Raw genomic sequence first — 103,690 nt, 5'->3', positions numbered from 1 at the left:
CTCGTGGTGAGAGATGAGCGCTAAACAGACCCAGCTTCGGCTGGGTTTTTTATTGCCTGTTATTTGGTAAAAGTGCGCGTCGGTGAACAGGAGTAAAAGCGAGATTCCCTATCACGTTCGTTCCTCACTGTAGGGAATGACGGCTATAGAGAGGTTATCCATTGTTTACCTGAATCGAAGTCGTTGGTCGTCATCTCAGAATCGAGTAGAGCGAGATATCAGAGATCTAGCTTTTCGCTGAGGGGGCTTTATAACTATTGTCGAGGGTGCAGGGAATGACGGGTTAACTGTAAGTCGGCAAGTCCACATGCCGTCATTCCAGAACCGAGTAGAACGAGGTGTCAGGAATCTGCGTTTGATGGAGATTTGATTCGAATTAGATGTCAGGCTCTTGTTGTGGTCGAAAGATAATAAACTAGATAGCGCTAACTGCCTTCCACATAGGTGAATAATCTGGAATAAGTAATGTGGTCAATATTCGTCATCTCAGAATCGAGCTGAGCGAGATATCAGAGATCTGTTGTCTGCGAAGTCATACCGCGTGATCTAACATGCAGGTTCAGCGCCTAGGGTGGTGTTTAACTGGGTTTAATAACAAAGTAGGGCGGTTAGTTGGTAATTAAGGATTGGTATTGCTGTGGCTTATTGAGGGGCTGTCTACAATGAGGTGAAGAGCTGCAGTCAGAACCGTTGTTTAAGGAACTCGATCAATATAACAGGCACAAAAAACGCCACCCTTAGGCAGCGTTTTTATTAAAGCAGTTAAGTAATCGAAATTACTTAGTTACTTTAAGAACTGGAGTTTCGCCAACAGTTACAGAACCAGAAAGCTTGTTCAGCTCCTTGATTTCGTCCATGTTAGAGATAACAACTGGAGTAAGCGTAGATTTCGCTTTCTCTTCTAGAAGCGCTAGGTCGAAAGTGATGATAGTGTCACCAGCTTTAACAGATTGACCTTCTTCAGCTACACGAGTGAAGCCTTCGCCTTTAAGTTCAACAGTATCGATACCGAAGTGAACGAAAAGCTCAACACCGTCGTCAGACTCGATAGAGAATGCGTGGTTAGTTTCGAAAATCTTACCGATAGTACCGTTAACTGGAGCAACCATCTTGTCGCCAGCTGGTTTGATCGCGATGCCGTCACCAACGATTTTTTCAGCGAAAACAACATCTGGCACATCTTCAATATTTACGATTTCGCCAGATAGAGGTGCGATGATTTCGATTGCACCAGCATCAGCGCTGTCGTCAGATACTAGCTTTTTCAGTTTGTCAAACAGACCCATTGTGTCATGCTCCTAACGTTTAGTTTTATTCTGTAGAATATACTATACCAATCTAACAAATTAGACGACTATTTTTAGCCGCCTAACTTTATTAAGCTCTTGGTGATTACTGAGTTTTCTCAGCGATGAACTTTTCTACGCAAGCTTCAATTTCTGCAGCTGTAGGTAGAGATAGTGCTTCGTCAGCCATAGCTTTAACTTCTGCGAAGTTAGAGTTACGAATTACTTTCTTAACTTTAGGGATAGAGATACCGCTCATAGAGAACTCGTCTAGACCCATACCAAGAAGAAGTAGAGTTGCACGCTCATCGCCTGCTAGCTCGCCACACATACCTGTCCATTTGCCTTCTTTGTGAGAAGCATCGATTACTTGCTTGATTACAAGAAGAACCGCTGGAGATAGTGGGTTGTAAAGGTGAGAAATCATCTCGTTACCACGGTCAACTGCAAGAGTGTATTGCGTTAGATCGTTAGTACCGATAGAGAAGAAAGCGACTTCTTTAGCAAGGTGGTGTGCGATTGCTGCTGCTGCTGGAGTCTCAACCATTACGCCAATTTCGATGTCTTCATCGAATGCGTGACCTTCAGCGCGAAGTTCAACTTTGTACTCTTCGATTGCTTTTTTCAGTTCACGGATCTCTTCAATAGAAATGATCATTGGGAACATGATACGTAGCTTACCGTGTGCAGATGCACGAAGAATGCCGCGTAGTTGGTCACGTAAGATTTCACGACGATCCAAGCTGATACGTACTGCACGCCAGCCTAGGAACGGGTTCATTTCTTCTGGAAGATCCATGTATGGAAGATCTTTATCGCCACCGATATCCATTGTACGGATAATCACTGACTCACCGTGCATTGCTTCCGCTACTTCTTTGTAAGCAACGTATTGTTCTTCTTCAGTAGGAAGTGCAGTTCGGTCCATGAATAGGAATTCAGTACGGTACAGACCAACACCTTCGCCACCGTTGCGCAGGATACCGTCACAGTCTTTAACTGTACCGATGTTGCCGCAAACTTCTACTTGATGGTTATCAAGCGTGATAGCTGGTAGGTCTTTAAGTTTTGCTAGTTCAGCCGCTTCTGCTTCAAAATCAGATTTGATTTTCTTAGCTTCTGCTAATTCAGCGTCAGAAGGGTTGATGATGATCTTGTTGTTCATCGCGTCTAGCACAAGCATGTCGCCGTTCTTAACTTGCTTAGTGATATCGTTAGTACCAACGATAGCTGGAAGCTCAAGTGAACGTGCCATGATTGAAGTATGAGATGTACGACCGCCGATGTCACAAGCGAAACCAAGAACGTAGTCTAGGTTGATTTGTGCAGTTTCAGATGGCGTTAGGTCGTAAGCAACTAGGATAACTTGTTCATTGATATCTGCTAGAGACACAATGTTAATGCCTAGTGCATTTTTAACGAAGCGAGTACCGATATCACGGATATCAGTCGCACGTTCTTTTAGGTACTCATCATCAAGTGACTCAAGTGCAACAGCTTGCTCTTCGATCACTGTGTAGATCGCGTTGTCTGCGTGCATTTTGTCTTTCTTGATGAGTGCTAAAATCTCTTCTTCTAGCTCTTCATCTTCAAGCAGCATGATATGGCCTTCAAAGATTGCTTCTTTTTCTTCGCCAAAAGTTTCAAGTGCTTTTTGCTTTACAACTTCAAGTTGTTGCGAAGATTTGTTACGAGCGTCAAAAAAACGCTGAACTTCTGCTTCAACTTGATCGTCTGAGATAGATTGAGTGTTTAGGACAATTTCATCTTCTTGAAGTAGTAGTGCTTTACCGAAAGCAATACCAGGAGATGCTAGGATGCCTGAAATCATAGCCTTACCTTAGTTGTTCAACTGTAAACGGGAGAATGTGTGACTTTAAGTCGTCGACTAAATGTCGCGCTTATTGCTATCTATTTCGAACAAAGCCACTTTGCTGTGCAAAATGGCTTTGAAAGAAGGAGACCGTATTAGTGTAGTTGATCCATAAGAGCAACTAGGTGGTCTACTGCTTGCTGAGCTTGAGGGCCTTCAGCTGAAATAGTAACGTTAGTACCTTTTACTAGGCCTAAAGTTTGTAGCTTGAACAGGCTTTTCGCGCTAGCGCTTTTGCCGTTAGAAGTCACTGTGATGTCAGCGTCGAAAGATTTTGCTTCTTTAACGAACTGTGCAGCTGGACGTGTGTGAAGGCCGTTTTCTGCTGTGATTTCTACTTGCTTCTCGTACATTTTATATACCCCAATTAATTTATTTTTTGTAAGTTTGTAACCAATTCAGCTTAACTGCTTTAACGTAAATCCGCTAGAGGCTAGTACGCTATGTTCGTGTTAGAACTTAGACTGGTTATAAATTTTTATCCAGCCATGGTCGTCTTTTGTTGAGTACTCATGACTTTCAGAATTTGTTTATTGCTTCTTTTATTTTGAAGCGAAAAATAAAACAGAGCTGATATTACCAAAGGTGGGGCAGGGATCAACAAAAAAGCCCCTAAACGGGGCTTTTTTGGACGAAAAATTGATTTGACCACATATTACTGTTGGTTCTCTTTTTCCGTAAAGATGCCTGCAAACAAGGCTGTACTTAGGTAACGCTCACCAGAACTTGGTAGGACGGTAACAATAGTTTTCCCTGCAAATTCAGGTAGTTCGGCGATTCTGTTAGCCGCTACAACAGCCGCGCCAGATGAGATCCCAGCAAGGATACCTTCTTCTTTCATTAGGCGTTGAGCCATCTCAATCGCTTCTTCAGAAGTTACCGATTCAACTCGGTCAATAATCTCTAAATCTAGGTTTCCAGGGATGAAACCTGCGCCAATACCTTGGATTTTGTGTGGAGCGGGTTTGATTTCTTCGCCCGCAAGCGCTTGTGCGATAACTGGAGACTCTGCTGGTTCAACCGCTACTGAAGTGATGGCTTTGCCTTTCTCACCTTTAATGTAACGACTTGTACCAGTGATAGTACCGCCTGTACCGACACCTGCTACAAACACGTCAATCTCACCATCTGTTGCTTCCCAAATTTCTGGGCCAGTTGTTTGCTCGTGAATTTGTGGGTTCGCTGGGTTGTTGAATTGTTGCAGTAGTAGGTACTTGTCTGGGTCTGAAGCAACAATCTCTTCTGCTTTCGCAATTGCGCCGTTCATACCTTTTGGTGCTTCAGTAAGCACTAGATTTGCGCCAAGCGCTTTAAGCAGCTTACGACGCTCTAGGCTCATTGACTCAGGCATAGTTAGCGTTAGCTTGTAACCGCGTGCAGCAGCGACGAATGCAAGAGCAACACCTGTGTTACCACTGGTAGGTTCAACAAGCTCGATACCTGGTTTAAGAGTACCTGCTTTTTCTGCTTCCCAGATCATGTTTGAACCGATACGACACTTAACACTGAAGCTTGGGTTACGAGCTTCGATCTTAGCTAGGACGTTACCTTTGCTTACTTTGTTAAGGCGGACTAGCGGCGTGTTACCAATCGTTAGGGTGTTGTCTTCGTAGATCTTGCTCATGCGATATTCCTTCATTTAATGACAGAACTAAACGTAGTATATCAATCACTTTACCGTCTAGTGTCTTTCGATGTTTGTTCAGCTTGAATTTAGATTAAACAACTTGAAAAAAAGGTAAAAGGATTAAAAAGTTATATCATATAGATATGTAGGGGAGTTCACGCCTATCTTTACTGGTCATTGAATTATCAAAAGATAGGCGCGGAAAGGTAAGTGGGGTCGTTTATCGACGAGAGTGTAATGCTTGTTCTTTGAATTCAACAACCCACATGGCTGTGGCACCACAAACCGCAACAGGCACTACGATCAGGTTTAAAATTGGAATTGTCGTAAATACAGAAACAAGCGCGCCGAAGCTGTAGGTCTTACCTTGTTTTTGTTTCAAAATGTTTCTCATATCATCGAATTTGATTTTATGGTTATCAAATGGGTAATCAGCGTACTGGATAGCGAGCATCCATGCGGTGAAGATGAACCATAAAAACGGTGCAACGGTTTGTCCGAGTGCTGGAATTAACAAAAGTAGGAATAAACCGATCGCTTTTGGCAGAACGTAGACAAGTTTGCGCCATTCTCTCGCTAATATACGTGGCGTATCTTTGAGGACATCAAGTAAACCATCGTCGTTGACTTTTTTGCCACTAAGCAACTCTTCTACCTTTTCTGCGAGTAATCCATTGAACGGCGCAGCAATGAAGTTAGCGAGCGTGCTAAAGAAATACGAAAATGTGGCCAAGACGGTTATGACCAGTAGCGGCCATAAAATGTATGACAACCACGACAAGAAGCTTGGCAATGCACCCATCCATCCTTCAATCCAAGTGTTGAGGTTGGAAAAGATATAAAACAAAGCACCACCAACGAGTAACACGTTAGCGATGAGTGGAAGTAAAACAAACTTACGAATACTCGGTGATAAAGCGATTTTTATTCCGAAAATAAAATAGCCAAAGCCTGAGCGTGGAATAGATTCAATAGTCATATTTAAATTAGGTCACATGTGAATTTGGTTAAATAGCAAACATCCCTAGTGTACTCGACCGAAATTAAGAAAAAAAGCGTGGCGAAAATCACACCATGTAAGGAACTAATTGTATTAAGTTGTTCTAAAACAGTGGCTACTTTTGATAGAGTAGTGAGATTGGCCAAATTAACCCAACTTAGTGACAGCTTCTATATAGCTAGTTGACTAAGAAAGCTGAGAGCGAAAAATGCAGGAATTGCGATTTGTACTCATTATTGTTGGCGCGTTAGCTATCGCCGCATTATTGTTCCATGGTCTATGGACGAGTAAAAAAGAAGGGAAAGCAAAGTTTGGAGATAAGCCGCTTGGTAAGCTTGATAACGATAGCTTAGATGAGTCTGAAACAATCCCAAACCGTTCATTCGCCCCAGAAGATGATTTTGAGATAATCAGAAAAGAGCGTAAAGAGCCGGACTTTGCGGTTTCACCGTCTGCTACGGATCCGCTGATTGACTCTGACCCACTAACAGCACCACAAACGAAAGAAGTTATCGAAGACGACATCGAATTGAATGATCTTCCTTCTTTCAGTGTTAAAGAAGAGCCAGTTCAGATTGAGAGTGAGCCTGAAGAGATCGAAGAAGTTGTCGAGCCTGAGGTTCCAAATTTCGAATTGACTGACGAGCAAAAAGAAAACCATGCTGGCTTTAAAGAGCAGTATGGTTCGTTTGAAGAAACTACAGATCCCGTTACTGAGCCGCTAGCTCCTAACAAAGCACTGACGCCAAGTGAACCGCTTGTTGCTCAAGTAGACGTTGAGAAAGAAGTCGTTGCTTCACAAAGCACCGCGCCTACAGAAGAAGCTAAGCCAGATGAAGAGCTCGGCCTAGAAGTTATAGTTCTTAATGTTCACTGTGCTGGAGAGATCCCGTTTGTGGGTACTGAACTTTTCCGTAGCATGGAGAACAACGGCTTAACTTATGGTGAGATGTCTATCTACCACTGCTTTGCACAATCTAGCGATGAGCCAAAAGTTATTTTCAGTATTGCGAACATGATGCAGCCGGGAACGCTAGAACATGATGATCCTGCTGATTTTACAACGAAAGGTATTTCGTTCTTCATGACGTTGCCTTGTTACGGTCAAGCTGATCAGAACTTCAATGTAATGCTAAGTGCAGCACAGAAAATTGCTGATGATATGGGCGGAAACGTTTTGGACGAGTCACGTAACTTAATGACACCCAATCGCTTGTCTGACTACCGTAAACAAATCAGAGACTTTATGACGGCAGCCAACGCCTAGCCGTCTTGTTTAGCCTTATAAATAATCTATATTTATAGAAAAGGGCTCCTAAGGGAGCCCTTTTTGATATTTCAATCACGACAGAGAATGATATGAAAGAATCGATTCAAGTTACCTTAGAGCAGTTAAGAGAAACTCTGCACTATCATGCCGTTCGTTATTACGTAGAAGATAGCCCCGAGGTTCCTGATGTTGAGTACGATCGATTGATGCAACAGTTGCTAAAGATCGAAGAAGAGAACCCAGAGCTTGTGACGGTGGATTCGCCTAGCCAACGCGTTGGTGGGCAGCCTTTAGATGGGTTTACGCAAGTGGCTCATGAAATCCCAATGCTTTCGCTCGACAATGCATTCTCTGATGACGATTTAGATGCGTTCAATAAGCGCATGTCTGATCGAGCACCAACTGCGAACCTAAAGACCTTCTGTTGTGAGCCTAAGCTTGATGGTTTAGCTGTGAGCCTGCTTTATGTAAATGGCACCTTAGTTCAGGCAGCGACGCGCGGTGATGGTGCGACTGGCGAAAATATTACCGAAAACGTACGTACGATCAGCTCAATTCCGCTTAAGCTACAAGGTGAAGGCTGGCCAGAGCGTATTGAAGTCCGTGGCGAAGTGTTTATGCCAAAAGCGGGCTTCGACAAACTGAATGAACTGGCGTTAAAGAAAGGCGAGAAGGTCTTTGTGAACCCACGTAATGCCGCCGCAGGTAGCCTACGTCAGCTTGATTCACGCATTACAGCTAAACGTCCCTTGGCTTTCTATGCTTACAGTGTCGGTGTTGTGGAGGGTGCTGAGCTTTCAAATAGCCACTATCAACGCTTCTTGCAGTTGAAAGGTTGGGGCTTGCCTATGTGTCCTGAAACCAAGCAGCTAAGTTCTCTTGAAGACGTGAAAGCCTATTACCAAGATATTATGACTCGTCGTGATGCTCTGGCTTACGAGATTGATGGCGTTGTTATCAAAGTCGACGATATCGCGGCTCAAGAAGTGCTTGGCTTTGTTGCACGAGCACCTCGCTGGGCAATTGCATACAAGTTCCCAGCTCAAGAAGAGATCACTCTGCTTAACGATGTTGAGTTTCAGGTAGGCCGCACAGGCGCTATTACGCCCGTTGCTAAGCTTGAACCTATCTTTGTTGGTGGTGTGACGGTAAGTAATGCCACGCTGCACAACGCTGATGAGATTGCTCGTTTAGGTGTGAAAGTCGGAGACAGCGTAATCATTCGTCGAGCCGGTGACGTTATTCCACAAATCGTTGCTGTCGTGCAAGATCGTCGTCCTGATTCCGCTAGAGACATTGTATTCCCTGATGCTTGCCCTGTCTGTAACTCTGCAGTTGAACGTGTCGAAGGCGAAGCGGTCGCGCGTTGTACTGGTGGTTTAGTGTGTCAGGCACAGCGTAAAGAAGCGCTTAAGCACTTCGTGTCTAGAAAGGCGCTGGATGTTGATGGCCTTGGCGTAAAAGTGATAGAGCAGCTTGTAGACCGTGAAATGGTAGAAACTCCAGCCGATCTCTTTAAGTTAAGTGCGGGCGTGATTACGGTTCTTGATCGTATGGGGCCTAAATCGGCACAGAATGTAGTGAGTGCGCTTAACAAAGCTAAAGACACGACATTAGCGCGTTTCCTTTATTCTTTAGGGATTCGCGAAGTGGGTGAAGCGACGGCTATGAACTTAGCTCAGCATTTTAAGACGTTGGAGTTAGTTCAAGCAGCAACTCATGAACAGTTGGTTGAAGTGTCAGATATTGGTGACATCGTTGCAAGTCACCTCACGAGCTTCTTCTCGCAGGAAAAAAACAGAGCCGTAGTCGAACAGTTGTTAGAGCTTGGTGTTAACTGGCCTGCAATCGAAGAAGCTGCAGATGATCAAGAACTGCCATTAGAAGGTAAGGTGGTTGTGTTGACGGGCTCACTGTCCCAATTAGGACGCAGTGAAGCGAAAGCCGCTTTGCAGGCTTTAGGTGCAAAAGTAACCGGTAGCGTGTCTAAGAAAACGGATATCTTATTTGCTGGTGAAGCCGCTGGTTCTAAACTGACTAAAGCACAAGATTTAGGTATCGAAATAAGAACAGAAGAAGATCTAATTGCACTTATTTCGTAAGTAAACCAAGGTAAAAAAAGCTCAAAGGCACTCCTTACAAGGGAGTGCCTTTTTTGTATCTGTTGTAAAAATTAGGTCTTTTTAATTGTTGAGAAATTTGTGCCTATACGAACTCTAAAATTAAGACAGTGACGTTGCTCAACATTAATGAAATACCGCTCTAGTTGTATAATAAATGCGAGTCACTTCTATCTTTATAAAGACTTAATCTTGTTAACTGTTTGATTTTTTATGATTTTATTATTTTTAGCTGCGAGCTTTGCAATTTATCGATCTGGATCACTAAGTACCTACTAAATTTGCACCAACTCATATTTTTTTAGATGAAAATTAAGTTCTCATTGATCTTTTTGAGGGCGAAGTTAGTCTTAATGCCATGGATGCACACGATGTGCATAACCAGAAAGGAAATAGAGAATTCAGAGTTTAGGGTTCTCAAACAAGAAAAGGTATTTCTCTCTACGGCGGCCAACTTTAGGCGGGGAATATTCAAACAGCTATATCCATTTTTAGGAGTTTTATTCCATGGAAAACAAAATTTTCAAACGTACTCTACTAGGTGCATCCGTTGCACTTTTATCGACAGGCGTAATGGCGAAAGAAGTTGGTATCAACTCTGACTTCAACGTTGACGTATACGGTGTTGCAGCTATCTCTGTAGTTAACTACAACACAACTGACAATCGTGATGATAGTTCAGGTTACGCTGTAGAGAATGAATCTCGTATCGGCTTCCGTGCTCATAAAGATATGTTTGATGACGTATTGATCACAATGCAGATCGAATCTGGCTACGTAGATAGCACAGACTGGTCTCATGGTGGCGTTTCAGGTGGTGTTTTAGGTTTCCGTGATACATTCGTTGGTGCTTCTGGCTCTTGGGGTAACCTACGTGTGGGTCGTGTTCTTACACCACTATACGAAATCGTCGATTGGCCATACTCTAACCCTGGTCTAGGTTCTGTATTCGATTGGGGCGGCATCAACGGTCACTACGATCGTCAATCTAACCAAGTACGTTACGATTCAGCTAAGTTTGGTGGTTTCTCTTTTGCGGCTTCTGTTGGTCGTGATGATAACGACAACGGTGGTGGTGCTGCGACTCGTGATGCAAACTTTGTTGGCGCAAGTGCTAAGTATAGCTTCGAAAAAATCACGTTCATGGCTGGTGTTGAATCTGGTACTCGTGTAGTCGCTGCCTCTGGTGGTGAGCAAGTTATTGCCCAGGAAGATATTAAAGATAGCGCGGGTAATGTAATTCATACTGCTGGCGATATTTACAAAACAGATACTGTAGCTGGTTATGATGACGACACATTCGCATACATCGTTGGCTTTGAAGCAAGTTTACCAGCTGGTTTTGGTATCGCGGCAGCGTTTAAAGGTGAAGAGCTAGACAACGGTATTCGTAAGCAGACACAAGATTCTTACTCTGTGATTGGTCAGTACTGGAATGGTCCAATTGGCTTCAAACTAGGTTACGCAGCCAACTTAGAGTCTGAGTTGAATGGTCAAAAAGAAGCTGGTTCAGATAGCAGCACTATTTCTGGTCAGTTAATGGCCGTTCACAACGGTTTTGTACCTTACCTACGTGTTGCGGGCCGTACTTTCTACAAAGATGGTGTTGAAGATACAGACATCGTAACTCGTATTGGTCTTGAATACGGTTTCTAAGCTAGAATTATCAGCTTAAACAGTTAGATAAAAATCAAAACGCTGGTAAATTTTTTTGCCAGCGTTTTTTCCATAGTGAACATAAGGAATTAGTCATAATGAATAAAGTTAGTGTAGTTGTATTATCATTATTTTTGGGAGCTTGTAGTTCACTCGATTCACAAAGTAATTTTGTAGACTCAGTTGCAGATGTACAGCCAAAAGGTGGCTACATTCAAGTGACTGGCCAATCTTACGTAGCGGAAAGTAAAGCGAATGTCGGGGCAGACATCCTGAAATCGTCACTCTACTTTACATACAACAAAGAAGTAACGCAGAATTCGGCTCCAGAATCTTCCATTACCATGGATGTAAGCTATTTCCAGAGCTATAAAGAATACGAAACCGTTAGCTTTTTTGGTAAGACGATAGACCTTGAAGAGAGACAACTTCCAAGAGAAAGCTGCAGCGAACACTGCACAAAGACTCAATATATTAAGTTTCCATTAAGCGACGCTGATATACAGCAAGCAAGAGAAAAGAACTTAGAGTTTACGCTTGATGGACAAAACTCAACAATGAGTACAAACTTTATTGTGCCGAAAGCGTATATCGACACAATCTACAATGGCGCAAATAATCATACTGCGATCGCGGTTGCCCCAGTTGCGGTACCTGTAGCCGCGGTTGTTGCTGAAGAACCAAAAGCTTCTCAAGCTCAAGAGATGGTTAACTACTGGTATGGACAAGCAACAAAAGAAGAGCAGTCTGCAGTGACAGATTGGGCATTCAAAAATCGTAAGAACGCTTCTCCAGCATCAATTGAAGGCTCAAAAGAAATCGAAATGGTTTCATACTGGTTCAATAAACTAGACAGCGAAGAAAAATCTCAAACTATGATTTGGCTGTTAGAGCAAGAGTAATCCCCTAACGTAAGCCTCTAGCTATGTTTTTCAACCGCAGTATTGTATAACAGCAGTACTGCGGTTTTTCGTTTTAGGTCGCGCTCTTTGTTTTAGGTAACGTTTGAATTATAGGTAATAGAGTGAATATTGGTGAAGTAGCTAAACGTGTTGGTACAACAGCGAAATCCATTCGTTTTTACGAAAGTAAAGGCATGATGAGCCCTCCGCATCGTTCCGATAATGGTTATAGGCAATACGGCGAGATTCACATCGAACAGTTAGAGTTTGTACTGAGAGCTAAAATGGTTGGGTTTACGCTTGATGAGTGCAAAGCGCTTGTTGAGCTGGCGATGAATCCCAATAGAGAAAGTTACGAAGTAAAAAAGAAAGCAACGCAGAAGTTAGATGAAATAGAGTTGAAGCTTGCTGAACTCAATAAGATGAAGGCTCAGTTGCAATCTTGGGTACATGATTGCCCTGGAGATACCTCAAACGAATGTCCAATTTTGAATAATTTGTCAGGCCGAAAATAACTTATCTTTCTTTAAAACTTGTTTGGTAACCAAACAGTGTGTCAGGCAGCAAATAATATTACTAACCTGACGTTAGTTACCTATCAAAGCACCTTACCGCCATAGTGTTTGCAGATCAGCAATGGCACATGAGTGACTGCGTTTCCATCTGAACACTTCACAATAGGCCCCATGTTTCCGTTACCTGGAGACTGACTGCTCGCCAGAGCACTGCCGAATGACAGGCTGAATATCGCTGTTAAAATTATTAGGAAATGTCTCATACTGACTCCGTTGTGTTTATCTCTTGTTGAGATAAATAAAAGTATGGACAAGGAAAGGAAAATTTCAAAAATTGGACGGACTTAACATTTTTAATAATTATAATTAAGCGAGAGCGTGGCTCACTATTCATATATATATTGGTTAAGAAATCTGACTTTCTTATATCTTTTTAGCTCAATCAAAATTTTTAGCTTTACGAAATAAGAACTTATTTTTTTATCTATTCAATCTATCGTAATGATAATTCGAATGTTCTTTGTTCTTTAAACTGATTAAAGCCTACATTTATCGATAATGTAGGCTTTATATGTCAATTGGCTATAAAGGTTGGATTATTAGAATTATTCCGTCTAAAGCCACAATCTTAATTTCTGTGCCTGATGGGATATCTTGGCTAGCTCTTGCTGACCAAGAAGAGTCTCCTACCTTAATTCGGCAGTTACCTCTTTTAATATCTTCAGTTAATAGTACGGTTTGTCCCAGCAACTGCTTTTCTCTCTGATTCAGTTCCCGACGCGCATCAGAGCTCTTATCATTGGACAACTGCTTTCTCCACCATAACCAAGTGGTGATGAGCGAGAAGCTAGCGAATGATAGCCATTGCATTTGCCAACCCAGTGGTAATGCACCCAAAAGAGCCCCGACGAGCATCGCTGATATACCAATCCAAAGAAAGTAACCAGCCGTTCCGATAAGCTCAAGAGCCAATAGTGCTAGACCAAACGCCAACCAATGCCAGTGGTTCACTTGTTCTAGTAATTCGACCATAAGTTAGTCCTTACTGCCTTTGTCATTGCTTTGTGCAAACATCTCGGCGATGCCTGCGACTGAGCCCATTAGCCCTGTCGCCTCTAACGGTAACATAATGATCTTACCGTTTTCTGCTTGTCCAATCGATTTCAGAGCATCAGTATAGCCTTGTGCGATGAAGTAGTTGACGGCTTGCATGTCGCCTTGAGCAATCGCGTTCGATACCATCTCTGTCGCTTTAGCTTCTGCTTCTGCTGCACGTTCACGGGCTTCGGCTTGCAGTATAGCGGCTTGCTTTTGGCCTTCCGCTTTTAAGATTTCTGATTGCTTATGACCTTCGGCTTTTAGGATCTCAGCTTGTCTTACGCCCTCTGCCTCTAAAATATCAGCACGCTTGTTACGTTCGGCTTTCATTTGAGCGTTCATTGCTGCGGTTAGATCCGCTGGTGGCTGCACGTCTTTGATCTCGATACGTGTAACTTTGACACCCCAAGGGTTTGTTGCTTCATCGACAATGTTTAGCAGCTTAGTATTGATCATGTCACGTTGGCTGAGCATTTCATCCAATTCCATAGAACCTAATACGGTACGGATGTTAGTCAGGGTTAAATTACGGATCGCGTGTTCAAGGTCGTTGACCTCGTAGGTTGCTTTGGGCGCATCAATAACCTGAACAAAACAGACAGCATCAATCATGACATTGGCGTTGTCTTTTGAAATGACTTCCTGAGCTGGAATATCCAGCACACGTTCCATCATGCTGATTTTCTGACCAACCTTGTCAATGAATGGAATGATTAGGTTCAAGCCGGGTTGGAGGGTGTGTGTGTAGCGACCGAAACGTTCGACAGTCCAGTTATTACCCTGTGGAACGGTTTTGACACCAGCGAAAATAAAGAGCAGTGCGACGGCAGTAAAGACGCCAATAGTAATCAATGTATCAATAGGCATACGAAATCCTTTGCAAGTGTGAGTTTTTGATAGTTCTTTACTCATACTGGCTCATATTTAAAATTCGAGCAAATTTATAAACGAGAAATGGGCCATAAAACCTTGATTTTATGACCCATTTTACTTTGTGTTATGCGATAAGATTGCTGAGGTTTCTATCATTTGTCAGGGTGATTTTTCCTCTGTACTTATCAACTTGTTAGCGTTCGAATTAGTAAAGCAGAGAGTACAATTGGCGGCGGTATTTGCTTGCAACTGCATTACCTTGTCCAAGTGCGCTTAAGATATCCATGAACTCTTTTTTCATATCACCATCGAGGGTATTGAGGTCTTTTGCCAAGAATGACCATAGAAGATCCATTGCTTCTTCGCTGCGGTTCACTTGGTGGTACTGAAGTGCTAGGTCAGAGGCCGTTTTAGCATCACTTGGGTTTTGCTGTAGCGTTGTTTCTAGCGCTTGAATTTCAGGGCTGTCTGCCGCTTGTTTGTGCAGTTCGAGTTTGGCGACTAAGCCTTTGTAGTAGTTGTCTTGATATTCTAGAGGGATAGTCGACAGTTGAGTTTCAGCTAGATCAAACTGTTGCGTTTCTAGTAAACATTCTGCGATTGCCAGTTTTACCTCGCCTTTGCCCGTCAGTTCTATTGGCAATTGTTGCATTGCTGCGAGCGCTTGTGCGTGCTCGCCTGCTTGCATTTGCTCGAGAGCCTGACGCAGTGCGAGCTCGTCTTGACTAGGAAGATGTTTTCCTAACATTTCAACAATCGTTTCGATGCTTTGTGGACCACCCAAACCATCGACAGGCTGACCGTTAACAAACAGTGCAATAGTAGGGAGTGCTTGTACGCCAAATTGGCTAGCAATTGCCTGCTCTTGTTCACAATTCAACAGAGCTAAAGTAAAAGCGCCGTTGTATTGCTGAGTTAATGTTTGCAGTTCAGGGATCACCTGAGCACTTTCTTGGCTCATTGGTGCCCAAAAGTGGATGAGTACAGGCGTCTGCATTGAGGTTTCTAATACTTGACGAAAGTTCTGCTCATTAAGTTCAACAATATGCGGAGATTGCATTTACGTTCCTTGAGGTGTGTTTTGTGGGTACGTTGCAAATATGGGGGGAGATGCTGGTAACTTCAAGATCTAACTTGGTTATCTCAAATAAAAAGAGCCAAAATAGAAAACGCTATGCTTCAATGTTGATAGGTGGTTATCTCAACAGGGAGGGCATAGCGTTATCATTGAGGTGGTCAGTGAGGCATAGCGTGAGATACTCAAAACAGAATAAACAACGTAATCGCCAGACTCACACCGACCCAATTAAGGCGGTTTAAAGTCATGAAATATCCAGATTAGGTTCATCAATTGGGAATAATTGATGAGATAGGATAATCATGACATCTAATTGTTACGGAAAAATTACATCGTTACATTAAAGTTTGCGACTCTACATTCAAAGTTAGAAATTTATGCTGCTTTTCTCAAAATAGGGTCTAGCAAGCGACTCGGTAGAATTCTTTTCAGTACCGCGAACACCTTAGTAGGTGTCGTCACTCGATATCTTAGCTTTGGTTTCTCTGCGGTGAGTGCGTGATAAACTGGCTCAACACAGCTTTCAGGCGGAAGAACAAAAGCGTTGTTCGATGACTCTTTTTCGAGTCGGTCTTTTTGTTGTTGATAAGCGTCTTGATGAGCGCTGCCAGCAATGGTGATCCATTTATTGAAGGCTTTCAGGGCATTATTTCTAAATTGGGTTTCTATTGGACCTGGCTGCAATAACGAGATATGAATACCACTACCATGCAGTTCTAAACGTAAGGTATCTGTCCAGCCTTCTAGCGCGAACTTTGAAGCATTGTAAGCGCCACGATATTTCATGGCCGCAAAGCCTAATACGGAACTGTTTTGTACGATTCGACCTTCGCCGCGTTCGCGCATGTGCGGAAGTATCTGACAAACCAGATGATGCCAGCCAAAGAAGTTGGTTTCAAATTGCTCTCTGAGACCTTGGGTCGGTAAGTCTTCTAGCGCGCCAGCTTGACCATAAGCGCCGTTATTGAATAAACCATATAATCCGTTAGGCGCTAGCTCAATAGCAAGTTGTGCAGCTTGTTCAATGCTTTCTTGGTTAGAAAGGTCGAGCTGTATGCAGGTCAGTCCCTCATCTTGCAGACGCTGTACATCTTGCGGATGACGACACGATGCAATGACGTGGAAACCACGCTTTTGTAGTGCATGCGCACATGTATAGCCAATACCCGTTGAGCAACCAGTGATCAGAATCGACTTGTTCACGCTTAATCCTTCATTAGAGTCTTTATCGCTCTAGGGTAAAGAATTAGTCTTGATGTTGTAACAAGTTTTTTAACGCTGGTTCTATTCTTGAGTAACTAAAGATAAATCCCATTTCAGTGAGTTTCTTTGGTTTGGAACGAATGCTGTCAAAGAGCAGACAAGAAGATTCCCCCATCAGAAGCGACATTGCCCATTTTGGAGTGAATAGGAAATGAGGTCGGCGTAGTTGCTTGGCGAGTGTGCTGCTGAACAGTTTGTTGGTGACAGGGTGCGGGGCACACATATTAAACTCCCCTTGAGCGTGAGGAATCGACAATAAGTGGTTGATGGCTCTCACCATATCAAGCATGTGAATCCAAGGCATGTACTGTTCGCCTGAACCAAGTGGCCCGCCTACTCCGAGTTTGTACGGCATTAGCATCTTCTTTAAAGCACCACCATTTTCACCTAACACAATCCCCGTTCTTAGTAGTATCACACGCGTCTCATCGGATTGGGCTCTCTTGGCTATCTCTTCCCAGTGCGCACAGACTTTATGAGGAAAACTTTCGTCTTCTACTTGTAGTGATTCATCAAATGGGTGTTGCTGTTGATCGCCATAGTAACCTACAGCCGAACCGCTAATGAAAGCCTCCGGTGGGTTGCTACTGGCATGAATTAACTCGACCAGTTTTTCGGTAATCTGCCAGCGGCTATTGCAGATTCTCTCTTTTTGCTCCGCACTCCAACGCTTGTCAGCGATCGGTTCGCCAGCAAGATTGACCACGACATCGAAGTCATTGAGATCGCTGAGTTCATCAAGAGATTGAATGTAATGAAGGTTATTCTGGTTCAGGTGATTTAGGTTTTGCTTCGCTTTTTCGGGGCTCCGTGTCAACAATGTCACGTCGTCAGTATTCCAACTTTTGACCAATTCAGAACCAATAAATCCCGTACCACCAGTTAACAATATCTTCATACCAATCTCCCTATTAAACATAATTATAGACATGGCTTGTTTTTGAACGCCAATCAATACGAAAAAATCACTATAACGATCATAAGGTTTCAATCGTGTGATGCCTAAATTACGCCGTATCAATTTACGAAAGAATGAAATTAAATTCATCAAGTTAGGATGTATACCGCTATCACACTTATGGACTTTACTAGGATATGTTACCAACTGCGTAATATTTGTCACATAAGGAATGATAAGGATTTGCCATGATTATTAGTAATTAATAACCAGACACAATTTCAATGACTAGGAGTTGCGATGACGGCAGTGCTTGCTTTGTTTCGAGCCATGTTAGGTAGCCTAAGGGATCTCTTGCCGATCGTGGCGGTGATTGCTTTCTTCCAGCTTGCTGTTTTGCAAGAGCCACTCCCTCATCTGTTGTCTATTCTAACTGGCTTAGTGCTGGTGGTTTTTGGACTGACTTTTTTTATCTTTGGCCTTGAAATGGGTCTGTTCCCAATTGGCGAGTCGATGGCTCAAGCTTTTGCTCGCAAGGGGAGCGTGTTTTGGTTATTAACCTTCGCTTTCTGTTTAGGCTTTGGCACCACGATTGCCGAACCCGCGTTAACCGCAGTGGCCGCCGAAGCCGCAGAAGTGGCCGCTGAAGGTGGTGTTATTCCCAACTCTTTAGACGAAATGGAACAGTACGCCGATGGTCTGCGTTTCACGGTGGCACTGTCGGTCGGTATCGCAATTTTACTTGGCGTGCTGCGGATCTTAAAAGGTTGGCCAATCCAGTACATGATCATCGGAGGTTATATTGGAGTGGTGGTGCTCACTGCTTTCGCCCCTGAAAACATCATTGGGATTGCGTATGACTCCGGCGGAGTGACAACATCGACGATCACCGTTCCGTTAGTGACAGCGTTGGGAGTGGGTTTAGCCTCTGCGATTAAAGGGCGAAACCCGATGATTGATGGCTTTGGATTGATTGCCTTTGCTTCATTGCTGCCGATGATGTTTGTCATGGTCTACGGGATGGTGGTGACATGATCAGTGCTCAGCAATTTATCGACACCTTTCTTGGCACTGTCCTGGATGTGATTCCGATTGCGGTGATCATCTTCGGTTTTCAATTAGCGGTGCTGCGCAAGCCATTGAATAACTTAGGCAAAGTGCTGATAGGTTTCTTTTACGTCATTCTTGGGTTGTCCCTCTTTTTGATGGGGTTAGAGCTCGCGTTGTTTCCTCTAGGGGAGACAATGGCCATGCAATTGACCGAGCCCAGTTTTTTAACTGAGTTCAAGATCAGTTCAGGTCTTACTTTGGCTTGGTTTGATTATTACTGGGTTTACCTTTTCGCGTTTTGTATTGGGTTCAGTACCACGATAGCCGAGCCCTCTTTGATTGCAGTGGCGATCAAGGCGAACCAAGTATCTGGTGGCAGTATCAGCGTGAATGGTCTGAGAATCGCCGTGGCATTAGGCGTAGCCATCGGTATCTCACTTGGCAGCTACCGTATCGTTGCGGGCGATCCTATCCATTACTACATTATTTGTGGTTATGTCATCGTGGTGATTCAAACCTTTTACGCCCCCAGACTCATTATTCCATTGGCTTACGATTCTGGCGGGGTGACGACATCTACCGTGACTGTGCCTTTAGTGACGGCTCTCGGGCTTGGGCTTGCTTCAACCGTACCGGGGAGAAACCCAGTGATAGACGGTTTCGGCTTAATAGCGTTTGCCAGTTTGTTTCCGATCATCTCAGTGATGAGCTACGCCCAAATAACACAATGGTTAAACCGTTTACACACCTCTAAGGAGAGCAAAGATGCGCTTTAAACTTATCTTAGCGTTTGTAGAAGAGAGCAAGACAGACACCGTGCTCGATGCCGCGCGTGATGCGGGCGCAACAGGGGCAACGGTGATTAACAATGCCAGAGGGCAAGGCTTAAACCAAAAGCGCACCTTCTTTGGTTTAACGTTAGAGGTACAAAAAGATGTGTTGCTGTTTGTGGTTGAAGAGCATTTGGCGAGGCATATTTTAGAAACCATTGGTGAAGTCGGGGAGTTTGACCAAGAGTCAGGACAAGGAATCGCTGTCCAGATCGATGTTGAAGATGCTGTAGGCGTTGCGCACCAAGTTGAGACGTTAACCAAGGTTGTGGAGGATGAACTATGAGTACCAGTGAAAAAATCCGTGTGGGCGATGTAATGGCCAATACTTACGTGATTATTGATGGGCTAACCACGGTATTAGAAGCGATTGAGATGGCGAAAAAACATCAGGTGAAAGCGATCATCGTCGATAAACGCCACGAGGATGATGAGTACGGCATCGTGTTGATGAATGACATCGCCAAAAAAGTACTGGCTAAGAACCGTTCACCAAAGCGAACCAACGTTTATGAAATTATGACTAAGCCGGCCTTGAGTGTGTCTGCTGATATGAACGTGAAGTATTGTGCTCGCCTGTTCGAACGCTTTGGTATCAGTCGTGCTCCGGTGGTCAGTGACAACAAGATAGTCGGTATGGTTAGTTACAATAATATTGTGATCAACGGTATGGCGAGAGATGACGTGTAGCATTTTGATACGTACAATAGCCTCATAAGTTTTATGGAGAAGTACGTGTGAAATTATTTTTTGCTTCAGACCTACACGGTTCGCTGCCAGCAACAGAAAAAGTCTTAGAGCTATACCGAGCGTCAGGTGCGCAATATTTAGTGCTATTGGGTGATATTCTGAATCATGGTCCAAGAAACCCAATTCCTGAAGGGTACAACCCGCCAGCGGTTGCTGAAAAACTGAATGAGTTATCTCAAGAGATCATCGCGGTTCGTGGTAACTGCGACAGTGAAGTGGATCAGATGCTGCTGTCTTTCCCTATGATGATGGACTATTCGTGGGTGCTACTAGAATCGGGTCAGCGTATATTTTTAACTCATGGTCACCTATATAACACCAACAAGCGACCAGCATTGAAAGCAGGTGATATTATAGCGCATGGTCATACTCATATTCCTGTCGCCGAATATCAGGATGGCATCTTCATATTTAATCCAAGCTCGGCGACATTCCCACGAAATGATCATGCTGCAAGCTATGGGTTATACGAGAACGGTACGTTTAAAGTGGTTAGCCTTGAAGGTGATCTGCTAGTGAGCGGGCAGTTGTAAATAAACTGAACCGGTCACGGCTTCGAAAAGGGCTTATTTTGAGTCTACGTGGCCAAGATCTCTGTCTGGAGCAATGATGTTTCGCACTCTTTGCTTCAGCACTTTCGCCTCAGGAAAGCCACCGTCTGCCTTTCTTTCCCAAATCTGCACGCCATTACAAAAGATCTCAAATCGACCTCCGGTATCGGGATGTAAACTCACTTGTTCTATCTCTTCACTGAACGTATGCAGTAACTCTTGGCATAACCAACTAGAACGAAGCATCCAATTGCATTGGCGACAATAGTGTATTGCGATGGTTGCTTTGGTGATTGATGTACTTACCGCGTTTAATTCTGTACTCATACATATCCCTGAAAATTCTAAAACAGTAGTTTGGTGCCAACGGCGAACGTCAATATTTCAAATGCCATTTTGACGAGCTAGTTACTTGAAACGTGGGTTAGGAGAGAGCTCAACAATAGGGTAAGTGATTAACCCAATCCATGGATCTTATGTTAGAAATTAGATACAAAAAAGGGGCGTAATGCCCCTTTATTTATTACTCGAGAGAGTTAGTTTGAAAACAACACGGTAGAGCCGTGGTTTAAGCTAGTCAGTAACAATGCTTTCGGGTTCACAATATCAATGCGTCGGCTTTGCTCTGCATCCATTTTGATTACCTGAGTGATCAGTTCAAGCTGCTCTTCCGAAAAATCTTGGCGCTGGGCAGATGTCACGTCTTTAAACTCAGTAGGTGAAACCAATAGGTAGTTATCATTGATATCCCATTGGCCTGTTTCAGAAATGTTGATCACATTTGCTGGTGCTGTTTGGGTGCCATATAGCCTAACAACAGACATTCTTAGGTAGGTACCATTTGGTAGATACTTAGCGTTCGATGATAATTCTACTTTACGAAGCGGACCGATCGAGTCAGCTTGCTTCTTATCGGTAATCAGAGTCACCATTTTTGATTGCCACTCATGAGCGGTCAGCAGACGTTCGACTTGAGCATCACTACCCCAATACAACCAACCACTAAGAAAAGCAGAAAGAACCAGTAAAATAATAGAGACTTTTAATTTCATGTTACTGATCACCTTTACAAATGTCGTTTAAATCCGACTGGTTCGCATAAATTCTTAGGGTAATGTTCTCGCTCGAATATTCTTGTGGGTGAATATAGTTAAGAGCTAGGTTATTGGTTTGTCCGCCTGTTGCGATGACTTCTGTTGGCTTCAACATTCCTGTGTGGTTGTTGTTGTAATGCACAACACATTTCTCTATAGCTGGTAACCAACTGCTTAAATCTGGGTGGTTGATCGGTGTCTGAACCTTAACGCCATCAACTTCAGCCAGAGTCAGGAACTCTGATTCGGCTGGGTTAGTAAACGTGATTACTAGAATTGGCATAATAATAGCGATAAGTAGAGCACTAAAGCTTGTCCACTTATTACTATTTTTGTTCGCGGCAACGTTTGTGGTCGCTTTTGGTTCTACTTCAGCCTTAGTTTCTGGAATCTTAGCCACAGGTTCTGACTCGGTCACCTCAGTGACCACTTCTTCGGCTGTCGTCGTAAACGCTAAGGTCGGCTCCATCTCATTTTCTACGACTTCAGCCATGACTGGCTGTTCGCTTGATGAAAGCGGCGCTGAACGTTCAACAGAAGCGATAAACTGGTAGCCACGCTTTGGCACGGTCTTTACGAATTCTGGAGACTTAGTTGAGTCTTTCAGCATCTTTCTGAGTGTCGATACCGCTTGCGTTAAGCTGGAGTCGTCTACCTCAAAGCCTTGGTCTCGCCAAACATATTCGTGTAATTCGTTACGAGTGATAACTTCATTGGGTCTTTCTGACAGCATCAGGAGAATGCGGCTTTCATTGCTGCCAAGGCGTACGACTTCACCGTCGCTGGCTTGATCAACAAGTGAATTGCTGTTTGGGTCGAATACGAACCGCTGTGCGAGAATAAACTTTGTGCCGATATTGCTCATTGAATTCTTCTATTTTGGATGATTTTGAGTGCGAAATAGACAAATCTCAGGTGAAGTTCCGTTAATTCTTCACCAAATCATGGCTTCTTTTATGTTCTTTTATATTTATCACCCTCAAGGATAATAAAAACAGATCAAAAAAACAGTGTTTTTATGATTTTTGACCTTGAATTTACATTTGTCATCCTCATGTTAATGAACATAAGAGTGGTATCCTGTGTAACGCCTCTTCCGGTATTCAACATAAAGTATAGATGTTTTGGAGTAAAAATGAGCGAAACAGCAACGCAAAATAAAGAGACTCGTGGCTTTCAATCTGAAGTAAAACAGCTACTTCATCTAATGATCCACTCACTGTATTCAAACAAAGAAATTTTCCTACGTGAGTTGATCTCTAACGCATCTGACGCGGCTGACAAACTTCGTTTTCAAGCGCTTTCTAATGGCGACCTTTACCAAGGCGATGCGGATTTAGGCGTGAAGTTGTCATTCAACGCAGAATCCAACACTCTGACCATTTCTGATAACGGTATCGGCATGAGCCGCGACAACGTTATCGAACATTTGGGTACGATTGCTAAATCAGGTACGGCTGACTTTTTCTCAAAGTTGTCTGATGACCAAAGCAAAGATTCTCAGCTTATTGGCCAATTTGGTGTTGGTTTCTATTCTGCATTTATCGTTGCAGATGCTGTAACGGTTCGAACTCGCGCTGCTGGACTGGCAAGCGATGAAGCTGTGCAATGGCACTCAGCGGGTGAGGGCGACTATACCATTGAAGACATCACTAAAGAATCTCGTGGTACTGACATCGTTCTTCATATGCGTGAAGACGGTAAAGAATTCTTGAATGAGTGGCGTTTGCGTGAAGTGATTGGTAAATACTCTGATCATATCGGTATCCCGGTTTCTATCTTAACTGCGGTTAAAGATGACGAAGGTAAAGACACCGAAGAGAAGCATTGGGAACAGATCAACAAAGCACAAGCGCTTTGGACTCGTAATAAATCTGATATCGAGAAAGAAGAGTACCAAGAGTTTTACAAGCACGTTTCTCACGACTTTGCGGATCCATTAACGTGGAGCCACAACAAAGTTGAAGGTAAGAACGACTACACCAGCCTGCTTTACATCCCTGCGAAAGCACCTTGGGACATGATGAACCGTGACCACAAGAGCGGCTTAAAGCTTTATGTACAGCGCGTATTCATCATGGATGATGCAGAGCAGTTCATGCCATCTTACATGCGTTTCGTTCGTGGCTTAATTGACTCAAATGATCTGCCGCTCAACGTGTCTCGTGAAATCCTTCAAGACAACAAAGTGACTCAGTCTCTTCGTGGTGCATGTACTAAGCGTGTGCTTACTATGCTTGAGCGCATGGCTAAGAATGACAACGACAAGTACTTGGAGTTTTGGAAAGAGTTCGGCCTAGTATTGAAAGAAGGCCCAGCAGAAGACATGGCGAACAAAGAAAAAATCGCTGGTCTACTTCGTTTCTCATCAACGGAAGTGGATTCTGTTGAGCAAACCATCAGCCTAGCTTCTTATGTAGAACGTATGAAGGAAGGTCAAGAGAAGATTTATTACCTAACGGCAGACAGCTATGCCGCGGCTAAGAACAGCCCTCACTTAGAGCAGTTCAAAGCGAAAGGCATCGAAGTTGTTCTGATGTACGATCGTATCGATGAGTATGTGATGAATTACCTAACTGACTTCGACGGTAAGCAGTTCCAGTCGATCACAAAAGCGGGCTTAGATCTAAGCAAGTTTGAAGGTGAAGAAGAGAAAGAGAAGCAAAAAGAGACGGAAGAAGAGTTCAAGTCTGTTGTTGACCGCACTCAAGCTTACCTTGGTGATCGTGTTAAAGAGGTTCGTACGACATTCAAGTTAGCAACTACACCTGCTGTTGTTGTTACCGATGATTTCGAGATGGGCACTCAAATGGCTAAACTTCTAGAAGCTGCGGGACAAGCTGCTCCTGAGGTGAAGTACATCTTTGAGATTAACCCTGAGCATGCGCTCGTTAAGCAGATGGCAGATGAAGCGGACGAACAGGCGTTTGGTCGCTGGGTTGAGCTACTACTTGGCCAGGCTATGCTGGCTGAAAAGGGCTCAATGGAAGATCCGTCACAATTCTTAGGTGCAATCAACGAACTACTGACAAAACGTTAGTCTTTCGACTTTGGGCTAAGCTCATAATTATGAATAAAAGCTCGCGAATGCGGGCTTTTTTTATGAACGTCGCTTAACTTCATCGAAATGTCGCTAAAGTTGCTAACAAGACGAACGCAAACGCTGTCGATACATTCTTTAGTCTTAATTTCAGCCAAATTGAATATTAATGTGATAGAATGCTCGACCTAATCAGCTGGGACTATGAACCTATCATCTCCAGTTGTATGATTTTTAAACGTTATACCGAAACTTACCGTTTTGCTTCTGTTTACAGTTGTGCTTAGCCTCAGTTGTTACCTAACCTCTCTTGTTCGACTTAAATTGAACCAGAAAGGCGGGATAGTGAGCTTCGGTATAAATCATAATTTTTATAAGAGGATTAAACATGCGCATCATTCTTCTAGGTGCTCCTGGCGCGGGTAAAGGTACTCAAGCTAACTTCATCATGAACAAATTTGGTATCCCTCAAATTTCAACTGGTGACATGCTACGTGCTGCTATCAAAGCGGGTACTGAGCTTGGTAAGCAAGCTAAATCAGTAATCGACGCGGGTCAGCTAGTTTCTGATGAAATTATCCTTGGTCTTATCAAAGAGCGTATCGCTCAAGATGACTGTGAGAAAGGTTTCCTACTAGACGGTTTCCCACGCACAATCCCTCAAGCTGATGGCCTAAAAGAAATGGGTATCGCAGTAGACTACGTTGTTGAATTCGACGTAGCTGACGATGTGATTGTTGAGCGTATGGCTGGTCGTCGTGCTCACCTTCCTTCTGGCCGTACATACCACAATGTGTACAACCCGCCTAAAGAAGAAGGTAAAGATGACATCACTGGCGAAGAGCTAGTGGTTCGTGATGACGACAAAGAAGAAACAGTTCGTGCACGTCTAGGTGTATACCACGATCAAACAGCTCCGCTTATCTCTTACTACGGTAAAGAAGCTGAAGCAGGTAACACTAAGTACCTTAAGTTCGACGGTACTAAGCAAGTTGCTGAAGTTAGTGCAGAACTTGAGAAAGCACTAGCATAATTGGCTAACAGCCAGTTTTAGAATTTGATATATTGGAAGCGACCTTTAAGGTCGCTTTTTTTGTTTCAATTTTTAGTCATATACCAATCTAGATAAAATCGATGGTGCATAATTTCCGCGTTACGGCTTAGATTCGCGCGGCTAACGATCAAGGTGATGTTGCGATAACTCAGGTTAAGAACGACTATTCTTAAATTTAGTTGCGTAACAATGATCTTAAACTTATGCAGATTAGTATATTACGTTCCAGAAAATCACACATTGGTCTCAGGTAGCTATGGAAAATAATAAAAAGCAGGGCGTTTTACTGGTTAACCTAGGAACACCAGATACCGCGACTCCAGCTGGCGTTCGCCGATTTTTAAGTGAATTCTTACACGACAAACGAGTGGTAAACCTAACTCGCTGGCTTTGGTGTCCTATTTTACATGGGGTGATTCTACCGATTCGAGCACCTAAAGTGGCTAAGCTTTATCAGTCTGTTTGGATGGACGAAGGCTCACCACTGCTTGTTTATTCGCAGAGACAAGCTGAAAAGCTACAAACAAAATTACAAATGCCTGTCGCTTTGGGGATGACCTATGGTAATCCAAGCCTTAAAACCGGCGTTGAGCAATTAATGGAGCAGGGCGTTGAAGACATCATCGTATTGCCTTTATACCCTCAATACTCAGGCACAACGACAGCAGCCGTTTCTGATGGTTTAACTAAAGCCTTCAAACAAATGCCTGTCATCCCGAGCTATCGCTTTATTCGAGATTATTACTCTCACCCTAGCTATGCGAAAGCACTGGCTGAAAGTGTTCGTAGCCATTGGGAAGAAAATGGCAGAGGCGATCACTTGGTGTGTTCATTCCACGGCATCCCTAAAAGGTTAGCCGATGAAGGCGATATCTACCCTCAACATTGTGAAGCGACGACCAAATTACTTGCTGCGGAGTTAGGGTTATCCACGGAAGACATCACCATGACATACCAATCTCGATTTGGCCGCGAGGAGTGGTTGAAGCCATACACTGACGAGACACTTGAATCACTGCCAAGCAAAGGTATCAAGAAGATCGATATTATGGCGCCTGCATTCTCTGTGGATTGTTTAGAAACGTTAGAAGAGATTTCAGACCAGTGTAAAGAGACGTTCATTGATGCTGGTGGTTCTGACTTTAGCTACATTATGTGTCTCAACGACAGAGACTCACACATCGACATGATGGCTGAATTAGTGGCGCTTCATCGCTAGCTGATATGTCGATTGAATAGATAACAAAAGGGCTGCTCATTGAGCAGCCCTTTTTGGTCTTGATGTTTCTTCTTGAAATCGGTCTAGCTATTAAGCAACCGAAGTTTCTGCTTTTGGCTCTGATTCAAGCGTCATGTTGGTTTCTACACCATGCATCCATGATACAAGCTTGCCAGCACAAAGAAGCAGTAAGACGCCACTTATTGTCGCTGTAATTGCGATACCACCGAAGATAGACATTGCGCCAAGCTCACCAACGTGAGAACCCACAAGGCCAGCTACGTAGTTTGCGACAGCATTGAAGCCAAACCATGCACCCATCATTAACGATGCGAGACGAAGCGGAGCTAACTTAGTGACCAACGACAGGCCAATAGGAGATAGACAAAGCTCGCCAAGGGTATGGAAGAAGAAAGCACCGACTAGCCACAGCATTGATGTTTTTACTGTTAGGTCGCCGCCTTGCTCCATTACTGCGCCCATCATGCACACAAAGCCTAGAGCTAGGAAGAACAAAGCCATCGCAAATTTCACTGGAGAGTTTGGTTCACGCTTACCAAGCTTGACCCAAAACGCCGCAATGATAGGTGCGAGGGTGATGATGAAGAATGGGTTTAGAGATTGAAACCATGCAGCTGGAACTTCAAAACCACCAATCATACGGTCAGTATATTGCTGAGTGTAGATATTCATCAGGCCGCCAGCTTGTTCAAAGCCAGCCCAGAAAACAATGACGAACAGACCCATAATCAGAATCACTTTTAGTCTGTCGAACTCTTCTTTGGTCAGTGGTGTTTTCTCTTTTGATTTGTTCAGCGCTTTCGCTCGTGCAGCTGCAGGTACTGAGCCAATGTTGCCTAACCATGATTGAGCCATCGTCAACTGCATAACTAAGCTGATAACCATACCGATACCAGCGGCTAGGAAGCCAGCTTTCCAGCCGAACGAGTTAACTGCAGCACCTGAAATTAAGCCACCCAGTAGCGCGCCTAAGTTGATGCCCATGTAGAAAATGGTGAAAGCGCCGTCACGTCGGTTATCGCCTTCTTGGTATAGGTCGCCAACCATGGTCGAGATGTTTGGTTTAAACATACCGTTACCACTGATAAGCAGTGCTAAACCTAGATAAAGAGCGTTTACTTGGTCTAAGCCAATAGCGCCGTTAGGAAGAGCAAGCGTAAATTGGCCTAATGCCATTAATACACCACCCACTAGGATCGATTTACGTTGTCCTAAGTAGTTATCGGCAAGCCAGCCGCCGATTAATGGTGTGATATAGACTAAACCGGTGTAGATACCATAAAGGTCGAGGGCATCTTTAGTTGACCAACCAAGGCCACCATTGATAGTGGTATCGGTAAGAAATAAAACAAGAATTGCACGCATTGCATAGTAGGAGAAACGTTCCCATAGCTCGGTGCTAAAGAGTAGAAATAGGCCTCTAGGGTGGCCAAATATGTTGTGATTGCTTGGCATAAGTTTTACTAATTTTAGGTATTAAAAGATTTTATAGTTCCTTATGTATACAGAGTGGAATAACCATCTGCAATAGCCGTCTTTTATGGTCACGATAACTAATTTTTTATAAGTTTATGAAAATAATGGGTTTTATTGATAATGTTGCCCAGATAGCGCGTGCTGCAAACTAATTTTCCAGTTTTGAGTTGAGCGCATAATGTTCTTTTTAAAAGAATTATCGAATGCTAATGGTTGAATTTATTGGTTTGTTGGATGTTTCTTGAAAATAAATGGAATGACGTTCTTTATCTGTGTAGCATACATAGCCTTACAATAATGCGACTTTTTATCTGTAAATGTTCCCTGTACAATACTTAACCACTTTTTGTCCCTATGGCTTTTTGTTGATAAGTTGGTCTGTTACGCATTATTCATTGCTTATCAGGATTCATTTTATTAACGGTGATTAACCGTTTTAGGCTTGTGGTAATATGTCCCAAAATAGAAAATGGCTAGTAAAATGAAACGTTGGTATTTACTTTATTGTAAGCGCGGTGATCAGAAGCGTGCTCAACAACACTTAGAGAATCAAGGGGTAGAGTGCTTTTATCCTCAAATAGATGTTAAGAAAGTCGTTAGAGGGAAAGAGAAGCAGGTCAAAGAACCGCTATTCCCATCTTACATCTTTGTACGTTTCGACTACGAACAGGGTCCAAGTTTTACTACTGTTCGTTCAACGCGTGGTGTCGTCGATTTTATTAAGTTTGGCGCAAGGCCACATGAAGTCCAAGGCGACTTAGTGTATGAACTGAAAGAGTTTGAGAAGTGTTGCGAAGATGAACCTGAAGAGTGCTGTGTTGAGTTTGAATCAGGGCAAGTGGTCAAAATCAATAGTGGTCAGTTTGCTGGGGTAGAGGCTATTTTCCATCAAAAGGATGGAGAAGCACGCTCTATTATGCTCGTGAAGATGATCAGTCAAGTTGTGCCGATCAGCATAGAGAACGAAGCACTACAAGCTCATGCATAAGTGCAGCAATAAAAAACAGGCTTAAAAAAAGGCGCATAGTGCGCCTTTTTTGTTTTTGACTTGTACCTAGACTCTAGTAAGAGTCGTTGTGAACAGCTTGTACCGCACGACCAGATGGGTCAACACAGTTTTTGAATGACTCATCCCATTCAATGGCTTTTGCTGATGAACATGCAACAGAAGGACCACCAGGAACACACTCTGCCGCTGACTCTAGAGGGAATAACTCCTCAAAAATTTCACGGTAAGCGTAGCCTTCTTTCGTCGTTGGTGTGTTGTAAGGGAAGCGGAATTGAGCCGTTTCCATCTGTTTGTCCGTTACTTTGTCTTCAGCGGTTGCTTTCAGCGTATCAATCCAATCATAGCCTACGCCGTCAGAGAATTGCTCTTTTTGACGCCATGCGATTGAATCTGGTAGGTAGTCTTCAAAACACTCACGTAGGATGTGTTTCTCCATCTTACCGTTGCCACACATCTTGTCTTCAGGGTTCAGACGCATAGCGACGTCGATAAACTCTTTGTCCAAGAATGGTACTCGGCCTTCTACACCCCATGCCGCCAACGATTTGTTCGCACGAGCACAATCAAACATGCTTAAAGCAAGAAGTTTACGCACCGTTTCTTCGTGGAACTCTTTCGCGTTTGGTGCCTTGTGGAAGTACAGGTAACCACCAAAGATTTCATCAGCACCTTCACCAGAAAGTACCATCTTGATACCCATTGCTTTGATCTTACGAGCTAGCAAGTACATCGGCGTTGAAGCACGGATGGTCGTTACATCATAAGTTTCAATGTGGTAGATAACATCACGGATTGCATCTAAGCCTTCTTGAATGGTGTAAGTCATCTCGTGGTGCACGGTACCAATCTTATCTGCAACTTCACGTGCAGCGATCAGATCAGGCGCGTTTTCTAGACCAACAGCAAATGAGTGCAGTTGCGGCCACCAAGCTTCAGATTGCTCATCATCTTCAATACGCATTGCCGCAAAACGTTTAGCGACAGCAGATGTGATTGATGAATCAAGACCACCCGATAGAAGTACCCCGTAAGGCACGTCAGTCATTAGTTGACGCTTAACTGCAGCTTCTAGTGCTTCAGTCAGCTCTTCTTTGCTTGTGCTGTTACCTTGAACGGCAGCGTATTCGTTCCAATCGCGGATGTAGTAGCGTTGAGGCTCCGCATCTTTTGAAGAGTAGAAGCTACCAGGAGGGAACTCACTGATCGTCTTACATACAGGAACTAATGCTTTCATTTCTGAAGCAACGTAATAGTTACCGTGCTCATCGTAGCCTTGGTAAAGCGGGATGATACCGATGTGGTCACGACCCACTAGGTATTCATCTTTTTCTTCGTCATATAAAACGAATGCGAAAATACCGTTAAGCTCTTCTAAAAGGTCTGCGCCCATTTCTTGGTATAACGCTAGGATAACTTCACAGTCAGAATCCGTCTGGAACTGGTACTTATCTTCATAGCGTGCGCGAAGTTCTTTGTGGTTATAAATTTCGCCGTTCACTGCAAGAATGTGCTTTTTATCTTGGCTGTATAGTGGTTGTGCACCACTGTTAAGACCAACGATAGCCAAACGCTCGTGAGCAAGAATTGCTTTTTCACCAGCATAGATACCAGACCAATCAGGGCCACGGTGACGAAGCTTTTTAGACATTTCTAAAGCAATAGGGCGAAGTGCTGCGGCATCACTTTTAATGTCGAGAATGCCAAATACTGAACACATAGAACTTCCTTTTAAATAATTTCTAAATCAACTGTATTCAATTTGCCATTCTGGCTAAAAAAAGCAACCGAATGTGAGCAAAAAAATAATATAAAGGGGTTTATGTTAGAAGTTATCTAATTTTAAAGTTGTTTTGGTGATTAATGTCTAATTGCGGTTGGTTTTTTAAACAAAAACCTCTCAAAAGTGCAAAAGAACAGCAATTTTGAGAGGTTAACTAGACAATGTTTAGGACTAGATCTTATTGATGTTTGGGTTTAGTTGTTCACATACGTGTCGAGCAAAACCACTACCTGCTTCGCTATAAATGTTAAAAGCAGCATCGACACCGTTTTCTTTTAATGTTTCTAGTTGATCTGGGTATTCAGCAATCGCGGCAATTTGGCCTTTAAAGTTACGTGACTTCAATTGCTCTAAAGCGGTTTGATTACCTTGGTGATGAGGCATAGCCAAGATCACTAACTTCACGTTTGCTGTATCTAAGATACGCTCCCAGAAATCTGGGTCAGTTGCATCGCCGGAAATAACGTTTCTTCCATGGCTTCTGTGGTTATGTGCCGCGTCTTCACGAACTTCGACACCTAAACTCACTTTACCGTAGCGTGAACGTAGCTCGTCGTATGCACCAGTGCCAATGCGGCCCATACCAAGAATAAGCACCTGAGCACGACCTGGATCAATTCGTTTGTCACGTTGGTGGAGCTTCTCAGCAGCGTGTTCTTTTAGCCACTTCCCCGATTGTTGATAAAGTTTGTGGCCCGCTTTGTTTAGAGGCGCTGCGATTAGGAACGAGAGTGATACTGCAATCGCCACGGCAACTAAGATATCACCAGACATCCAACCCATCTTAAAGGCAAGGCCACCAACAATGAGGCCAAATTCACTGTAGTTAAACAGTGACAGAGAGGCGAGTAGAGATGTTCGAACACGGAACTTGAAACGGTTAAGTACCAAGAAATACAGAATGCCTTTAACTGGCAGTAACAATAAGAACAAGACAGCGAGCATAAAGCCCTGAATGGTAGGCTGCTCAGATAAGCCAATATTCAAGAAGAAGCAGACTAGGAAAAGTTCTTTTAGATTAAACAGCGATTTCGAAAGCTCTGAAGCTTTTGGATGACCAGCTAACAACATACCTAAGATAAGGGCGCCTAGATCTGGTTTTACGCCTACAAATTGGAACAAGCCTGCACCGACCACTAATGCGAAGAAGATACCGAACAGCACCAGCATTTCGCCGTGACCAACCCAATCGAGGACTTTGTAGAATAATGGACGACAGAACGGCAAAGCGAACAGTGCGATGGCATACCATTCTGGAATCTTGCCTGTCGATGCCGTTAAGAAGACCACGGCAAAGATATCCTGCATAACCAGAATGCCAATTGCTAACGTTCCGTAGGTTGCATTCATTTCCCCTTTCTCTTGCAGAGACTTAACCGCGAATACAGTACTAGAGAATGAAAGGGCAAAACCGAGAAGGACGATCTGTTCCATTGACATGGCTGCCAGCGAGGAAATACCTAGGAACTTAAAACCAAACAGGGCGACCGCAAAAAACAGAGTGGATAAAAGGTTGTGGATTGTCGCGCCAGCCCAGATCTCTTTAGAGAGCAGGGTTTTAATATCGAGTTTTAAGCCAATAGTAAAGAGGAGTAGGGTGACACCTAGATCAGCCAAAGTAATGATGGTGTCATTGGTTTCAAAGCCCAGAGCAAAGAGCCCAAAGCCTGCGACCAAAAAGCCGACCAATGGGGGAAGGTGACACTTTAAAGCAATAAATCCTGCAATAAACGCAGTGGATATTAATATAAGTTCCATAACTTGTTGTTGTAGTTCCCTAGCTTAAAAAAACGGGCCGTGTTTATACAAACACGGCCCGCGGAAAATCAGAATGGTTTTCTTTAGTCTTCGAGTAGCTTTTGAAGTAGCACACCGTTGAGCATGGCACGCTTAATCATTGCAAAAGCTCCCATCGTGGGATGCTTATCGATCTGTGATGCTACAATAGGCAGGCCGCTATGGAAAGTCGTTAACGACTGATTCTCTACATTGCGCTTAATTGCAGGGAAAACAATCTCTTGTGCCTTCGTAATATCACCAGCAATGATGACTTTCTGAGGGTTAAACAGGTTAATCGTCATGGCGATAGCTTTACCTAACTGATTGCCCACTCGAACTAAACTCTGCTTAGCAAGTTCATCACCATTGATCGCATGGTCACAAACATCTTGGATAGTGATGTGTTCAAGCTCTGTTAGCGAAGACTCGTAACCTTGTTTAATGAGCTTTTGAACTCGTTCAACAATGGCAGGGTTGGCCGCTACGGTTTCAAGGCAACCAAAGTTACCACATTGGCATTGCTCACCGAGTGGATCAATTTGGATATGACCAATCTCACCCACGTTACGGTTGTGTCCTAAGAAAACCTGACCATTAACGATAATACCGGCACCGGTACCACGGTGAACACTGACTAGAATCGAGTCTTGGCTATCTTTACTTGCGCCAAAGTAATGCTCAGCAAGCGCCATTCCTCGAACATCGTTACCCACAAAACAAGCAACATGGAACGTGTCACGAATGATGTCGCTCAAAGCCAAGTTGTCGATATCTGTGTTTGGCATGTACTCAACAACACCGGTTGTTGGGTTTACTAAGCCTGGAAGAGTCACGCCAATTGCGATCAACTGGTCGATCTTTGGTTGGTGTTCAGCAATGAAAGCCTTCAAATTATTAACCAAGCCTTGGGTAAGGTCTGACTGATCTGAATAATTAAGGTCTTGCTGTAAGAAAGCCAATTCACGACCTCCGAGGTCATGAAGGCTTATTTGAATATAGTCTCGGCCTAATCTCACAGCAACAGAATGAAAAGGTTCTACTTCTGTGGTTAGGGAGATAGCGCGTCTACCGCCAGTAGACGCTTGCTGCGCAACCTCTTTAATTAGGCCGCGCTCTAAAAGTTGGCGGGTAATTTTTGTAACACTTGCCGGTGCGAGTTGGCTTACATCAGCCACCTGTATACGACTGATAGGCCCTTGTTGGTCTATAAGTCTGTATACCGCCGCACTGTTTAGTTGTTTAACTAAATCTACGTTACCTATTTGTCCGCCATTCATACTTAATTGTGCTCGTATTGTCCGTTAACAACAGTCGCTTTAACGTTAAAATCTCGGTCAAATACAGCAAGGTTTGCAACCATGCCTTTTTTGATTCGACCTAGCTTGCTTTCTACACCGATAGCCGTAGCTGGGTATAGAGTAGCCATGCGAAGAGCTTCGTCTAAAGCGATACCAGCGTGCTCAACTGTATTCTGAACTGCTTCAATCATAGTCAGAGCTGAGCCGCCTAGTGTGCCGTTTTCATCAACACACTTACCATCACGGTAATATACTTTCTTACCGACAAAAATAAAGTATTCCATGTCAGCACCTGCAGGAGCTGTGGCATCCGTCACTAATACAAGCTTTTCTCCCTTGATTTTGTGCGCAATTCGAATGTTTGCGTAATCAACGTGGAAGCCGTCAGCGATAATGCCCGCATAAACTTCAGGAGTATCGTAAATCGCACCAACAACGCCTGGTTCACGGCCAACCATAGGAGTCATCGCGTTGAACAGGTGAGTTGCAAATGTAATACCTGACTCAAAGCCTTGACGCGCTTCTGCGTACGTTGCGTTGGTGTGACCAATAGATACAACTACGCCAGCTTTACGCAGACGCTCGATGTGCTCTGGGTCGTTAAGCTCAGGAGCCAGTGTTACTTTCGCAACAAGGTCACTGTTCTCACAAATCAGCTCAATCATTTCGCTATCAGATTTGCGGATGTGATCGACGCTATGGATGCCTTTTTTCGCAACGTTTAGGTATGGACCTTCAAGGTGTAGGCCTAAAGATTGGTTCTGGTATTGATTGTGGTACTCGCGAGCTGCAGTGATAACCGCACGCATATCTTCATCTGATGAAGTGATTAACGTTGGTAAGAAGCTAGTACAGCCAGATTTAAGGTTTGCTTTGTGCATGATCTGCATGGTGTCTGCTGTGATCTCATCGTTAAGCATTACACCACCACAACCATTCAGTTGTAGATCAATGAAACCTGGGCTTAGGTTTGCTCCGTCTAGATCGCGAACCTCGATTCCTTCTGGCAATTCAGAGATAGGACAGACTTTTTTGATCAGTTCGTTTTCGATTACAACAGCATGATCGGTCAGAACATCACTACCAGTGTAAATTTTACAGTTACTTAGCGCGTACATAGTCAGCTAATCCTTATTTCGTGAGATCTTTTAAATTTGTTCGTTACCTAAATGTGGACTTAGTTTGCGAGCATCATTTACGTAACGATTTATCTTTTATGGGCAAACGGCTTCAAAATGTGAGGCTATTTAAGTTATTGAAAAATATATGAACAATTGATCGTTATTATACATTTAGGTTCATTGTTAATGATTATTCATACGGCAATGTAAGCCGAGATATACCATATTTTTACCTAATGATTAGGTTTAGATTTTATCTATAAATGTTCATTTTTTTGAATGATAAAATAAGTTTTATGATCTCGCTAGCAAAAACCTCTGGATTTGGTAAAAACTGGTGATTAGGATCACAAATGGTAAGGTTTTAATTTGCGGAGCAAAATTAATTGAATACACTGAATAGGACTAAATTGAGCGACTAAAATAAGTTTCTCAAACGAATTCTAAAAAATCCTATAGGGGGAAACAACTGGTGAATATTCTAGGATATGCACAGAAGCTGGGTAAGGCGTTAATGCTACCTATCGCAACGCTTCCGATTGCGGCGCTTCTATTACGTTTAGGTCAAGGCGATCTACTTGATATTCCATTCATGGCAGAAGCTGGTGGTGCTATCTTCGGTAACCTACCACTGCTATTTGGTCTAGGTATCGCGATTGGTCTTTCTAAAGATGGTAACGGCGCAGCGGGTCTTGCTGGTGCAGTTGCTTACTTCGTACTAACAGCGACAGCAACGACAATCAACGCTGACGTTAACATGTCATTCTTCGGCGGTATCTTCGCAGGTATCATCGCAGGTCACTCTTACAACGCTTTCCATGCAACACGCCTTCCTGAGTGGCTGGCTTTCTTTGCGGGTAAACGTTTAGTACCTATCATGGCCGGTCTATTTGCACTTGTTGCAGGTGCTGTGTCTGGTGTGGTTTGGCCTGGTATTCAATCTGGTCTAGATGCATTAGCTCACGCGGTATCAACGTCTGGTGCTGTTGGCCAATTCGTTTACGGTACTCTTAACCGTGCACTTATCCCTGTAGGTCTACACCACGTATTGAACTCATACTTCTGGTTCGGTATGGGTACATGTCAAGAAATCGTTGTTGCTGGTCAAGGCGCATTCGCTAACATCACTCAACTTTGTGTTGACCCTGCACTTGCTAAAACTCTAGTTGTTGGCCAAGAACACACATTCACATTCGCTAACTCTGTAACTCCAGAAATCACTACTGTAGTTAAAGAAGTGACTGACACTGTTAAATCTGGCGACCTACACCGTTTCTTCGGTGGCGATAAAGGCGCTGGCGTATTCATGAACGGTTTCTTCCCAGTAATGATGTTCGGTCTGCCTGGTGCTGCTCTTGCAATGTACCTAGCTGCTCCTGCTGAAAAACGTAGCCAAGTTGGTGGCGCACTGTTCTCAGTTGCATTCTGTTCATTCCTAACAGGTATCACAGAGCCGCTAGAATTCATGTTCGTATTCCTAGCTCCTGCTCTATACGCAATGCACGCTGTATTTACAGGTCTGTCTCTAGTTGTTGCTAACATGTTTGGTACTCTGCACGGTTTCGGTTTCTCTGCTGGTCTAATCGACTTCGTATTGAACTGGGGTCTAGCAACTAAACCATTCACTCTACTATTGATTGGCTTAGCATTCGGTGCTCTATACTTCTTCACTTTCTCTTTCGCAATCCGCGCTTTCAACTTGAAATCGCCAGGTCGTGAAGATGATGACGAAGCTGTAGCTGCTCCTGCTGGCGACGCTCCAAAAGGTGAAGTTGCTCGTCAATACCTTAAAGCTCTAGGTGGTCACGAAAACCTGACTTCAATCGATGCTTGTATCACTCGTCTACGTCTAACGCTAAAAGACCGCTCTATCGCTGATGAAGTTGTTCTTAAGAAACTTGGCGCTAAAGGTGTGGTTAAACTGGGTGAGAACAACCTACAGGTTATCCTAGGCCCACTAGCTGAAATCGTAGCTGGCGAAATGAAAGCTATCGGTGCTGGTGAAGACCTATCTGATGTAAAACTTCCATAGTAAAGGAAGTACTTATTAAGACGTAACAACTGCTCTTAATTAAGTTTCAAATTGAAAGCCTCCCAAACGGGAGGCTTTTTTGTGCCTGTCATTTAAGGGCAGTGAACAAGGTTCGTTCTATTCTTCAGCGAATAGAAGAAATAATCACAATTAACTGATGGTTCTTATTGTGCAAAGGCGAAGAATTGTGGATGATTAGCAACAATGATCTTTCTATCTTTGATAGGCAGCAAAAGCCGCCTTTTTCTTGGGGATGGAAGATAACTTTCTCTGACAATACTAAATACATAGAGGTGCTATAGATGAGTGAAGCTGAGGCTCGTCCATCGAATTTCATTCGCCAAATTATCGATAAAGATTTAGCGGATGGTACACACAGTAGCGTGCATACTCGTTTCCCGCCGGAGCCAAATGGCTACCTGCACATTGGTCACGCTAAATCTATTTGCTTGAACTTTGGTATTGCTCAGGACTACCAGGGACAGTGTAATCTTCGTTTCGATGATACAAACCCTGAAAAAGAAGACGTTGAATACGTTGAGTCAATTAAGAATGATGTAAGCTGGTTAGGCTTCGAATGGTCTGGTGATATTTGTTACTCATCAAACTACTTCGATACGCTTTACGCTTATGCTGTGGAATTAATTAATAAAGGCTTAGCGTACGTTGACGAGCTAAGTCCTGATCAAATCCGTGAGTACCGTGGCACATTGAAAGAGCCTGGTAAAGCGAGCCCATATCGTGATCGCAGCCCTGAAGAAAACCTAGCGTTATTTGAGAAAATGCGTGACGGTGGCTTCGAGGAAGGCAAAGCATGTCTACGTGCAAAGATCGACATGAGTTCTTCATTCATGGTTATGCGCGATCCAGTTATTTACCGTGTTCGTTTTGCTCACCACCATCAGACTGCTGACAAGTGGTGCATTTACCCAATGTACGACTTCACTCACTGTATCTCTGATGCGCTAGAGGGTATTACGCACTCTATCTGTACTCTTGAATTCCAAGACAACCGTCGTTTGTATGACTGGGTTCTAGATAACATCACGATTGATTGCCAACCTCGTCAATACGAGTTTAGCCGTCTGAATCTTGAATACACGGTAATGTCGAAGCGTAAGCTGAACCAACTTGTGGTTGAAAACCTAGTTGAAGGCTGGGACGATCCACGTATGCCAACTATCTCTGGTCTACGTCGTCGCGGTTTCACTTCAAGCTCTATCCGTGAATTCTGTAAGCGTATTGGTGTGACTAAGCAAGAGAACATGATTGAGTTTGGTTCACTTGAATCTTGTATCCGTGATGATCTCAACGAAAATGCACCTCGTGCAATGGCTGTTCTTGATCCGATCAAGGTCGTGATTGAAAACTACGACGCTGATACAGTAGAAACATTGACAGTGGCAAACCACCCGAACAAGCCAGAAATGGGTACTCGTGAAGTTCCATTTACACGCGAAGTTTGGATTGAACGTGACGACTTCCGTGAAGAAGCAAACAAGAAGTACAAGCGTTTGGTTCTAGGTAAAGAAGTTCGCCTACGTGGTGCTTACGTGATCAAAGCTGAACGTATCGAAAAAGATGCAGAAGGCAACATTACGACTATCTTCTGTTCTTACGACAATGAAACACTCGGTAAGAACCCTGCAGATGGCCGCAAAGTGAAAGGCGTTATCCACTGGGTATCGGCTGATAAAGCATTGCCTGCTGAGATTCGTTTGTACGATCGTCTATTCACTGTGGCAAACCCAGCCGCTGCTGATGATTTCGCTGCAACGCTTAACCCTGAGTCACTTGTTACGCTAAACGGTTTTGTTGAGCCTAGCCTAGCAGAAGGTGTGGCAGAGCAAGCGTATCAGTTTGAACGTACAGGTTACTTCTGCGTAGATTCGAAAGACTCGAAAGCAGACGCTCTAGTATTCAACCGTACGGTTGGCCTACGTGATACTTGGGGCAAAACTGAAGCTTAATGGCTTAGTTTCTCAAGATATGCTTAATAAAAAACCGGCCTAGAGCCGGTTTTTTGTATCTGGATAAAATAACAAATTGTGGGTCAAGCTGATGTGAAACTTAATACGGCATGAGCCCAAATAAAAAACGCCGGCCTAAGCCAGCGTTCTGAGTTATTTCTTCGCTTTGTGTGCGTCTGGGTTGCCTTTGCAATCCCCAGTGATGCTTTTACCATACAGGTATAAACTGTGGTTAGTTAACTGTACGTTGTAGCGTTGAGCGATTTCTTTTTGTCTTTCTTCGATAAGATCATCAGAGAATTCGATAACTTCACCGCAGTCTAAACATACTAGGTGATCGTGGTGATGCTGTGTTGAAAGTTCAAATACAGACTTACCACCTTCAAAGTGGTGGCGAGTTACAATGCCAGCATCATCGAATTGGTTCAGTACGCGATAAACGGTCGCAAGACCGATCTCTTCACCTAAGTCGATCAGCTTTTTATATAAATCTTCAGCACTAATATGTTGGCAGTCTGGTTGTTGTAATACTTCTAAAATTTTGAGCCGTGGGAGGGTCACTTTAAGACCAGCATCTTTTAGCGCTTGATTATTGTCTGACATATACTTTCCTGTTGATGATCTGCAGCAATTAACAGAATTCAATATTAATACCATTATAGTTTAGTCAGGCATAACAATAAACCACGAACTTCAAAGGGTTACTCACTGACATCACAATCTGTTTTGTAAATTGGAAGTATCTCACTTATAGTGGAGGTACGACCAGTCAAGGTGGCGGTAATTCTAATATGAACACGGAATGTTGTTATGAATAAGCAACTTGCAAGAATATATAAACCAAACATCGTAAAATTCGCTCTCAACATTTGGCCTCCTTTCTGGGGTGCTGGTATTAAGATAGCCCATATCAGTGCTGATTTTAGGGTAGTAAAGACAGTGCTTAAGCTACGTTGGTGGAATAAAAATGCCAATCGTACTCAATATGGCGGCAGTATATTTTCCCTAACCGATCCTGTTTACTCTTTGATGTTAATGGGTATTTTAGGTGAGCGATATTATGTTTGGGATAAAGAAGCAAGCATCAACTTTATCAAGCCAGGCCAGTCTGACTTGTATGCTGATTTCGAGATAAGCCAAGGGCAACTTGATGATATCTACCGTCAAACTCAGTTAGGGGAGAAGTGCTTTCCTGAGTTTATTATCTACGTAAAAGATAACAAGGGGAATGTGGTATCAGAAATACAACGAACCCTATATGTGAGAAAGAAACCTCAATTTAGAGAAGATGACGAAGAAGCTCTCGAAGCGGAATGTTAATCTGTAAGCCTAAATAGCAAAAAACCTCCAAGATGGAGGTTTTTTCGTATCTATACTGTTGTTATTAATCGTAACAATTAACAACGACGAGAGAATTAGTCTTCTAGCTCTGCTAGGCACATCTCTTCGTGGATTTGTTTAACCCAGTTAGTTACGCGCTCGTCAGTCAGTTCTGGTTGACGATCTTCGTCAATACATAGACCAACAAATTGGCTGTCATCGCCTTCAACTAAACCTTTCGATGCTTCGAATTCGTAGCTTTCAGTTGATGTGTAACCTAGGATAGTACCGCCTTTCGCTTCAACGATGTCACGGATAGTACCCATAGCATCACAGAAGTATTCTGCGTAATCTTCTTGGTCGCCACAACCAAAGATAGCAACAAGCTTCGTTGAGAAATCAATAGCTTCTAGCTCAGGGAAAAAGTCATCCCAATCACATTGTGCTTCGCCGTAGTACCACGTAGGGATACCAAGCAGCAGTAGATCGAAGTTATCGATATCTTCTTTGCTGCTTTTTGCAATGTCTTGAACTTGAACGAGCTGTTTGCCCAATTGCTTTTGAATCATCTTAGCAACAGCTTCAGTGTTACCTGTATCGCTACCAAAGAAGAGACCTACACTTGCCATAGAATCATTACCTTTCATTTTGTCTGTTGTCGGTGTAATAAAGTTCGGAGGAAATCGTTAGATTCCAGTTCCTTCCCAGCTTAGTTGGATTATCCCTTTTGCGATAAAACCTGCGCAGCCAAGGAAAAGTACTAACCATACGATGCGACGACCAAATGCAGGAACATTTCCTTCCTTTAGAACGTCTTTAATTGCCATTCCGATTAGAAAGAAAATCGCGGCAAACAGAAGATCTAAACCAACAGATTCAATGATGTTCATGTAGTCGTAAAGCATGGGAACCTTATATACCAAATTTGCTTGGGCGCACTATATCACTCTTGTGAGATAAAGTTAATCTGCTGTGATTACACAGCTCTCATTTATATCGACGAATCAACATATTTAAGCGATGAATTTTCTGATTGCACGGAGCACTTCAGCTGGTTTTTCAGCATGTAACCAGTGTCCAGTATTGGCAATAACATGTGCCTTTGCGTTAGAAAACTGCTGTTGAACGGCGGCTTGATGCTCAGCCGTAAGGTAATCAGAGTCCCCACCTTTTATCAGCAAGGTTTTGACCGAGGTTTTATCAATCGGTTCCCAACCAATGATCTGCGAGTAATTGGCGAGCAGTGACGCAACGTTGAAGCGCCATTCCATGATGCCTTGTTCTGATTTGAACAAAGATTTGGTTAGGAACTGGCGAACCCCATCTATCTCTATATGTTTTGCGAGAACCTTTAGTGCATCTGAGCGAGACGTTGGTCGTTCTTCTATTACCGCTTGTAGGCCTGCGAATACGTTGTCGTGACGACTTTGAGTGTAGGCGACCGGTGCCATATCCAACACAACCAGCTTATTTAATTCAAGATGCTGGGTAAGCGCCATCGCGACTTTTCCACCCATAGAGTGACCAATCACAGTGACATCGTTTAGTTCAAGATCATTCAACAGTTGAGCGACGTCTTGCGCCATTGCCTGATAGTCGTGAGTATCGCTATGAAAGGACTGACCGTGGTTACGAAGATCAATACTGAGCACTTGATGATCGGCCTTCAGATCCCTAGCCAGCAAGCCAAGGTTGTCCAGATTACCAAATAATCCATGGATCAAAACAATGGTGTGACCCGCACCTTCTAATTTATAGTTGAGCTGTACTGACATTTTTATCTTATTCATGGTGGGTTTGACGTAGAGTATCCGCGCGGATCTCGCTATAATCCCCCTGAGTTTAAACATTGAGATTGTGAAAAGCGAATGAAAACAATTGAGGTTGATGAAGACCTATACCGTTATATCGCGGGTCAGACAGAACGTATTGGCGAAAGCGCTTCAGATATTCTGCGCCGCTTGTTACAAGTAGATCGCCCAGGCATGGTTCCGTTCAAAGAGAGCGTTGAGCCAAAAGGTATCGTTGTTAGCAAAGAGGTAGGCTTTACTCCAGAGAAGTTCGATGGCGTTAAAGAAATGCGCTCACTACTAATATCAGATGAGTTTGCATCATTAAAGAAAGCCATTGATCGTTTCATGCTAGTGTTATCGACACTGCATAAAATTGACGCTGAAAGCTTTTCTGAAGCAACTCAAGTAAAAGGCCGCAAGCGTGTTTACTTTGCCGATAATGAAGCAACATTATTAGCAAACGGCAACACCACTAAGCCTAAAGCCATTCCACAAAGTCCTTTTTGGGTTATTACTAATAATAATACAAGCCGTAAAAGACAGATGGTTGAGCAGCTTATGAGCCGCATGAATTTCCAAGCAGAATTGATAGAAAAAGTAACAGGTTCAATTTAACGAAATCTGATTTAAACCTCATAATATCCATGGATAAGAAGATATTATGAGGTTTTTTTGTTTTTAAATTTTATATATAAGGATGTCGAAAAATGGCTATGCACCCTCGTGCTGGGCAGAAAACTCAGCAGGAAGATCTTCATAATATTCCGGCTTTAGTGGCTAACTATTTCTTACAGCAACCGGATGCGACTAACCCAGATCACAAAGTACTGTTCGGTACTTCAGGTCATCGCGGTACAGCAGACAAATCAACATTTAACGAAAACCACATTCTCGCAATCGCACAAGCGGTTGCTGAGGTTCGTGCTGAGCAAGGTACAACAGGCCCACTTTTCTTAGGCAAAGATACTCACGCTCTCTCTGAGCCTGCGTTTTCTACTGTTATCGAAGTGCTTGTAGCCAACGGTGTTGAAGTTATTATTCAAGAAAAAAATGGCTTTACTCCAACACCGGGCATCTCGCATGCGATTCTTACGCACAATCTTGTGAATGATAAAAAAGCGGACGGCATTGTTATTACGCCGTCGCATAACCCACCACAAGACGGCGGTATTAAATACAACCCGACTCACGGTGGTCCAGCTGAAGCTGAATTGACTCAAGCAATTGAAGACCGTGCGAACGTGATCATTGCTGAGCAAATGCAAGGCGTTAAGCGCACTCCTATCGCACAGGCTAAACAGTCAGAGTTAGTGAAAGAAGTGGATCTTGTTGCACCATACGTTGCTGACTTGGTTAATGTGGTTGATATGGAAGCGATCCAGAAAGCAAACATCAAAATTGGTGTTGATCCACTGGGTGGCAGCGGTATTGATTACTGGCGTCAAATTGGTAAAGCGTACAACCTAGACCTTACTCTTGTAAGTGAAGCGGTTGATCCTTCGTTCCAGTTTATGTCTCTAGACAAAGACGGTGTGGTTCGTATGGACTGCTCTTCTCCATACGCAATGGCAGGTTTACTGGCTCTTAAAGACGACTATCAATTAGCGTTTGGTAACGACCCTGATTACGATCGCCACGGGATTGTTACGCCAAAAGGCTTAATGAATCCAAACCACTTCCTAGCGGTATGTATTGACTACTTATACCGTAACCGTGAAGGTTGGGGTAAAGACGTTGCTGTTGGTAAAACACTGGTATCAAGCGCATTGATTGACCGCGTTGTTGCTGACTTAGGTCGCGAGCTTTGCGAAGTGCCAGTTGGTTTCAAATGGTTCGTTGATGGCCTTTATAACGGTCAGTTTGGTTTCGGTGGAGAAGAGAGTGCGGGGGCATCTTTCTTACGTAAAGACGGTACGCCTTGGTCAACAGATAAAGATGGCCTGATTCTTTGCCTACTTGCGGCTGAAATCACAGCAGTTACTGGTAAGAACCCACAAGAATACTACGAAGAACTTGCCGCTAAACACGGCGAATCTAAGTACAACCGTATTCAAGCAGTAGCTAACGGTGCACAAAAAGACGTACTTAAGAAGCTATCTCCAGAGATGGTTTCAGCTGAGACGCTTGCTGGTGATGCAATTACTGCACGCCTAACGCATGCTCCAGGTAATGGCGCTGCAATTGGCGGCCTAAAAGTGACGACTGAGAACGGTTGGTTTGCCGCTCGTCCATCAGGCACTGAAGACATCTACAAGATCTACTGTGAAAGCTTTAAAGGTGAAGAGCACCTAAAAGCAATCGAAGCAGAAGCTCAAGAGATTGTTAATCAAGTATTTGCAGCCGCTGGCCTATAATCGAATACAGATTAGTAGAGTCACAAGGTAAATAGTGAAAGGGTTGATGTGAAAGCATCAGCCCTTTTTTTATCAGTTTGTGGGTAAAGCGACTAGGACTAAGTGGTTGAATAACTGAATAGATTATCCGTGTGGCCAGCTTTGTGGCATCACAAACCAAAACTGCCCTGATTTGGTTTGCCCATGAATGAAGCGATCACCAAACTCGGTGATCGGCTCGCAGGCGAAATCATCAGTGCCCGCTGCCCATTGCTCTTTGGTGAGAGGGTAGAGCACTTCAGTAATTAAATGAGCTTGGTTTTGATAGCACCAAAAACCGTTTACTTGGCTTGAATTAATGTCGTAGCCCAAACATTCAGTAGGTACTTTTTGATCTAAGAAGGGGTTGGTATATAGACGCCCCTGCATGAGGAGATGTTTTGAGTCGACATCGATCTCTGGATATTGCTCAACAAAGGCCGTTGAAGACGACATACCCAGCTGGTGGCTCAACATACGATCGAGCTTCTTATCTAATTGATCGTGAGAGTTAGGACCAAACCATGTCTGTTCATGGAGTAGGTAAAACTTAATCGCCACTTCCCAATGTTGCAGCTTTTGGCTGCTCTCTTCTTCAAGAATAAAGTCGATAGCACCTAGTGTTCTACCTTCAACATTAATCTGAATCTCATCGTACTTGATTGCATAATTATCCGAAGCATCGATGACTAGCTCACATAAGTGCTGGTAGAGGAAACCTAGCCTAGGATTACCATTGTATGTATGTGATGAATCTATGGTATGAGGGCTTGAGAAGGCTCTGAGATCAGAAACGGGTGGTTTGATTTCCAGTAATGGCGGTGAGTCGATGACCCATTGGTAAAAACGTTGCAGTGCTGTCATCTGTTCCTCATAAACTCATCGTGGGGCTTTCGACATTCTACCCGTAAATTGATATAACGACGTTATTATAAAGGTAAGCTGGAAAGAAAAATGAATAACTTACAATTAGAAAAGCTACTTAATGAAAAACTGCAGCCACAGCAGATTAAAGATTACTGTCCTAATGGTCTTCAAGTTGAAGGGGCAACAGAAGTGAAGCGAATCATTACTGGTGTGACAGCTTCTCAAGCCTTGATTGATAAAGCGGTAGAACTGAACGCCGATGCTTTGTTAGTCCATCACGGCTTTTTCTGGAAAGGTGAATCAGAAGCGATTCGTGGCATGAAAGGCAAGCGTATTCGTACCCTGATTAAAAATGACATCAACCTTTTGGGTTACCACTTGCCTCTTGATATTCACCCTGAGTTAGGCAACAACGCGAAACTGGCGGAGTTACTTGATATCGAAGTCGAAGGCGGTTTAGAAGGGCACCCACAATCGGTTGCGATGTTTGGCAAGTTGAGTGCGCCAATGACAGGTGCAGAGTTCGCAGAAAAGATTGGCCAAGCTTTGAACCGTAAGCCATTACACATTGCTCCAGAAAACCAAGATAAAATGATTACGACTGTCGGTTGGTGTACCGGTGGTGGTCAAGACTACATTGAGTTAGCGGTTTCTCAAGGCATTGATGCGTTTATCTCTGGTGAGATTTCAGAGCGAACTACGTACTCTGCGCGTGAGCAAGATATTCATTACTTTGCAGCAGGACACCACGCAACAGAACGTTATGGTGTGAAGGCATTAGGTGAGTGGTTAGCGAAAGAGCATGACTTAGATGTTGAGTTTATCGATATCGATAATCCGGTTTAAGAACAGATGCGAGATGAGGGATACGAGTCGAGTGTATTCGTCATTCCCTAGACTGACGAAGGAAGGAGTAGGGAATCTCTCAAGGTTCTCTATAAACTAAATGAGCTCCCCAACTCACTCGTTCCTCGTTCTTGGGGATGACGAGCCACTATAAATTTGTACCCGTCGATGAGACTGGCTAGTTAGAACTCTAATGGATTTTACTTCGAGAGATCTCAAGTAATTTGTCATTCCCTAGACTGACAAAGTAAGGGTAAGGGAATCTCTAAAAGCTTGTCGATACAATTAGTGAGATCCCCAACTCGCTCGTCCCTCACTCTTGAGGATGACGGAGTTGAGAGCATATAAAAGAAAAGGGTTGATGTTAATACATCAACCCTTTTTGATTTCAATTGATTAGAAAAGTCGAAACTTTACTATTCGCGCTCGTGTAGAGCTTGGAAATCACGCTGTTCTTCACCAGTGTACAACTGACGAGGACGACCGATACGGTTTGTCGGATCGCTGTGCATTTCGTTCCAGTGTGCAATCCAACCGATAGTACGAGACATCGCGAAGATTACTGTGAACATTGATACAGGAATACCGATCGCTTTCAGAATGATACCTGAGTAGAAATCTACGTTCGGGTATAGTTTCTTCGATACAAAGTACTCATCAGAAAGAGCGATGCGCTCAAGTTCCATTGCTACATCAAGTAGTGGATCTTGAATGTTCAGCTCTTTAAGTACTTCGTGACACGCTTCACGCATTACCGTTGCACGTGGATCGTAGTTCTTGTAGACACGGTGACCAAAGCCCATTAGGCGGAATGGGTCATCTTTGTCTTTTGCTTTTGCTACATATTCTTCAATGTTGTCTACGCTACCGATCTCTTCAAGCATCATTAGACAAGCTTCGTTAGCACCACCGTGAGCAGGGCCCCACAAAGAAGCGATACCAGCAGCAATACAAGCAAATGGGTTTGCACCCGAAGAACCTGCTAAACGAACTGTTGACGTTGAAGCGTTTTGTTCGTGATCAGCATGTAATGTAAAGATTTTGTCCATTGCGCGAGCAACAACAGGGTTTACTTCATATTCTTCACATGGGTTTGCATACATCATGTGTAGGAAGTTTTCTGCGTAGCCTAGGTCATTGCGCGGGTAGATAAACGGTTGACCGATTGAATATTTGTAACACATTGCAGCCAGTGTTGGCATTTTTGAAATTAGGCGGTATGCCGCAATTTCACGGTGTGTGTCGTTATTAACATCTAATGAATCATGATAGAACGCAGCAAGTGCACCTACCACACCACACATAACAGCCATTGGGTGAGCATCACGGCGGAAGCCGTGGAAGAAACTAGCAATTTGCTCATGAACCATGGTGTGACGCGTGACCGTCGTCTTGAACTCTTCGTATTGAGCTCGAGAAGGGGCTTCGCCGTATAAAAGAATGTAACAAACTTCTAAGTAATCAGCGTTATTGGCCAGTTGATCAATTGGATAACCACGGTGTAGAAGAATACCTTTTCCACCGTCAATATAAGTTATTTGCGATTCACAAGATGCAGTGGCAAGAAAACCAGGATCAAAAGTGAAAAAACCATTAGAACCTAGTGTACGAACGTCGATCACTGGTGTACCAAGTACGCCTTCTGTAATCGGCAATTCGATCGGTGCTTGACCTTCAATATGAAGGGTAGCTTTCTTATCCGCCATAACAATCTCCTTTGTTATTATTAATCCGTCCAGGATGTTTATGTGCCATTTTTTTACTGGTCTTACGTGGGAAAGTCAATTTTTCTGGAGCTTTGTGTGCACTTGTTAGTGTTTTTTACATTAAATTCGTTAAAAATCTGTTCTGTGTAGCATTATTTGTTGCATCAATTGTATTAGAATGTTGCCAGCCGTATAGTGGCGCTGAAAAGTTTGGTTAAAACCTTATAAATGCAAGGCTAAGAAGAAATGTGAGGTGTCTTCAGAAACCTAGCGATTAACAATTATTTTACAATTATCTAAGGCTCAACTTACGTTATTTGTTAAGTTAATGTTAAATTTTGACGGTTTGCAATCAAATTTTGTCCATAACAATACATAAGGTTATTTAATGACCATCATGCTCAATGGAGCTGAGTGAGCGAGCCCGTGAAAGAAAGAAAGACAAGACCTGTTAATTTAGATTTACAGACCATCCACTTTCCTATCACAGCAATAGCTTCCATCCTACACCGTGTGTCTGGGGTGATTACTTTTGTTGCGATCGGAATTCTGCTTTGGTTACTATCCATTTCCCTCTCTTCCCCTGTAGGCTTTATGGAAGCTAGCGACATTGTCGACGGTTTCTTCGTGAAGTTTATTCTGTGGGGCATTTTAACCGCTTTGGCTTACCACATTGCTGGTGGTATTCGTCACCTTCTTATGGACCTTGGTCACTTTGAAGAGCTGGAATCTGGCGCTAAGAGCGCGAAGGTTGCATTCGCAGCAACAGCGGTATTGTCTCTACTAGCGGGGATCTTAGTATGGTAAACAACGTTTCTACTTTTGGTCGTAATGGTGTGCATGATTATCTATTGATTCGTGCAACAGCCATCATTATGACGCTTTACACTATCTACCTAGTGAGCTTCTGTGCTTTCTCAGGTGATATTTCTTACGCATCTTGGACGCAATTCTTTGGTGGTACTTTCACTAAAGTCTTCACCATGTTAGCGCTTACTTCAATTTTGGTTCACGCGTGGATCGGCTTGTGGCAAGTACTAACTGACTACATCAAATGTGCAAAATTGCGCGTTGGTCTTCAAGTCGGTGTTGTTGCGGTTCTTCTAGGATATTTCTTCTCTGGTCTGTTTATTTTGTGGGGTGCGTAAGTGACTATTCCTGTTCGTGAGTTTGATGCTGTAGTAATTGGCGCTGGTGGTGCTGGTATGCGCGCCGCGCTACAAATTTCTGAGCAAGGCCTATCTTGTGCGTTGCTTTCTAAAGTTTTCCCAACTCGTTCTCATACTGTATCTGCGCAAGGTGGTATCACCGTTGCTCTTGGTAATGCGCATGAAGATCACTGGGAACAACACATGTACGATACGGTTAAAGGTTCCGATTACATCGGCGACCAAGATGCTATCGAATACATGTGTAAAAATGGCCCTGAGTCGGTTATCGAATTAGAAAAAATGGGTCTTCCATTTTCTCGTTTTGATAACGGCAGTATTTACCAACGTCCGTTTGGTGGCCAATCTAAGAATTTTGGTGGTGAGCAAGCGGCTCGTACCGCAGCTGCAGCCGACCGTACTGGTCACGCACTGCTGCACACGCTTTACCAACAAAACATTAAACACAAAACGACGGTTTTCTCTGAGTGGTATGCACTGGATCTTGTTAAAAACGAAGATGGTGCAATCTTAGGTACTACCGCGCTTTGTATGGAAACGGGTGAGGTTTGCTACTTCAAAGCGAAGGCAACAATCCTTGCTACTGGTGGTGCTGGTCGTATTTACGCTTCTACAACCAACGCACACATCAATACTGGTGACGGTGTTGGTATGGCGATTCGTGCTGGCGTTCCAATGCAAGACATCGAAATGTGGCAGTTCCACCCAACGGGTATCGCTGGCGCAGGTGTTTTGGTAACAGAAGGTTGTCGTGGTGAAGGTGGTTACCTTCTCAATAAAGACGGCGAGCGCTTCATGGAACGTTATGCTCCGAATGCTAAAGATTTAGCAGGTCGTGATGTTGTAGCTCGTTCGATGATGGTTGAGATTCGTGAAGGTCGTGGTTGTGATGGTCCATGGGGTCCACATATCAAGCTGAAACTTGATCACCTAGGTAAAGAGACGCTTGAATCTCGTCTACCGGGTGTATGTGAGCTTTCTCGTACCTTCGCTCACGTTGATCCTGTTAAAGAACCAATTCCTGTAATCCCAACGTGTCACTACATGATGGGCGGTGTTCCTACACAGGTTTCTGGTCAAGCAATCAAACAGACTGAAGACGGTACAGACGTTGAAATTCAAGGTCTATTCGCTTGTGGCGAAATCGCTTCAGTATCAGTACACGGTGCAAACCGTCTAGGTGGCAACTCGCTACTTGATTTGGTTGTATTCGGTCGTGCTACAGGTCTTCACCTTGGTGAGACTTTGAACAAGCAAGCTGAAGCAAAACCTGCAACTGAAGCCGACATTGAACGTTCACTAGAGCGCTACAATCGTTGGGAAAACAGTACTGACGGTGAAGACCCTGCGGTAATTCGTAAAGATCTTCAGCAATGTATGCAGAACAACTTCTCTGTATTCCGTGAAGGTAAAGCGATGGCTGACGGCTTAGAAGAGCTGAAAGTGATTCGTGAGCGTCTTAAAAATGCACACCTTTCAGACAAGTCGACTGAGTTCAACACGCAACGTATTGAGTGTTTAGAGCTTGAAAACTTGATGGAAACGGCATTCGCAACCGCGGTTGCAGCAAACTTCCGTACAGAGAGTCGTGGAGCGCATGCTCGTTTTGACTTCCCAGATCGTGATGATGAGCAATGGCTATGCCACTCACTTTACAACCCTGAATCAGAAAGTATGACTAAGCGTGGCGTGAACATGGAACCTATCCATCGTGAAGCATTCCCGCCGAAAGCACGTACGTACTAAGGAGATATGACCATGAAACTGAATTTCTCTTTATACCGTTACAACCCAGATGTAGACCAGAAGCCTTACATGAAAGAGTACACCCTAGAGGTGGAAGAAGGTTCTGACATGATGCTTTTGGACGCGCTTATTCTTTTGAAAGAGCAAGATCCAACGATTTCATTCCGTCGCTCATGCCGTGAAGGTGTATGTGGTTCTGATGGTTTGAACATGAATGGTAAAAACGGATTGGCGTGTATCACGCCTCTGTCTGCACTTTCTGGCCAAGATAAAATCGTAATTCGCCCACTTCCAGGTTTGCCTGTCGTGCGTGATTTAATCGTAGACATGACTCAGTTCTACGATAACTACGAAAAAGTTAAGCCGTTCTTAGTGTCTGATGGCAATGTGCCACCGGCTCGTGAAAACCTACAAAGCCCTGATGAGCGTGCTCATTTAGATGGTTTGTATGAATGTATTATGTGTGCATGTTGTACGACTTCATGCCCATCATTCTGGTGGAATCCAGATAAGTTCATCGGACCAGCTGGCCTACTTGCAGCATACCGTTGGCTAATAGATAGCCGAGATACGGCGACAGACGAACGTCTGTCCGATCTTGATGATGCATTTAGCGTTTTTCGTTGCCATGGCATCATGAATTGTGTAAGTGTTTGTCCTAAGGGATTAAATCCGACGAAAGCGATTGGTCACATTAAGACCATGCTAGTGAATCGTTCGGTTTAAGTTATATAAAAATTGCCGCCCTAGAAGTTTTGGGGCGGCCTTTTAATAGCTCGGCATAGACCGCAGCAAACGTGAAAACTACTGGTTAAGGGAAAATATGCACAACGGCGTGATGAAGGCATGGCTCGAGTCTTCACACTTGGCTGGCGCCAATGCAACGTACGTAGAAGAACTCTACGAACTGTATCTAAGTGACCCCGACTCGGTAAGTGACGAATGGAGAAGCGTATTTGAAGAATTGCCTGTGCAAGCTTCAGAAACGGTGGAACAACCACACTCTCGCGTTCGTGAATACTTCCGTCGACTCGCTCAAGAAACAAAGCATTACAGTGTCCAAGTTAGTGATCCTGATGTCGATGCGAAACAAGTAAAGGTTCTGCAACTGATTAATGCCTATCGATTCCGAGGGCATCAAGCAGCAAACCTAGACCCCCTAGGTTTATGGAAAAGAGATACAGTCGCTGAACTGGACCCTTCTTTCCACACTCTTACCGAAGATGACCTCAATGAGACATTTAATGTCGGCTCTTACGCTATTGGCCAAGAGACGATGGTGCTTCGAGATTTGTACAAATCTCTAAAGCAAACTTATTGTGGTTCGATTGGTGCTGAATACATGCACATGACTAACACAGAGCAAAAGCGTTGGATTCAACAACGTTTAGAGTCTGTTTCTGGTCAACCCTCTTTCGATAAAGAAGAAAAGCAAGCTTTCCTAGAAGAGCTAACTGCTGCTGAAGGTCTTGAGCGCTATCTTGGTGCTAAATTCCCTGGCGCAAAACGCTTCTCATTGGAAGGTGGTGATGCGTTGATCCCAATGACGAAGGAAATTATTCGTCACGCTGGTGGTCAGGGCATGCGTGAAGTTGTTGTTGGTATGGCTCACCGTGGTCGTCTAAATATGTTGGTCAACGTGCTTGGTAAAAAGCCACAAGACCTATTTGACGAATTTGCGGGTAAGCACGACGACACATGGGGAACCGGTGATGTGAAATACCACCAAGGTTTCTCTGCTGACTTCGCAACGCCACGTGGGAATGTTCACTTAGTATTGGCATTTAACCCTTCACACCTAGAAATCGTAAACCCTGTAGTTATTGGTTCGGTTCGTGCTCGTCAAGATCGCTTAGACGATAATGATGGCAGCCGAGTACTACCAATTACTATCCATGGCGATTCTGCAATTGCAGGCCAAGGGGTTGTACAAGAGACATTTAACATGTCACTTGCTCGTGGTTTCTGTGTGGGTGGTACGGTTCGTATCGTTGTGAATAACCAAGTTGGTTTCACAACCTCTAACCCTCGCGATACTCGTTCTACAATGTACTGTACTGACATCGCTAAGATGGTTCAGGCACCGATTTTCCACGTAAATGCAGATGATCCAGAAGCGGTTGCTTTTGTTGCTCGTTTAGCGCTGGATTACCGTAATACATTCAAACGTGATGTTGTTATCGACTTAGTTTGTTACCGTCGCCACGGTCACAACGAAGCCGATGAGCCGAATGCAACCCAGCCTTTGATGTACCAAAAAATCAAGAAGCACCCAACACCACGTAAGCTATACGCTGATGTGCTGATGGAGCGCGGAGAGTTTGGTATTGATACTGCAACCCAACTCGTTAACGAATACCGCGATGCTCTTGATCACGGTGAAGTTGTGGTTAAAGAGTGGCGCCCAATGGCGATGCACTCTGTCGACTGGTCTCCATACCTAGGTCATGACTGGAACATCGAATGGGACAACAAAATTGATATCGAGCGTCTGAAAGAGCTGGGTTCAAAAATTTGTCAGTACCCTGAGAGTCACAAGCTTCAGAGCCGTGTAAATAAACTGTACAACGATCGTACTGCCATGATTAATGGCGAGAAACAAGTCGATTGGGGTATGGCGGAAACACTGGCGTATGCAACGCTTGTTGATGACGGAAAGCGTATTCGTATTTCCGGCCAAGATTCTGGCCGTGGTACGTTCTTCCACCGTCACTCTGTACTTCATAACCAAACTGACGCAAGCACGTATGTTCCTCTTGCGAACATTCATGACAAACAAGGGCCATTCCAAGTGTTTGACTCGGTATTGTCAGAAGAAGCTGTGTTGGCATTTGAGTACGGCTATGCAACAGCAGAGCCAAGCGGTCTAACCCTTTGGGAAGCACAATTTGGTGACTTCGCAAACGGTGCACAAGTTGTTATTGACCAATTTATCTCGTCAGGTGAGCAAAAATGGGCACGTCTATGTGGCCTAACAATGTTGCTTCCTCACGGTTATGAAGGTCAAGGCCCTGAGCACTCTTCTGCTCGTCTTGAGCGTTACCTTCAGTTATGTGCTGAACAAAACATGCAGGTTGTTGTTCCTTCAACGCCAGCACAGGTTTACCACATGATTCGTCGTCAGGTCGTTAGACCAATGCGTCGTCCACTGATTGTAATGTCACCTAAGTCATTGCTTCGTCACCCTCTGTGTACGTCTTCTCTTGAAGATCTTGCAGAAGGTACGTTCCAACCAGCTATCGCAGAAATTGATGATCTGGCTCCTGAGAACGTAAAACGCGTCGTGTTCTGTTCAGGTAAGGTTTACTTTGACCTTCTTGACCAAAGACGTAAGAACGAGCAAGACGATGTCGCTATTGTGCGTATTGAGCAACTTTACCCGTTCCCTTACGAGGACGTGAGAGCTGCGATCGCTCAATACACAAATGTAGTCGATTACGTTTGGTGTCAAGAAGAGCCACAAAACCAAGGTGCTTGGTACAGTAGCCAACATAATTTCCGAGCTGCTATCCCAGTGGGTGCTGATATTCAATACGCAGGTCGTCCTGCATCAGCGTCACCAGCTGTTGGCTATATGTCGGTACACTTGAAACAACAAAAAGCGTTAGTAGACGACGCTTTGACCCTACTTAAGAACTAGAAGTAAAAGGAAAATACAGACATGACAATTGAAATTCTGGTTCCAGATTTACCTGAATCTGTGGCTGATGCAACAGTAGCGACTTGGCACAAAAAACCAGGCGAAGCCGTTGCACGTGATGAAGTCATTGTAGACATCGAAACAGATAAAGTAGTTCTAGAAGTACCGGCTCCTGAAGCGGGTGTTCTGGAAGCTATCATTGAAGAAGAGGGTGCTACGGTACTTTCTAAGCAGCTTCTTGCGAAAATCAAACCGGGTGCTGTCGCTGGTGAACCAACGAAAGACACAACTGAAGATACAGAAGCTTCTCCTGATAAGCGCCACAAAGCGGTACTTACAGAAGAAAGCAACGACGCACTAAGCCCTGCAGTTCGTCGTCTTCTTGCAGAACACAACCTACAACCAGCTGACGTTAAAGGCACTGGTGTTGGTGGTCGTATTACTCGTGAAGACATCGACGCACACCTAGCAGCAGCGAAAGCGGCTCCGGCAGCAGCATCTGCACCAGTAGTTGAAGCGCCAGCAGCAGCTCGCAGCCAAAAACGCGTGCCAATGACTCGCCTACGTAAGACAGTTGCAAACCGTCTTCTAGAAGCGAAGAACAGCACAGCGATGCTGACTACTTTCAACGAAGTGAACATGAAGCCAATCATGGATCTTCGTAAGCAGTACAAAGACCAATTCGAGAAGCGTCACGATACGCGTCTTGGTTTCATGTCTTTCTATGTGAAAGCAGTAACAGAAGCACTGAAACGTTTCCCAGAAGTTAACGCTTCTATTGATGGTACAGATATCGTTTACCACAACTACTTCGACATCAGCATGGCAGTATCAACGCCACGTGGTCTAGTGACTCCAGTACTGAAAGACTGTGACACACTAGGTTTCGCTGACATCGAAAAAGGCATCAAAGAGCTAGCAATCAAAGGCCGTGACGGCAAGCTAACTGTTGATGAGCTGATGGGCGGTAACTTCACTATCACGAACGGTGGTGTATTTGGCTCTCTAATGTCTACGCCAATCATCAACCCGCCTCAAGCGGCAATTTTGGGTATGCACAAAATCCAAGATCGTCCAATGGCTGTTGATGGCAAGGTTGAGATCTTACCAATGATGTACCTAGCGCTTTCTTACGATCACCGTCTAATTGATGGCCGTGAATCAGTTGGCTTCCTAGTGACAATCAAAGAGCTTCTAGAAGATCCTGCACGTCTGCTATTAGACGTTTAGTATCTCTAAAACGTCTAGTTAGCCCCGTTAGCTAGACGTAAAAAGTTTCAAAGGCTAGGCTGCTCAACGTCTGGCCTTCAATTGAACTGTAAAGCCATTAGAAAATGGACAGCAGTTGATTTGAGAAGACCCTACAGACGTACCACAGGAAACTGTGTCGTTATGGAAATAATAATCCCTTAAGGGAAAATAAACGGAATATCAAAATGAATTTGCATGAATACCAAGCCAAACAGCTGTTTGCAGAATTCGGTTTGCCTGTACCAGAAGGTTTCGCATGTGATACAGCACAAGAAGCTTTCGAAGCTGCAGGCCGTATCAGTACAGCCAAGAAAGTCGTTAAGTGTCAAGTACACGCTGGTGGTCGCGGTAAAGCGGGCGGCGTAGAGCTACATGACACTAAAGAAGGCGTTAAAGAGTTTGCACAAAAGTGGCTAGGTAAAAACCTAGTGACTTACCAAACAGACGCTAATGGTCAGCCTGTAACAAAGATCCTAGTTGAAGAAGCATCGAACATTGCTAACGAGCTTTACCTAGGTGCTGTTGTTGACCGTGCAACTCGCAAAATTGTATTCATGGCGTCAACTGAAGGCGGTGTGGACATTGAGAAAATCGCTGAAGAAACTCCAGAGTTGATTCACCAATCAGCGATCGATCCTCTAGTTGGCCCTCAAGCTTACCAAGGCCGTGAACTGGCATTTAAACTTGGCCTAGCTGGCGATCAAATTAAACAGTTCGTTAAGATCTTCATGGGTCTTGGTGAAATGTTCGCTCAGTACGACCTAGCTCTACTAGAAATTAACCCGCTTGTTATTACAAATGAAGGTAACCTTCTTTGTCTAGACGGCAAGATCAACATTGACTCAAACGCAATGTACCGTCAGCCAAAGCTTCGTGAAATGCACGATCCTTCACAAGAAGACGAGCGCGAAGCGCACGCAGCTCAGTGGGAACTGAACTACGTAGCACTTGATGGCAACGTTGGCTGTATGGTTAACGGTGCAGGCCTTGCTATGGGTACGATGGATATCGTAAACCTACACGGCGGCAAGCCAGCAAACTTCCTTGATGTAGGCGGCGGCGCAACAAAAGAGCGTGTAGCTGAAGCATTCAAGATCATCCTTTCTGATGACAATGTTAAAGCGGTACTAGTAAACATCTTCGGTGGCATCGTTCGTTGTGACATGATCGCTGAAGGTATTATTGGTGCAGTTAAAGAAGTTGGCGTAACAGTTCCTGTCGTTGTTCGTCTAGAAGGTACAAACGCAGATTTAGGTCGCGAAGTACTTGCTAATTCTGATGTTGATATCATTGCTGCTGTATCTCTAACAGATGCTGCTCAGAAAGTTGTTGCTGCTGCGGAGGCTAAATAATGTCTGTATTAATTAACAAAGACACTAAAGTAATCTGTCAGGGTTTCACTGGCGGTCAAGGTACATTCCACTCAGACCAAGCTATCGCATACGGTACGCAAATGGTTGGTGGTGTTTCACCTGGTAAAGGTGGTCAAACTCACCTAGGCCTTCCAGTATTCAACACAGTACGTGAAGCAGTAGAAGTGACTGGCGCAACAGCAACAGTTATCTACGTACCAGCACCTTTCTGTAAAGATGCAATCCTAGAAGCGATTGATGCAGGTATCGAACTGATCGTAACGATCACTGAAGGTATCCCTACTACAGATATGATCGACGTTAAAGTGAAGCTAGAAGAAACTGGCGTTCGCATGATCGGTCCTAACTGTCCAGGTCTTATCACTCCAGACGAGTGTAAGATTGGTATCATGCCTGGCCATATCCACAAGAAGGGTAAAGTAGGTATCGTATCTCGTTCAGGTACTCTGACGTACGAAGCAGTTAAGCAAACAACAGATGAAGGCTTTGGTCAGTCTACATGTGTTGGTATCGGTGGTGACCCTATCCCAGGTTCAAACTTCATTGATATCCTAAAACTTTTCCAAGAAGACCCTGAGACTGAAGCAATCGTAATGATTGGTGAGATCGGTGGTACTGCGGAAGAAGAAGCTGCTGAGTTCATCAAAGCAAACGTAACTAAGCCAGTTGTATCTTACATCGCTGGTGTTACTGCTCCTCCGGGTAAACGTATGGGCCACGCTGGCGCAATCATCTCTGGCGGTAAAGGTACTGCTGAAGATAAATTCGCAGCACTAGAAGCAGCAGGCGTTAAGACTGTTAAGTCTCTTGCTGACATCGGTAAAGGCCTACGTGAAATCACAGGTTGGTAATCAGCTGGCTTTTATCTCACGAGATAGAAGTTAACTGAACGATATAAGAAAGGCTTGGTCATTGACCAAGCCTTTTTCTTTTGTTACTGATTTTTTGTGAGCGACTCTTTTGTAAACAATCACCGCATCAACTATTGTGTTGTTAAAAGCCAAAACGGGTCCCGACTTTTCACTTTAGGCGCGGGTTCTGTACATTTGAGACAGCATAAACATTGCCGCAGCGCTGATAACAACAGAAGGGCCCGCTGGTGTGTCATAGAACCAAGACAAACTTAATCCGCCGAACACAGCGATAGAGCCAATAACTGAGGCAAGAAACGCCATCTGTTCAGGTGTATTGGCAAACTTTCTTGCTGTTGCTGCTGGAATGATAAGTAGTGAGGTCATGATTAATGCACCAACAAACTTCATACCTACCGCAATGACGATACCCACAAGTAGCATCAAAATAAGACGCATTAAATCAATGTTGATGCCGTCAACCGCTGCGAGATCTTCGTTAACGGTCGTCGACAATAGTGGTCGCCAAAAGATAGCAAGCACCAGTCCAATCACGGCAGCACCCGCATAGATAAATACTAAGTCGGTCGGAGAAACTGCAAGCAAGTCACCAAATAGGTAACTCATTAGGTCGACACGAATATTGTCTAAGAAGCTTACCGCTACAAGGCCTAAAGAGAGCGCACTGTGCGCCAAAATACCGAGTAGAGTATCGGTCGCAACCAGCTTCTGCTTTTGTAACGTAACCAGCAACACCGCTAGCATCAAACAGCAAATCAGCAGTGCTAAGTACAAATTAATATTGAATAAGAAGCCAAGCGCTAAGCCCATCAAAGAGGCGTGAGCAAGGGTATCTCCAAAGTAAGCCATCTTTCGCCAAACCACAAAAGAGCCTAGTGGCCCCGCGATGAGAGCAATGCCCAAGCCAGCTAAAATAGAGGGAAGAAGAAACTCAAGCATTAGTGGTGTCCGTGTTTATGGTTTGAACATTCATGTACGTCGCCTTCGACAGGTTGTCCTGCGAGATCATGATGGTGATGTTCGTGTTGGTGGTGATAAAAGGCTAAGGTCTCTTGGGTCGCGGTGCCAAAAAGCGCGATATAAGAGGGGTGATGTTTGATATCTGCAGGGGCGCCTGAGCAACAGATATGATGGTGTAAACAGATTACATCGTCTGTTTTTGCCATCACTAAATGCAGGTCATGTGACACCATAAATACGGCACAACCAAAGCGGTGACGAATGGTATCTATTAGGTCGTAAAGGTCAATTTGGCCTTGAACATCTACGCCTTGAGCTGGCTCATCAAGAACAAGAAGATCGGGTCTTCTCAGCAATGAACGAGCGATAAGTACTCGTTGATTTTCACCGCCGGATAGCTGATGCATATTGCTTTTCTGCAGGTGCTCTGCGCCAACGAGCTTTAATGCTTCCAGTATCTCCTGCTGGCTAAACTTACCTGTCAGCTTAAGAAAGCGCTCGACACTTAAGGGGAGTGAATCATTGAGCTTTAGCTTCTGCGGAACATAACCAATTTTCAGTTTGTTCGATTTTGTTATTTTACCTGAAAACTTGGTTTGTAAGCCCAGTACCACTTTTACCAGTGTCGATTTCCCAGCACCGTTGGGCCCAATTAGGGTCGTGATTCTGCCACGCTCTAAATTTAGAGAGATGTTGTCTAGAACCTTTCGACCGTCAAATTCGACGCTAACAGAATCTAGTTGGATTAAGTTATCCATGAATAGAACTCATTTGCAATTCGCTAATGTTATAATGTAACATTTACCGCAAGCCTAAGCTACTTTTCTATTATCGAGGAATTATGTCACGTTCATATTTTATACTTGCTACTTTGTTATTAGCCCCAAATGTTGCAAGCGCGAGCACTATTCTAACAAGCTTCAAACCTATTCAAATGATAGTGACAGAATTAACGCAAGGCGTTAGTGAACCGGATGTGTTGATGAACAGCAATGCGTCACCACACGACTATGCGCTTAAGCCATCTGATGTCAAAAAAGTTCACAGTGCAGATATGGTGATTTGGTTCGGTCCTGACCTAGAAGCTTTTTTGACTAAGGTGATTGGTTCAAAAGAGAACGTTATCGAAATCAGTGAAATCCCTGGGATTAATTTGAGAGAGTTCGGACATGAAGATCACGATGCTCATGAAGGGCACCATCATGGTAGCCATGACCCTCACTTTTGGTTAGGTATCGACCAAGTTGAAGTAGCCGCTAACTATATCTCAGCTAAGTTGATTGAAACTGATCCAGACAATGCGATGGCGTATCAAGAAAATCTAGATTCATTCTTGATTGCCTTGAAAGAAAAGCAGCAGTCTATTCATGAACAGCTTGCGCCAGTTAAAGACAAAGGCTACTACGTATTTCATGATGCGTATGGTTACTTTGAGCAAGAGTTTGAGTTGAATAATTTAGGTCACTTTACTGTGAGCCCTGAACGTAAACCCGGAGCTAAAAGCTTGATAGCGATTAAGAAAACTCTGGTCCGTGACAATGTTCAATGTGTGTTTGCTGAACCTCAGTTTACACCCGCCGTTATTGAATCGGTAACTCGTGGGAGTAGCACGAAACAAGGACAACTTGACCCAATCGGTTCAAGTGTTGAAGTTAAGAGTGGAAGTTATTTCGAATTTCTTCAGCAACTTACAGACAGCTACACAAGCTGCCTAACGGGAAATTAATGGTTAGCGAGTTATTAATTGCTAACTTTGCTCTCGATAATTTATGAATAATGCCGCTTTTTGCGGCATTTTCGTGACCGCTAAGATAAAACCTTCCAACAAATTACAAACCTCCTTTCTCCTTCGATAATTTCCGCTAAAATAGAGAGATAATTATAAGCACAAAAAAACTTAGTTTCCGTTGAAGCAACGATAAGATGTTGTGGCGAACGAAATTTCATGTGTTGTTGCTGTTCAGGATTAAACGTTGTCTCAAATTATCTTCAGAATGTTCATGTTAATGAGCATTTCATTTAGCGTTCTAGCGGTAAATACTTCACCCTCTGTTTTTTACCCTTTGCCTGTTCAGGCGCAGGGGAATTTCCTTGCGGCCAAAAATCTCTATCTAGGTGCTGGTGGTGGATTATGGATCCATGATGTGCATGGAAAAGTGCTCTTTTATGATGGTCGGACTCTACTTCCACGCAAGGGCAGCCTTCTGCAGTTTTCATCGGAAAGCGTTGCTTTTCTAAATGATGAGTTTTGGACTTTTTTTGACAACGAAGTCTACCGACATAGTCCTGGCATCGGCAATGAACTCGCCTTCAGTTTAAGCCCCGGTGCTGAGATCGCCAATATTGGTGCTTCAGGTGACTTTATTTGGGTCACAGATGGAGCCAATTTCTACACCTATAACACTCAGTCCTTAGAATTTAATACCTACTCACTTCTCAAACTGTATCGATACAACAACAGTAGCGACATTGCGATTAATGATGCTGAGTGGGTACTATCCAAATGGGTTCTGGCAACAAGTTCTGGTACTTACCTCTCAGAAAATCAAGAGTTTGCCCATGTTCCTGCTTCCGATAAACACTACATCGAAACCGTCTACTTTTCGAATGCGAGACGTGAATTACTGATTGGTACATTAAATGGCGTTGTGATTGTCGATTTGGCTAATTCAGAGAAAGAGACCAAGATCAGTGGCTCGCATGTTCTCTCTGTTGCTGAAACCACGGATCAATATTGGATTGGTACTGAACACGGCCTGATTAGCTACAACTTTATTACCGGCGAAATCACTCGTTTTGAACAAGCGGCTAACCAAGACTTTTCGTTACCGGGCGAGAAAATTTACTCACTAATTAATGATCATGCTGGCGGTATGTGGGTGGCGACCAACAATGGTATCCGTTATTTCTCATTGTTTAGTAAGACTTTTTCTCGAACGCCACTTAACGGAATGGGAATGCACTCGAGTAGCGTTGTGATCAACAAAGTGCAGCCTGTTGATGATCACCAGTCTTGGGTCGCATCATCTATGGGCCTATATTTGGTCGATTCGCAAAGTGAAGACGTTCCTATTCGTGTTCATACCAAACCAGTTAAGGACTTTGAAATCTTTGGTTCATCAATCTGGATTGCAACTGAAGAGGGTATTCTCAGTTTTAATACCCAAACGTTGCAGGCTGAACCGCTCGATTTGCCGAGAGCGATTCAGGGCGTTCATGTTGAGAATTTTGCTCTTCAACCTGACCAAACTTTGTGGATGACATCTGGGCAAAACCTATATTCGTTATCGATTCAGTCTATGCAGTTAGCGTCTTATGGCGCTGATTGGTTGGTCGATAAGTTTCTCCCCGCCGAAATCACAGACCTCAATGTAGGCTTGCAAGGCAGTGTGTACATCGGCACGGATCATGGTTTCTATTCATTTATCGATAAGAGAATCAGTTTCAATCGTTCTAGTGAGCGATTTGGCAAAGTTGTCGATATTGAGCAAGCAAAGGACGGCTCTCAGTGGTTTGCTGGCAGTTACGGCGTGTACCGAATTCCCTATGACAGCAACATCATTGATGAGATCGCCCTTGTCGAGGACAATATCAGCCCGAATTGTTTGATCAGTGATGATAATGGTGTGTGGCTGGGATCATCTAAGGGGATCAGTTATTACGGACTCGATGGCCAGTTGCATAAACACATCGGCTCACCGTTTGGTTTGATCACCAATGAATTAGCGGCGGGCGCTTGTGCACTGTTTTATAGTGAAGCAAATCAATCTTCAAGGCTTGTTCTAGGTTCTAAGTATGGTGTGGTTAGTGCATTGTCCAATGAGCTTTTGGTATCGACGACGCCTCATAGCCGAGCCTTATTAAGCAAGATCAGTGTTGACCAAGAAACGGTATCGCTTGGCGGAAGAACGGTCGATTTAAAAGAAATACCTTACGGCTCTTCCATTGGTTTCAAGCTTGGTATTTTACCCGCGACGTTTGCTCCTGCGATGGAGTATAGGCTCAATGATAATGAACCTTGGAGTGAATTTGAGGGGGGCTTGTTAACGTTAGATCATTTACTTCCGGGTGACTATACGCTTGAAGTGAAACCGGTGAAAGACTCGCATTATCGTTTTGTTTCCACCAATCAAAGTTTCTCGATAGCTGAGCCTTGGTATCTGAGCAATTGGGCAGCAGCAAGCTCCTTGATTCTACTTATTTGTGTAGTCACTATTCTGGTGTTTTGGCGTTCACGCTATGTCACTTTTGCCAATAGACATTTAAAAGCGCAAGTTGCTTTAAAGACCGATCAGTTAAGGCATCAAAGCCGGATTTTATTAACGACCAATCAACAGCTCAAAAAGCAACTGTCTGTTAAAAATGTATTGGTTTCTCATACGGCGAAAGAATTGTCCGATGAAGTGAATCAGATTGCCGTAATGCTACCCAATTGGAATGATGACCAAGGAAAGTCTCCGATCCTAGCGTTAAAAAATGGTTTAGCTCAATTGAGTAATAGCCAAGAGGGAGAGGGAACGGTTTGTTACGACGTGATTTTGATCTTGGAGTCGGTACTCAAAGCTTGGAAGGGCGACTTAACTAAAGCGGGAATCGAGCTGGATATCAGCGTTGAAACCAAGCATCGACATGTGTCGCTGTTGTATTTTAATCTCGATATTATCTTTAATAGTTTGGTCGCGAGTATCATCAAGCGAAATTTCAAATCGCAGAGTATGGTGATATTGGTGGAAGAGGTTAAAGGTCATCTCGTTGTTACGATAAGAGATCATGGTATGCCTTTCCCTAAGTTGGCTTCAGCGATTAATGACAGTAGTGGGAAATCAACCGATCTTAATATTGAAAAGCTGCCTTTATTGATGAATCAAAGTGGGGGAGAACTCAATGCCTTCATTTCGGATTCTCAAAATAAAGTTCAACTGTCTTGGCCAATTGAATATCAGGTATTGCAAAACCTTGAAGCGAGTACCATAGAGCAAATCGAGACGATCAAGCACACAGCCTCAAGTTCAGAACAACAAAAAGTGAGTGCGGAGCAAGAGTGGAAAAACAAAGTGTCACAGCTTGTGAGTGAACACTACGCTGATGCTGAATTTGGTACAGCAACTGCTGCGAAGTATTTGTTCATGTCTGAGAGAAGCTTACAACGACGTTTTAAACTCGCTTATCACAAGACGTTCAAGGAACACTTGAATGAAGTTCGTCTCGAACATGCTTGTGAGCGCTTACTCGCGGGAGAAAAAGTGTCAGACGTAGCCTTTGATTCCGGATTTAATGACCCGTCCTACTTTAGCCAAAGGTTTAAGCATCACTTTGGTATGTCTCCCTCTAAGTTTGCAGAAAACAACGAAGAGTAGTGAGCTGCGGATTCAGACTGTTTTCATTTAGATAAAGATACTCTAAGCCTCGACATTCGTGTTGGGGCTTTTTTATGCTTCTACGAGATACGAGATACGAGATACGAGATACGAGATACGAGATACGAGATACGAGATATAACGATAGTTGGGGAATTTAAAAAGGTTTGTGGGTTAAAACAAAAGGAAGAAAAAAATATCGTGGCATAGCCGGGGGGACTATACCACGGGTGTCAAGGACACCTTCGCTTGCTGCCGGAGTGATATGGCAAGCCACATCACCTCTGGAATAAAATTAAAGAGAAGTAGTTTCTCTTCGATGGAGTTACTATACGTCTGCCCACTTATTTTACTTATAAAATTAACGACAGATGGCCATGAGAAAACCGACATTATTTTAAGTTGTTGATAATTAATGTTTTTGTGTTGTTTTGATAGGTTCGTACTAGTGAGGTAGTTCTCGTTGCTTGTTGAAAGTAACGTTTTTGACGTAAACGTTTTTAACGAAATTTACGAGTATGTATTTTCGAAAACATTGATTTCACACAATGGAATTGTGGTCATGTATGTGTATCATGCTCGTAATAACAATCTTTCTCATTATCAGTCACGAATTGGGTATTTATGAAACTCTCACAACTAGAGCAAGGCAAAGCGGCTTCTATTGTTGCACTAACAGGTTTAACACCAGAAGTTAGAAAAAAACTTATGGTCATGGGCATGTTGCCAAAAACCGAGGTGACGTTGATTCGCCGTGCACCTATGGGTGATCCGCTTCAAGTTGAAGTGAGAGGGGTTTCAATCGCCATTCGTGAAAGCATCGCAGAACAAATCGAGGTTATCTAAATGGATTATCAAGTTCTCACCGTTGGTAACCCTAATAGTGGTAAAACAACATTATTTAATGCATTGACCGGCGCCAAGCAGCATGTTGGTAACTGGGTCGGTGTAACTGTAGAAAAGAAGACGGGTGTCTATTCTCACGCTGGTGATAAGTTTCAGCTTACCGATTTACCGGGTATCTATGCGCTAGATAGTGGTAATGACGCGAACAGCATCGATGAGTCTATTGCGTCTCGCGCTGTGCTTACTCACCCAGCAGATGTGATCATCAATGTTGTTGACGCGAGCTGTTTGGAAAGAAGCTTATACATGACATTACAATTGCGAGAGTTGGGTCGCCCAATGATCGTTGTATTGAACAAAATGGATGTATTAAAGCGTGAACGTCAGGTCATTAACCTTAAGGCTCTAGAAAAAGAGCTAGGCTGTCCGGTTCTGAGCTTGTCTGCAAACGACAAAGGCCAAGTGGTTCGCTTTAAAGAACGCCTTCATAAGTTACTCGTTCAAGGTGTGAGCCTTGACCCTATCTCTATCGATTACGACGCAGCATTAGAAGCACTAATCCCTTCTGTTGAATCACAATTTGATGATGCTGATGTGTCGCATAGAGCACTAGCGATTCGTGCTTTAGAAAATGATTACTTGGTTTTAAATGGTCTTGCTCCTCAGCCTCGCACTCAAATTGATAGCGTGCGCCTGAGTGCTGACTTTGATATTGACCTTGCGGTTGCCGATGCAAAATACACTTTTCTACATGACCTGTGTAAGCGTGTTCGCCGCAGTGAAGGCAAGCTAAGCCGAAACTTCACCGAAAAAGCAGACCAATTCATTTTGAACAAGTGGGTCGGCATTCCTTTCTTCTTCGTCATTATGTACTTGATGTTCATGTTCTCTATCAATATCGGTAGTGCGTTTATCGACTTCTTTGATATTGGTGTAGGTGCGTTATTGGTTGATGGTGGTCATCACTTATTAGACGGACATTTACCTGTTTGGTTAGTGACAATCCTTGCCGATGGTATCGGTGGCGGTATTCAAACGGTTGCTACCTTTATTCCGGTAATCGCTGCTCTTTATCTATTCTTAGCGGTACTAGAAAGTTCAGGCTACATGGCGCGTGCTGCATTTGTACTTGATAAAGTGATGCAGAAAATCGGCTTGCCGGGTAAGGCTTTTGTTCCTCTGGTACTTGGTTTTGGTTGTAACGTTCCTTCGATCATGGCGACACGTACTCTTGACCAAGAGCGTGAGCGTAAACTGGCTGCATCAATGGCACCGTTTATGTCATGTGGTGCGCGTTTACCAGTATACGCACTGTTTGCAGCCGCATTTTTCCCAGGTGCAGGACAAAACGTAGTCTTCGCTTTGTACATCATGGGTATTGTTGCTTCTGTGTTCACAGGTCTATTCCTTAAAAATACAATCTATCCTGGCAGCAGCGATAGCTTGGTTATGGAAATGCCGGATTACGAATTGCCGACTGTGCAAAACGTAATGCTAAAAACGTGGCAAAAACTGAAGCGTTTCGTGCTTGGTGCTGGTAAAACAATCGTAATGGTTGTGGCAATTCTGAGCTTCTTGAACTCTCTAGGTATGGACGGAAGCTTCGGTAATGAAGACAGTGAAAGCTCTGTGCTATCTAAAGCGGCTCAAGTTGTGACACCGGTGTTCCAACCGATTGGTATTACTGAAGAGAACTGGCCTGCAACGGTTGGTATCATCACTGGTATCTTCGCTAAAGAAGCGGTTGTCGGTACATTAAACAGCTTGTACACCACACCTTCAGACGAGGAAGCAGCTGAATTTGATCTAGCTGCAAGCTTGCAAGAAGCAGTCATGACCATCCCTGAAAATCTATCTGGTTTGAGTTATTCAGATCCGTTAGGTATTGAAGTGGGTGACTTATCGGACTCAAGCTCTGTCGCTGCGGATCAAGAAGTTGATACTTCTATCTTTGGTAACCTGAAAGATAAATTTGTATCAGGGCATGCGGCATTTGCTTACTTAATCCTAATCTTGCTTTACACACCGTGTGTGGCAGCGATGGGTGCTTATGTTCGTGAGTTTGGTCAGATGTTTGCGCGTTTCATCGCAGTTTGGACAATGGCACTTGGTTACTTCGGTGCGACCTTCTATTACCAAGCGGCAAACTTCGCTGCTCACCCAGTCAGCAGTGCGGTATGGATGGTGGCGATTGCTGGTGGCTTTGTATTGACGTATCGAGTCTTCAAGAAAGTCGGCAGTAAGCAAAAAGCATTAGAGGTGCAAGTAGTATGATTTTAACTGAACTTCATCAATACATTGATAACGAGGGTGTCGCAGCTCGTAGTGAACTCGCGTCTAAGTTTGGCATGAGTGAAGATGGTGTAGATGCGATGCTGAGTGTGTGGGTCAAGAAAGGGAAGGTATCTCGCTTGGTCGACACCAACAAGCATGGACATACAACACGTATTCGTTACACCATCAGCAAACAAGATGGTCTGTCACTTAATGTGATGATGTAGTTCAGGTCTTCATACTCTCGTTGAAAACGGCGAGATTAGACAATAAAAAAGCCGCTCACCTATTTTAGATGAGCGGCTTTTTGTTATGTATCTTTTCTGAACTGTTTTGCTTTAAAGCGCAATGAGATGGACTCTAATTACGCTTTCTTAAAGATAGAGCTCAATGACAAAACATTCTGGATACGAGTATGGATTGCAGCTTGTTCTTCTTCACTGCGTTGTTCACCATTGGTGTTTCCCCATACTGGTCCTGGCCATGCGATGTCATCTTTGAAACGTGCAATATGGTGAATGTGCAGTTGTGGCACCATGTTACCTAGCGCACCTAGGTTTAATTTGTCTGGTTGGAAGGTCGCTTCTAATGCTTGGCTTACCGCTTGAGACTCAAGCAAGAACTGCTGTTGTTCTTTCATTGGTAGATGGTGCAGTTCTTTTAGGTTGGCACGTTTTGGTACCAAGATAACCCAAGGCACTGCGCTGTCTTTGCTTAGCAGTGCCAAGCTTAGTGGAAATTCGCCGATAAGCGTGGTGTCTTTTGCTAACTGTGGGTGAAGTTCAAAGCTCATTATTATTATCCATTTCGATTTCTTGAATTCAGTATACGTTAGATAAAACAAAAGGTTGATGCTCTCACATCAACCTTTGTATTTATTCATTGTAACCCGAAGGGAATTACATGCGCTCTAGAGTTTCAATACCTAGAAGCGACAGGCCTTGCTTGATAGTCTTAGCTGTCAGTGCAGCAAGCTTCAGGCGGCTCTGTTTAACTGTTTCGTCTTCAGCCACAAGGATAGGGCACGCTTCGTAGAAGCTAGAGAATTGACCAGCAAGTTCGAACAGGTAGCTACACATGATGTGTGGTTGACCTTCACGAGCAACAGACTGTACCGCTTCTTCAAATTGTAGAAGTTTCGCGATAAGTGCTTTCTCTTTCTCTTCAGTGATTTTGATTTCACCTTCAAGAGAGTCCATAGAAATGCCTGCTTTAGCAAAGATTGAAGCGACACGAGTGTACGCGTACTGCATGTACGGTGCTGTGTTGCCTTCAAATGCCAGCATGTTTTCCCAGTCGAACACGTAATCAGTGGTACGGTGCTTAGAAAGGTCTGCGTATTTAACTGCCGCCATTGCTACTGTGTTCGCGATGGTTTTCTTCTCGTCTTCTGCTAGCTCAGGGTTTTTAGATTCAATCAGCTGAGTTGCACGTACTTCTGCTTCGTCCAGAAGATCAGCAAGACGAACTGTGCCGCCTGCGCGAGTTTTAAATGGCTTACCATCTTTACCTAGCATCATGCCGAATGCGTGGTGCTCAAGAGATACAGACTCAGGAACATAACCCGCTTTACGAACGATAGTCCAAGCTTGCATTAGATGTTGGTGCTGACGGGAGTCAATGAAGTAAAGTACGCGGTCTGCGCCCAGTTCTTCAAAACGGTATTTAGCACATGCAATATCGGTGGTGGTGTACAGGAAGCCACCGTCACGTTTTTGCACGATAACGCCCATCGGGTCGCCGTCTTTGTTTTTGTATTCGTCTAGGAATACAACTTGTGCGCCGTCAGACTCTTTTGCTAGGCCTTGTACTTGTAGATCAGAAACGATGTTTGAAAGCATGTGGTTGTACATACTTTCACCCATCACATCATCACGTGTCAGTGATACGTTTAGGCGATCGTAGTTACGTTGGTTTTGAACCATGGTTACGTCAACCAGCTTTTTCCACATTTCAGCGCAGTATGCATCGCCGCTTTGCAGTTTCACTACGTAGCCACGTGCTTTCACAGCGAATTCTTCGTCTTCGTCGTAAAGCTTTTTAGATTCACGGTAGAACTGCTCAAGATCTGAAAGTTCCATTGAAACTTCGCCAGTTTCAGCTTGGATGCGCTCAAGGTTTGCGATAAGCATACCGAATTGAGTACCCCAGTCACCAATGTGGTTAGCACGGATAACTTTGTGACCTAAGAACTCAAGTGTACGAACAACAGCATCACCGATGATCGTTGAACGTAGGTGACCAACGTGCATTTCTTTTGCAACGTTTGGAGCAGAGTAGTCAGCAACAATTGTTTGTGCTTCAGCTGCTGCAACACCAAGGCGAGAGTCAGCCAGTGCTGCGTCTGCTTGTTGCGCTAGGAATGCTTCATCTAGGAAGATGTTTAGGAAACCTGGACCTGCGATTTCAACTTTAGAAGCGATACCGTCTAGGTTTAGAACGTCCAATACTTTTTGAGCAAATTCTCGAGGGTTAGTGCCTAGTCGTTTAGCAACGCCCATAACGCCGTTTGCTTGGTAGTCACCAAATTGTGGTTTTGCAGATTGGCGAACAGCCGCAGGAGAGCCTGCAGGTGCGCCAGCGGCTTCTAGAGCCTGAGATACTTTGTCATTAATCAGTGCTTGGATATTCACACGCGTTTCCTTCAATTCAAGGATGAATAAGAGTGGCCGTTATTTCGTGGGTATTAAATTTGGTTAATTATGCTTCGAGTTAACGATTTAATGCCGAAATGAACAACAGACTCTGTTTAAGTTCACAAAAATGGCGTTAATCATACCAATTTTGTGGGGTTTCTTATAGGTCGAATTGATAGAAAATTAACATTTCCTGAGGGGTTTTTGACAATCGACTTTGACCAAGCCAGCTTTGTCTATTTAGGAAAGTAAGACACCGTACTTTTTGAACGTTTTTTTGTTAAAGCAACGCTTGTTGCTGAAAGTAAAACTGATACCATGCAGCCATTATTTGGAGAACAAAGACAATTACGATGAGCCTGAAGCAAGCCGAACTAGAACCACAACAAATGATTGCGCGCCTTGATACGTTTATGGCGAAAATTGAGAACCTAGGAAATACATTGGGTTTAGATTTAAGCTTTGCTCAAGCGGATCATATTGCATTAAGAATCAACGAAACTGAGCTTGCGAAATCAGCACATCAAGCATGGTCTGAATACGGCTCTACGATTTCAGAAGCGATGATTAACGGTCGTCCAATTGTCGTGTTGGCTTTCGATGAACCATTGCAAAGTCTTGGTTGGAAGATTGAGTGTTTAGAGCTTCCGTACCCTGCTGAAGGCAAAATTTACCCGTCTCAAGACTGGGAGCACGTTGAGTTTGTGATTCCTTCTCACGCACAGACTGCCGATGAGTATCTAGCGGACCTTAAAGAAACCTACCCACAGTTTGCCGCTAAGTTTGAAACCTTGGCTGAGCAAGGTGTTAAGATCAAACTCTCTAGCCCGAAAGGCGAGGGTGAGCGTTTGAATAACCCAACGGTTGCATTCAAGCATCAAGGGATTTGTATTAAGCTGCATCCACACTCTTTGAAGAAGATTGTAGAGTCTGAACAGGCTTAATTTAAGTAGAGAATTGCTGAGATAGATTCCTGATCTCGCCTAGGCTCGTCGGAATGACGGAGTGCTTGATAGTGTTTGCCAGAGTCTAACGTTAGAAGATTCATGGCTAAATTCGTCATTCCCGATAGCGACGAAGGAGTGTAGTTGGGAATCTCTAAAAGCTAGTCTAATAACTAGATACAAAAAACGCGCAACGGGTTAACCTTGTTGCGCGTTTTTTATTGAGTTCTAACTGAAAGTCCTACTGTAAATCGAATTCCCGACTTACAGAATTACAGTCTTGTTGCCGTAAACAAACACATGATCGTTGATCACTTTGTTTAGAGCCTTACTCAATACGTTTTTCTCTACGTCACGACCCGCTTGAGCCATGTCTTTTGCGCTGAAGTTGTGATCCACTGGGATAACATCTTGCTTGATGATTGGGCCTTCATCGAGATCGTTTGTCACGAAGTGCGCCGTTGCACCAATGATTTTTACGCCGCGCTCATACGCTTGCTGGTATGGTTTAGCACCAATGAATGCAGGTAAGAAGCTGTGGTGGATGTTGATGATCTTGTGATTGTATTTCTCAACAAAGCCCGGAGTCAGCACTCGCATGTATTTAGCAAGAACCAAATAGTCCGCCTCGTACTGGTCAATCACTTCAAGCATCTTCTTCTCATGTTCTTCACGGTTTAAACCTTCGTGAGAAACATGATGATAAGGGATATCAAAACGCTCGGTTAAGCTTTGCAGAGTATCGTAGTTGCCAACAACAGCGGCAATTTCTACATCCAAACTGCCATCGAAGTTCTTCATTAGAATATCGCCAAGGCAGTGCGCTTCTTTAGTCACGAGTATCACGACACGCTTACGAGATGAATCAACAAGCTTACGTTTTGTGTTTTCTGGTAGCGCTTGATCTAAATCGGCGAGTAAGGTCTCGTCATTGAAGTAACCCTCTAGCTCGGTACGCATAAAGAAGTGGCCACTAGTATTATCAACGAACTCATTGTTGTGAATAATATTGAGTTGGTGCTTGTAACAAATGTTGGTGATCTTTGAGATGAGGCCTGGGGCGTCAGTACAATGTGTTAATAAAGTTTTTCTTTCCATTTGCATCTTACTTCCATGAAATGTTTTTATTCTTCAAAATTTAATGCAGGCCGTCGAACGGTGAACTGAGCCGCAATATCACCGTTATAATTAATCTATTATCAATTTGGTTTCAACAAAATCTACCGTTCATTTAGGGGATTAATAAATTGAGAGGCTTAATAAATTCAGGTAGAGGTTAGATTTCTGACGGTTTTAACCGATATTCTCGGTCAAGTCCCACTAGAGCGAACCAACATTTCAGCCATACATAGGTGATCATTTATGGATAAAGAGTTACTAGCGAAAAAGTTATATTGTAAGCGCGTAAATTCATTAGTTGGTGATGTTCAGGTGGACGGCAACGTTCTTGATGAAATGTGGGAAAGCAAGGCTTCTCCGACTGATGCTGCTAAAGCCATGCAATCAAGTGATACCGACTTTATTGGTGCGCCTTGGTTATCTCGTTATTTGAATCGTAAGTAGTTAAACAACCCTTTCATTTGTTTTGGGCTAGGTTGATAAGAAGGACTTAGCCTGCCATGTTCTATTCGATATACATCTCCGGTGCGCAGTCATTTCTGATTCGCACCGGCTCACTAAACCTGCCATAATTCGCCTTCTATTTTTCTAAACCACGTACTCTATGATATCTAAAACGTTTTCTGCTGATGGTGCTCTGGGTAAAGCGATCCCTGGGTTTCAACCACGACAAGCTCAGCTGGATATGGCTGAAGCGGTCTCACAAGCCATTGAGCAACAAAGCCAATTGGTTGTTGAGGCGGGGACAGGTACCGGTAAGACGTTTGCTTACCTTGTGCCAGCGCTGCTCAGTGGCAAGAAAACTATTATCAGTACGGGGTCTAAAAACCTTCAAGAGCAGTTGTTTCATCGTGATTTACCACTCATGGTCGATGCGCTTGGCTTTTATGGTCAGGTTGCGTTGCTGAAAGGCCGTTCAAACTATTTGTGTTTAGACCGCTTGAGCCGCCAGATGATCGAAAGTCATGGCACTCATACCGATCCAACATTGCTGGCTCAGTTAGTCAAAGTACGCAGTTGGTCTTCAGCGACTCAAACTGGTGACTTAGGCGATTGCGATGACATTGCTGAAGATAGCCCGGTTATTCCAACCATTACCTCAACTAACGACAACTGCTTAGGTAAAGAATGCCCAAGCTACACTGATTGTTTTGTGCTGAAAGCGCGTAAAAAAGCGATGGATTCCGATGTTGTCGTAGTAAACCACCACCTGTTTCTTGCGGATTTAGCGATTAAAGAAACCGGGTTTGGTGAGCTTATTCCAGAGGCCGATGTGTTTATTTTCGATGAAGCGCATCAACTTCCAGATATCGCCAGTCAGTACTTTGGGCAATCAGTATCAAGCCGACAAATCCAAGAACTAGCCAAAGATATTGAAATTGCTTATCGAACTGAAGCTAAAGACATGCGTCAGCTGCAAAAAGTTGGCGAGAGGCTCATTCAATCGTCAGCTGATCTACGTATTGTGCTCGGTGATACGGGCTTTCGTGGTAACTGGCGTGAGGCGTTGAAGTCAGAGTCGATTGCGAGAGAGTTGGTGCGTTTACAAGATGCGTTGCAACTGGCTGTGGATGTATTGAAATTAGCATTGGGTCGAAGCCAGTTGTTAGATACGGCTTTCGAGCGTGCAACCATGATTAAGTCACGTATCGAACGTGTGTGTGATGTGTCGATTACCGGTTATTCCTATTGGTATGACACAACGCCCCGACAATTTGCTTTGCACATCACGCCTCTTTCGGTTGCCGATAAATTCCACGAACAAATCGAGCTTAAACCGGGTGCTTGGGTGTTTACTTCAGCAACGCTAGCGGTGTCGGATGACTTCGATCACTTCACCTCTCGACTTGGATTAAAGCCGTCGGCACAGTTTTCACTGCCGAGCCCATTTGATTATCCGAATCAGGCGCGCTTGTGTGTGCCTCGTTATCTTCCAGAGCCCAATAGCCCGGGCTTGGCTGACAAATTAGTCAGGATGCTGGCTCCTGTGATTGAGCAAAACCAAGGTCGTTGTTTCTTTTTGTGTACCTCACACAGCATGATGAAAGAGTTGGGCGAGCGATTCCGTGAAACGCTTACTGTACCCGTTCTATTGCAAGGTGAGACCAGTAAGCAAAAAACCTTAGCGGAATTCATGGAATTAGGTAACGCATTGCTGGTGGCCACGGGGGCATTCTGGGAGGGGATCGATGTTAGGGGCGACGCATTAAGCTGTGTTATCATCGATAAATTGCCCTTTACCGCCCCAGACGACCCGTTACTTAAGGCTCGAATCGAGGACTGTAAGCTAAAAGGGGGTGATCCTTTTGCACAAGTGCAGTTACCAGACGCAGTGATTACCTTGAAACAAGGTGTTGGCCGATTAATACGTGATAAGCGTGATAATGGCGCTTTGATTATTTGCGATAACCGATTGGTGACCCGTGATTACGGTGGTGTATTTTTGGCGAGTTTACCGCCTATCCCACGTACCCGTGACTTAGGGATCATTAAAGAATTCTTAGCTAAAGACCATTCAACCGCTGCTGAGTAATTGGCATTGTTGAGTTTAGCCATTATTTTTAGATTAGATAACGAATATTTGAGACACGAATGAGCGCGAAAATTCTTGCAGTAGATACCGCAACTGAAAACTGTTCAGTTGCACTAGTAATGGGTGACCAGGTGTTCGCACGTAGCGAAGAGGCTCCTCGAGACCATACGAAAAAAATTCTACCTATGGTTGATGAAGTACTGAAAGAAGCGAACATCGCTTTAACAGATATTGACGCAATCGCGTTTGGCCAAGGCCCAGGCAGCTTCACGGGTGTACGTATTGGTATTGGTATTGCTCAAGGCTTAGCTTTTGGTGCTGATTTACCGATGATCGGTGTTTCTACACTGGCAGCGATGGCGCAGGGCAGCTACCGTAAATTTGGTGAAACTCACGTAGCAACAGCGATTGATGCTCGCATGAGTGAAGTGTACTGGGCTCGTTACAGCCGTGAACAAGACGGTCGTTGGACTGCAGTTGATGCTGAATGTGTCACACCTCCAAGCGAATTGGCTGCGCAGCTTGAAGTGGATTCTGAGACATGGGCAAAAGTAGGCACCGGTTGGGAAGCGTACGCAGAGCACATGGATACACTAGCGATCGACACTAAAGCGTGTGAGGTTCTGTTCCCAGAAGCTCAAGATATGGCGTTCCTTGCTCAATTCGCTTACGCAGAAGGCAAAGCGGTTGCAGCTGAAGAGTCTGAGCCAGTTTACCTACGTGACAAAGTGACGTGGAAGAAACTGCCAGGTCGTGAGTAAATACGTATTATTTTGGCTCTGCATTCACTTTGCAGAGCCAAAATTAAAACAGATACAAAATTATTAAGATTAGGTACAAAATTCCTTAAGCATGGTTTCAATAAACGGCTTACCTCCTTCTTCGATAGGCAATACATCCAAAACCAATCGAACCAATAAAAAGAACGAGGTAAAAAAAGGCGATGCAAAAACCTCAGTTGGTCAGCCAACTAAGGTCGCGAATGCTGTCTCGCATTCCATTCGCCAAGTCAAAGAATCTGAGATTCACAAAGCTCAGGTTCAATATGATCTTCCAGAAGGGCGTGGACGACGTGCGATGGAAGAGTATATGGATGTGATGAATCAAGCTAAAAAAGAGGAACTTGCGAAGCTTATTGGGGTCGATATTTATATCTAGCTTTGTGCTTTTATTTATCCTGTTCTAAGGACCAGCATTATGTTTTCTCTCATTTCTAAATCTCGCTTATTTTTCCTTGTCGCTTTCTCTTCGATGGTGATGGGTTGCTCCTCTTTGCCTGAAGAACTTAATGCAAACTCTGAACAAGTCGTGACCGACTACCAAGAGTGGGTAAACACTGTGCCAGACGCTGGTGATGTTCGCTTAGGTGGTGTGATTGCCAAGGTGACAAATTTACAAGATAAGACTCGTGTTGAAGTGGTTAACATGCCGATTTCAAGCAGCGGTAAGCCAGATATTGATGCCGAACCAAAAGGGCGCTTTGTCGCTTACATTGATGGTTATGTTGAGCCATTGAGTTTTGCTGAAGGTCGTTTAGTCACTTTGGTAGGCACATCAAATGGCACAGAAGATGGCACTATTGGTGATTATCCTTATACTTTTCCGGTAATGAATGTTTATAACCAACGCTTGTGGCAAATTACAGAAAGAGTGGTTGTGAACGATTTTGCTCCTACTTACTACTCATGTCGCAGCTTACATTGTCGTAGTTTTCAAACGATGCCAAGACAAGGGCGCGTAATTAAAGATGTCGAATAGTTAGCATCGTTTAGGATTAATGGATAGATCAAGACAGGAATAACAAACTATCAATGATTGAAAAGTCATATTCTCTTGCGAGCGGGACGCTTGCAACACAACAGATTGGTAACCCCGAAACGACCGCTACGACGGTCGTTTTTATTCATGGGTGGTTAGATAACTCAGCGAGTTTCTCTTCTGTTATATCAAATCTAGAAGTACTTTCACCAAATTCTCATCTGGTTGCTATTGACCTCTTTGGTCATGGGTTTTCATCGCATAAGTCGGGCAGTTACTACCCATTTCACGACTATATCGACGATTTGCATCAGTTGGTGACTAAATTATCGCCAAACAGACTGGTACTAGTAGGACATTCACTTGGTGCATTGATCGCAAGTTGCTATAGTGCCGCCTTTCCTGAAAAGGTGTCAGGATTAATCCAAATTGAAGGTCACGGACCTCTTTCTGAAGCTCCCCACGAAACAGTCTCTCGCTTGAGGGATGGGGTACTCAGTCGTCTTCGACAGCGAAGAAAGCCTTCACGTCCTCTGGCAAGTCTTGAGGATGCTATTAAGCTGAGAGCTCACGCCAATCAAATCAAAGCAGAACTTATTGCTCCTATTGTTGAACGAGGAATCGTTGAGCTAGGTACTATTGATCAAGCTGCTTTTGAGGAAGTGACAGTAGATCACGTTGCTTTTGATCAAGCGACTGTAGTTCAAGGTAGTGCCGAGTTCGATAACTCTTGGCAATGGCGATGCGACCCTAACCTAAAATGTGACTCGTTATATCGAATGTCACAAGCGCATGCTGAAGCGATCATGGCGGCTATTGAATGCCCTCAATTAATAGTTTTAGGAAATGATGGATTCCGACATTTGCAGCATAATCGCTACAAATCAGCCCATAGTTCTCTGAATATAGAGACTGTTCCTGGCGGACATCATTGCCATTTAGAGAGCCCAGAGCTAGTTTCAGAGCTAATTCTTGGTGTAGTTAACAAAATTTAAACAAGTGTTTGAGCCTTTTAGTGCTCATGCACTAAAGCTGTGCTGTAATACCGCAATGATAAAAAGCGGCGAAGCAGTCGTCAGCTGATAAACGAGGAGTAACATAGTGGACAAACCTTGGCTTTCACGTTATCCAAGTGACGTACCAGAGACGATCAACCCAGATCAGTACCCATCTCTTATTGAAATGTTCGAACAGTCGGTACAGAAGTACGCAGACCAACCAGCATTCGAGAACATGGGGTCTATCATGACATTCCGTAAGCTTGAAGAGCGCAGTCGTGCTTTTGCTGCTTACTTGCAGAATGATCTAAAACTGAAGAAAGGCGATCGTGTCGCGCTTATGATGCCAAACTTGCTGCAATACCCAATTGCACTCTTTGGTGTACTGCGCGCAGGTATGATTGCAGTGAACGTCAACCCACTGTACACGCCTCGTGAACTTGAACACCAACTGAATGACTCTGGCGCAAAGGCGATTGTTATCGTTTCTAACTTTGCAAGCACACTAGAGAAAGTCGTTGATAAAACTCCGGTTAAACACGTTGTGCTAACCAGCTTGGGGCAAATGCTGCCACGAGCGAAAGGTACGATTGTCGACTTCGTAGTGAAATACGTAAAAGGCATGGTGCCTAAGTACGATCTGCCGGGTGCTATCTCATTCAGAAAAGCGCTGCATAAAGGCCGTCGCCTACAGTATGTGAAGCCATTTATGGCTGGCGATGATATCGCATTCTTACAGTACACAGGTGGTACAACGGGCGTAGCGAAGGGCGCAATCCTAACGCACCGCAATATGATTGCGAACGTACTTCAAGCGAAAGGGGCATATAGCCCTGTTCTGCAAGAAGGCCGTGAATTGGTGGTAACGGCATTGCCGCTTTATCACGTGTTTGCATTGACTGTGAACTGCTTACTGTTCGTTGAGATGGGTGGTCGTAACCTTCTGATCACCAACCCGCGTGACATTCCTGGCTTTATTAAAGAGCTGCAAAAGGTTCCGTTTACCGCGATTACTGGCGTAAACACCTTGTTCAATGCGCTCGTGAATAATGAAGATTTCCACGAGTTGGACTTCAGTAACATGCGTTTATCTGTTGGCGGTGGTATGGCGGTTCAACGCGCTGTTGCTGAGCAATGGAAGAAAGCGACAGGTGTCCATCTACTTGAAGGCTATGGTTTAACCGAGTGTGCTCCTTTGGTAACGGGTAACCCATACGATCTGAAAGACTACACGGGTGCAATCGGCCTACCAGTACCATCAACAGAAGTTCGTATTGTTGATGATGAAGGTAAAGTGGTTGGCAATGACCAAGTCGGTGAATTGCAGGTTCGTGGTCCTCAAGTGATGCAAGGCTACTGGCAACGTCCAGAAGCGACCAAAGAAGTGATCGACCAAGACGGTTGGTTATCGACTGGTGATATCGTTAAGTTTGATGACGAAGGCTTGTTGTACATCGTAGACCGTAAGAAAGACATGATTCTTGTGTCTGGCTTCAACGTTTACCCGAACGAGATTGAAGATGTAGTGGCTCTGCATGGCAAAGTGTTAGAAGTTGCGGCTATCGGCCAACCTCATGAAGTGTCTGGTGAGTTGGTTAAGATTTACGTTGTGAAACGTGACCCTAGCCTAACCAAAGAAGACATTATCGCGCACTGCCGTGAACACCTAACAGGCTACAAAATCCCTAAATTGATTGAGTTCCGTGAAGAACTACCAAAAACCAATGTAGGCAAAATCTTGCGCCGAGTGCTTCGTGAAGAAAACGACGCAGAGCTTGCCAAACGCGCAAGCGAGTAATGCTAGGGTTTGCGATAAATTTGCCCCCGAAACCATTCAGGCGCTTAATCTAAGCGAGCGCTGAAAAATGGTGTTAGAATGCCGACAGTTAATGTCGGCATTTTTGTATCCGGCGATCAAAGTAAAATCAGTGAGAGTTTTTGTGGATTATCAAATCATTACCCAAGTGAAAGACCTTGAGCGAGTTTGCCAACAAGCACGTGAAGCCGATGTTGTTATGCTTGATACAGAGTTCGTTCGTACAAGAACCTATTACCCTCAATTAGGCTTAATTCAGTTATTTGATGGTGAAACGCTGTCACTGATTGATCCTATTGCTCTTGATGAAATGACACCGTTTGTTGGGCTGTTGAAAGACACGTCAGTACTGAAAGTATTACATGCGTGTGGCGAAGATCTGGAAGTTTTCCAGAACGCATTTGGTTGTACGCCAACACCAATGGTGGATACGCAGATCATGGCAGCCTTCTTAGGACATGGTCTTTCAACTGGCTTTGCAGCTCTGGTTTCTGAGTTTGTAGGCGTTGACCTAGATAAGAGTGAATCTCGCACCGACTGGCTAGCGCGTCCGCTTTCTCAAAAGCAACTCGATTACGCAGCAGCAGACGTTCACTACTTGATGCCAATGTACAACAAGCTTCTAGAAAAAGTGATGGAAGCGGGCTGGTGGGAAGCGGCGCAGCAAGAGTCTGATTTACAAGTAGCTAAGCGCATCCGTAAAGCAAACCCAGACAACGCTTACCTTGATATTAAAGGCGCGTGGCAGCTCAAACCTCAACAGCTAGCTATTTTAAGACCGCTAGCAACTTGGCGTTTAAAAGAAGCGATTAAGCGTGATTTAGCGCTGAACTTTGTCTTTAAAGAACAAGACCTATGGGCCGTAGCTCGTTTCGCGATGAAAGATCCTAAGCATATGGAGCAGGAAGGTTTTGATTACCGTTCTGTACGTCGCCATGGTGCGAAGATCAGCTCAATCGTGAAATTGGCTGAGCATACACCGGAAGAAGAGTACCCAGCGCCAGTAGAACGTCTAATGGACTACCCAGGTTACAAGCAACTCTTCAAAGTGTTGAAAGATGAAGTGAAAACAGCATCGCAACACAGTGGTTTAGCGACTGAGTTTTTGGCGTCGAAGAAGCAACTTAACCAAGTGTTAAGCTGGATTTGGAAGTACGATCGTAACCCAGAGAAGCTACCTGATGTAATGCAAGGTTGGCGTCTAGACGTAGTAGGCGAGAAGCTAAACAAAGCAATCAAGTAACTTTAGTTCTGTAGTAAGCAACGAATGCTTTAGAGATAAAAGTTTCAGACACAAAAAAGAGAGCCTAGGCTCTCTTTTTTATTGAATATTGATAAGCAAAGCTCAGGCTCTAGTTATCGATCTTCTTCTGGAAGCTTAACGTTCAGCTCTAATACGGAGATGTCGTCATCTTTGTGTTCGAAAGTTAGATCAACCATTGATGGATCGACTTCCACATACTTCGCAATACACTTCAAGATGTCTTCTTTCAGTTGCGGTAAGTATGATGGTGCAGGGTCGTCATGGCTGCGTCGCTCAGCAACAATGATCTGCAAACGCTCTTTGGCTAGGTTTGCGGTTGTCTTTTTTTGTGGTCTGAAAAACTCTAGTAATGACATTGCGTATTAGCCCCCGAACAGTCTTTTGAAGATGCCTTTCTTCTGTTCCGTTAAGAAACGGAAGTCCACTTGGCTACCCAGTAGTCGCTCTACAGTATCATTGTAAGCCATACCCGCGTCGGTTGCTTCGTCAAATATAACTGGAACACCCTTGTTTGACGCGTTCAGTACTGCTTGGCTCTCTGGAATCACACCCAGTAGAGAGATGTGTAGGATTTCTTCAACGTCTTCAACACTGAGCATCTCACCTTGAGTTACACGTGCTGGGTTGTAGCGAGTCAGTAGAAGGTGTGTTTTCACTGGCTCTAATCCGTCTTCTGAACGACGAGACTTAGAATCAAGAATACCAAGAATACGGTCTGAATCGCGAACAGAAGAGACTTCAGGGTTGGTGGTTACAATCGCTTCATCAGCAAAGTAAAGCGCCATTAGAGCACCTTGCTCGATACCCGCAGGAGAATCACAGATGATGAAATCAAAGCCCATTTCATCCAGTTCATCAAATACACGACGAACGCCATCTTTCGTCAATGCGTCTTTATCACGAGTTTGAGAAGCAGGAAGAATGAACAGGTTCTCTGTGCGCTTGTCTTTGATCATTGCTTGGTTCAGCGTCGCTTCACCATTGATCACGTTAACGAAGTCGTACACAACACGACGCTCACAACCCATGATTAAATCTAGGTTACGCAGACCGATATCAAAATCGATAACCGCTGTTTTCTTCCCTTTCAGAGCTAAGCCAGAGGCAATAGCTGCACTGGAGGTCGTTTTGCCCACCCCGCCTTTACCTGACGTTACAACGATAATGCGTGCCATTCTTTTTTCCTTTTATTTCTCTTATATTGCGAGGACATCAACGTGTAATACATCGTTTGCCATACTGAACATGGTTTTCTTTTGCCAGTACTCGCTATCAATTTGATCGCTGAGCCAGTAATTTCCTGCAATGGAAACCAACTCGGCTTGTAAATCATTACAAATTATTTTTGCTTCAGTTTGACCACTTGCACCTGCAATTGCACGACCGCGTAGCGTGCCATGAATGTGGATGCTGCCATCGGCAATCACCTCTGCACCTGCACTTACGTGGCTAAGAATCAGCAAATCACCGTCTTTGGCATACACTTGTTGACCAGAACGAATCGGGGTTCTCACCACTTTTATCGGAGCCATTTTTGCCGGCGCTTGAGAGGGAGACTTGCTCGCTGTCATAACGGCAAAACCTGCATCTCTGGCTAAGTTTTGCATGCGCTTATCTGAGCAACCAGCTACACCAACCGGGATCATGCCCGCTTGAGATATGCCATTTTTGAGCTGTACGAAATCAATATCGCCAGCCACTTTGCTGATATTGATAACAACAGGCGCAGCCGCAAAAAAAGTGGGTGCTTGGTCTACCTTCTCTTGAAGAAAAGACACTGCATTTTCGACTTGATCATCGGATAAGTGCAAAACAGATAGCGTGAAACTGCTACCTTTTAGATCTGGGTTACTAGACATCGAAAAACTACAGGACCTCAATTGCGGATAGGTACAATTTCTTTCATCTTAAAGATAAAGGGCATTGCCTGAAACTAGGTTTATCATGTTATATTCCCAAACCAAGCACAGCAAGTAATCTTGTTGTCAAATAAACGTTTTGTCCCCAATATTTCATCAACATAAACTATTGAACTCACAAGTGAGAGTTTTGTAGCCATAAACATTTAAAAAAGGTTTGTCATGCTGTGTTCTATATATAAAAGCTCAAAAAAAGAAGGAACATACCTTTATATCCCGAAAAAGGATGATTTCTCACAAGTCCCTGACGCACTGATGCAAATGTTTGGTAAACCTAGCTTTGTAATGGTAATTAAAATGGAAGGCCGCACGCTTGCCCAAGTCAGCATCGAAAAAGTGAAAGAGTCACTAAAAAACGATGGTTTCTTTTTGCAGGTTCCGCCTCCACCGGTTAACGAACTTGAACTGCATAAAGAGCGTAAAGCTCAGCAGAATGTTCAAGACGAAGAGTGATAGCCACCTAATTCAAGGAGGAATGATCGTTGAGTAAATTTTCTAAAACCCTATTAGCCGTGTCAGCATTGCTATTGGGCAATAGCCTGACTATCGGTTCAGTACAGGCTGAAGAGCTTAGCTTTGAACAATATGTAGAGAAGCTAAAGCAGCAAGGCCGTGAACAAGGCATTTCTGAAGCGATCATTGAAGAAGCCTTTGATGGCGTGACGTTTAAGCCGAGAGCTGTCAAAGCTGATAAGAACCAACCTGAGAAGAAACTGACTCTGGATGAATACATTCCACGTGCGGTTCCAGATTGGAAAGTGAAACAGGCAAGATCGCTCTATAAGAAACATTACACCGCGTTAAAGCGTATTGGTGACGAGTACGGTGTTCAACCAAGGTTCATTGTCGCTCTGTGGGGCGTAGAAAGTAATTTTGGCAAGTTCACTGGCAATTACAGTGTTATCGATGCTTTAACCACTATGGCTTATGAAGGGCGCAGAGAAGCGTTGTTCCGTAGCGAAGCGATGGCTGCGTTAACGATTCTTGACCAAGGCCATATCGCACCCAAAGATATGAAAGGTTCTTGGGCTGGCGCGATGGGGCAGCCTCAGTTTATGCCTAGCTCATTCTTAGCTTATGCCGCTGATGGTAACGGCGACGGTAAGAAAGATATTTGGGGCACTGAAGAAGACGTATTTGCTTCGGCGGCTAATTATCTCAGCCAATCAGGTTGGGATGACAAATATACATGGGGCCGTCAGGTTCACGTTCCGGCAACTGTGTCTATCGAGATGCAAGGTCGAGGTGAAGACAAAGCGAAATACTTAAAAGAGTGGTCTGAACTTGGCATTAAGCGTTTTGACGATCGCCCATTACCAACGCTTGATGAAGATATTAAAGCTTGGCTAATTATGCCAGACGATGAAACTGGCCGTTCGTACCTCATTTACAACAACTACAATGTGTTAATGAAGTGGAATCGTTCTTACTACTTTGCGTTGGCGGTTAGCCACCTAGCAGACAGAATTAAGTTTGATTAACAGACTTAATTTGGTTAATAGCCTTAGGTCGCTTTGAATAGCATTTGGCCTACCATAGGCAGAACGAACTAAAGGACTCTTCGGAGTCCTTTTTCTTTTATATTTCAGATATTTTTAAAGGTGGTCTTGTGCTAACAGATAGAGCCGCACAGATGGTGATATTCCATGCGTTAATCAAGCATGAAGGCTTTACCAGTGCAGCAAAAAGTTTGAATGTGTCGGTGTCTCACATCAGCAAGCAAATTGCTTTGCTCGAGGACTCGATAGGTATCAAGCTGGTGCAAAGAACCACACGCAGCCTGACACTAACTGAAGCAGGGGAAGTGTTCTATCAGCACTGCGAGCAGCTGTTCAATACGGTGAAAGCGGCTCAAATGGATATGGACAGCCAGCGTGATGATATCTCTGGGATATTCCGCATAGGCTTGTCACAGTCATTTGGCACACTGCATATCATTCCTGCAATTGATCAGCTCAGACAGCTTTACCCGCAGCTGAGAATTGAAGTGCATTTGTTCGATTACAAAGTGGACATGATTGAAGAGCGCTTGGATCTCTGGATCACCAACAATGAAGATTTACCTGAAGGTTATATTGCGCAGCGCTTGGCCGACAGTCAGTTTGTAGTGGCGGCATCACCGGATTATCTGATTAAAGCTGGTACTCCTCATGTGCCATCTGATCTGATTGACCATAACTGCCTTATCTATCGTAGCCGTGAACGGGACTACACATCATGGGCATTTGATAACGGCCAAGAAAACCTCAGTGTTAAAGTGGCGGGCGATTACTCGGTGGATTTAGCGGAAGCGGTACGAGACGCGGCAGTATCGGGTTGGGGCGTTGCTTATCTGGCGACTTACTTAGTCAAAGAAGAGTTTAGAACGGGCAAGCTGATCCAAGTATTACCAGAATGGCGAGCGAGTCAGCTGATGCCATTTTACGCTGTGTATCCGAGTAGAAAGAATATGCCGAAGAAGCTTTCAGCAGTGATTGAGTTCATCAAAGATCATATCGGGTCGCCAACTTACTGGGATGAAAACCTTAAAACTTGCGTTGAGCTGCACCGTTAACTGTTTCCTAATCTATAAATATAATTTCTATATGGAAAAAGTACGCTTTTTAAGCAAGTTAAATCATTAAAATTCAATGCTTTAATATAATCATAGATAAGGCAGTGATAATCCCAACATCACATTAACAACCGCACCTTGCCGCAAACGATTTCCTCTATACAATGCGTCGCCTTTCCTACCTACAACTTTTAGGTTGACGCATATGGCTTCCCTACTTGGAATTATCACTATTTTAGTGGCCGCTTGGTTACTATCTACGGACAGAAAAAATATTCCGCTAAGAACCGTCTCTTTGGCTTTCTTACTGCAAATCTCATTCGCGCTATTGGTTCTTTATGTGCCAATGGGCAAAGAAGCGCTGAATGCAGCTACTGGTGCGGTGTCTAGCTTGATCAACTACGGTCAAGAGGGGATTAACTTCCTATTTGGTGGCCTCACGAATAACGGATTTGTTTTCGCTATTAACGTTCTCGGCATCATTATCTTTTTCTCTGCACTGATTTCAGGTTTGTACCACATCGGCTTTATGCCAAAGGTGATCAACCTTATCGGCGGTGCTTTGCAAAAGTTCTTAGGTACAGGTCGTGCGGAGTCTTTGTCTGCAACGGCGAACATCTTTGTTGGCATGATTGAAGCACCATTGGTGGTTAAGCCTTACTTGAAGCACATGACGGATTCACAACTGTTCGCTGTGATGGTGTGTGGTTTGGCTTCTGTGGCTGGTGGTACGCTAGTGGGTTATGCATCGCTTGGTGTTGATTTGAACTACCTGATCGCTGCGGCATTCATGTCTGCGCCTGCTGGTCTATTGATGGCCAAGATTTTGGTACCAGGTAACGCAGATGAGGCTCAAGAAAATATTGAGTCTGACGTTGAAATTCCACGAGCAACAAACGTAGTTGAGGCAATGGCAGATGGGGCTATGTCTGGACTTCGTATTGCCGTTGCAGTGGGTGCGACACTTCTGGCCTTTATCAGTGTGATTGCAATGCTGAATGGCTTATTAGGTATTGTTGGTGGTTGGTTTGGCGTAAACCTAAGCTTTGAACTTATCCTAGGTTATGTGTTCGCACCCGTTGCATGGCTGATCGGTGTGCCATGGTCTGAGGCTGTGGTTGCAGGCTCGCTGATCGGTAACAAGATCGTTGTGAACGAGTTTGTGGCTTTCATCCAGTTAATGGACGTAAAAGACGCACTGAGTGAGCACTCAAAAGCGATCATTACTTTTGCACTATGTGGTTTTGCCAACATCTCTACGATGGCCATTCTGATTGGTGGTTTGGGTAGCTTAGTTCCAGAGCGTCGTTCTTTCATCTCACAATACGGCTTTAAAGCGATTTGTGCGGGTGTGCTTGCCAACTTAATGAGCGCAGCGATTGCGGGCGTGGTGCTTTCTCTTTAGCTAGATGATAAGTACAGAGTGGATGAGTCAGTCACTTTATTTCCCCTATAGTAAAGTGACTGATTAATCACACTAATATTCGGTTAGCATGAAAAAGAGAGCCTATAGTTTAATGACATAGGCTTTCTTGTTTCAGCAAATAGGTTTGTATAACAAGGTGTGGTACGAATTTTTTAGGGGCGCAAATGGATTTGTCGATTACTTCTTCTTTGGCGTTAATAGGACTGCTGTCTTTAACGTGTCAATTGTTAGGTTGGCGCTTGCGTCTTCCTGCTATTCTTCCTCTTCTTATTGTCGGACTACTTTTAGGTCCCGGTCTTAACATCCTTAATCCCGATGCCATTTTTGGTGACGTGCTATTTCCGCTGATTTCATTAGGTGTTGCTATTATTCTGTTTGAAGGTGCATTGACCCTGAATTTCAAGGAAATAAGAGGTCATGGTCGTATGGTGACGCACCTCGTGAGTTTCGGCATGCTGATTACCTGGGCGTGCATTGTCGTTGGTGCTTATTACTTTGTGGACTTCAGTTGGCCATTAGCCGCGTTGTTTGCTGCCTTAGTGGTGGTGACGGGGCCAACCGTGATTGTTCCCATGCTGCGCAGCATTCAGCCCAAATCTTCGTTAGGCAGTATCTTGCGCTGGGAAGGGATAGTGATTGACCCGATTGGCGCTCTGTTTGCCGTTCTCGTTTACGAATACATTGTCTCTTCAGCCGATCCTACAAGCCATGTACTGTCGGCCTTGGGGCTGACTCTAGCCATCGGTTTAGGCTTAGGGATCATCGGTGGCTATTTGATTGCCAAGATGCTGAAAGGGCATTGGGTTCCGCACTATTTGCGTAACGTAGCAGTGCTGACGTTGATGTTGGCTGCGTTCTCTTTTTCCAATGACCTGAGTGAAGAGTCTGGCCTATTAACCGTGACCATCATGGGTATCTGGCTCGCCAACGTGAAAGGCTTGGATCTTGAAGATATTATTGAATTCAAAGAGACCCTAACCGTGTTACTCATTTCTGCCTTGTTTATCTTACTGGCGAGTCGACTCGATTCTGGGACTTTCCTCTCGATAGGTTGGGGCGGTATTGGCTTATTAGCGGTCGTCATGCTGGTGGCTCGTCCTCTGAGTGTGTGGATCAGCGGGATCGGCACGGATCTTACCTCAGCAGATAAATGGTTTTTGAGCTGGATGGCGCCTCGCGGGATCGTTGCTGCCGCAGTTTCTTCTCTGTTTGCTATCAAACTTCAAGAGAAGCAATTGATTGAAGGGGCTGATCTACTGGTGCCTATGGTGTTCTTGGTCATCATCGGTACGGTTGTGATTCAGAGCCTTACCGCAAGTTGGTGGGCAAGAAGGTTGGGTGTGACGCAAGAGAAAGCACAAGGGGTTATCTTCTTTGGCGCGACTCATTTTGCAAGACAGTTTGCTAAGGTGCTGGCGACACACAACATCAATAGTGTGCTTGCCGATACCAACTGGGAAAGTATTCGCTTGGCACGCATGGATAACCTAAATGTCTATTTTGGCAATCCAGCCTCAAGTCACGCGGAAAATAATCTGGAGTTGGATGGAATAGGGCGCGCCATGATCGTCTCGCCTTATCGTCAAACCAACCCATTAGTCAGCATGCATTATCAAGATGAGTTTGGTGAAAATAAGGTGTTTGAGCTTGAATCGACAGAAACTAAGCACGAAAGGCACTCAGTGAGCCGAGATGGTAACAGAAGCCTGTTTTCGGAAGGAATTACCTATTCCAAACTTAACTCCTTGATGGCTCAAGGCAGCCAAATTAAGAGCACGGGATTGACTGAGGCGTTTGACCTTAATGAGTTTAACGCGCTGTACCCTAAAGCGATTCCACTGGGTGTGATTACTGGGGGTGATTTCCGTTTAGTGACACAAGGTTCTGATTTGGAAAAACTCATATCAACGGAGTGTGCGATCATTAGTTTATTGCCGCCTTCGGAGCAAGCTGAAAGAGCTGATACACCAGATAAGTAGCGGGAGCTCTCTATCAAAAGCGATTAGCTGTGTATCAAAAATGAATATCTGAGTATCAAAAAAGCCGCAACGTTTTCACGCTGCGGCTTTTGAATTCTGTTTACGCTGTTGTTCGCAAATTTGTCGTTCGCAGATTATTTCGAGTGAAACTGCTCGCAAGCAATCATAGTGTTCTCGATTAGGCTTGCTACTGTCATTGGACCAACACCACCCGGAACTGGTGTGATGAAGCTTGCGCTCTCTTTCGCGACATCGTATTCAACATCGCCAACGAGCTTGCCAGATTCCAAACGGTTGATGCCTACATCGACCACAACAGCACCTTTCTTAATCCAAGCGCCAGGAATGAAGTTAGGCTTACCAACGGCTACCACAACAACATCCGCTTGACGTACATGACCTTCAAGGTCTTTGGTGAAGCGGTGACATGTGGTCGTCGTGCAACCTGCTAGAAGAAGCTCTAGGGTCATTGGGCGACCTACGATGTTTGATGCGCCAACAACAACCGCGTGCTTACCACGTAAGTCGATGTTGTAACGGTCAAGCAATGTGATAATACCTTTAGGCGTACAAGAGCGTAGCTTAGGCATACGCTGAGCCAAACGGCCTACGTTGTATGGGTGGAAGCCATCAACGTCTTTCTCTGGCGTGATGCGCTCAAGAACGTGAGTGGTATCAATACCAGCAGGTAAAGGCAGTTGAACTAGGATGCCATCAATCTCAGGGTCTTCATTTAATTGGTCGACGAGCGTTAGCAGATCATTTTCGGTCGCCGTCGCTGGTAGATCAAAAGACTTTGAAACGAAGCCTACTTCTTGACACGCTTTACGCTTACTTCCAACGTAAACCTGAGAGGCAGGGTCTTCACCCACTAAAACTACCGCTAGGCCCGGAGCGCGTAATCCAGCTTCTGTACGAGCCTTTACACGTGCCGCAACTTCAGAGCGAACTGTTTGAGAAATTAGCTTTCCATCAATATTTTGAGCAGTCATGAATTTCCTTAGTATTGATATTCAAGTTAGTGGCTGATGTTTTGGGCGCATTATTCCAGAAAATCTTTTTGATTACCATCAAGCAAACGTTTGCTTTGGTCTATTTTCCAACACTTATAATCTCATTGCCCTTTTTTTACTCACTTGGATCAGAATGTTACACAAAGCCGTTGCTTTACTGATTCGAATTCGTATAATCCTTTCCTGTAGCGCGCCCTTAGCTCAGCTGGATAGAGCACCTCCCTTCTAAGGAGGTGGTCGAAGGTTCGAATCCTTCAGGGCGTACCACTATTTAAAGAAACCCGATAACTCTCTGAGTTGTCGGGTTTTTTGCTTTTCTACCATACTAAAAGTACTTCTGTTAAAGCGCCACTCATTTTCCCTCGTTATTCATTTCATTCGGCTTATGTAATAGAAAGTTAAAATTGTTCGTTTTTTGGGGTTTACATCATTTGGTAATAAAGCCACTATGAATTCACGAAGAATAGACAAGTAAAGCTATTAGCTGGTTGGTTTAGGAATCAAACCTTCTGAGTGATGGCTGATTTAGAGGAAGTAATGGCAGGAAACAGTATCGGACAACATTTCCGCGTGACTACGTTCGGAGAAAGTCACGGTATCGCACTAGGATGTATCGTAGATGGGTGCCCACCAGGATTAGAAATTACCGAAGCAGACCTTCAAAGAGATTTGGATCGTCGTCGCCCAGGTACTTCTCGTTATACAACGGCTCGCCGTGAAGCGGATGAAGTGAAAATCTTATCAGGTGTATTTGAAGGCCAAACTACGGGTACTTCTATTGGTCTATTGATTGAAAATACAGACCAACGCTCTAAAGACTATTCCGAAATTAAAGACAAGTTCCGCCCAGGCCACGCTGATTATACCTACCATCAAAAGTACGGTGTGCGTGATTACCGAGGTGGTGGTCGTTCTTCAGCTCGTGAAACGGCAATGCGTGTTGCGGCAGGTGCGATTGCGAAGAAATACCTGAAACAAGAATTTGGTGTTGAAATCCAAGCATACCTTTCTCAAATGGGTGATATCTCAATTGATAAAGTGGATTGGAACGAGATCGAGAACAACGCTTTCTTCTGTCCTGATGCCGACAAAGTACCAGAATTTGACCAACTGATTCGTGACTTGCTAAAAGAAGGCAACTCGATCGGTGCGAAGATTCAAGTGGTTGCGACTAAAGTGCCTGTAGGCCTTGGTGAGCCAATCTTTGATCGTCTAGATGCAGACATCGCGCACGCTCTAATGAGCATCAATGCGGTGAAAGGTGTTGAGATTGGCGATGGCTTCGATGTCGTTAATCAACGCGGTAGTGAACACCGTGATCCATTAACTCCAGAAGGCTTCAGCAGCAACCACGCTGGCGGTATCTTAGGCGGTATTTCTACTGGCCAAGATATTGTGGCAAGTATTGCACTTAAGCCAACATCAAGCATTACTGTTCCTGGTGACACCATCACTAAAGACGGTGAAGCAACGCAGTTAATCACGAAAGGTCGTCACGATCCATGTGTTGGTATTCGTGCAGTGCCTATCGCAGAAGCGATGTTAGCGATTGTATTGCTTGATCACTTGCTACGTCATCGTGGTCAAAACTTTGGTGTGACAACAGAAACGCCAAAAATCTAGTTCTGCTTCGTTTTATTCAAAACAGAATTGAAACTGATTTGATAGAAACAAAAAAGGGTTGCTTCGTAATGAAGCAACCCTTTTTATATTCTGCGTCATTGAGAATATATTATCTAATGCACAGAGCTTTCCGGATCAAGCTGAAACGAAGGCAAGCGCCATTTGAATCTTACGGCAGCCATACGCAGCAAGTAGCCAACCACAAGCGTAACAATCGTTGCTGTTACGTCGTTTATGCCAAGCTCAAGCAAACCTAGGTATAAACCTGAAGCGACAAGGGCGACAGATGCATACAACTCTTCATGCAAGACCAGTGGCGTTTGACGACAGATAAGATCGCGCAACAGGCCACCAAATACGCCAGTAACCAATGCAGACACCATACAAATCATTGGGTGCAGACCCATGGTCATCGCTACCTTAGTACCAATGATACTGAATACGATAAGCCCCAGCGCATCCAAACGAATGAATAACCCTTTTAGCTTGATTACCCATTTAGCGAGTCCGGTCGTGATGACACCTGCGATACAGGTGATCGCCAGATATTGTGGGTTTTCAACCCAACCTAAAGGGTAATGGCCAAGTAAGATATCTCGTACTGTACCGCCGCCAATTGCCGTTGCACTCGCAACCAACATTACACCAAACCAATCCATTTTTTGTTTGCCAGCGCTGAGAGCGCCGGTCATGGCTTCTGCCGTGATGCCAATGATATACAAAACACTTAGTAGCATTGCTGTAGCTCTATTATTTTAGGTCTATAAATTGGAGAGTTATAGGCCTTGGGGATATAAAAATGAAGCGCGAGTGTAGTAGTAAAAACGGCCTTTGACGAATGAATATTTGTACCGTGAATCGAGGTTTCAGATTAGCTGAAGTAATCAATTGGAGTAACTTGAGGTTATCTATCGTAGAGATAGGTGGCTTTGTGCTGGTGGAGAGCGCTGGCGTCGTTAACATTACGCCTGATAGGGGCTTTACCAAGCCGATAAAACAAAGCAAAATACGCGTGTTTATTTCATTTCAAGCAAGCTTTATGACGCACCAATATTCCGACATTATTGATATTTTTAATCAGACTTTTTATGGCAGCTTTAATACTAAATTAGAGTTAGGCGCAGATGAGCCTATTTACTTGCCTGCCGATGATGATATCCCACACCACAGAATTGTCTTCGCACGTGGCTTTTACGCTTCTGCGCTACACGAAATAGCGCACTGGTGCGTTGCTGGCCCTGAACGTCGTTTATTGGAAGATTTTGGCTATTGGTATGAGCCAGATGGGCGCACTGAGTCGGTTCAAGCTGAGTTTGAAAAAGTAGAAATTCGCCCACAAGCGTATGAATGGATCATTGCGACGAGCGCAGGCTTTCCTTTTAATGTCAGCTGTGACAATCTACACGGCGATTTTGAGCCAGATCGTTTGGCCTTTATGAATAAAGTACACAGCGAAGTCATGGGTATCTTTGAAGTTGGCCTTCCGCCTCGCGTAAAAATGCTCTCTGAAGCATTGCGCAGCTTCTACGATGTAGAACCTTTATGTGCTAGCCAATTTATTGTGAAATAAGAGAATATTATGATTATCGAATTTGAAGAAAAACTACTTGAAGTAATTGATGCTCGCATTGAAAACGCATCAGATGATGAACTGTTTGCTGGTGGTTACTTACGTGGTCATATTTCTCTTTCAGTGGCTTCATGTGAAGAAGACGGCATTGAAGACGTAGCAGAAGTTAAATTGCGTATTGAGAAGAGCCTAGAAGACGCACGTTCTGAATTGACGCCAGCCGATCGTACGATCGTTAATGACCTTTGGGTTGAGCTGCAAAACCAAGCTTAACTTTAGTCGTTTAGCATTATTCGTCTAGCGCTATTCGCTCATTACTCTTCCTCCTCATTTTTGAGCGAACCAATAATTTGAGACTCATTCGAATTTTTTGAATGAGTCCGTTCATTTCTTGTGATGGTTCCATTTTCTGACTACGTTATTCTAATCCCACTTAACGGAATCACAGAAAAGGTCACACCATGAAAGTTATCGCATTCGGCGCAAGCACCAGCTCTACCTCTATCAACAAAACTCTAGCAACTTACGCAGCTAACTTGATTGAAGGTGCTGAAGTCAAAGTTCTAAACATCAACGATTACAACGTTCCTATGTTCAGTGAAGACACTGAAAAAGAGATTGGCCAAGCGGAAGGCGCTCAAGCATTTTTGCGTGACCTAGCAGAAGCTGACGCATTTGTTATCTCTTTCGCTGAGCACAACGGCCACTATCCTGCAGCGTACAAAAACCTATTTGATTGGGCGACACGTATTGAACGTTCAGTGTTTGGTGAGAAGCCTGCGGTTTACCTAGCGACATCACCAGGCCCAGGTGGCGCACAAACAGTACTTGGCGCAGCGACAGGTTCGGCTCCGTACTTCGGTGGCAACGTTAAAGCATCGCTTTCAGTGCCTAGCTTCTACGATAACTTTGATTTTGAGTCGGGTTCAATCAGCAACGAAGAGATTGCCGCTCAAATTAAAGACGCGATTGCTAAGCTGTAGAAAGCGGAAAGTAAAGCGAATAGCTGCAAAGTAGCAAGCTGATGTAAAGTTGCGAGCCTCTGAAAAGCAATAAACAGCGACGTAGACAAGATCAGAAAACAAAGCCCGAGCATTGAGAAATGCTCGGGCTTTTTGTGGGTCGTACTAGGTCATGTTGGCCTTTCGTTGCAAAAATCAGCTCGTAAGATCAACAAGGCCTAACACTTATTTGAATATTTAGACCTAGTCTAGAATCGACTATTCTGCACTGGCTTGTTTCGTTGAAACCCAACCTTCTGTTAACGCTTTGCCTTTACGTAACCTTCTAATCCACATTCGACTTGGATGAATGGCTTCGAGCACATCAACCGGAAGAGGTAGAGGATCGCCACAAATTTGTGAGGCTAAGACTTCTGCTAAAAGAGGAGTAGAGCTCAAACCACGCGAACCTAAACCGATAAAGCAGAACAAGTTCGGATAGCTGGTAACAGGTTCGATACTGTCGATAACATCACGCTGCGGATTAAAGTTGTGCAGATTCTGATATTGCTCTTTGATGGATTCAAAATCACCAACATTACCTACGAATGGTAGGTGATCACGGCTTACGCTGCGGATGCCTTGACGCGCTAAGTTACCGCTGGTATCGACATCATTTGTCCACGCTTGATCCGGCAACGAGCCGTGTAAGCGCTCGCCATTATGTTGTTGAACCTCAATATCAAATTCTTGGTCGATATTGGTTTTGTCGTAGTTCGCGCCAATACAATGGTGACCATTATTTGGATTCTGTGGCGTTAAGTAACCATCAAAACACAATACCGTTTTTAGCTTGCTGAGGTTTTCTGTAGTCGGGATATGACTCACTTGCCCTTTAACTGGCGTGAGAGGAACGGGGCGAGTTTGCTCAAATTGGGTGAACTTGTGTCCATTCGCGACAACTACTTGGTCGTGCTTGGTGTTAATCTCACCTTGAGGTGTCTCAATCGTCAACAACCATTGCTGTTCTGCTTCCAACCACTCAAGTTGAGTTACTTGGTGTTGATAATGTACGCTCACTTGGTTGGTCTCTTCTAACTTACCAATCAAACCTTGAGTAAGCTGAAGAGGGCTTAACCAACCACCCAGTGGGAAGTAAACACTCTCTTTATCAACCGGTAAGCCAATCTTTTCGTTCGCTTGTTCGGGCGTTAAGCGCTGAATTAAGTCTGTGTGGAAATTGCCTTCCAACATACGGTTGAGCTTTTTGGTTGAACCTTCATCCCACATCAAGATATTCACGCCACACCAGTTGTGATCGAAGTTTACTGATTGTGCTGCTTGATTAATAAATTGGCGGGCAAACAATAAGCCCGGACCAAATATTCTTGAAACATTAGATGTCGCTTCGCTGAGTAGCGGATAAATGGCACCTTGATTGTTGCCAGAGGCATTTCCCGCGGCTTGTTGGTGTTCACAATAAAGCGTGATGTCTTTACCGCGTCGGCTTAACGTTTTTGCAAGCGCAGCGCTGGCAACACCACCACCGATAATGGCGATATCTTGTGAATCACTGTGTTGAGCTAGGCCGTACCAAGGTTTGATGTTGGTGTGAGCGTGCTTTCCATCAAGGCGGCCTGCAATCATTTCCCGCTTAGTACCAAAGCCTTTAACTTTTTTCATGGCAAAGCCAGCTTCGATTAAACCGCGGCGAACAAAACCGGCAGCGGTAAACGTTGCACAGCTGCAATCTTGTTTTGCCAGTTTGGCCATTCCGTTGAATAGATTTTGATTCCACATTTCTGGGTTCTTACTTGGCGCAAAGCCATCTAAGAACCAAGCGTCAACCAAACCTTCCTGTGGAGTAGGCACGTTTGGCATACAATCTTTAATATCACCAAACCATAAATCGAGTGTGATCGCGCCATCGCCCAACACAATGCGGTGACATTCCGGCAGAGCAATCGGATAGTGTTCTTGGAGTTGTGTCGCATACTGGGCTAATTCAGGCCAAGATTGGTGCGCTATGATCAGATCATCTTTATTTAAAGGATATTTTTCAAAACTGATGAAATGTAACTCTTTGGTCATAGCTTGTGGGTTATCTTTAAGAAAAGCATCGAACCATTGCCAGACTGCGAGAAAGTTTAAACCTGTACCAAAACCGGTTTCAGCAATCACAAAACGGCGTTGTTGATGTTCAACCCAACGCTCTGGAAGGTGGTTTTGTTTTAAAAAGACGTAGCGAGTTTCTTCTAAACCGTTAACATTAGAGAAGTAAACGTCGTCAAATTGGTCTGAAACTGGCGTGCCAGACTCATTCCATTCCAGTTCTGCATTAGTAATTGAAGTCATAAAATCTATCATTTTGTGATTTGAAGCGATATGTTGGTAGGGATTGTACGAATTTCTAGGAAAGCTGACCACTTTTGTTAGGCTTCTTAGTTATCATCTAGCTGAATTTAGAATTATAGGAATGTCACATGAAACGAGTCGTAATCACCGGTATGGGTATTGTTTCAAGTATCGGTAACAACGTCGAAGAAGTTTTAGCATCACTGAAAGAGGGTAAATCAGGTATTACCGCTTCAGAGCAGTTCAAGGAAAATGGCTTGCGCTCTCAAGTTTGGGGTAACCTGAAAATGAACCCTGCTGACCATATCGATCGCAAAAAAATGCGCTTTATGGGTGATGCAGCGGCATTCGCTTATCTTTCAATGGAGCAAGCAATTGCTGACTCTGGTTTAACTGAAGATCAAGTATCTAATGACCGCACAGGTATCGTTGCGGGTTCAGGTGGTGCTTCATCTCTAAACCAAGTTAACGCTGTAGACATCATCCGTGAAAAAGGCGTTAAGCGCGTTGGTCCATACATGGTTCCACGTACAATGGCTTCTACGGTTTCTGCTTGTCTTGCTACACCATTCAAAATCCGTGGCGTGAACTACTCTATGAGTTCTGCATGTGCGACATCTGCACACTGTATTGGTCACGCAATGGAGCTTATCCAACTGGGTAAACAAGACGTTGTATTCGCTGGTGGCGGTGAAGAACTGGATTGGTCTCTGACTATGATGTTCGACGCAATGGGCGCACTTTCTACTAAGTACAACGACACTCCAGAATTGGCTTCTCGTACCTACGATGCAGACCGTGACGGTTTCGTTATCTCTGGTGGCGGCGGCATGCTAGTTATCGAAGAACTTGAGCACGCTGTGGCTCGTGGCGCAAAAATCTACGGCGAGATCGTGGGTTACGGCGCAACTTCAGATGGCTACGACATGGTTGCTCCTTCTGGCGAAGGCGCGGTTCGTTGTATGAAGATGGCAATGCAAAACGTTGATGGCGTTGACTACGTGAACACTCACGGTACTTCAACTCCTGTTGGTGACGTTAAAGAACTTGGTGCAATCCAAGAAGTCTTTGGCGGCAACAGCCCAGCAATTTCAGCAACTAAAGCGATGACAGGTCACGCTCTAGGTGCGGCTGGTGTACACGAAGCAATTTACTCAACACTAATGCTTGATAACGGTTTTATCGCACCAAGCATTAACGTTGCAAACCTAGACGAAGCAGGCGCAGGCCTAGACATCGTAACGGAAGCTCGTGAACAAGAGCTAACAACGGTTATGTCTAACAGCTTTGGTTTCGGTGGTACGAACGCAACGCTAGTAATCAAAAAATACCAAGGCTAATTAAAGCCAAGGTTAAATTAATAAAAGGTTAATCGTTAATGGGTGACGTGAGTGCCGATTCAACACGCACAGGTCACCCAGTAATCATGACCATCAGAACATAGCTTTTTAAATCAAGATTTAAAAGTTGAAAGGTTTCCAGAGCTTGATCAGTGCTGACTTTGGTTAGTACTGGTTGAACAGACGCAAGACTCTGTCTCCTGGAGAGCGAGATAGGATCCTTTTGTTCTGGATGTTTGCCCGATTGTTTATTCAATCGGGCATTTTTCGTTTTAGTCTTCTGACTTTTTCTTTTTGATTTTAGGTATTGGCTCTTATTTCTGTTCTTGTTTGTGCAGACTAGGCGATTCAGCCCTTTATTTATAATGTATTCCAATTGCGACTCGACACCGTGTGTGGAATTTTGCACAATCATTTCAATTCACATTTAAGGTCGACAGACCCCAACGAAAGTACCTTCCCAATGAAAATCTTAATCGATGAAAATATGCCTTATGCTGAAGCGCTTTTTAGCCAGCTAGGTGAAGTGACAATGAAGTCCGGTCGAACGCTAACCGCTGACGATCTTGTTGACGTAGATGCTCTGATGATTCGCTCGGTGACTAAGGTCAATGAAGCGCTGATCAGCAAAGCGAACAAGCTTAAGTTTGTTGGAACCGCAACAGCTGGTATGGATCACGTTGACCAAGAATTGATGAAAGATCGTGGCATTTTCTTCACCGCAGCCCCAGGCTGTAACAAGGTGGGTGTGGCTGAATATGCGTTCAGCGCGATGATGGTTCTTGCACAGCAGCAAGGCTTCTCTGTTTTCGATAAAACGGTCGGTATTATTGGCTGTGGTCAAGTGGGCAGTTATTTAGCGAAATGCCTTGAAGGCATTGGCATTAAAGTATTGCTGAACGATCCTCTAAAACAACAAGAGGGTGATACTCGCGAGTTTACGGAATTAGAGACACTGCTTGAGCAGTCAGACGTTATCACTCTGCATACGCCAATCACTAAGACGGGTGAGTTCCCAACGCATCACTTGATTAATGAGCAAGTACTGGAAAATTTACGTGCTGATCAAATTCTGATTAATGCGGCTCGTGGTCCTGTTGTTGATAACCAAGCGTTAAAAGCTCGCTTGCAAAAAGCCGATGGTTTCACTGCCGTTCTTGATGTGTTTGAGTTTGAACCTGAAGTCGATTTTGAGCTGCTTCCACTGCTTGCTTTTGCAACTCCTCACGTAGCGGGCTACGGTTTAGAGGGTAAAGCACGTGGTACTACGATGATCTTCAACAGTTATTGTGAGTTTTTAGGTACTGAACAGCGTGCTTATGCAAGCGATCTTCTGCCGACAGCGCCAGTGCCTCAAATGAAATTAGATAGAGCTTGGGATGAAGCAACACTGCACAATTTGACTCAGTTGATCTATGATGTGCGCAAAGACGACGCCTTATTCCGTCGCAATATCTCTACGCCGGGTTCTTTTGACAAGATGCGTAAAGAATATTGGGACCGTAGAGAGTACAGTGCAGTCGAGTTAACGGGCGACGAATCTTGTAATTTAACGCCGTTATCTAAACTCGGTTTTATGGTAAAGCCAACTTTATAAAAGAGAGAAACAATGAGCCAAGAATTTAATATTGCTATTTTAGGTGCGACTGGTGCGGTTGGTGAAACCATTCTTGAAGTACTTAAAGAGCGTAAATTCCCTGTCGGTGAAATGCACTTACTAGCAAGTGAACGTAGTGAAGGCAAAACTTCCCGTTTTAACGGCAAAACAATACAAGTACAAAACGTAGAAGACTTCGATTGGTCTCAAGTACATATTGCGTTTTTCTCTGCAGGTAGCGAGCTTTCAGAACGTTGGGCTCCAATCGCCGCTGACGAAGGTGTGGTTGTTATCGATAACACATCACGTTTCCGTTACGAATACGATGTTCCTCTGGTTGTGCCAGAAGTGAACCCTGAAGCGATTGCTGAGTTCCGTAACCGCAACATCATCGCGAACCCTAACTGTTCTACTATTCAGATGGTAGTAGCACTTAAACCAATTCACGATGAAGTGGGCCTTGAGCGTATTAACGTTTCAACTTACCAATCTGTGTCTGGTGCAGGTAAGCCGGGTATCGATGAGCTAGCAGGTCAAACGGCTAAGCTTCTTAACGGCATGCCAGCTGACAAGTCAGCATTCTCACAGCAGATCGCGTTCAACTGTATTCCTCAAATCGATGAATTTACAGAGAACGGCTACACACGTGAAGAAATGAAGATGGTTTGGGAAACTCAAAAGATCTTTGCTGACTCTTCAATCACGGTGAACCCAACTTGTGTTCGTGTTCCTGTGTTCTATGGTCACGCTGAATCTCTACACATTGAAACTCGCGCGCCAATCGGTGCTGAGCAAGTTATTCAGCTTCTAGAGAACACAGAAGGCGTTGAAGTTTTCCAAGCTTTAGACTTCCCAACTCAGGTTCGTGATGCTGGTGGTAAAGACCACGTAATGGTTGGTCGTATTCGTAACGACATCAGCCATCACAGCGGTGTGAACATGTGGGTAGTCGCTGATAACGTTCGTAAAGGCGCAGCAACGAACGCAGTTCAAATCGCAGAATTGCTTATTCGCGATTACTTCTAAGCTTCATTGCTTTGATTATCAAGCCTCACTCTTTAGTGGGGCTTTTTTAATCGATTGAAAATATTGTTAGTCAAATTGTGTGAAATTGCTGCGAATATTGTTGCTGCAACACATTTTTTGTTTTCATCTCTATAGTTTTACGTCATTTATCCGATATATTTAATAGATCATCACTTTTCCGAATTTAAGCACCTAGCTGAGCCTTTTATGTTTCAAATTTTCAAGCCGTGGTTAATACCTTTTGCCTTTATCATTGCGACTCAGATTTCCGTTGTTCGTGCAGATTCCATTCGAGTTGTAGGGCCTGATGGTCAGATACAATCAGCGCCTACGTTTTCAGAACCTCTTCAAAGAGCGCAATCGAATAGCGCTGAGCCTTCTCGTTTCTATGGCCCAACTCGTGGCTCAGAAACGCTATGGTCTATCGCGTCAAAGTTACGCCCTGATAGCTCCGTTTCAGTCCAACAAACCTTGTTGGCAATTTATCGTTTAAACCCACAAGCGTTTGAAAACCAGAATATCCATAGCCTGCTGCCTGCCAGCAACTTACGTGTGCCTTCTTTAGAGCAAACTCGCGCTAGCTCAACGCAGCAAGCCATCAATATTATGAACTCACATCTTGCTAAGCTTGATGCTCCTGCAAGTAAGCCTGTCGCTTCAAAACCAAAAGCGTCGAGTTCTGATGCAAAAAATGTTGCTCCTGCTAAGCAAGTAAGTACTACTGATACCGCTAAAAAGCCATTGTCTCCAACTCAATCATCTCTAGCTCAGTCGGCTCCAACCCAAGAGATGAACAAGCTAGAGAAGCAGTTAGAGCTTTCTGAAACTGAGCTGTTATCTCTAGAAGAGAAAAACCACCAACTTCGTTTGATGTTATCGAATGTTCAGTCGGAAGTAGATGGATTAAAAACCGAACTCAGTGATGAAGACCGCATACGTAGCGAAGTTGAAAAGTTACTCGCGGAAGAGAAAAGAAAGAATGCTGAAATCGAAAAAATGGCGCCAAGTGCCATGGATCAGCTGTTATCTAATGGTTGGCTAGTTGCCGCACTTGCGATTATTCCCGGCTTGTTGCTTGGTCTGATCATTGTGATGTTGTTAGGTCGTCGTTCTAAAAATGATGAGCAGCAACAAACGACTCAAGAACAGCCTATTCAGCCTCAACCGAGCAGTGTCGCGCCAATCACCTTAGGTGATGAAATGGACGACCTTGATAATGAACTGTCTCTCGATGATGAACTGTTTGGTACCGAGGATGACGCGAATAAGTTGTTCGACGACCAAGCACTGGCAGAAGAAGACGATGTCTTTGCTGGCTTAGATGAATCGGATCTCGATTTCAACTTAGACGGCGAAGACGATGACCCATTTGCGAGCATCGGAGAAAACGGCGACTTAGACACGAACTTTGATGATCTTGATTTAGACAGCAGCAATGGCATCAGCGTTAATGGCGAAGATAAAGCTCTTGGCCTTGAAGAGATGGAGCGTGCATTAGACGAAACGGTTGAAAGTGCGCTGGATTCCGATGAAGGCGATTTCGATCTTTCTGATGATAATCCAATGTCTGCCGATGATATTGAAGCGTTACTCGCTCAAGAGTCAGCAACAGAAGACTTAGGTTCGAATGAATTAGACCAATCATTATTGGATGATTTGTTCGCGCTTGATGACGAAGATGATGACAGCTTTGATATTGATGCCTTGATATCTGAAGAACAAAACGATGCGACTCCAGCCATCGGCGCGTCAGCGATCGATGACTTCGACATTGATGCGCTTATCTCAGAACAGCAGAGCGATGCTGCTCCTGCTGATTTGAGCAACGACGAATTTGATATCGATGCTCTTATCTCGGAACAACAAGCCCCTCAGCCTTCGGCTCCTAGCGTAGAAGATGATATTGACGATATCTTTGCTCAAGTTGCGGCTCAAAATGAACAAGGTAATGACCCGTTTAACCTTGATAACGATGATGAGATTGGCTCAAGCCTGAATAGCGGCTTAGCGTCTGATGATGATATCGAAAATATTTTGGCTCAGTTTGATCAGCCATTAGAAAATGAAGATGAATCCGCGCTATCTGATCAACCTCAGAGCGCGCCAACTTCAGAACAACCATCACTTGATATTCCTAATCTTGATCTGCTTGATGAGCAACTTGAAGGGGACGACGTTGATTTAAGCAACTCTACCGACCTGCTCGACGAGATGCTGGACAGTGAATCAGACCAAGAGTCTGAAGATGAGCCGCTTGGTTTCGATGCTCTATCTGAGCTGGAAGAGCTTTCAGGTTTGTCGACTGATGATGAGTTGAATATCAGCGAAGACAGCACGGAAACCTTGGATGAACTAATAGGGGATTCTGATGATGACTTCGAACTCGACGCTGAGAGCACTGACTTACTAGATGATTTCCTTGATAGTGAATTGTCAGACAATGCGCTTTCAACGGATGAAACCGAGACACAAAAATCGGAATCTTTAGATCCGTTTGATGACTTACTGACAAGTGGCATTGAAGACGAACTTGAATCTGAAGAACAAGCGTTTGATAAAGAGTTAGACGCTGCTTTAGATTTAGACAAAACCAGTGATGAACTTGATTTTGATGCTGAGCTTACTGAGTTAACGCCTGAACCTTCTGTAGTTGAGCCAGAACAAGCTAACGAAGAGTTGTTAGGTTCGGAGCTGACGCAAGACAGTGCTGATGTTAAATCAGAAAAAGATGAAGACTTTAATCGCGATGACTTTATCGATGATCTATTTGGTGTTGCACCTGCAACGGATGCGCTGCTAGACGATTCACTAGAAACAACAGACGAAGCGTTGATTGATGATTTGATGTCTTCTGATAGCGATGCATTAACATCGGTTGAAGAGCCAGCTTCAAGTACTGAAGATCTTGTTTTAGAAGATGAATTCGATTCTCCTTCAGAACCGACCCAAGCCTCTGCAGATGAAGCAATTCCATCGGCTGAAGCACTTTCACCAGCTGAAGTAATGTCATCTGATGAAAGCGATGAGTTGGATATAGATTCACTGCTATCTGAAAATTCAATGTCTGACGTTGAGATGCCATCAGATGAAGCTCTAGAACCCGCTTCAAGCGTACAACATGAAGTTTCGCCATCCTCTTTAAATGATATTTCCGAAGACGATGAAGAGACGGTTGAAGATTGGTTAGCGGAAGCTATCGATGATGTAGAGTCTCCAGCGAACATTGACTCTGATTTTGACTTCGAACCTAAAATTCAAGGTAGCGATCAACTCGACGATGTTGTTGAATCCTTGCCAGAGCCAGAGCCAGAGCCAGAGCCAGAGCCAGAGCCAGAGCCAGAGCCAGAGCCAGAG

At 44.1% G+C, this 103,690-nt stretch carries 92 protein-coding genes and 1 tRNA gene; 56 read left to right on the top strand and 37 right to left on the bottom strand.

Annotation, left to right across the window (positions count from 1 at the left end; genetic code table 11):
* Nucleotides 1-776: 776 nt before the first annotated feature.
* The 5 genes from crr to cysZ form a co-directional block, all read right to left on the bottom strand.
* Nucleotides 777-1,286, bottom strand: coding sequence for a PTS glucose transporter subunit IIA (gene crr / locus OW495_RS18225; RefSeq protein ID WP_004737851.1), 510 nt, complete (start codon nt 1,284-1,286; stop codon nt 777-779).
* A gap of 106 nt (nt 1,287-1,392) precedes the next feature.
* Entirely contained in the window at nt 1,393-3,117 is a 1,725-nt protein-coding gene (ptsI, locus tag OW495_RS18220) for a phosphoenolpyruvate-protein phosphotransferase PtsI (RefSeq protein WP_017106090.1), read from the bottom strand.
* A 137-nt stretch (nt 3,118-3,254) separates the two neighbouring features.
* Nucleotides 3,255-3,512, bottom strand: coding sequence for an HPr family phosphocarrier protein (locus OW495_RS18215; protein ID WP_004734263.1), 258 nt, complete (start codon nt 3,510-3,512; stop codon nt 3,255-3,257).
* A gap of 302 nt (nt 3,513-3,814) precedes the next feature.
* On the bottom strand, nt 3,815-4,783 hold the full coding sequence (gene cysK / locus OW495_RS18210) for a cysteine synthase A (RefSeq protein WP_017061934.1): 969 nt from the start codon (nt 4,781-4,783) through the stop codon (nt 3,815-3,817).
* A gap of 223 nt (nt 4,784-5,006) precedes the next feature.
* On the bottom strand, nt 5,007-5,765 hold the full coding sequence (gene cysZ, locus OW495_RS18205) for a sulfate transporter CysZ (protein ID WP_065103121.1): 759 nt from the start codon (nt 5,763-5,765) through the stop codon (nt 5,007-5,009).
* 229 nt (nt 5,766-5,994) lie between these two features.
* Here cysZ and zipA point away from each other — a divergent pair, with 229 nt between their 5' ends.
* The 5 genes from zipA to cueR all read left to right on the top strand — a co-directional run bounded on the left by zipA (nt 5,995) and on the right by cueR (nt 12,249).
* Complete coding sequence (gene zipA, locus OW495_RS18200) at nt 5,995-7,053, top strand: cell division protein ZipA (protein ID WP_289887677.1); 1,059 nt, start codon at nt 5,995-5,997, stop codon at nt 7,051-7,053.
* Nucleotides 7,054-7,145: 92 nt separating this feature from the next.
* Nucleotides 7,146-9,158 (top strand): NAD-dependent DNA ligase LigA, encoded by a 2,013-nt coding sequence (gene ligA, locus OW495_RS18195; protein WP_289887676.1) that lies wholly within the window; start codon nt 7,146-7,148, stop codon nt 9,156-9,158.
* 525 nt (nt 9,159-9,683) lie between these two features.
* Nucleotides 9,684-10,832 carry a porin gene (locus tag OW495_RS18190; RefSeq protein ID WP_289887675.1) on the top strand — a complete coding sequence of 383 codons (1,149 nt, stop codon included), beginning with the start codon at nt 9,684-9,686 and terminating at the stop codon, nt 10,830-10,832.
* A gap of 98 nt (nt 10,833-10,930) precedes the next feature.
* Nucleotides 10,931-11,734, top strand: a complete 804-nt coding sequence (locus OW495_RS18185; protein ID WP_289887674.1) for a DUF2057 domain-containing protein — start codon at nt 10,931-10,933, stop codon at nt 11,732-11,734.
* A gap of 122 nt (nt 11,735-11,856) precedes the next feature.
* A complete protein-coding gene (gene cueR / locus OW495_RS18180) occupies nt 11,857-12,249 on the top strand; it encodes a Cu(I)-responsive transcriptional regulator (RefSeq protein WP_065110942.1) in 393 nt (130 codons plus the stop codon).
* 83 nt (nt 12,250-12,332) lie between these two features.
* Here cueR and OW495_RS18175 read toward each other — a convergent pair whose 3' ends face one another.
* The 6 genes from OW495_RS18175 to OW495_RS18150 all read right to left on the bottom strand — a co-directional run bounded on the left by OW495_RS18175 (nt 12,333) and on the right by OW495_RS18150 (nt 17,459).
* Nucleotides 12,333-12,512 carry a hypothetical protein gene (locus OW495_RS18175; protein WP_017061927.1) on the bottom strand — a complete coding sequence of 60 codons (180 nt, stop codon included), beginning with the start codon at nt 12,510-12,512 and terminating at the stop codon, nt 12,333-12,335.
* Nucleotides 12,513-12,831: 319 nt separating this feature from the next.
* On the bottom strand, nt 12,832-13,281 hold the full coding sequence (locus OW495_RS18170) for an NfeD family protein (protein ID WP_289887667.1): 450 nt from the start codon (nt 13,279-13,281) through the stop codon (nt 12,832-12,834).
* 3 nt (nt 13,282-13,284) lie between these two features.
* Entirely contained in the window at nt 13,285-14,214 is a 930-nt protein-coding gene (locus OW495_RS18165; RefSeq protein ID WP_017106099.1) for an SPFH domain-containing protein, read from the bottom strand.
* Between the two features lie 211 nt (nt 14,215-14,425).
* On the bottom strand, nt 14,426-15,280 hold the full coding sequence (locus OW495_RS18160) for a co-chaperone YbbN (RefSeq protein WP_102353302.1): 855 nt from the start codon (nt 15,278-15,280) through the stop codon (nt 14,426-14,428).
* A gap of 393 nt (nt 15,281-15,673) precedes the next feature.
* A complete protein-coding gene (locus tag OW495_RS18155; RefSeq protein ID WP_017106101.1) occupies nt 15,674-16,501 on the bottom strand; it encodes an SDR family oxidoreductase in 828 nt (275 codons plus the stop codon).
* 43 nt (nt 16,502-16,544) lie between these two features.
* Nucleotides 16,545-17,459, bottom strand: a complete 915-nt coding sequence (locus tag OW495_RS18150; protein WP_065103129.1) for a TIGR01777 family oxidoreductase — start codon at nt 17,457-17,459, stop codon at nt 16,545-16,547.
* A gap of 300 nt (nt 17,460-17,759) precedes the next feature.
* Between OW495_RS18150 and OW495_RS18145 the strand changes: the two genes are divergently transcribed.
* The 5 genes from OW495_RS18145 to yfcE are packed head-to-tail and all read left to right on the top strand — an operon-like array spanning nt 17,760 to nt 20,622.
* Nucleotides 17,760-18,494, top strand: coding sequence for a DUF1538 domain-containing protein (locus OW495_RS18145; RefSeq protein WP_009847350.1), 735 nt, complete (start codon nt 17,760-17,762; stop codon nt 18,492-18,494).
* Nucleotides 18,491-19,285 carry a DUF1538 domain-containing protein gene (locus tag OW495_RS18140; RefSeq protein WP_289887660.1) on the top strand — a complete coding sequence of 265 codons (795 nt, stop codon included), beginning with the start codon at nt 18,491-18,493 and terminating at the stop codon, nt 19,283-19,285. Before OW495_RS18145 ends, OW495_RS18140 begins: the two co-directional genes overlap by 4 nt.
* Nucleotides 19,275-19,625: a P-II family nitrogen regulator gene (locus tag OW495_RS18135; RefSeq protein WP_017106105.1), complete on the top strand. Its 351-nt coding sequence runs from the start codon at nt 19,275-19,277 to the stop codon at nt 19,623-19,625. Before OW495_RS18140 ends, OW495_RS18135 begins: the two co-directional genes overlap by 11 nt.
* Complete coding sequence (locus OW495_RS18130; RefSeq protein ID WP_076669090.1) at nt 19,622-20,029, top strand: CBS domain-containing protein; 408 nt, start codon at nt 19,622-19,624, stop codon at nt 20,027-20,029. Before OW495_RS18135 ends, OW495_RS18130 begins: the two co-directional genes overlap by 4 nt.
* Nucleotides 20,030-20,076: 47 nt before the next feature.
* A complete protein-coding gene (gene yfcE / locus OW495_RS18125; protein ID WP_065110948.1) occupies nt 20,077-20,622 on the top strand; it encodes a phosphodiesterase in 546 nt (181 codons plus the stop codon).
* A gap of 33 nt (nt 20,623-20,655) precedes the next feature.
* Here yfcE and OW495_RS18120 read toward each other — a convergent pair whose 3' ends face one another.
* The 3 genes from OW495_RS18120 to OW495_RS18110 all read right to left on the bottom strand — a co-directional run bounded on the left by OW495_RS18120 (nt 20,656) and on the right by OW495_RS18110 (nt 22,599).
* Nucleotides 20,656-20,967, bottom strand: a complete 312-nt coding sequence (locus OW495_RS18120) for a SelT/SelW/SelH family protein (RefSeq protein WP_017110341.1) — start codon at nt 20,965-20,967, stop codon at nt 20,656-20,658.
* 209 nt (nt 20,968-21,176) lie between these two features.
* The gene (locus OW495_RS18115) at nt 21,177-21,692 is read right to left on the bottom strand and encodes a regulatory protein ToxS (RefSeq protein ID WP_029223464.1); all 516 of its coding nucleotides are present in this window, start codon (nt 21,690-21,692) and stop codon (nt 21,177-21,179) included.
* A gap of 1 nt (nt 21,693) precedes the next feature.
* A complete protein-coding gene (locus OW495_RS18110) occupies nt 21,694-22,599 on the bottom strand; it encodes a transcriptional regulator (protein ID WP_289887651.1) in 906 nt (301 codons plus the stop codon).
* A gap of 270 nt (nt 22,600-22,869) precedes the next feature.
* On the opposite strand from OW495_RS18110, the gene htpG reads away from it, so the two are divergent.
* The 3 genes from htpG (at nt 22,870) to hemH (ending at nt 27,047) form a co-directional block, all read left to right on the top strand.
* Nucleotides 22,870-24,774: a molecular chaperone HtpG gene (gene htpG, locus OW495_RS18105; protein WP_289887649.1), complete on the top strand. Its 1,905-nt coding sequence runs from the start codon at nt 22,870-22,872 to the stop codon at nt 24,772-24,774.
* Nucleotides 24,775-25,162: 388 nt separating this feature from the next.
* Complete coding sequence (gene adk, locus OW495_RS18100; protein WP_009847341.1) at nt 25,163-25,807, top strand: adenylate kinase; 645 nt, start codon at nt 25,163-25,165, stop codon at nt 25,805-25,807.
* A 277-nt stretch (nt 25,808-26,084) separates the two neighbouring features.
* Nucleotides 26,085-27,047: a ferrochelatase gene (hemH, locus tag OW495_RS18095; RefSeq protein WP_065103135.1), complete on the top strand. Its 963-nt coding sequence runs from the start codon at nt 26,085-26,087 to the stop codon at nt 27,045-27,047.
* A gap of 90 nt (nt 27,048-27,137) precedes the next feature.
* Here hemH and OW495_RS18090 read toward each other — a convergent pair whose 3' ends face one another.
* Nucleotides 27,138-28,523 carry a peptide MFS transporter gene (locus tag OW495_RS18090; protein WP_289887646.1) on the bottom strand — a complete coding sequence of 462 codons (1,386 nt, stop codon included), beginning with the start codon at nt 28,521-28,523 and terminating at the stop codon, nt 27,138-27,140.
* Nucleotides 28,524-29,025: 502 nt separating this feature from the next.
* Here OW495_RS18090 and rfaH point away from each other — a divergent pair.
* Nucleotides 29,026-29,532: a transcription/translation regulatory transformer protein RfaH gene (rfaH, locus tag OW495_RS18085; RefSeq protein WP_102306531.1), complete on the top strand. Its 507-nt coding sequence runs from the start codon at nt 29,026-29,028 to the stop codon at nt 29,530-29,532.
* 73 nt (nt 29,533-29,605) lie between these two features.
* Here rfaH and asnB read toward each other — a convergent pair whose 3' ends face one another.
* From asnB to nagA, 4 genes are all read right to left on the bottom strand, one after another.
* Entirely contained in the window at nt 29,606-31,270 is a 1,665-nt protein-coding gene (gene asnB, locus OW495_RS18080) for an asparagine synthase B (RefSeq protein WP_102276093.1), read from the bottom strand.
* 234 nt (nt 31,271-31,504) lie between these two features.
* Complete coding sequence (locus OW495_RS18075) at nt 31,505-33,091, bottom strand: cation:proton antiporter family protein (RefSeq protein ID WP_102306532.1); 1,587 nt, start codon at nt 33,089-33,091, stop codon at nt 31,505-31,507.
* Between the two features lie 83 nt (nt 33,092-33,174).
* On the bottom strand, nt 33,175-34,389 hold the full coding sequence (locus OW495_RS18070; RefSeq protein ID WP_017106117.1) for an ROK family protein: 1,215 nt from the start codon (nt 34,387-34,389) through the stop codon (nt 33,175-33,177).
* Nucleotides 34,390-34,391: 2 nt separating this feature from the next.
* The gene (gene nagA / locus OW495_RS18065; protein WP_017106118.1) at nt 34,392-35,528 is read right to left on the bottom strand and encodes an N-acetylglucosamine-6-phosphate deacetylase; all 1,137 of its coding nucleotides are present in this window, start codon (nt 35,526-35,528) and stop codon (nt 34,392-34,394) included.
* A gap of 475 nt (nt 35,529-36,003) precedes the next feature.
* Between nagA and nagE the strand changes: the two genes are divergently transcribed.
* Together nagE and glnS are read left to right on the top strand one after the other, a co-directional pair.
* On the top strand, nt 36,004-37,563 hold the full coding sequence (gene nagE / locus OW495_RS18060; protein WP_017110333.1) for an N-acetylglucosamine-specific PTS transporter subunit IIBC: 1,560 nt from the start codon (nt 36,004-36,006) through the stop codon (nt 37,561-37,563).
* A gap of 302 nt (nt 37,564-37,865) precedes the next feature.
* A complete protein-coding gene (gene glnS / locus OW495_RS18055) occupies nt 37,866-39,533 on the top strand; it encodes a glutamine--tRNA ligase (RefSeq protein WP_017106120.1) in 1,668 nt (555 codons plus the stop codon).
* Between the two features lie 153 nt (nt 39,534-39,686).
* On the opposite strand, the gene fcrX is transcribed toward glnS, so the two are convergent.
* A complete protein-coding gene (fcrX, locus tag OW495_RS18050) occupies nt 39,687-40,136 on the bottom strand; it encodes a ferric iron uptake transcriptional regulator FcrX (protein ID WP_004734226.1) in 450 nt (149 codons plus the stop codon).
* Between the two features lie 207 nt (nt 40,137-40,343).
* Between fcrX and OW495_RS18045 the strand changes: the two genes are divergently transcribed.
* Complete coding sequence (locus OW495_RS18045) at nt 40,344-40,853, top strand: DUF4442 domain-containing protein (protein ID WP_017106121.1); 510 nt, start codon at nt 40,344-40,346, stop codon at nt 40,851-40,853.
* 95 nt (nt 40,854-40,948) lie between these two features.
* On the opposite strand, the gene fldA is transcribed toward OW495_RS18045, so the two are convergent.
* The 3 genes from fldA to OW495_RS18030 all read right to left on the bottom strand — a co-directional run bounded on the left by fldA (nt 40,949) and on the right by OW495_RS18030 (nt 42,628).
* Entirely contained in the window at nt 40,949-41,482 is a 534-nt protein-coding gene (gene fldA / locus OW495_RS18040) for a flavodoxin FldA (protein ID WP_017106122.1), read from the bottom strand.
* Nucleotides 41,483-41,539: 57 nt separating this feature from the next.
* Nucleotides 41,540-41,758 (bottom strand): DUF2788 domain-containing protein, encoded by a 219-nt coding sequence (locus OW495_RS18035; protein WP_017106123.1) that lies wholly within the window; start codon nt 41,756-41,758, stop codon nt 41,540-41,542.
* A gap of 108 nt (nt 41,759-41,866) precedes the next feature.
* Entirely contained in the window at nt 41,867-42,628 is a 762-nt protein-coding gene (locus OW495_RS18030) for an alpha/beta fold hydrolase (protein ID WP_289887679.1), read from the bottom strand.
* Nucleotides 42,629-42,721: 93 nt separating this feature from the next.
* Here OW495_RS18030 and seqA point away from each other — a divergent pair, with 93 nt between their 5' ends.
* Together seqA and pgm are read left to right on the top strand one after the other, a co-directional pair.
* Entirely contained in the window at nt 42,722-43,261 is a 540-nt protein-coding gene (gene seqA / locus OW495_RS18025; protein WP_017106125.1) for a replication initiation negative regulator SeqA, read from the top strand.
* A 92-nt stretch (nt 43,262-43,353) separates the two neighbouring features.
* Nucleotides 43,354-45,000, top strand: a complete 1,647-nt coding sequence (pgm, locus tag OW495_RS18020) for a phosphoglucomutase (alpha-D-glucose-1,6-bisphosphate-dependent) (RefSeq protein WP_289887636.1) — start codon at nt 43,354-43,356, stop codon at nt 44,998-45,000.
* 123 nt (nt 45,001-45,123) lie between these two features.
* Here pgm and OW495_RS18015 read toward each other — a convergent pair whose 3' ends face one another.
* Nucleotides 45,124-45,882, bottom strand: coding sequence for a DUF1853 family protein (locus tag OW495_RS18015; RefSeq protein WP_289887634.1), 759 nt, complete (start codon nt 45,880-45,882; stop codon nt 45,124-45,126).
* Between the two features lie 90 nt (nt 45,883-45,972).
* On the opposite strand from OW495_RS18015, the gene OW495_RS18010 reads away from it, so the two are divergent.
* The gene (locus tag OW495_RS18010; RefSeq protein ID WP_289887631.1) at nt 45,973-46,731 is read left to right on the top strand and encodes a Nif3-like dinuclear metal center hexameric protein; all 759 of its coding nucleotides are present in this window, start codon (nt 45,973-45,975) and stop codon (nt 46,729-46,731) included.
* 416 nt (nt 46,732-47,147) lie between these two features.
* Here OW495_RS18010 and OW495_RS18005 read toward each other — a convergent pair whose 3' ends face one another.
* Nucleotides 47,148-48,437: a citrate synthase gene (locus OW495_RS18005; RefSeq protein ID WP_004734217.1), complete on the bottom strand. Its 1,290-nt coding sequence runs from the start codon at nt 48,435-48,437 to the stop codon at nt 47,148-47,150.
* Between the two features lie 414 nt (nt 48,438-48,851).
* Between OW495_RS18005 and sdhC the strand changes: the two genes are divergently transcribed.
* The 8 genes from sdhC to sucD all read left to right on the top strand — a co-directional run bounded on the left by sdhC (nt 48,852) and on the right by sucD (nt 58,467).
* On the top strand, nt 48,852-49,244 hold the full coding sequence (sdhC, locus tag OW495_RS18000; RefSeq protein WP_012604532.1) for a succinate dehydrogenase cytochrome b556 subunit: 393 nt from the start codon (nt 48,852-48,854) through the stop codon (nt 49,242-49,244).
* Nucleotides 49,238-49,585 carry a succinate dehydrogenase, hydrophobic membrane anchor protein gene (gene sdhD / locus OW495_RS17995; protein WP_004734215.1) on the top strand — a complete coding sequence of 116 codons (348 nt, stop codon included), beginning with the start codon at nt 49,238-49,240 and terminating at the stop codon, nt 49,583-49,585. Before sdhC ends, sdhD begins: the two co-directional genes overlap by 7 nt.
* Complete coding sequence (gene sdhA / locus OW495_RS17990) at nt 49,586-51,352, top strand: succinate dehydrogenase flavoprotein subunit (RefSeq protein ID WP_009847321.1); 1,767 nt, start codon at nt 49,586-49,588, stop codon at nt 51,350-51,352.
* A gap of 12 nt (nt 51,353-51,364) precedes the next feature.
* Nucleotides 51,365-52,078, top strand: coding sequence for a succinate dehydrogenase iron-sulfur subunit (locus tag OW495_RS17985; protein WP_009847320.1), 714 nt, complete (start codon nt 51,365-51,367; stop codon nt 52,076-52,078).
* 97 nt (nt 52,079-52,175) lie between these two features.
* Nucleotides 52,176-54,992, top strand: coding sequence for a 2-oxoglutarate dehydrogenase E1 component (gene sucA / locus OW495_RS17980; protein ID WP_099165314.1), 2,817 nt, complete (start codon nt 52,176-52,178; stop codon nt 54,990-54,992).
* Between the two features lie 21 nt (nt 54,993-55,013).
* Nucleotides 55,014-56,222 carry a 2-oxoglutarate dehydrogenase complex dihydrolipoyllysine-residue succinyltransferase gene (gene odhB, locus OW495_RS17975; RefSeq protein WP_289887628.1) on the top strand — a complete coding sequence of 403 codons (1,209 nt, stop codon included), beginning with the start codon at nt 55,014-55,016 and terminating at the stop codon, nt 56,220-56,222.
* A 206-nt stretch (nt 56,223-56,428) separates the two neighbouring features.
* Entirely contained in the window at nt 56,429-57,595 is a 1,167-nt protein-coding gene (gene sucC, locus OW495_RS17970; RefSeq protein ID WP_004734210.1) for an ADP-forming succinate--CoA ligase subunit beta, read from the top strand.
* Nucleotides 57,595-58,467, top strand: coding sequence for a succinate--CoA ligase subunit alpha (sucD, locus tag OW495_RS17965; RefSeq protein WP_004734209.1), 873 nt, complete (start codon nt 57,595-57,597; stop codon nt 58,465-58,467). The genes sucC and sucD overlap by 1 nt, the downstream gene beginning before the upstream one ends.
* Nucleotides 58,468-58,641: 174 nt before the next feature.
* On the opposite strand, the gene znuB is transcribed toward sucD, so the two are convergent.
* Together znuB and znuC are read right to left on the bottom strand one after the other, a co-directional pair.
* On the bottom strand, nt 58,642-59,427 hold the full coding sequence (znuB, locus tag OW495_RS17960) for a zinc ABC transporter permease subunit ZnuB (RefSeq protein ID WP_289887626.1): 786 nt from the start codon (nt 59,425-59,427) through the stop codon (nt 58,642-58,644).
* The gene (gene znuC, locus OW495_RS17955) at nt 59,427-60,206 is read right to left on the bottom strand and encodes a zinc ABC transporter ATP-binding protein ZnuC (RefSeq protein WP_017110326.1); all 780 of its coding nucleotides are present in this window, start codon (nt 60,204-60,206) and stop codon (nt 59,427-59,429) included. Before znuC ends, znuB begins: the two co-directional genes overlap by 1 nt.
* A gap of 83 nt (nt 60,207-60,289) precedes the next feature.
* Between znuC and znuA the strand changes: the two genes are divergently transcribed.
* The 5 genes from znuA (at nt 60,290) to OW495_RS17930 (ending at nt 68,152) form a co-directional block, all read left to right on the top strand.
* Nucleotides 60,290-61,174, top strand: coding sequence for a zinc ABC transporter substrate-binding protein ZnuA (gene znuA / locus OW495_RS17950; protein ID WP_017106133.1), 885 nt, complete (start codon nt 60,290-60,292; stop codon nt 61,172-61,174).
* A gap of 280 nt (nt 61,175-61,454) precedes the next feature.
* A complete protein-coding gene (locus OW495_RS17945; RefSeq protein WP_289887623.1) occupies nt 61,455-64,805 on the top strand; it encodes a helix-turn-helix domain-containing protein in 3,351 nt (1,116 codons plus the stop codon).
* Nucleotides 64,806-65,429: 624 nt separating this feature from the next.
* Nucleotides 65,430-65,651 carry a FeoA family protein gene (locus OW495_RS17940; RefSeq protein WP_008221191.1) on the top strand — a complete coding sequence of 74 codons (222 nt, stop codon included), beginning with the start codon at nt 65,430-65,432 and terminating at the stop codon, nt 65,649-65,651.
* Nucleotides 65,652-67,925 carry a Fe(2+) transporter permease subunit FeoB gene (gene feoB, locus OW495_RS17935; RefSeq protein WP_065103146.1) on the top strand — a complete coding sequence of 758 codons (2,274 nt, stop codon included), beginning with the start codon at nt 65,652-65,654 and terminating at the stop codon, nt 67,923-67,925. It abuts the gene before it with no gap.
* Nucleotides 67,922-68,152: a FeoC-like transcriptional regulator gene (locus OW495_RS17930; protein WP_004734201.1), complete on the top strand. Its 231-nt coding sequence runs from the start codon at nt 67,922-67,924 to the stop codon at nt 68,150-68,152. Before feoB ends, OW495_RS17930 begins: the two co-directional genes overlap by 4 nt.
* Nucleotides 68,153-68,289: 137 nt before the next feature.
* Here OW495_RS17930 and OW495_RS17925 read toward each other — a convergent pair whose 3' ends face one another.
* Nucleotides 68,290-68,718, bottom strand: a complete 429-nt coding sequence (locus OW495_RS17925; protein WP_065103147.1) for an HIT domain-containing protein — start codon at nt 68,716-68,718, stop codon at nt 68,290-68,292.
* Between the two features lie 106 nt (nt 68,719-68,824).
* On the bottom strand, nt 68,825-70,558 hold the full coding sequence (gene argS, locus OW495_RS17920; RefSeq protein WP_065103148.1) for an arginine--tRNA ligase: 1,734 nt from the start codon (nt 70,556-70,558) through the stop codon (nt 68,825-68,827).
* Between the two features lie 350 nt (nt 70,559-70,908).
* On the opposite strand from argS, the gene OW495_RS17915 reads away from it, so the two are divergent.
* Complete coding sequence (locus tag OW495_RS17915) at nt 70,909-71,505, top strand: VOC family protein (protein WP_102314876.1); 597 nt, start codon at nt 70,909-70,911, stop codon at nt 71,503-71,505.
* A 264-nt stretch (nt 71,506-71,769) separates the two neighbouring features.
* Here OW495_RS17915 and purU read toward each other — a convergent pair whose 3' ends face one another.
* Nucleotides 71,770-72,603, bottom strand: a complete 834-nt coding sequence (gene purU / locus OW495_RS17910) for a formyltetrahydrofolate deformylase (RefSeq protein WP_029223462.1) — start codon at nt 72,601-72,603, stop codon at nt 71,770-71,772.
* A 264-nt stretch (nt 72,604-72,867) separates the two neighbouring features.
* On the opposite strand from purU, the gene OW495_RS17905 reads away from it, so the two are divergent.
* The 8 genes from OW495_RS17905 to rnd all read left to right on the top strand — a co-directional run bounded on the left by OW495_RS17905 (nt 72,868) and on the right by rnd (nt 80,972).
* Nucleotides 72,868-73,068: a hypothetical protein gene (locus tag OW495_RS17905; protein ID WP_102361477.1), complete on the top strand. Its 201-nt coding sequence runs from the start codon at nt 72,868-72,870 to the stop codon at nt 73,066-73,068.
* A 160-nt stretch (nt 73,069-73,228) separates the two neighbouring features.
* Nucleotides 73,229-75,157 (top strand): ATP-dependent DNA helicase, encoded by a 1,929-nt coding sequence (locus tag OW495_RS17900; protein ID WP_102311150.1) that lies wholly within the window; start codon nt 73,229-73,231, stop codon nt 75,155-75,157.
* A 59-nt stretch (nt 75,158-75,216) separates the two neighbouring features.
* Nucleotides 75,217-75,918 (top strand): tRNA (adenosine(37)-N6)-threonylcarbamoyltransferase complex dimerization subunit type 1 TsaB, encoded by a 702-nt coding sequence (tsaB, locus tag OW495_RS17895; RefSeq protein WP_289887616.1) that lies wholly within the window; start codon nt 75,217-75,219, stop codon nt 75,916-75,918.
* A 91-nt stretch (nt 75,919-76,009) separates the two neighbouring features.
* Nucleotides 76,010-76,315 (top strand): hypothetical protein, encoded by a 306-nt coding sequence (locus OW495_RS17890; protein WP_017074520.1) that lies wholly within the window; start codon nt 76,010-76,012, stop codon nt 76,313-76,315.
* Nucleotides 76,316-76,354: 39 nt separating this feature from the next.
* A complete protein-coding gene (locus OW495_RS17885) occupies nt 76,355-76,915 on the top strand; it encodes a Slp family lipoprotein (RefSeq protein WP_017074521.1) in 561 nt (186 codons plus the stop codon).
* A 53-nt stretch (nt 76,916-76,968) separates the two neighbouring features.
* Nucleotides 76,969-77,910, top strand: coding sequence for an alpha/beta hydrolase (locus tag OW495_RS17880; RefSeq protein ID WP_289887612.1), 942 nt, complete (start codon nt 76,969-76,971; stop codon nt 77,908-77,910).
* 106 nt (nt 77,911-78,016) lie between these two features.
* Complete coding sequence (fadD, locus tag OW495_RS17875; protein ID WP_004734190.1) at nt 78,017-79,711, top strand: long-chain-fatty-acid--CoA ligase FadD; 1,695 nt, start codon at nt 78,017-78,019, stop codon at nt 79,709-79,711.
* Between the two features lie 142 nt (nt 79,712-79,853).
* Entirely contained in the window at nt 79,854-80,972 is a 1,119-nt protein-coding gene (rnd, locus tag OW495_RS17870) for a ribonuclease D (RefSeq protein WP_032500282.1), read from the top strand.
* A 113-nt stretch (nt 80,973-81,085) separates the two neighbouring features.
* Here rnd and minE read toward each other — a convergent pair whose 3' ends face one another.
* From minE to minC, 3 genes are read right to left on the bottom strand one after another with little or no spacing between them, the layout of a single operon-like run.
* Entirely contained in the window at nt 81,086-81,349 is a 264-nt protein-coding gene (gene minE, locus OW495_RS17865; RefSeq protein ID WP_010436847.1) for a cell division topological specificity factor MinE, read from the bottom strand.
* A gap of 6 nt (nt 81,350-81,355) precedes the next feature.
* On the bottom strand, nt 81,356-82,168 hold the full coding sequence (gene minD / locus OW495_RS17860) for a septum site-determining protein MinD (RefSeq protein WP_009848498.1): 813 nt from the start codon (nt 82,166-82,168) through the stop codon (nt 81,356-81,358).
* 21 nt (nt 82,169-82,189) lie between these two features.
* Nucleotides 82,190-82,852, bottom strand: coding sequence for a septum site-determining protein MinC (gene minC / locus OW495_RS17855; RefSeq protein WP_004734174.1), 663 nt, complete (start codon nt 82,850-82,852; stop codon nt 82,190-82,192).
* Nucleotides 82,853-83,074: 222 nt separating this feature from the next.
* Between minC and OW495_RS17850 the strand changes: the two genes are divergently transcribed.
* The 5 genes from OW495_RS17850 to OW495_RS17830 all read left to right on the top strand — a co-directional run bounded on the left by OW495_RS17850 (nt 83,075) and on the right by OW495_RS17830 (nt 88,871).
* Nucleotides 83,075-83,365 carry a YcgL domain-containing protein gene (locus OW495_RS17850; protein WP_017110315.1) on the top strand — a complete coding sequence of 97 codons (291 nt, stop codon included), beginning with the start codon at nt 83,075-83,077 and terminating at the stop codon, nt 83,363-83,365.
* Between the two features lie 29 nt (nt 83,366-83,394).
* Nucleotides 83,395-84,393, top strand: a complete 999-nt coding sequence (locus OW495_RS17845; protein ID WP_065110966.1) for a lytic murein transglycosylase — start codon at nt 83,395-83,397, stop codon at nt 84,391-84,393.
* Between the two features lie 152 nt (nt 84,394-84,545).
* Nucleotides 84,546-85,466 carry a LysR family transcriptional regulator gene (locus OW495_RS17840; protein WP_102486347.1) on the top strand — a complete coding sequence of 307 codons (921 nt, stop codon included), beginning with the start codon at nt 84,546-84,548 and terminating at the stop codon, nt 85,464-85,466.
* A 205-nt stretch (nt 85,467-85,671) separates the two neighbouring features.
* Complete coding sequence (locus OW495_RS17835; RefSeq protein ID WP_102513535.1) at nt 85,672-86,871, top strand: NupC/NupG family nucleoside CNT transporter; 1,200 nt, start codon at nt 85,672-85,674, stop codon at nt 86,869-86,871.
* 185 nt (nt 86,872-87,056) lie between these two features.
* Nucleotides 87,057-88,871 (top strand): sodium:proton antiporter, encoded by a 1,815-nt coding sequence (locus OW495_RS17830; RefSeq protein ID WP_102513536.1) that lies wholly within the window; start codon nt 87,057-87,059, stop codon nt 88,869-88,871.
* Nucleotides 88,872-89,005: 134 nt separating this feature from the next.
* On the opposite strand, the gene folD is transcribed toward OW495_RS17830, so the two are convergent.
* Entirely contained in the window at nt 89,006-89,863 is an 858-nt protein-coding gene (gene folD, locus OW495_RS17825) for a bifunctional methylenetetrahydrofolate dehydrogenase/methenyltetrahydrofolate cyclohydrolase FolD (protein ID WP_017110310.1), read from the bottom strand.
* Between the two features lie 211 nt (nt 89,864-90,074).
* On the opposite strand from folD, the gene OW495_RS17820 reads away from it, so the two are divergent.
* Both OW495_RS17820 and aroC read left to right on the top strand, forming a co-directional pair.
* Nucleotides 90,075-90,151, top strand: a tRNA-Arg gene (locus OW495_RS17820).
* 270 nt (nt 90,152-90,421) lie between these two features.
* The gene (aroC, locus tag OW495_RS17815) at nt 90,422-91,507 is read left to right on the top strand and encodes a chorismate synthase (protein ID WP_004734182.1); all 1,086 of its coding nucleotides are present in this window, start codon (nt 90,422-90,424) and stop codon (nt 91,505-91,507) included.
* Between the two features lie 113 nt (nt 91,508-91,620).
* On the opposite strand, the gene OW495_RS17810 is transcribed toward aroC, so the two are convergent.
* The gene (locus tag OW495_RS17810; protein WP_004734183.1) at nt 91,621-92,244 is read right to left on the bottom strand and encodes a trimeric intracellular cation channel family protein; all 624 of its coding nucleotides are present in this window, start codon (nt 92,242-92,244) and stop codon (nt 91,621-91,623) included.
* 302 nt (nt 92,245-92,546) lie between these two features.
* On the opposite strand from OW495_RS17810, the gene OW495_RS17805 reads away from it, so the two are divergent.
* From OW495_RS17805 to OW495_RS17795, 3 genes are all read left to right on the top strand, one after another.
* Complete coding sequence (locus OW495_RS17805) at nt 92,547-93,077, top strand: elongation factor P hydroxylase (RefSeq protein WP_065103396.1); 531 nt, start codon at nt 92,547-92,549, stop codon at nt 93,075-93,077.
* A 9-nt stretch (nt 93,078-93,086) separates the two neighbouring features.
* A complete protein-coding gene (locus OW495_RS17800) occupies nt 93,087-93,350 on the top strand; it encodes a YfcL family protein (RefSeq protein ID WP_004734185.1) in 264 nt (87 codons plus the stop codon).
* 188 nt (nt 93,351-93,538) lie between these two features.
* Nucleotides 93,539-94,060, top strand: a complete 522-nt coding sequence (locus tag OW495_RS17795; protein WP_017111158.1) for an NADPH-dependent FMN reductase — start codon at nt 93,539-93,541, stop codon at nt 94,058-94,060.
* A 237-nt stretch (nt 94,061-94,297) separates the two neighbouring features.
* Here the strand turns inward: OW495_RS17795 and mnmC are convergent, their stop codons facing one another.
* Nucleotides 94,298-96,445, bottom strand: a complete 2,148-nt coding sequence (gene mnmC / locus OW495_RS17790) for a bifunctional tRNA (5-methylaminomethyl-2-thiouridine)(34)-methyltransferase MnmD/FAD-dependent 5-carboxymethylaminomethyl-2-thiouridine(34) oxidoreductase MnmC (protein WP_102513537.1) — start codon at nt 96,443-96,445, stop codon at nt 94,298-94,300.
* 56 nt (nt 96,446-96,501) lie between these two features.
* Between mnmC and fabB the strand changes: the two genes are divergently transcribed.
* Entirely contained in the window at nt 96,502-97,713 is a 1,212-nt protein-coding gene (gene fabB, locus OW495_RS17785; RefSeq protein WP_010436883.1) for a beta-ketoacyl-ACP synthase I, read from the top strand.
* A gap of 73 nt (nt 97,714-97,786) precedes the next feature.
* Here fabB and OW495_RS17780 read toward each other — a convergent pair whose 3' ends face one another.
* Nucleotides 97,787-98,128: a hypothetical protein gene (locus OW495_RS17780; RefSeq protein WP_102513538.1), complete on the bottom strand. Its 342-nt coding sequence runs from the start codon at nt 98,126-98,128 to the stop codon at nt 97,787-97,789.
* Nucleotides 98,129-98,176: 48 nt separating this feature from the next.
* Here OW495_RS17780 and OW495_RS17775 point away from each other — a divergent pair, with 48 nt between their 5' ends.
* The 3 genes from OW495_RS17775 to OW495_RS17765 all read left to right on the top strand — a co-directional run.
* On the top strand, nt 98,177-99,310 hold the full coding sequence (locus tag OW495_RS17775; protein WP_102513539.1) for a 4-phosphoerythronate dehydrogenase: 1,134 nt from the start codon (nt 98,177-98,179) through the stop codon (nt 99,308-99,310).
* A gap of 12 nt (nt 99,311-99,322) precedes the next feature.
* Entirely contained in the window at nt 99,323-100,336 is a 1,014-nt protein-coding gene (locus OW495_RS17770) for an aspartate-semialdehyde dehydrogenase (RefSeq protein WP_017111155.1), read from the top strand.
* Between the two features lie 207 nt (nt 100,337-100,543).
* The coding region (locus OW495_RS17765; protein WP_289887606.1) for a FimV/HubP family polar landmark protein at nt 100,544-103,690 on the top strand (3,147 nt) is incomplete at its 3' end.

Source organism: Vibrio sp. 14N.309.X.WAT.E.F5 (assembly GCF_030397615.1).
Taxonomy (GTDB): domain Bacteria; phylum Pseudomonadota; class Gammaproteobacteria; order Enterobacterales; family Vibrionaceae; genus Vibrio; species Vibrio lentus.
This window is presented reverse-complemented; position numbering and strand designations above follow the sequence as displayed.

Coding starts and splice junctions, on each gene's coding strand:
- OW495_RS18010 (WP_289887631.1), top strand. CDS start 45,973: ATGAATAACTTACAATTAGAAAAGCTACTTAATGAAAAACTGCAGCCA.
- nagA (WP_017106118.1), bottom strand. CDS start 35,528: ATGTACGCGCTAAGTAACTGTAAAATTTACACTGGTAGTGATGTTCTG.
- zipA (WP_289887677.1), top strand. CDS start 5,995: ATGCAGGAATTGCGATTTGTACTCATTATTGTTGGCGCGTTAGCTATC.
- minC (WP_004734174.1), bottom strand. CDS start 82,852: ATGTCTAGTAACCCAGATCTAAAAGGTAGCAGTTTCACGCTATCTGTT.
- OW495_RS18190 (WP_289887675.1), top strand. CDS start 9,684: ATGGAAAACAAAATTTTCAAACGTACTCTACTAGGTGCATCCGTTGCA.
- OW495_RS18035 (WP_017106123.1), bottom strand. CDS start 41,758: ATGCTTTACGACTACATGAACATCATTGAATCTGTTGGTTTAGATCTT.
- OW495_RS17780 (WP_102513538.1), bottom strand. CDS start 98,128: ATGATTGTGCAAAATTCCACACACGGTGTCGAGTCGCAATTGGAATAC.
- odhB (WP_289887628.1), top strand. CDS start 55,014: ATGACAATTGAAATTCTGGTTCCAGATTTACCTGAATCTGTGGCTGAT.
- OW495_RS17840 (WP_102486347.1), top strand. CDS start 84,546: ATGGTGATATTCCATGCGTTAATCAAGCATGAAGGCTTTACCAGTGCA.
- aroC (WP_004734182.1), top strand. CDS start 90,422: ATGGCAGGAAACAGTATCGGACAACATTTCCGCGTGACTACGTTCGGA.
- OW495_RS18030 (WP_289887679.1), bottom strand. CDS start 42,628: ATGTCAGTACAGCTCAACTATAAATTAGAAGGTGCGGGTCACACCATT.
- OW495_RS18215 (WP_004734263.1), bottom strand. CDS start 3,512: ATGTACGAGAAGCAAGTAGAAATCACAGCAGAAAACGGCCTTCACACA.
- OW495_RS18090 (WP_289887646.1), bottom strand. CDS start 28,523: ATGCCAAGCAATCACAACATATTTGGCCACCCTAGAGGCCTATTTCTA.
- OW495_RS17850 (WP_017110315.1), top strand. CDS start 83,075: ATGCTGTGTTCTATATATAAAAGCTCAAAAAAAGAAGGAACATACCTT.
- hemH (WP_065103135.1), top strand. CDS start 26,085: ATGGAAAATAATAAAAAGCAGGGCGTTTTACTGGTTAACCTAGGAACA.
- purU (WP_029223462.1), bottom strand. CDS start 72,603: ATGGAAAGAAAAACTTTATTAACACATTGTACTGACGCCCCAGGCCTC.
- OW495_RS18170 (WP_289887667.1), bottom strand. CDS start 13,281: ATGGTCGAATTACTAGAACAAGTGAACCACTGGCATTGGTTGGCGTTT.
- OW495_RS18175 (WP_017061927.1), bottom strand. CDS start 12,512: ATGAGACATTTCCTAATAATTTTAACAGCGATATTCAGCCTGTCATTC.
- crr (WP_004737851.1), bottom strand. CDS start 1,286: ATGGGTCTGTTTGACAAACTGAAAAAGCTAGTATCTGACGACAGCGCT.
- OW495_RS17905 (WP_102361477.1), top strand. CDS start 72,868: ATGGATAAAGAGTTACTAGCGAAAAAGTTATATTGTAAGCGCGTAAAT.
- znuB (WP_289887626.1), bottom strand. CDS start 59,427: ATGCTTGAGTTTCTTCTTCCCTCTATTTTAGCTGGCTTGGGCATTGCT.
- OW495_RS18070 (WP_017106117.1), bottom strand. CDS start 34,389: ATGAATGGCGGACAAATAGGTAACGTAGATTTAGTTAAACAACTAAAC.
- OW495_RS18115 (WP_029223464.1), bottom strand. CDS start 21,692: ATGAAATTAAAAGTCTCTATTATTTTACTGGTTCTTTCTGCTTTTCTT.
- OW495_RS17940 (WP_008221191.1), top strand. CDS start 65,430: ATGAAACTCTCACAACTAGAGCAAGGCAAAGCGGCTTCTATTGTTGCA.
- sucD (WP_004734209.1), top strand. CDS start 57,595: ATGTCTGTATTAATTAACAAAGACACTAAAGTAATCTGTCAGGGTTTC.
- OW495_RS18130 (WP_076669090.1), top strand. CDS start 19,622: ATGAGTACCAGTGAAAAAATCCGTGTGGGCGATGTAATGGCCAATACT.
- glnS (WP_017106120.1), top strand. CDS start 37,866: ATGAGTGAAGCTGAGGCTCGTCCATCGAATTTCATTCGCCAAATTATC.
- OW495_RS18145 (WP_009847350.1), top strand. CDS start 17,760: ATGACGGCAGTGCTTGCTTTGTTTCGAGCCATGTTAGGTAGCCTAAGG.
- OW495_RS17930 (WP_004734201.1), top strand. CDS start 67,922: ATGATTTTAACTGAACTTCATCAATACATTGATAACGAGGGTGTCGCA.
- OW495_RS17795 (WP_017111158.1), top strand. CDS start 93,539: ATGAAAGTTATCGCATTCGGCGCAAGCACCAGCTCTACCTCTATCAAC.
- tsaB (WP_289887616.1), top strand. CDS start 75,217: ATGAGCGCGAAAATTCTTGCAGTAGATACCGCAACTGAAAACTGTTCA.
- folD (WP_017110310.1), bottom strand. CDS start 89,863: ATGACTGCTCAAAATATTGATGGAAAGCTAATTTCTCAAACAGTTCGC.
- OW495_RS17805 (WP_065103396.1), top strand. CDS start 92,547: ATGACGCACCAATATTCCGACATTATTGATATTTTTAATCAGACTTTT.
- fcrX (WP_004734226.1), bottom strand. CDS start 40,136: ATGTCAGACAATAATCAAGCGCTAAAAGATGCTGGTCTTAAAGTGACC.
- OW495_RS17900 (WP_102311150.1), top strand. CDS start 73,229: ATGATATCTAAAACGTTTTCTGCTGATGGTGCTCTGGGTAAAGCGATC.
- cysZ (WP_065103121.1), bottom strand. CDS start 5,765: ATGACTATTGAATCTATTCCACGCTCAGGCTTTGGCTATTTTATTTTC.
- OW495_RS17885 (WP_017074521.1), top strand. CDS start 76,355: ATGTTTTCTCTCATTTCTAAATCTCGCTTATTTTTCCTTGTCGCTTTC.
- OW495_RS17835 (WP_102513535.1), top strand. CDS start 85,672: ATGGCTTCCCTACTTGGAATTATCACTATTTTAGTGGCCGCTTGGTTA.
- adk (WP_009847341.1), top strand. CDS start 25,163: ATGCGCATCATTCTTCTAGGTGCTCCTGGCGCGGGTAAAGGTACTCAA.
- asnB (WP_102276093.1), bottom strand. CDS start 31,270: ATGTGTTCAGTATTTGGCATTCTCGACATTAAAAGTGATGCCGCAGCA.
- znuC (WP_017110326.1), bottom strand. CDS start 60,206: ATGGATAACTTAATCCAACTAGATTCTGTTAGCGTCGAATTTGACGGT.
- fldA (WP_017106122.1), bottom strand. CDS start 41,482: ATGGCAAGTGTAGGTCTCTTCTTTGGTAGCGATACAGGTAACACTGAA.
- minD (WP_009848498.1), bottom strand. CDS start 82,168: ATGGCACGCATTATCGTTGTAACGTCAGGTAAAGGCGGGGTGGGCAAA.
- OW495_RS18165 (WP_017106099.1), bottom strand. CDS start 14,214: ATGCCTATTGATACATTGATTACTATTGGCGTCTTTACTGCCGTCGCA.
- sucA (WP_099165314.1), top strand. CDS start 52,176: ATGCACAACGGCGTGATGAAGGCATGGCTCGAGTCTTCACACTTGGCT.
- OW495_RS18110 (WP_289887651.1), bottom strand. CDS start 22,599: ATGAGCAATATCGGCACAAAGTTTATTCTCGCACAGCGGTTCGTATTC.
- htpG (WP_289887649.1), top strand. CDS start 22,870: ATGAGCGAAACAGCAACGCAAAATAAAGAGACTCGTGGCTTTCAATCT.
- rfaH (WP_102306531.1), top strand. CDS start 29,026: ATGAAACGTTGGTATTTACTTTATTGTAAGCGCGGTGATCAGAAGCGT.
- ligA (WP_289887676.1), top strand. CDS start 7,146: ATGAAAGAATCGATTCAAGTTACCTTAGAGCAGTTAAGAGAAACTCTG.
- OW495_RS17830 (WP_102513536.1), top strand. CDS start 87,057: ATGGATTTGTCGATTACTTCTTCTTTGGCGTTAATAGGACTGCTGTCT.
- OW495_RS18120 (WP_017110341.1), bottom strand. CDS start 20,967: ATGAGTACAGAATTAAACGCGGTAAGTACATCAATCACCAAAGCAACC.
- OW495_RS17945 (WP_289887623.1), top strand. CDS start 61,455: ATGAGCATTTCATTTAGCGTTCTAGCGGTAAATACTTCACCCTCTGTT.
- OW495_RS17775 (WP_102513539.1), top strand. CDS start 98,177: ATGAAAATCTTAATCGATGAAAATATGCCTTATGCTGAAGCGCTTTTT.
- OW495_RS18075 (WP_102306532.1), bottom strand. CDS start 33,091: ATGGAACTTATATTAATATCCACTGCGTTTATTGCAGGATTTATTGCT.
- OW495_RS18140 (WP_289887660.1), top strand. CDS start 18,491: ATGATCAGTGCTCAGCAATTTATCGACACCTTTCTTGGCACTGTCCTG.
- OW495_RS17770 (WP_017111155.1), top strand. CDS start 99,323: ATGAGCCAAGAATTTAATATTGCTATTTTAGGTGCGACTGGTGCGGTT.
- OW495_RS17880 (WP_289887612.1), top strand. CDS start 76,969: ATGATTGAAAAGTCATATTCTCTTGCGAGCGGGACGCTTGCAACACAA.
- sdhD (WP_004734215.1), top strand. CDS start 49,238: ATGGTAAACAACGTTTCTACTTTTGGTCGTAATGGTGTGCATGATTAT.
- seqA (WP_017106125.1), top strand. CDS start 42,722: ATGAAAACAATTGAGGTTGATGAAGACCTATACCGTTATATCGCGGGT.
- OW495_RS17925 (WP_065103147.1), bottom strand. CDS start 68,718: ATGAGCTTTGAACTTCACCCACAGTTAGCAAAAGACACCACGCTTATC.
- OW495_RS17890 (WP_017074520.1), top strand. CDS start 76,010: ATGGTTTCAATAAACGGCTTACCTCCTTCTTCGATAGGCAATACATCC.
- znuA (WP_017106133.1), top strand. CDS start 60,290: ATGTCACGTTCATATTTTATACTTGCTACTTTGTTATTAGCCCCAAAT.
- cysK (WP_017061934.1), bottom strand. CDS start 4,783: ATGAGCAAGATCTACGAAGACAACACCCTAACGATTGGTAACACGCCG.
- OW495_RS17985 (WP_009847320.1), top strand. CDS start 51,365: ATGAAACTGAATTTCTCTTTATACCGTTACAACCCAGATGTAGACCAG.
- OW495_RS18005 (WP_004734217.1), bottom strand. CDS start 48,437: ATGGCGGATAAGAAAGCTACCCTTCATATTGAAGGTCAAGCACCGATC.
- OW495_RS17800 (WP_004734185.1), top strand. CDS start 93,087: ATGATTATCGAATTTGAAGAAAAACTACTTGAAGTAATTGATGCTCGC.
- minE (WP_010436847.1), bottom strand. CDS start 81,349: ATGTCATTACTAGAGTTTTTCAGACCACAAAAAAAGACAACCGCAAAC.
- OW495_RS18045 (WP_017106121.1), top strand. CDS start 40,344: ATGAATAAGCAACTTGCAAGAATATATAAACCAAACATCGTAAAATTC.
- sucC (WP_004734210.1), top strand. CDS start 56,429: ATGAATTTGCATGAATACCAAGCCAAACAGCTGTTTGCAGAATTCGGT.
- OW495_RS17810 (WP_004734183.1), bottom strand. CDS start 92,244: ATGCTACTAAGTGTTTTGTATATCATTGGCATCACGGCAGAAGCCATG.
- ptsI (WP_017106090.1), bottom strand. CDS start 3,117: ATGATTTCAGGCATCCTAGCATCTCCTGGTATTGCTTTCGGTAAAGCA.
- OW495_RS18015 (WP_289887634.1), bottom strand. CDS start 45,882: ATGACAGCACTGCAACGTTTTTACCAATGGGTCATCGACTCACCGCCA.
- feoB (WP_065103146.1), top strand. CDS start 65,652: ATGGATTATCAAGTTCTCACCGTTGGTAACCCTAATAGTGGTAAAACA.
- OW495_RS18185 (WP_289887674.1), top strand. CDS start 10,931: ATGAATAAAGTTAGTGTAGTTGTATTATCATTATTTTTGGGAGCTTGT.
- fabB (WP_010436883.1), top strand. CDS start 96,502: ATGAAACGAGTCGTAATCACCGGTATGGGTATTGTTTCAAGTATCGGT.
- pgm (WP_289887636.1), top strand. CDS start 43,354: ATGGCTATGCACCCTCGTGCTGGGCAGAAAACTCAGCAGGAAGATCTT.
- OW495_RS18160 (WP_102353302.1), bottom strand. CDS start 15,280: ATGCAATCTCCGCATATTGTTGAACTTAATGAGCAGAACTTTCGTCAA.
- OW495_RS18135 (WP_017106105.1), top strand. CDS start 19,275: ATGCGCTTTAAACTTATCTTAGCGTTTGTAGAAGAGAGCAAGACAGAC.
- OW495_RS18150 (WP_065103129.1), bottom strand. CDS start 17,459: ATGAAGATATTGTTAACTGGTGGTACGGGATTTATTGGTTCTGAATTG.